Below are 111,374 nucleotides of genomic sequence, written 5' to 3'. Positions count from 1 at the left end.
GATGGTCTGCCTGCTGAAGACCCACGAAGATCGCGCGCGCGTCACGGGCGAGGTGACCCAGCGCCTGCTCGGGAAGGTCGCATGAGCTGCTGTGGCTCCAGCCCCGGATATGAGGACCTCAACGAGGTCTCCCGCCTCGTCTCCGCGAAGCTTGCGGCCTTTCTCCGCACGCTGCGCGATGCAGGCTTTCGCGTCGGGCTTGCCGAAGGGCAGGATGCGGCGACGCTGATGTCGGCTGGCTATGCGGTACGACCTGGCCTGTTGCGCGCGGCGTTCAAGCATCTGTTTTCGGCGCGCAAGTCCGATTGGGACAAGTTCGACGGACTGTTCGACGCATTCTGGCTCGGCAAGCGCGCACGCTCGCGCTCTCGTACCATCGGCGCGGCCCCGGGCGCCAGCAATCCGTCGCTGAAGAGCTTGCAGGACACGAAAGCAGAGCAGGGTGGCGGTCAATCCGCCACCGACCAGCTTCCGTCTTCGGACGATGCGCCGGACGGGCGCGCCGGCGAGGGCCGCATGGAAGGTGCTTCGCGTGCCGACAATCTCGCTGAGGTCGATTTCCGAAAGCTCGGCGATCCCGACCAGGTCGCGCAGGCCCATGAGGCGGCCGCCCAGCTCGCAAGGGTGATGCGCACGCGGCTGACTCGCCGCGATCTGGCGCGCCGGCGCGGCTACCGGCTCGATCTCAGGCGTACCATCCACCGCAACATCAGCCATGGCGGCGTGCCGATCGCTCTCGTGAAACGGCAACGCAAGGACAAGCCGCTGCGGCTCATCGTGCTGCTCGACGCCTCCGGATCGATGAGCATGTACACCTCGGTGTTCCTGCGCTTCATCCATGGCGTGCTCGACGAGTTCCGCGAAGCCGAGGCGTTTTTGTTTCACACTCGCCTTGCCTATGTCTCCGATGCCATGAAGGAGAAGGACGCCGGCCGCGCGCTCGACCGGCTCTCGATCATGGCACAAGGCGCGGGCGGCGGCACCAGGATCGGCGAGTCCTTACAAGCCTTCAACCGCTGGCATGCCGCGCGGGTGATCCATTCGCGCAGCTGTGTGATGATCGTGTCCGACGGCTACGAGACCGGCGATGCTGCCTTGCTCGGTCGGGAAATGGCCGCGCTGGCGCGGCGCTGCCGCCGCATCGTCTGGCTCAATCCGATGATGGCGTGGGAGGGCTATACGCCTGAAGCCAGGGGCATAAGAGCGGCGCTGCCGCATGTCGATCTCTACGCGCCGGCAAATTCGCTGAACAGCCTGCGCGCGCTCGAACCTTATCTGGCAAAGCTCTAGAGGAGGCACCGATGACCGCTCACGTCGAAGTGCTGGATCTCGTGGCCCAGATGAAAGCCGCAGAGCGTGCCTTTGTGCTCGCGACCGTCGTGCGCACGGTGTCGGTGACCGCGGCCAAGGCCGGTGCAAAGGCGATCATCGCCGCCGACGGCACCATCGTGGCGGGGTGGATCGGCGGCGGCTGCGCCAAGGGCGCGGTGCTCAAGGCGGCGCGCGAGGCGCTCGCCGACGGCGAGCCGCGCATGGTCTCGGTGCAGCCGGAAAACCTGCTGGCCGAGCTCGGCGTCAGCGCGGGCGAGAGCCGCGACGGCATCCGTTTTGTCAGCAACATGTGCCCGAGCAAGGGCACGATGGATATTTTCGTCGAGCCGGTGCTGCCGCATCCCTCGCTCGTCATCCTCGGTGCGAGCCCAGTGGCTCTCTCGCTTGCGGCGCAGGCGCGCACGCTTGGCTACCACGTCACGCTCGCCGCGCCGGCCTCCGATCTCACGGCGCAGCCGGACGCCGATACGATGATCGATGGCTACCAGCTCGGCGATCTCAACGACGCCAAACGCTTCGTCGTGGTGTCCACGCAAGGCAAGGGCGACGAAGCCGCCTTGCGCGCGGCCGTCGCGACCAGGGCCGACTATCACGCTTTCGTCGGAAGCCGCCGCAAGATGGCGTCGCTGCGCGCAAAGCTGATCGCGGAAGGCGCGATAGCTGCTGCGATCGATGATTTCAGGGCGCCCGCCGGGCTCGATCTCGGCGCCATCACCCCGGAGGAGATCGCGATGTCGATCCTCGCCGAGATCACCCAGGAACGGAGACGCGGCCAGCGCGCCGCCAATCAGGCCGCAAGCAGAGAGTGAGAACCGATCATGCAGATGAACGACAGCCAGCGCATCCCGGCATCACGCAATCAGGTGTGGGCCGCGCTGAACGATCCCGATGTGCTGAAGCAGTGCATCCCCGGCTGTCAGTCGCTCGAGGTGACCGGTCCGAACGAGATGACCGCGACCGTGATCTTCAGGGTCGGTCCGGTGAAGGCAACGTTCGGCGGCAGGGTGACGCTGTCTGATCTCGATCCGCCCAACAGTTACCGTATCTCAGGAGAGGGCTCAGGCGGCGTCGCCGGCTTCGCCAAGGGCGGCGCGCTGGTGCGGCTGGAATCCGAGAGTGCCGACGTGACGGTGTTGCATTACGAAGTCGATGCGCAGATCGGCGGCAAGCTCGCGCAGTTGGGAGCGCGGCTGATCAATTCGACCGCGACGAAGCTGGCGGGGGAGTTCTTCAAGTCATTTGCCGACGTGGTGAGCGCGAAGGCCGAGGCGAGCTAGTTGCCGTAGGGTGGGCAAAGCGAAGCGTGCCCACCATTCGGGCAAGTGATGCTGAGAGATGGTGGGCACGGCGCTTCGCTCCTTTGCCCACCCTACGATAGCCACACAAGCCGATCCGCCCTCACCCCAGCGACACGCCCGCCTTGGCCCGGCTGATTCCGAGAGTCAGGATGCGCTGCAGGAGGTCCGGGTATTTGAGCCCGGCATGTTGAGCCGCCGTGGCGAACTCCTGGCTCTTGGCGATCTCGGGGTTGGGGTTGGCTTCGATGAAATACGGCGTGCCGTCGGCGGCAAGACGAAAATCGATGCGCGCGTAGCCGTCGAGTCCAAGTGCCCGGTAGATGCGCTTTGCGGCGCGCTGGATGCGCGCGGTGATTTCGGGCGCGAGGTCCTTCGCCGGCCCGTCGACGATGCCGACCTTCTCCTGATAGTCGGTGTCATGCTTTGCCTTTTCGGTGGCGATGTGCCGCGACCTGCGCCCGCCCATGCTGCCGAATTTCAGCTCCCAAACCGGCAAGACGCGCAGCCGGTTGTTGCCGAGCACGCCGACATAAAGCTCTCTCCCCTCGATGAACTGTTCGGCGATGGCGGCGGATTCGACCCGCTCGTGGATGAAGGCGACGCGCTCCGCCAGCTTTTCGTCGGTGTCGACGATCGATGCCTGAGAGATGCCGAACGAGCCATCCATGTTCAGGCTCTTGACGATCAGCGGCAGCGCAAGGCGCGTCGGGCGTTTCACCTTGCGGCGCATCGGGAAGACGGCGAAGGCCGGCGCCGCGATCCTGCGGTGATGCACCAGCGTCTTGGACAAATCCTTGCCGCGCGCCAGGATCAGGCCACGCGGATTGCACCCGGTATAGGGGACCTTCATCAGTTCGAGATAGCTGGCGATGTGCTGGTCGTAGGCGACGTTGTTGTGGAATTCCTCCAGCAACGTGAAAACAATGTGCGGCTTGAACTCCTCGATCGCCTCGCGCACCGGCTTGATCTCCTCCTGCGCGCCGAGCGGGCGGACATCGTGGCCGGCCGTGCGCAAGGTGCTCACCACGTCGTATTCGGTTTTCCACGTATTGACCTCCTGCGCGGTGTATCCGTCGGAGGAGTCCGGGGGCAGGAAGTCCGGATGCATCAGGACCAGAATACGGAGTCGCCTCATAGCGCGATCCATTTGCGCCGAGACGGGCCAAACAGCGCGTGCATCGTCTTGGCGGTCACAAGGACAGTGAAATCGAGAACGAGCTTCTGTTCGGGGCCGACGGCGCGCAGATCGAGCTCGCGGCAGCGGGAGATCATGTCATCGAGCACGGCATCGAGCGTGAGCTGGTTCTCGCCCGTCCACCGCGCGACCAATTGCCTGATCTGGGCGCGGTGGCGCCTGATCAGGGCCGAGGCCGGCTTTGAGCGGTGATGCCGTGGATCGGCTGAAAACAGCCGGGAGAGGTCGCGGTCGTAGGTCTTCGGCGGCGTGAAGGCGTAGAACGCCTGCTTCTTCTTGTAGTGCTCTTCGAGCGTCTGGCTGAGCCGCCCCAGCGTATCGACACGCTCTCGCGTCGTGATCAGCGGCCGCTTTCCCGCAATCTCGTTCATCAGCTCGTCGACATATTCGAGCTTCTTCAGCGCCGGCCATCCGGCATATCGCGTCCGCCAGTTCGAGCGTGGCCGCAGCCACACCGCAAAGGTCTCGGCGAAATCTTCGTCCGGATGGCTCTGCGCGTACCACAGCCGGAGATGCTGGACGTAACGCCGACTGGCCGGATTTGGCCGGTAGTAGCGCGGATAGTGTTTCGACGACGGGCCGAACAGCTGCTGCCAGCGCCGGCGGCGCTGCAGCTGGTAGCCGTGCTGCATGGCGTGGCCCGCTTCGTGACGGAGGATGGCCATGCATTCGCGCCAGGTTCCGCCCTCGACGTCGAACATCATCTTCTTCTCGAGCTTCATCAGGCGGGGATGAGCGAGATAGAAGGGAATGGCGATGCCGGGCACATCGCCCGGACTGAACCATTCGCTCGAGATCCATGTGTGCGGCCGCAGCCGGATGCCGCGTTCTTCGAGCTCTTCGTGGAGGGTGCTGACACAATCCTCGAGCCAGGTGCCTTCGATCGAAACCCTCAGGCTGCTGAGGCGCTGCTGGAGCAACTGCTCATCCGACAGCTTTTCCCAAGCAAATTTCCGTCGTGGCATCAGGTATCCAGAAGGCAGGGATGACTCGGTATCTGGATGATGTCATGGGCCGCTGCCGGCAACAACCCGCCCTCGGTCGTGAGGGACTTAAGGGACGAGCACCCTCGCCCCGCTTGCGGGGTGAGGCGAAGAAGAAAAATTCAGTCGAACAGGCTCGACACCGATTCTTCCGCAGCGGTGCGTGCGATCGCGTCGGAGATCAGGCTGGCGATCGGCAGCGTGCGGATGTTCGGTGCCTTGGTCACCGCATCCGTCGGCAGGATCGAGTCGGTGATGACGAGCTCTTTCAGCTTCGAGCCGGCGATACGGGCGGCCGCGCCACCGGAGAGCACACCGTGGGTGATGTAGGCGTAGACTTCCTTGGCGCCCTTGGCGATCAGCGCATCGGCCGCGTTCACCAGCGTGCCGCCGGAGTCCACGATGTCGTCGATCAGGATGCAGGTGTAGCCGGCGACGTCGCCGATCACGTTCATGACCTCGGATTCGCCGGCCCTCTCGCGGCGCTTGTCGACGATCGCGAGCGGGGTGTTGATGCGCTTGGCGAGGCCGCGTGCGCGCGCCACGCCGCCGACGTCAGGCGAGATCACCATCGTCTTGGAGAGGTCGAACTTGTCCTTGATGTCGCGCACCATGATGGGCGCTGCGTAGAGATTATCGGTCGGGATGTCGAAGAAGCCCTGGATCTGGCCGGCGTGCAGGTCGAGCGTCATGACGCGGTCGACGCCGGCCTGCGTGATCAGATTGGCGACGAGCTTGGCCGAGATCGGCGTGCGCGAACCCGATTTGCGGTCCTGCCGGGCGTAGCCGAAATAGGGCAGCACCGCGGTGATGCGGCGCGCCGACGAGCGGCGCAGCGCGTCGGTGATGATCAGCAATTCCATCAGATGGTCGTTCGCCGGGAACGAGGTCGACTGGATGATGAAGGCATCCGAACCGCGGACGTTTTCCTGGATCTCGACGAAGATCTCCATGTCGGCGAAGCGCCGTACCACGGCCTTGGTCAGCGGCAGGTCGAGGCCCTGCGCGATGGCCTGGGCGAGAGCCGGATTGGAGTTGCCGGCGACAAGCTTGATGGAGCCGTTCTTGGCCGACATGGACGCTTCCTCCCGCGCTTTGCTGGACACGATGTTCAACATCAGAGACTACCCACTGGAAGCACGGTTACGACGGGCGAGGAAATATCAGGCCGAAGGCCGCACTGGCAACCCGGCATGCTACGTTTTCCCTTCGAAATCCCGAGTCGGGCCAACGGTTTGGCCGGTAGTTGGGCCCGTGGTTTAGCGGGGGTTATTGCTCGGCGTAGCCGAGCGCGGAGGCCTGCATGCCCGGTGCCGGCCCCGCTGGGGTCACGCTCGCCACGGCCGGTCCCCGCAGGCCCGGAACAGAGCCCGGCGCATCTGCCGGCGTCCCGTTGATCATGTTGGAAAGTCCGCTGAATCCGGCCTGGGCGATCCTGCGCAGCACGAGGTCGTCGGCGGCAGCCCAGGGATCACGGCCGCCTTTGGCGGAGGTCGGTTCCTCGCCGGTGAGGCGCAGCGCCCGCTGCTGGTTGGAATCATAGACGTCCCAGACCCAGGCGATCACGGTCTTGCCGCGCACCACCTGGGCGGAGAGGTAGCTGCGCACGCGGTAGGCAGCCGTCCCCTCACGGGAGACGACGGACAGGCTGCGCAGCTTGGATTCGCTGTCGAGCACACCGACCATGCGGTCGAACACCTGTGGCGGCGGCCCGTCGATCGATTCGAAGGCCACCGTCGCCCCGCTGCCGGCGGCCGGCGCCATCGCGTAGGAATTGCTCGCAGCACCTCCGCCGGCGCAGCCGCCAAGCGCGGTCGCAGCCGCCAGCAGCATGACCGCCAGCACGCGCGAACCTGCGCGGCGCAAGATGGATGACGCGTCCCTCATTATGGAGGGCAGCGATATCGTTAAAACGCATTAACGTCTAGGGCGGGGACGACACAGACCCGGGGCATTGCGGGGGCAATGTTTGTGCATCGCCCCGGAATGACACGGCGTTGCCTGTGTGTTCACCCCTCCAGCGCAATCGCGTGGATGTGCCGGCCGTAATCCGGCTCCTTGCGATGCACCGAGCGTCGATAGCTGAAGAAGCGATCGTCGGCATAGGTGTCGAGACCGAGATCGTCGATCATCAGGATGCCGGCGGCCTCCAGCCGTTTGCGGATGAAGCCGGCAAGGTCGAACATGGCGTGGCCTTCGCGGACCGACGGGATGAAGAACATGGCGTTCTCCGCATCCGCCTCGATGAAGCGCGCGACGAACTCGTTGCCGACCTCATAGCTGGCCTGGCGGATCAAGGGGCCGATCGCAGCGATGATGCCACTGCGTGTAGCGCCGAGTTTCTCCATTGCCAGAATCGTGGATTCCAGCACGCCGGTCAGCGCGCCCTTCCAGCCAGCATGGGCGCCGCCGATGACGCGCGCATTGGGGTCGACGAACAGCACCGGACCGCAATCGGCGGTGGAGACGCCGAGCGCGATGCCCGGCGTTTTGGTGACCAGCGCATCGCCCTTCGGCCGCGGCCCGCTCGGCCATGGAGCCTCTGCGACGAGGACGTCGGGCGAATGGATCTGGTGCAGGCTGAGGAAGCGCTCCGGTGCGACACCGACATGCTCGGCCATGCGGCGGCGGTTTTCCGCGACATGGGCCGGATCGTCATTGGAGCCGAGCCCGCCATTGAGCGCAGCATAGACGCCGCTAGAGACACCGCCTTCACGGGTGAAGAAGGAATGGCGCAAACCGGGCACTGCTGAGAGCAGCGACGAAGCAAGCGTCATGACGCGCCTCTAGCCTGTTCGAGATCGCTGAGGCCCGCGAGGCCGGTCAGCCGTGGCTCGGAGATGCCGAGCACCTTGAACATCGAGCCCATGCCGCTGCGCCCCGTATCGGTCAGGCGCTTCAGCGCCACGGAAATGTCGGTGGCGACGTCCGGCGCCGCCTTCTGCATCAGTGCGGCCGCGCGGGTGTCGATGCCGACGCGCTTGAGGAAATCGCCTTGCGTCACCGGCCCGTGCACGAGGGCGCCGACGTCCTCCGCCGCCCGCGCTAGCGCCTGGAAGTCGACATGGGCAGTGACGTCGGCCTGGCCCGGCGCCTTCAGGGGATCGGTGAACGTGTGGCGCGCGATCGCCTGGAAGGTGTCGCCGGCATCGCTGCGCAGATGGCCGTAATCGATGATCAGCGCCGCGCCGTCCTGGTCGCGCACGCGCGTTGCGAGCTTCATGATCTCGGAATCGGGCCGCCATTCGAACACGGCGCCGACGGGCGCCGCGCGCACCAGCGGCGGCAGCAGCACGTCGAAGCGCGGCGTCGGTTCGGAGGCCGCGCCGAACTGAAGCTTGCCATTGGGATCGATTTCGATCACGCGTTCGTGCCAGCCGTTCTCGCGTTTCACCATCTGGTGGATCGGCAGTACGTCGAAATATTCGTTGGCGAGGATGATGCTTGGACCTTCGGGCACGTCGTCGATGCTGTCGTGCCAGGCGATGTTGCGCACGCCCGACAGCGTCGCGCTCTGCCGGTCGCGCAGGATAGGGTTGACCTCGACCAGGTGGATATGAAGCGCCTGGTAGAGCGGCGGCAGCACGCGCAAAGCGCGCAGCGCGTCCGCCATCATGGTGCCGCGGCCGGGGCCGAGCTCGATCAGCCGCAGGAATTGCGGCGAGCCCATCTGCTTCCACACCGACGCGGTCCACAGGCCGAGCAGCTCGCCGAACATCTGGCTGACCTCGGGCGCGGTGGTGAAGTCGCCCTCGCGCCCAAGCGGATCGCGCGAGACGTAATAGCCGTAGCGCGGATGCATCAGGCACAGTTCCATGTACCGCCAGACCGGCATGGGGCCCGAGGATTTGATCAGCGCCTTGATCTCATTCAACAGCGGCGAGTCGGTCACGGACTGCTTTCTCGAAATGAATTAACGAATGGCCTCGATGGGCTTCGGCGCACCGCGCTTGATAGCCCATACAATAAGTATACCGCCGACAATAAGCATCGGGATGGACAACAGCATGCCCATGGTTAATCCGCCCCAGAGGAAGCCGAGCTGCTCGTCTGGTTCGCGGAAATGCTCGCCGGCGATCCGGGTCAGGCCATAGATCAGGATGAAGGCACCGAGGATCATGCCTGGCCGTTTCAGGGCGCCGAAGCGGATCATGATCGCGAGCACGGTGAACAGCAGGATGCCCTCCATGCCGGCTTCATAGAGTTGGCTCGGATGGCGGGGCAGGTGTGTCGGGTCATGGGGGAAGATCATCGCCCAGGGCACGCTCGCATCGGTGGCGCGGCCCCACAATTCGCCGTTGATGAAGTTGGCGATCCGCCCGAGGAACAGCCCGATCGGACCGACCGCAGTGGTGATGTCACCGAGCGACAGGATCGAGATGCGGTTGCGGTAGGCAAACCACATCACCGCAACGACGCATCCGAGAAAGCCACCATGGAACGACATGCCGCCCTCCCACAGCCGGAAGATCGCCGTGGGATGCTCGATGAAGAACGGCAGATTGTAGAACAGCACGTAGCCGGTGCGGCCGCCTAGGATGATGCCCAGCGTGACCCAGAGGATGAAATCGTCGATCTGGAGCAGCGAGATCGGCGCGGGCCCGCCCCACAGCCGCTCGTTCTTCAACAGCGAGCGCGCATAGAGCCAGCCGAGCACGATGCCGCCGATATAAGCGAGCGCATACCAGCGAATGGCGAACGGTCCGATCGCGACCGCGATCGGATTGAAGGAGGGAAAGTCGATCAGCAGAAAGGGCATTGCACGCTAGACGAGGTTGCGGCGATAGAGCGCGAGCAGGCGCTCCCAGTGCCGTTCGGCCGCGTCGCGGTCATAGACCGGACGCTTGGGGAAGGCGAAGCCGTGATGGGTGCCGGGATAGATCTCAACCTCGGCTTTGGCGCCGCTCATGCCCTGCTTGACCTTCTCGATGATCTCCGTGGGCGCATAGATATCGGTCTCGGCGCAGCCGAAATACAGCTCGGCCTTGGTCTTGCCGGCGGCGAGATGCGGGCTGTTGTCCTCGTCGGTTGCCAGCTGCGTTCCGTAGATCGAGGCGGCGGCTTTGACGCGATCGGAAAAATGCGTGGCGGCGTTGACGGCGTAGCGGCCGCTCATGCAGTAGCCGACGGTGCCGATCAGTTTTGTATTCGCAGCGGCCTGGCCCTCGGCATAGGTGAGCAACGCCCTGGTGTCGTCCATGATCATGGGAATGCTGAGCGAGCCCATCAGCGCGAACATGCGCTTGCGCTCCGGCGCGTTCGGATCGGCCGGCAGCGCGCCGAGCTCCATCACGCCGGAGCGGTAATAGAGGTTCGGCAGCATCACGTAATAGCCCGATGTCGCGAGCCGGCGCGCCATGTCGCGCAGCTCCTCGCGGATCGCCGGCGCATCCATGTAGAAGAGAATGACCGGGAAGGGGCCGCCGCGCTCGGGATGAGCGATGAAGGTCGCGGTGTGACCGTCCTTGGTGGGAATTGCGATCTGCTGCTCGATCATGTCTTGCGTTCCGCCTTGTGATTCTTGTTATGCAGGGACGTTGAATACGATTGCAAGGAAACCGGGGCATGACAAGGATAGCTCGGGTCAGCCCTTGAACCGTCTCGTCTGGATTGCCATTGTGCTTTGAGCAGTTCGCGCAAAGTTTATCGGGGACGCCAAGGAGACCGAAATGACCCAGACCACCAACCGGTTTTTCGACGAGATCGGCCGCCTGATGAACGACGCCGCCGGTGCCGCACAGGGCGCCAAGCGCGAGTTCGACACGGTGCTGCGCAACCAGGCCGAAAAATTCCTCCGCGACATGGATCTGGTCAAGCGCGAGGAGTTCGAGGTGGTCAAGGATATGGCCCGCCTGGCGCGTGAGGAGAACGAGGCGCTGAAGGCACGGATCGCGGCGCTGGAGGCCAAACTCGGCGGGGCATGATGGCCCCGTAGCCCGGATGGAGCGCAGCGCAATCCGGGGAGCTGCGCCCGCGGAACCACCCGGATTTCGCTGCGCTCCATCCGGGCTACAGTTCCCACCCGGTAGCCCATTCTCCTTGTCATTTCCGCGTCTTCCGGCTAAAAGCCCGCCACGTCCGCAGCCCCCGCACCCCTGGAGGCTTGCTGCGGCGTGCACCATGGGCCGCGTTGCGGCCCATTAACTTTTGCAAAAACAAGGACTTAACGTTATGGCGACCGTCAAGGAATTGAAGGCGACCGCACGTCCGAAGAGCGGCAAGGGGGCCGCCCGGGCTGAGCGTCGCGCCGGGAAAGTGCCCGGAGTGATCTATGGCAACAAGCAACCCCCGCTCACGATCTCGGTCGATGATCGCGAACTGCGCCAGCGCATCCTCGCCGGCCGGTTCCTGACCACGCTGGTCGACATCGACCTCGACGGCAAGAAGCACCGCGTGATTCCGCGCGACTTCCACCTCGATCCGGTCAAGGACTTCCCGATCCACGTCGACTTCATGCGCCTCGGCGAAGGCGCCACCATCCGCATCAGCGTGCCTCTGCACGTGGTGAAGGCGGAAGGCTCCCCGGGTGTGAAGCGCGGCGGCGCCGTCAACATCGTCGCGCATGCAATCGAGCTCGAATGCGGCGTCGAGAGCATCCCGCAGTACATCGAGGCCGATGTCGGCTCGCTCGAAATCGGTCACTCCCTGCATCTGGCCGACATCAAGCTGCCGGCCGGCGTCAAGGCGCTGACCCGCGAGGACGCGACCCTCGTCACCATCGTACCGCCGTCCGGTTACGCTGAAGAGCTGAAGGCGGCGGCTGCGGCTGCTGCTGGTGGCGCGGCTCCGGTGGCTGGTGCGGCCGCTCCGGCGGCTGGCGCTGCGGCTCCGGCTGCGGGTGCTGCTGCTCCGGCAGCGGCTGCCAAGGCTCCTGCTGCCAAGGCTCCGGCCGGCGGCGACAAGAAGAAGTAATCTCTCAAAGCCGGCGCGCGGTCCCTGACTGCGCGCCGAGCGAGGGGCGCACCGCGTCATGCGACTCTTTGTTGGGCTCGGCAATCCCGGCGCGAAATACGCACGTAACCGGCATAATATCGGCTTCATGGCCGTCGACGAGATCGCGCGGCGTCATGGTTTCGCACCATGGCGCCGTCGTTTTCAGGGCGAGACCTCGGAAGGCACGCTCGGGCCTGAGCGCGTCATCCTGCTCAAGCCGACGACCTACATGAACGACTCCGGCCGCAGCGTTCAGGAGGCGGCGAGCTTCTTCAAGATCGCGCCGGGCGATGTCACTGTGTTCCATGACGAGCTCGAGCTGCCGCCGGGCAAGGTGCGGGTGAAGATCGGCGGCGGCATCGCCGGGCATAACGGCCTGCGCTCGATCTCCGCGCATATCGGCAACGACTACCGCCGGGTGCGGCTCGGCATCGGTCATCCCGGCGTCAAGGAGATGGTGCACGGCCATGTGCTGTCGGACTTCGCCAAGGCCGACAACGACTGGGTGGCGACGCTCTGCGACGCGGTGGCCGAGCACGCGGCACTGATCGCCAAGGGCACGGACGCGACCTTCGCCAACAGGGTGCATCTCGCGATGCAGGCGAAGGGATTTTTGACCAAGGACGACAACGGCAAGGAATAACGCTGGTGGGATTCAAATGCGGGATTGTCGGGTTGCCCAATGTCGGCAAGTCGACCTTGTTCAACGCGCTGACCGAGACGGCCGCGGCGCAGGCGGCGAACTATCCGTTCTGCACCATCGAGCCGAATGTCGGCGAGGTCGCCGTGCCCGATCCGCGGCTCGACAAGCTGTCGGCCATCGCCAAATCGGCGCAGATCATTCCAACCCGGCTGACCTTCGTCGACATCGCGGGCCTGGTGCGCGGTGCCTCCAAGGGTGAAGGCCTCGGCAACCAGTTTCTGGCCAACATCCGCGAGGTCGACGCCATCGCGCATGTCGTGCGATGCTTTGAAGATTCCGACATCACCCATGTCGAGGGCAAGATCGCCCCGCTCGCCGACATCGAGACCATCGAGACCGAGCTGATGCTCGCCGACCTCGACAGCCTCGAGAAGCGCGTCGACAATCTGTCCAAGAAGGCCAAGGGCAACGACAAGGACGCCAAGGAGCAGCTCGACCTCGTCAACCGCACGCTGGTGCTGCTGCGCGAGGGCAAGCCCGCGCGCCTGGTCGAGCGCAAGGCCGAGGAAGAGCGCGCCTTCTCGATGCTCGGCCTGTTGTCGTCAAAGCCCGTGCTCTACGTCTGCAACGTCGAGGAAGGATCGGCCGCCACCGGCAACGGTTTTTCCAAGGCGGTTGAGGAGCAGGCGGCGAAAGAGGGCGCAATCGCCGTCGTGATCTCGGCAAAAATCGAATCCGAGATCGCGACGATCTCGCGTGACGAGCGCACCGACTTCCTGGAGACGCTGGGCCTGGAGGAGGCCGGTCTCGATCGCCTGATCCGCGCCGGCTACACGCTGCTCCAGCTCATCACCTATTTCACGGTGGGGCCGAAGGAGGCGCGCGCCTGGACCATCCATCGCGGCACCAAGGCGCCGGGTGCGGCCGGCGTGATCCACACCGACTTCGAGAAGGGCTTTATCCGCGCCGAGACCATTGCGTATGACGATTACGTCGCGCTCAACGGCGAAGCCGGCGCCCGCGATGCCGGCAAGCTGCGCCTCGAAGGCAAGGAATACGTCGTCGCCGACGGCGACGTGATGCATTTCCGGTTCAATACGTAAGGCGCGGAGAAGGGTGCCTCACCGCACGCCGCCGCCCTGGTCCCTGATCGCGCCGAGATGCTCGTTGATGCGGAACACGATCAGGATCAGCTCCGCGGCGATGCGCGAGAACACGATGCCGACGACGACGCCCGCGATCGATTCCAGCACCACCAGGAAGCCGGCGAACGGGCTGATCGCCATTGCCGTGAGACCTGCAAAGATTCCGGAGAGTCCAAACAGGCAGATCACGCCGATCACCAGCCAGTAGAAGGTCTTGATGATCGTCGGCGTGATGAAGCGGTCCCATTGAAACAGATCGCTGAATGAAAACATCTCTCTCCCCCGGGCAAATCGCGCCGCCGGCCGCGTCAATCCGATGAGGAGGCTGGTCTGGCCCGACTCGCCGAATGTAGCACGAGCCATGCGGGCCGGCGGGTTGAGATTGCCGCAAAGTGCGGCCACAATCTGTCATTCCCACCAGCAATCCAAAGATGACCCTGACCTTCGAAGATTTCCCACCCGGCCGGTTCGGCACGTTCGGCCCGCGCCATGTCACCCCCGACGAGATCCTGGCCTTTGCGGCCGAGTTCGATCCGCAACCGATGCACCTCGACGAGGAGGCTGCCAGCAAGAGCATGCTGCGCGGCCTGTCCGGCTCGGGCTGGCACCTCTGTTCGCTGATGATGCGGATGATGGCCGACGGCTTCATCACTCGCGCTGCATCGCTCGGCTCGCCCGGCGTCGATGAAGTGCGCTGGCTGTCTCCCTTGCGGCCCGGCGACGACCTCACGCTCGACGTCGACGTCGTGGAAGCCCGCACCTCGAAGAGCAGGCCAAGCCTCGGCATCGTCAAGTTCAAATGCACCGTGCGCAACGCCAAGGGCGACGCGCTGTGCGAGATGACCTCGCCGATCCTGATCGAGCGACGCGAGGGAGCGGTCTGATGCCGTTTTTCGAAGAGATCGAGATCGGTCATCGCCGCGAGATCGGCACCTACACCTTCACGGCCGAGTCCATCAAAACGTTCGCCGCAAAGTTCGATCCGCAGCGCTTCCATCTCGACGAGGAGGAAGGCAAGAACTCGCTGTTCGGCGGGCTCGCCGCCTCCGGTTGGCATGTCGGCTCGGCCTGCATGAGCCTGCTCGTCGCGGACGGCCAGCGCCTGGCGCGCGAGGCCGCAGCACGCGGCGAGGAGGTTGCGGTGTGGGGACCGTCGCCGGGCTTTCGCGATCTGCGCTGGATCAAGCCGGTGCTCGCCGGCGACACCGTCGCTTACGCCAATGTCGTCATCGACAGGCGCGCCTCCGGCTCGCGTCCCGGCTGGGGCATCCTGACCGCCCGCACCACCGGCACCAACCAGCGCGGCGAGGAAGTCTATTCCATCACCGCCTCGGCCTTCGTGCCGATGCGGAAGAGCGGTTAGATCTGTTCCAAGATGAACAACTGAAAAGAGCGCGCGAGTGTTGCCCGCGCGCTATGGACGCGATTCGGGGCTGCTGCCATAAGCCTTTTCAAGATGGCCGGCCTGCGAAGCAGTTGGCGGAACCATCGAGTTGCTAACCAATTATGAACCTGTCGCTGTCTATTTGAACGAACTGGGCAGAGTACAGGGGACGAGCACCATGGCAGACCGCGGCGCACTCAAGCTGGTCGGATTTATCTTCGCTACCGCCACGCTGGCTGTGATGCTGGTGGCCGGCATGGTGGTGAAGGGTTATGCCGATGGCGGCTACACCCTGGAAGCCTCGACGATCGACGCGAGCCGTTAAGGGTTCGTTAACTTTTCGGGGTCGGCATCCGGCTTCAGCTCAGCGGCTATAGACGAACGCCAATATCGCGATCGCGACCGCCAGCAATCCGACAAAGCGCAGCATGATCGTGCCGAACTGGTTCGGCGCCGGTCGCATCGGTATCGGGTCCGTGTTGTCGGGCCGAATGCTTTCCATCTGAAAATGTCCCCGGGCCCGCCGTGATGGCTGCGGGCGCTTGGCATTGGTCGCCGGGGAGGAGCGGAGGGTTCAAAAGCGGGGGGGTCCGTTAGGCCGCGCGGTGCGGACCACATCCTCCGCTGTCATGCCCCGCGAAGGCGGGGCATCCAGTAGTCTCGCTGTCTCTGGAATACTGGATCACCCGCTTTCGCGGGTGATGACACCTTCGACGGTCATGCCCCCAGAATCAAAACCGCCGCGCCCCTTTCGGAACGCGGCGGCCGGTGATGCGACGTGTGCGATCAGCTGTTGCGCAGGCCGTCGGCGGCGCGCTTCCACTGGGTGACGTTGTCGGCGATCATGCGGGTCGACTTCATCGCGGCCTGGCTGAGCTGGGCGTAGCCGGAGATCTCGCGCTGGACGCGCTGGCCTTCGGCATGGAGCAGGTCGCGCAGGCTTTCGAGCTCGGAGATCAGATTCTCGATCTCGGCGAGCGAGGTGCCGGCGACGCGCTGGATCAGCGAGTTGACGTTGGTGACGGTGGCTTCCGCGCTCGCATCGAGCGCCGGCTCGGTGGCCGTCGTCGCCGGGCGGCGCAGATAGGCGATGTCGTTGCGGACGAAATCGCGGATGCCGGCTTCGACTTCCGTCACTGCGGCGAGATTGCTGTCGACGGTTTCGGTCTCGGTTGCTTCAACCTTTTCCGGACGAATGGCGTTCATCGGTGTTCCCCTGTTCGCGTTGAGCGCAGCGCGAGTGTCCCCCGCACGACGATGTGTGTCAGGCCGATCCATCAGGGCGTCGGATTTTGACGGCAACTAGGCGGAGATGCGGCAAGGGCGGACCATTCGGGGGCTTTGCCGTGGCGTTTGGTTACAAGTTTCTAAAGAAGATTCACCAGCTCTTCTTGAAGCCCGCGGTCAGGCTCTTGTTGATCGCGCCTTGCGAGGTCTCGCCGACGGAGCCGGAGACGGTGACGTTGTCGAACAGCTTCTGCTCGGCGCCGACCTTGCGCAGCCATTTGTCGTCGGTGGTCGACAGCGTCTGGCCCGCCGTGATGCTGGTGCCGGTGTCGGTGATCTCGACCTTGGCGGACTGCTCGGTCTCGTAGTTGCGGGTGGTGCGGCCGGCGATGCCGGGCAGCGCGGTGGTGCCCTGCTGGTTGACGCTGTAGCCGTTCTGGAGCGTCAGCGACGTGTCGCCCGACAGCGGCACCGATTTGGTCAGCGACGCGCCGATCTTGCTCTGCTCGGAGCCGGGATCGATGCGGCCTTCCACCGCGGTCTTGTCCCACACCGAGCCCGCGCCCGGCGCGGTCGCGGCGGCCCAGGCGCTGCCGGAGGATTGCGGGATATTGCCGCCATTGGCGGCCTTCTGCGCCATCAGCTCCGACATCGTGGTCGGCTCCTTCGCCACCGTCATGTCGGCGCCGATTCGGGCGTCCCAGAACGAGGAGACCGACTGCTTGACCTTCACCGCCGAGGAGCCGTTGGCATTGGCGTTGGACGACCAGTCCATCCCGTCCCTGGCGGCGGCCTGCGCGCGCTTCTTGGCGGAGATGATGTCGTTGAGCGTGCCTGCGTCGATGGCAAGTTGGGCCCAGTCGAGCTTGTCGACGTCGATGCCTTTGAGCACGTCGGGGTCGTTGACGTCGGGGGCGTCCTCCGCCTCTTCGTCAGGCACGGCCGCCGCGGGGGCAGGGGAGAAGGGCGGAATGATCTGCGCCGAGGCTGTCAGCACCGAGCCGAAAATCAACGCGGCCGCCAGTACCGGCAGCCTGGTCCAGCCAAAACCTGTCGAGAATTCCATCGTCCTGCCCGCGAGCCCAGTTCGCGCAGAGGATGCGGAACTATCATTGCGAAATTGTGGCGTTCGTCTCGCCCAGAATAACGAACCAACGGGCCGCGCGAAAGGCGCGCGCCCGATGACGAGCTTCTCCACGACGGCATCCGGCGGGGCTGGAGGCCAGGACAACGTCGCGGAAGCATCAATCGATCGGTCCCGAATTGCGGGGCCCGTTGGTGTCCCCCTCAGCCGACGCTCGTCATCTTTGGCAGATGAATGGCGCGGCCGAGTGCCTGCTCGACCAGATCGAAAGTGTCGACCAGCACACGCATGTTGATGAGCCGGTCCGCCCTGAACTGGGCGAACTGCGCGACCCGCAAGCTAATCGGCTTGTCGGAATCCAGCGCGGTCAGCGAATAGCGCAGCATCGAGGAGGCGGAATCGACGCCCAGCATGATGCTCTCACGCTCGAAGCGGCGGACACGAAAATTGTCGGCCAACTGGCGGATGACGTCGAGCACCGCCCGCTTGCCCTGGCGCGCGCCAAGGAACGGAAACATGTCGATCGGGCCGTAGATCGCCCATTCGACGTCCTCGTCGATCAGGGCCTCGATATCCTCGAAATGCCGGTCGTTGATCGCGCGGTGCAACGCGCGCGAGAAACGCCAGAGGCTGTGCTCTGTCATTTTGGGGGCGTCCTGAAGCTGGCTTGCAAAAAAACGAAAAACAACCCTATGCACAGTAGGCGCAGCGGGTTGCTAATTCATTAGTACACGAACAAATAGGCCGTTTCGGCCAAAACGCAATTCACGTTTTCGCAATGCACAATTGAGCGCGAAATGTGAGATTTACAATAGAACCCCGTATTTTACCGGTCCCGGCGACGTGCCGGTTCCGCTGCCGGGTTCCGCTCGATCGCGATGGCGTCGTCGCGCATGGCGAGCAGGCCGAAGAGAGCCGCGCCGCCGATCCCGCCGATGACAGCGCCGAGCGGCATGAAGGTGAAGAACACCAGCATGCCGCTATGGCCTTCAAAGCTCGTGGTGTGCGCGATTTCGACCCAGGCGAGCCCGGCTCCGATGCCGAGCGCCGCCCCGCCCAGCGCGCCCAGGAACAGCCCCAAGATTACAAGCAACGCGACTTTCATTGGCCCGACTCGCCCCCGGCGTGCACGACGCCCCGGAGTGGGTCTGGGAAACGGGGAGGGAGGTTCAAACGGGGCTTGTGGAGATGCGCGAGCGCGCGCCACGTATTCGATGTCGTCCTGGCGAAGGCCAGGACCCATTACCCCAGGGAGGAGTTTGGCGAAGATTGGTTGTTCGGGATTAACGCCACCTGCCATCGAGAGATTCCGCGGTATGGGTCCTGGCCTTCGCCAGGACGACACCGGGCCGTGTCGCCAGCGCTGGAACCCGAGCCTGTCCACGCCCGTTAAGGTGCCGACACCTCATCCGGAGACACCAATCATGAAATCCCCGCTCATCGCCTGCGCCGCTGTCCTTCTCATGCTCGGCGCGACATCCGCCGCCGACGCCAAGGGCTGTATCAAAGGCGCCGTCGTCGGCGGCGTCGCCGGTCACTATGCCGGCCATCACGGCGTGCTCGGCGCCGCCGCAGGCTGCCTTTACGGTCGCCACCAAGCGAAGGAGCAGGAGAAGCAGCAGCAACAGCAGAGCCAGGTGAACGGCCAAGGAAAGCTGTAGCCAAGCTGTAACGCTGGCGCTGCCTTTCCACGCAGCCCACATCGTGATAGCGAGACGCCGCGGCAGCGGGCCGCGCTTCCAACCGATGGAGGGCGTCATGCGCAACTATCGCGATCTCGAAAACCTCCCCTGCTTTCAGCGTCACGCGTAAGCGGCGGAACTCATTCCCCTCGGAAACCCACGTCAAGCGGGGCAGGCGCGTCGTCCATGGTGACGTCGAACTGACCGAAAAGCTCGGCCGCAACGACCTCTGCCCCTGTGGCTCCGGACGCAGGTTTCAAGGCCTGTTGCATGATCTCCGGCGCCCATGACGGCTCCAACCGCAAATATTACTTTCAGGGAGTGAGAGCCTGACTTGCCGCCATGTCGGCGGTCCGCTTCCTCGCCCCGCCTTGTGCCGAAGCTTCGGCGAACAAGAGCGGGGCGAGGTGAACAGCAGCCCGTGACCCATCTCACATCGCGGATCTCCCGATGCGGCTAATGTCATCCGCATGTCACCAGGGAGACGTGCCATGGCCGTCACCGCCGCCGCGAGAAAGTCCCGCCTGCACAACGCGCTCGAAGGCTTTGCGCTGACCGCGATCCTCCAGAGTTTCCCGACCTTCGCCGCCGCCGCGCTACTGCTCAAGCTGTTCGGCAATCACGACCTCGTCGGCGACCCCGGCGTCGCCATCTTCGTCGCCTGCGCGTCCCTCGTTCACGCGGTGATCGCGGTGACGCTGGGGTCGGCAATCCCGGCGCTCTCCAGGCTGCTCTACGAGCCGAGCTTCTTCGATCCCAGCCTGTCACTCTCCGAAAAAATCACCGAATGGCGCACCCAGCCGGCGGCCTCGATGCAGCTCGTGGCGATCGTGCTGATGCTGTCGGTGATGGCGGTGGTGACGGCGAGCGTGGGGTGAGCGTGTTATGCCCTTCATCACCGCGTCGAAATCCGGCCCGCTCAATTGGCTCGAAGGCTTTGCGCTCACCACAATTCTTCAGGGCTTCCCGATCTTCGCTGCTGCCTCTCTGATGGTTAAGCTTCTGGGAGACTACCGCGGCAGCAGCCCTGTACTCACGATTGCCTTGGCGTCGATCTTCTACAGCGTCTTCGTCGTCTCGGTCGGGTCGGCGTTACCGACGCTCTTCAAGAACGGCTACGAAGCCCAGTTCTTCGATGCGAACCTGTCCCTCTCCGAAAAGATCGCCCGCTGGCGCACCAAGCCCGCGACGTCGGTGCAGCTCATGGCGTCTGTACTGCTGTTGTCGCTGCTGGCGGCGATTGCGGGGTGAGGAGCCTCAATCTCTCCGCGTCATTCCGGGGCGCCGCAAAGTGGCGAGCCCGGAATCCATAGCCACGACAAGCGCGGACGATACTCCGTCGCCTACCTCTTCTTCCACCCACCCCGATGCCCCGGCGCGCCGCCGCTTGACCGTGGCGACGGCCCGAACTCCGGCCCCGACTGCTTTGAATCGGTCGGCTGGATGATCCGGCTCTCGCCGCCGAACGGCTTTGACGGCAACGCGCGGTCCCCCCGGTAGGGCAACGATTCCGGGCCGTGCATCTCGTCGAGATGCGGCTTGTGCACCTTCGAGCCGCCGCTTCCGCCGCTCGCTTTCAGCGCCGAGCTCACGGTCTTTTTCTTCATCGCGCTGACGGGCAAATTGGCGGCGTCGCCGTACTTCTTCGCGCCCGCATAGGCGCCGGCCTTGCCCTGCACGGTGCGCTGCTTGACGGTGGGGTCGTCGACGACCGCGAGCTCGGTGGCGCGCAGGCGCTTGACTTCGTCGCGCAGGCGGGCGGCTTCCTCGAAGTTCAGATCGGCGGCGGCTTCGCGCATCCGGGTTTCGAGATCGCCGAGCACGGCTTCAAAATTGTGGCCGATCGAGATGACGTCGTCGGTCATGTCGTGGCCGCCGATCTCGACCAGCACATGATCGCGCTCGTAGACGCTGTTCATGATGTCGCCGATCGACTTCTTGATGCTCTCCGGCGTGATGCCATGCGCCGTGTTGTACTCCACCTGCTTTTCGCGGCGGCGGTCGGTTTCGGCGATGGCGCGCTCCATCGAGCCCGTCATCTGGTCGGCATAGAGGATCACCTTGCCGTCGACATTGCGCGCGGCGCGGCCGATGGTCTGGATCAGCGAGGTCTCGCTGCGCAGAAAGCCTTCCTTGTCGGCGTCCAGGATCGCGACCAGCGCGCATTCGGGAATGTCGAGGCCCTCGCGCAACAGGTTGATGCCGACCAGCGCGTCGAACGCGCCCAAGCGGAGATCGCGGATGATCTCGATACGCTCGATGGTGTCGATGTCCGAGTGCATGTAGCGGACGCGAATGCCTTGCTCATGCAGATATTCGGTGAGGTCCTCCGCCATGCGCTTGGTCAGCACCGTGATCAGCGAACGATAGCCGGCTTGCGCGGTGGCGCGCACCTCGCCGACGAGATCGTCGACCTGGGTGCGGGCCGGGCGAATATTAACGGGAGGATCAATAAGCCCCGTGGGGCGGATGACCTGCTCGACGAACACGCCGCCGCTCTCGTTGATCTCCCAGCCGCTCGGCGTCGCCGACACCGCGACCGTCTGCGGGCGCATCATGTCCCACTCCTCGAAGCGGAGCGGGCGGTTGTCCATGCAGGAGGGCAGGCGGAAGCCGTATTCGGCCAGCGTCGCCTTGCGGCGGAAGTCGCCTTTGAACATGGCGCCGATCTGCGGCACCGTGACGTGGCTTTCGTCGGCAAACACCAGCGCGTTGTCGGGCACGTATTCGAACAGCGTCGGCGGCGGCTCGCCGGGCAGGCGCCCGGTGAGATAGCGCGAATAGTTCTCGATGCCGGCGCAGCTTCCGGTCGCCTCCATCATCTCGAGGTCGAAGGTGGTGCGCTGCTCCAGCCGCTGCGCTTCCAGCAACCGGCCCTGGTCGTGCAGCTGGTCAAGCCGCATCTTCAATTCGGATTTGATCGACTTGATCGCCTGCACCAGCGTCGGGCGCGGCGTCACATAGTGCGAGTTGGCGTAGATCTTGATGAATTCGAGCTCGTCCTGCTTGTGGCCGGTGAGCGGATCGAACTCCTCGATGTTCTCCACGGTGTCGCCGAACAAATTCACGCGCCAGGCTCGATCTTCATAGTGCGCCGGAAAGATGTCGATGACGTCGCCGCGCACGCGAAACGTGCCGCGGGTAAAGTCGGCCTGGGTACGCTTGTACTGGAGGGCAACGAGGTCGGCGATGAGCTGGCGCTGGTCGATGCGCTCGCCCTTCTTCAGCGCGAACGTCATCGCGGTGTAGGTCTCGACCGAGCCGATACCGTAGATGCAGGACACCGACGCGACGATGATGACGTCATCGCGTTCGAGCAACGCGCGCGTCGCCGAGTGGCGCATGCGGTCGATCTGCTCGTTGATCGAAGAATCCTTTTCTATGTAGGTGTCCGTGCGCGGGACATAGGCTTCCGGCTGATAGTAATCGTAATACGAGACGAAATACTCGACCGCGTTATCCGGGAAGAAACTCTTGAACTCGCCATAGAGCTGGGCGGCCAGCGTCTTGTTCGGCGCCAGAATGATCGCGGGCCGCTGCGTCGCCTCGATCACCTTGGCCATGGTGTAGGTTTTGCCGGAACCGGTGACGCCGAGCAGCACCTGCGAACGGTCGTTGCGCTGGATGCCCTCGACCAGCTCGGCGATCGCGGTCGGCTGGTCGCCGCGCGGCTCGTATTCCGACTTGATCTCGAAGCGCACACCGCCTTCGGACTTTTCCGGGCGCGGCGGCCGGTGCGGCGTCCACACCCGCAAGCTGCCGTCGTCCTTGCGGAACTCCGGTCGGCCCTCGCGGATCAGCGATTCCAGCGCATCCGCGGTAGCCTTGACGCCGAGCGCCTCCATCTTGTTGCGCGGGGGACGCGCAAGCGCTTCCGCATCGTCCTCTTCTGTCGGCATCCCCAACTGACGGGCCAGTTCCGGATCGAGCGTCGGGATCGTGGCCGCGGTTCCGTAATTGGCCTGCGGCGCTTCGCCAAGACCTTCGGCCTCTCCGCTCCCTCCCCCCTTGCGGGCGAGGGTCGGGGAGAGGGGTAAGCCACGAGTCGCGCTGCCCGATGCGGTATCCTGTGGAAAGTCTCTTGGCGTCGAGGCACGCGCCCGATGCGCGGCGGCCTCGCCCCCGGAGCGGCGGTCGCGCGAATTGTCCGGCGGCGGCTGGAGGCCGGTGCCCGAGCCAAGCCCGGCATCGCCGCGATTGATCGCGGGATTGAGCAGTTCGGCCAGCGCCGGCCCGATCGGCTGCACGTCAGGCCGATGCGCTTTGGAGTTCGGCGCCTTCGAGCTCAGTGCCTTGGATTTGGGGGATTTTGCGGGGGGAGCAGGTTTCTTCGCCATGCCCCGAATATGGGGCGAGTCCGCCCCTCAGAAAAGAGCGAAAGCCCGTCCGTACGCAGGCTGCTGACAGCAGGTTGGCAGCAGGGCGGCCGAGTGGAGCCAGAAGCGCCTCCGAGGTCGGCTCGCTGCGGGAACCGAAGATTGTGGAAAAGATCCGGGTGGTATCGGTTTCGGACCGCAACCGACTCGCGAATCGGAACCCCGCATGGCGACATTCGCCCATAGGCTGAGTTTTTTCATTTACGCAATTGGGGGCGGGGATGCTGTTCGCAATGGGACGCCGCATTGTCGCGGCGGTTGTCGTGCTGTCGATGTTGTCGGGCTGCGCGGAGATTGATCGAAGAGGTGGGACGGTCGCGGAGATAGAGGACTACGTTCTCTTCGTCGCGCACACCAAGAGCCACCGGTTGTTTCGCTCCTATCTTCTTGCGGGAGTGCTTCTTGCCGCCGCACGGCAGGGAGGACACAATGAAGCCGACAGGATGGCGATCGAAGGAAATCTGAAGTCGGTCCTGGAGGTTGCCGCTGAGGCATATGGCTGTCTCTACCCCGCAACGACGGCGAAATTCGTTGTTGTCGGGTTCAACTCCACGACGCCCCAGGCCGATGCGGTAACGAACATTGGAACATCGGCTGCGATCAGCTTCACGCCGCCAGCGATCTGCCAATTTTTCGACGAGAAGATGGCCCGTCTCGACTACGCCTTGTTTCGTCTCGCGTTGTCCTCAATCTTCAACGCCCAAAGCAACGTCTATCTCGGTGAGATCCGCGACAAGCTGATCGGGAAGATCCCGGTACTGTCGTCGACGGCAAAGGCCGCGATCTATACCAACAAAGCGGTGAATGAGACAACGACGATCGTCGATGATCTGTTGAATCTCAGCTTTTCCAGCGCCGGTCCCGTCCTGACGCTGCTGCCGCTCTACCGCGACTCACTCGAATTGAACATGTGGTTGATCATCGACAACCTCACGCGCTACTGCACAGCGGGCGCTGCCGCGAGTCCGGAAAAGAGCTACGACATCGCAACGCCCGAGGCCGTCTGCAAGACGCTCGGCTATGCGCTCTACATCATGAACAACGGCAATGGCGACTTGCGCCTCTGGCGCGATTTCGTCTGGAGCATGAATTACGCCGCGCTGAATTTCGAAGCCTATGTGCCCCACTACTTTCTCGTGACCGCCTTGATGTGGCGCACGTGCAGAAGCCTCTTTGGCGACACGAGCCAGTACTCGGCAACTCCAACCAGCCAGAACAAGTGCCAGGTAATGATGGCAAACTCGTTGGCCAACGACCAAGTGTTCCAGAACGTCCTTTACATCCAGGGGGCTGGGGGGCGCATCTACAGCGCCAAGCGGCAGCCGTCGACCGATGTCGCGAAAAAGCCGGGCTCTGTTCCCGCAAATGCATCGAGTCCGCGTAGTGAAACGGAATCGACCGGCTCGATCGGCGAAAAGGCCTCGGCACCGAGCGCTGTTACACGATAATCGTTGTCGGTATCCCGGCGGCCTGCCGGGCCCGTGTTGGCCTGGTCTAGCTGCAAGCGAAATGCAGCAGAGCGGCCCTCACGCCGCCGGCAGCGGCCCGTCGTCGTCCTCGGCTGTCACGCGCGGTTCGAGGATGTCGAGATGGATCCCGCCGCAATCGGTGCAGCGCATGGTCCAGTACTCGCACCCGGCGCGGCCGCCGATCACACGGAGCACCGTGAGATCGCCGTCGCATTCCGGGCATCTCGACAGCACATTACGGGCGTAGATCCTCGGCCGTGGTTCGTCTTCGAATTCGATGATTGACATGACCGGTTCCCCAATTGCGCCGCGCTGTCCCAGGTCGGTTTGAAATGTCGGTTTGAAATCCGCTTATTCGTCGTCGCTGTCGTCGGCGCGCCGGCGGAAGCGATCGATGTGGTGCTTGGCATCGGCAATCGCGGCGTCGGGATCGGGCCAGGCGAAGCCGACTTCCATGGCCGGAAACAGCACGCCGTCGATGGCAACCGGGCTGAAATCGGCGCGCCTGATACGGGCGTGCCACAGTCCCTTGCCTGCTTCGAAGGATTCGATGTCAAAGCCGTCGTAAAGGGTCGTCATTGGTAGTCCCCGAATGTCCTGTTCTGTTGGAGGGTCAGGGGACCACATTTCCGGATGTGCGGATGTGAAGCGGTTCACAAGCGGCCGGCTTTTTCACCCAATCGGGTGATGGATCAGCCCCGTCCGGCGGCTCGTCCGACCCGCCGCGGCCGGGCTGCGGGTTCCGCGGCCGCGCGCATGATCCAGCGGCGGAACGCGGCAAAGTCGCGCTGCTCGGTTTGGAAGCTGCGGTAGAGCAGGTACCAGCGCATGCCCTTGGGCACCGAGAGATCGAACGGCGCGACCAAGCGTCCGGCGGCGAGATCGTCGTCGATATAGGGCCGGATGCCCATGGCGATGCCGAGCCCGTCGGCGGCGGCTTGCAGCGCCTGGCCGTAGAACTGGAACTCCGGCCCGCGCGCGTTGATCCGGGTGAGGCCGGCGGCCTTGAGCCAGAGCGGCCAGTCCTCGGTTGAATGCGTGACGCGGATCAGGCTCGGGCCTTTGAGATCCGCCGGGCGCTTCAGGCCGGAGGCGAGGCGGGGCACGCAGACCGGCGTGAGGTCGCCGGCGAACAATGGCTCGGCGACCAGCCCCGGCCAGTCGCCGGTGCCGAGCTTGACGCCGCAGCTCCAATCCTCGCCGAACGCGACCTCGGCGCCGCCGGTGGTGAAGCGCACCTCGATGTCGGGCTCCTCGTTGCGAAACTCCGACAGCCGCGGGATCAGCCAGCGCATCGCAAAGGTATGGCCGACGCCGATGGTGAGCACGCGGACGCTGGAGGGCGCCGTCACCTGCGCGGTGAGGCTTGCCAGCGCATCGAAGATCGGCGTCAGCCCGCTCTGATAGGCGCGTCCGGCTTGCGTCAGCACCAGTCTGTTGGCCTTGCGTTCGAACAGCGCGACGCCGAGCCGCTCTTCCAGCAGATGCACCATGCGGCTGACGGCGGCCGCCGAGACGTTGAGCTCGAGGCCGGCCGCAGCAAAGCTGCCGGTCCGCGCCGCCGCCTCGAATGCCTTGATGCCGTTGAGAAAGAGCAGCCGCCGCAAATGCAAGGACCCTCAGGAAAGCTGATGCCAGGCCAAGATAACTCAGTTTGCCTGCTTCCCACAAGCGAGGCACAAGAATGAGTGTAATTCCAAGCTGATTTGTTGAAGCGGAGGCCGTGCCCTTCGCCTCTCCCCGCCTGCGGGCAGAGGCCGGAATCCAAGCGTAGCTTGGATTCCGGGTGAGGGGGACTCTCCACGAGTCCAACTGCTACCGCCCTTGCGGAGACTCCCCCTCACCCCACCCTCTCCCCGCGAGCGGGGCGAGGGAGACGACCAGTTTGCGTCCCTTACTTTCGCGGAGCCACCACCGGAGACCCCTCGTGACATCCATGATGATCGCTGCCCTTGGATTGCTGATGGTCGGCACCGCGTTCCTGTCGGGGCTGTTCGGCATGGCGGGCGGGCTGATCCTGATCGGCGTGCTGTTGGCCTTGATGCCGCTGCCGACCGCGATGGTGCTGCATGCGATCACGCAGATGGCCTCGAACGGTTGGCGCGCCTTTCTCTGGCGCGCGCATATCCGCTGGCGGCCGGTCGCGAACTATCTGGTCGGCGCTGCCGTCGCGCTCGCAGCCTGGTCGCTCACGCGCTATGTGCCGGACAAGCCGATGGCATTGCTGCTGCTCGGCATCACGCCGTTCATGGCGCGACTGCTGCCCGCCAACATCAAGCCCGATCCCGATCGCCTCTGGCAGGGCACCGTCTATGGCACGATCTGCATGGGATTGATGCTGATGACCGGCGTCTCCGGCCCGTTGCTCGACACCTTCTTCCTCGGCGGCGATTTCGGCCGGCGCGATAAGGTCGCGACCAAGGCGATGTGCCAGCTCGTCAGCCATTTCACCAAGCTGATCTATTTCGGCGGCGTCATCGACCAGGCGGCGACGCTCGATCCGGTGCTGGCCGCCGCCGCAATCGCAGCCTCGATGCTCGGCACCACGCTGGCGCGGCGCCTGCTCGAAGCCATGACCGACCAGCAGTTCATCGCCTGGTCGAACAAGCTGATCACCACCATCGCCTGCTACTACATCGCCTATGGCGGCTGGCTGCTGGTGCGTACACCGGTGCTGGCCGCCTTCACCAAGGGAGGTTTGCAATGAGCGAGACCGCCGATCCGCTGGTGCTGGACTTCGTCGAATGGGTCGCGCGCGAACCGCGCGCTTATGCCGAGGTGATCGCGACCTGGAAGACCTCGTGCCCACGCCTCACCATCTGGGAGGACGCCGCTGACCGCGGGCTTGTCGCGCGCGAGACGCTGCCCGGTGTCGGGCTGATCATCGCGGTGACGGACAATGGCGAGAAGCTGCTGCGTGCGAACGGCCGCTGACTTCACGCGGCCGTCATTGCGAACACCATTGACTTGAGGCGAGCCCGGCGCGACGTTCATGCAATCGCATCTTCTTGCGCGCATCCTTCCAGCCCGGGACATTCAGCCATGATCGACCTGCACTATTGGTCCACGCCGAACGGCCACAAGATCACGATGTTCCTCGAAGAGACCGGACTGAAATACAAGGTCATCCCGGTCAACATCGGCAAGGGCGAGCAGTTCACGCCGGAGTTTCTGGCCGTCGCGCCCAACAACCGCATTCCCGCGATCGTCGATCACGAACCGAAAGGCGGCACCAAGCCGCTGTCGCTGTTCGAGTCGGGTGCGATCCTGCTCTATCTCGCCGAGAAGACCGGCCAGTTTCTTCCGACCGATTTCTACGCACATTACGACGTCATCCAGTGGACGTTCTGGCAGATGGGCGGCCTCGGCCCGATGGCCGGCCAGAACCACCATTTCCGCAACTACGCGCAGGAGAAGATTCCCTACGCCATCGATCGCTATGTCAACGAGACCAACCGCCTCTACGGCGTGCTCAACAAGCGCCTCGCCGATCGCGAATTCATTGCCGGCGAGTATTCCATTGCCGACATGGCGTCCTATCCCTGGGTGGTCGGTCATGCGAACCAGGGCCAGAACATCGACGACTTCCCGCATCTGAAGCGCTGGCTAGAGGTCATCCGCGTCCGCCCCGCGACCGAGCGTGCTTACGCGCTGGCCAAAGAGGTCAATCCCAACTTCGGCAAGCCCGCCATCCGCACCGACGAGGAGCGCAAGATCTTGTTCGGGCAGACCGCGTCGGTGGTGCGGTAGGTACGCTGCGCTCGCAAAGACGGAACACCATCCATGTCACTCAAGCTCTACGAACTTGTCGGCACCGACGCCTCGCGGCCCTTCAGCCCGTATTGCTGGCGCATTCGGATGGCGCTTGCGCATAAGGGGCTGTCGGCGGACTCGCTGCCCTGGCGCTTCACCGAGAAGAGCACGATCGCGCCGCACGGCTCGGAGAGGGTGCCGGTGCTGCTGCATCATGACAAGCCTGTCGTCGATTCCTGGACGATCGCGAACTATCTCGAAGACAAGTTTCCGGACCGGCCCTCGCTGTTCGGCGGCGAGGGCGGACGCGCCATGGCGCGCATGCTCAATGCGTGGGGCGACATCGCCATCGTCGGCGGCATCTCTCTGCTGATCGTCGCCGACATCCCGAAGAATCTTGCCGAAGTCGATGCCGAATATTTCCGCAAGTCGCGCGAGGCGCGTTTCGGCAAGAGCCTGGACGAGGTCCAGGCGAACCGCGACACCGGCGTCGTCGCATTCCGCAAGTCGCTCGAAGTAATGCGGCAGACGTTGAAGAAGCAGCCCTTCATCGGCGGCGATGCGCCGAACTATGCCGACTACATCGTGTTCGGCGGTTTCCAATGGTCGCGCGTGGTCAGCCCGTTCAAGCTGCTGGAGGCGGATGATCCGGTCTATGCGTGGCGCGAAAAGCTGCTCGATGCGTTCGACGGCATGGCGCGAAAGTCGCCGGGGTTTGCGGTGTAGCAGATCGGAAGCCAGGGTCGGCCGAAAGCGCGGCCCACCCTGGCGCGGAGCGCGGCTTGCGTCAGAACTTGTAGGCGATGCCAAGGCGCCCAATGTCGCTGCGCAGCTTGGTCGAGACGTTGAAGGTCGCGGTAGGTGTGTTGCCGGTCGTGACGAGGCCGGAGGTGGAGACGGAGCCGAGATCCACGTGCAGGTATTCGCCGCTCACCACCCAATGTGGCGTGATCGCATAGTCGATGCCGGCGCCAACCGTCCAGCCGACCCGGGTCTGGCTGACCGCGGCCGTCTCGAATTCCAAGCCGAATCCGAGCGGCGAGAAGCCCACATAGGTGTTCGAATATTTGACGTCGCCGATAGCGACACCGCCGGTGGCGTAGAAGAGCGCCTTGTCGACCGCATAACCGATGCGGGGGCGAATGGTCGCGAGCCAGTTGGTCGAGACGGTGGTTGTGAACGCCGCGGTGCCAGCGGGGAACGTCAGGAACGGACTGCCGGCCGTCGCGACCGTCTTGTTGAAGTGGCGCCACGAAATGTCGCCTTCGACGCCGACGACGAAACTGCCCCATTGCTGATTGTAACCGGCCTTGCCGCCAACGATTGCACTTGTGCCCGACAGGTTCGGCGAACCGATGGCGCTCAGTCCGGGAATGTCGGCGGGGAAGTAGAGCGGAACCGGCCCGTTGACAGCGCTGAGACTCGTATCCGCCTTGGTCCAGCTCGCGCCGGCAGTTCCGCCAACGTAAAATCCCGTCCAGCTGAACGGCGCGACCGCAGGGAGGGCCTTGTAGACCGGGGCCTGGATGTCGGCTGCCGCAGCCGCGGAGACGGACGCCATTCCCCCGACGGCCGCGAGGAGCGCGAGTCGTGAGAAGCAAATTCGTGCCATGCAGAGCCCCTAGCCGATAAAACCTGAGGTGGTTCACTAGCAGGGGACCAGCCCATTGGCTGTTCCTGAAATGTCACGCGACGCTCAAGCCGCGGCGCCGAGACCGACATGATCACGCTCGTGACGACATCGGGCAGGAAAATATTCGCGACGCGCGGAAGTCGCCGGGTATGCGGTGTAGCGCGGGCTGCACTCACGCTTGTTGGGAGAGAGCACACTTCCTCCCCATCGTCGTCCCGGCGAAGGCCGGGACCCATACCGCGTGATCTATCGATCGCGGATGGTATCCGTACCGAACGACGGGTCTTCGTCAAACCTCTCTCTGGGATTATGGGTCCCGGCCTTCGCCGGGACGACACTGAATGTGTGGAAAGCGCTCGCACCTCGCGAGCCGCGGCGGCTTATTTTGCAGCGCTCGCCGCCTCCGCCGCAGCCTTGCGCAAACACTCCCGGCACAGGCAATCCTCGCCCTTCACCGGCATCGGCAGCCGCGCCGTCTCCTCCGCGCACCAGCAGGTGCCCGATAGGTCGCAGCCGAACTCGGTGCCGCAGCGGGAGCAGGCGAGGCGGCGCGGTTGCGGTTCCGGCAACGGAATTTCTTTCGGAATTGTCATGATTTGCGCAAAAGCCTGACCGTCATTTTCATGTCGGGTTCATCTCCCGCTGCGGTATATTAGGCGTCGCGCACAGACCAGGGAAGCGGTTGGCTCCGCGCGGAGGACAAATTGATGGCCCGCGATTCGCAAGCTGCGCTGGTTGCGCTGAATCGATTCGGCTTCGGGGCCCGCGGCGGCGCATCCGGCGATCTCATCAATGCGGCCTCCGATCCCAGAGGTTTCGTCAAGGCGGAGCTGGCCCGCCCCTCAGGCGTGCTGCTGGAGGCGCCGGGCCTGCAATCGACACCGCAGCTCGGCCAGGCCGTGTTCGCCTATCAGGACCAGGTCAAGCAGGCGCGCGAGGCCGCCGCGAAGGCTGGCGCGCCGACGGAGGCCCAGCCTGCGCAGACGCCGGCCGATCAGAAGCCCGGGCTGCGCCGCAATCTCTCGCTGAACACGGTGGCGACCGAGATTGCCGGCCAGATGGCCGAGGCCAAACCTGCCGACAACAAGCCGGCCGACAATGCGATGAAGCCCGATGCCATGCAGCCCAACGCGGCCGCACCGCCTGCTGCGAAAGCCGCGCCGCAGCCGCTCAATGTGATCCAGAAAACCTTTCGCGCCGAGGCGCTGGCGCGGTTGCAGCGCGCGACGCTGGTCGATTGCGGCTTCACCGAGCGGCTTGTGGTGTTCTGGTCCAACCATTTCTGCATCTCCGCGAGCAAGGGCGAGCTGGCGCGGATGTGGGCCGGTGCGTTCGAACGCGAGGCGATCCGTCCGCATGTGCTCGGGCGTTTCGCCGACATGTTGAAGGCGGTGGAGCAGCATCCGGCGATGCTGTTCTTCCTCGACAACCAGCAATCGCTTGGGCCGGATTCGCGCGCGGGCCAGAACCGCAAGCGTGGGCTGAACGAGAATCTCGCGCGCGAGATCATGGAGCTGCATACGCTCGGCGTCGGCGGCGGCTATACCCAGGAAGACGTCACCTCGCTCGCGCGCATCATTACGGGCTGGACCTTTGCCGGCCGGCAGGGCCAGCTCGGTGTGCCCGGCTCCTTCGTGTTCAACACCAATGCGCACCAGCCCGGGCCGCAAATGCTGCTCGGCAAAACCTACGAGGCGACGGGGCTATCGCAGGGCGAGGCCGCGCTCGCCGACATCGCGCGTCATCCATCGACGGCGAATTTCGTCGCCACCAAATTCGTCCGTCACTTCGTGGCCGATGATCCGCCGCAGGCCTTGGTCGCGCGATTGCGCGACGTCTTCGTCAAGACCGACGGCGATCTCAAGGCACTGGCAACGGCGCTGGTCGATTCCGACGAGGCCTGGCAGGCGCCGTTGACCAAGATGCGCTCGCCCTATGATTTTGTGATCGCGAGCGGGCGGCTGCTCGCGCGCGTGCCCGAGGATCCCGGTGGCACTCTCAACAACCTGAACCTGCTCGGCCAGCCCTTGTGGACACCGGCAGGCCCGAATGGTTTCCCCGACACCAGTGCGGCCTGGGCCGCGCCCGAGGGCATGAAGCTCCGGCTCGATATCGCCTCGCAGATGGGCGCGCGGCTCGGCAACAACATCGATCCGCTCGATCTGCTGGAATTCGCCGCTGCGGACGCGGCTTCGGTCGAAACGCGGCGGACGATCGAGCGCGCGGAGTCGCGTCAGCAGGCGCTGGCACTGCTGCTGATGTCGCCGGAAATGCAGAGGAGATGATGATGATCGACTGCGTCGAAAACCGGCTCCTCACCTCGCGCCGCGGCCTTCTGCTCGGCGGCGCCTCCTTCGCCGCCTGGGCCTATTTGCCGAAATTCGCGCGTGCGGCTGACGGACGTGACCCACGGCTGGTCGTGGTGATCCTGCGCGGTGCGCTCGACGGGCTCGCAACCGTCGCGCCGATCGGCGATCCGCCGCGCCGCAAAATCAGCCCATCGTGATCTTGTCGATCTCGGCGAGATCCTCGGCAGAGAGTTTCCAGGCGATTGCCTTGACGTTTTCCTCGACCTGCTCGACGCGGGTGGCGCCGGCGATCACGCTCGACACCTGCGGGCGCGCGGCGAGCCAGGAGAAGGCGAGCTCGAGCATCGAATGGCCGCGGGCTTTGGCAAAGGCCTGGAGCTTTTCGACGATGTCCTCGTTGCGCGGTGTGACGTAGCGGTCGCGCAGCGCCGGCGCCTTGCCAAAGCGCGTGTCGGCGGGCGCGGCGGCACCGCGCTGGTACTTGCCGGTGAGCAGGCCGCTCGCGAGCGGGAAGAACGGCAACAGGCCGAGCTTGTATTCCTGCGCGGCCGGCAGCAAATCCTTCTCGATGTCGCGCACGACGAGGCTGTATTCGTCCTGGGCCGAGACGAAGCGGCTGACATTCATCGCGCGCGCGGTGAACTCGGCTTCGGCGATGCGCCAGGCCGGAAAGTTGGAATTGCCGATATAGCGGACCTTGCCCTGGCGGATCAGGTCGTCGAGCGCGCGCAGCGTCTCTTCCATCGGCGTCAGCGGATCGTAATCGTGCTGCTGGTAGAGATCGATGTAGTCGGTCTTGAGCCGCGTCAGGCTGGCCTCGACCGCGTTCATGATGTAGCGGCGCGAGGCGCCCTGCTTGGTGCCGTCGGCCGCCATCGGCTTGGAATATTTGGTGGCGAGCACGATGTCCTTGCGGCGGTCGCCGAGCACGGTGCCGAGCACCGTCTCCGAGCCGCCCTGGCCCGCATAGATGTCGGCGGTGTCGAACAGCGTGATGCCGAGATCGATCGCGCGGTGGATCACCTTGCGCGAGGCCTCCAGATCGGTGCGCTGGCCGAAATTGTTGCAGCCGAGCCCGACCGCAGAGACGCGCAGGCCGGAGCCGCCGAGATTACGAATTTCCATGGGGAATCCTGTCAGAAGAAAGCAGGGGCCCATTGTGACCGTGGCGCGCTGCACCGGCAAGCCGTCGCCCGCGTTGCTGCCATGCTGAAAGGAACTGCGGACAAAAAAATGCGGCCCCAGTCAGACGCGGCGACTGACGGGGACCGCTTGGGCGCTTGATCGGTGACGGGGGGCCTGATCAGACGCAGCCGCAACCTAGTCCCGGAGTGTTACGCGCGGGTGACAGGCAAAGTTATCCACAGGGCTCCCGCAGCGGGATCAGAATATCTTGCGATAGACGATGAAGCCGGAGCGTTCCGCGACCTTGTCGTACAGGCTCTGCGCCGTGACATTGGTTTCATGCGTCTGCCAATAGACGCGCGGTGATCCCGCGAGCTTGGCGCGCTCATAGACGCCGTTAATCAGCGCCGAGGCGACGCCCTTGCCGCGTGAGGCCTCAAGCGTGAACAGATCCTGCAAGTAACACGACGGCTCGATCGCAGTGGTGCTGCGATGAAACAGATAGTGCGTCAGCCCGAGCAGGCGGCCCTCGCTCTCGGCGACCAGCGCATGCACCGGCTCATAGGCGTCGAAGAAGCGCTGCCAGGTCACGCGCGTGATCTCGGGTGCAAGCGCAGTCGGGCCCGAGCGGCCGTAGAAGGCGTTGTAGCCGTCCCACAGCGGCAGCCACTGATCGTAGTCCTGCCTGGTGACGGAGCGAATGGTGAGTGACATCTGAGGATTCCACGATCGAAAAGCCGATGAGGCATTCTTCATACGTGATGAAGGGCGCGTCGATCAATCGCGTTGTCGCACTACTCAGCGACCCGCAGATAACGCATCAGCTTGCGGCCCGTGGGATCGCGTAGCGAGCGGTAATAATCGGCGCGTGCGGGCGTATCGGTGTGGCGCACGAGGTCGGTCACCGGCGTGTAGCTCAGCATGCGCCCGCCATCGGGCAACGCGGTGCAGACGAAGCGCAGCACCTCGCCATTGGCCAGATTGATATTGATCGGCGTGGCGTCGCCGATCCGTACCATCTCCATGCGCTGTGCGATGAAGGCGCTCAACTCATCCTCCGGCAGTTCGAACGCGCCGGTGTCGCGGCCGTGATACATCAGCGCGATGAACGGCGGCTTGTTGTCAGCCTTCTCGTCTGGCAGCGCAAAATAGTCGCGGAACGCGCGATTGATGAATTCGGCGCGGGTCTCGGCATCGAGCAGCACGATGCCGATATCGACCTGGTCGAGCGCGGCCGACAGCCGCGCGGCGGTGGCGTGGTTGCGCTGCTCGGCGGCGAATGCGTCGAGCAGGCGCTCGCGCATCAGGCCGGTGATGGCGGCGGTGCCGGCGGTCGTGATCGCGAGCAGGCCGAGCTGCACCAGATCGGCCTCGTCAAAGCCCGGCATGGTGCGATGGCGGAGAGAAAGCAGCGCCGCGCCGATCACGGCGATGGTGGCGCTGCCAAGCGCGGACGCGAAGCCCGAGAGTGAACCGGCAAGCGCAACGATGCAGACGAACAGGGGCGCAAGCGAGAGAACAGGAAGATGGCGGTCGAGCACGATCGCCAGCAGCGCGGTCGCTGCCGTCAGCGCCGGACCGGAGATCGCTCGCCATCCGAACCGCATGGCCTGTCTCGCTCCTCCCTGAACGAGTTAAGACCGCGAGACTGACCGATCGTTGCGCGATCGCCACGTAATTCGCGCGCGGTGCTTAAGGCGTGCTTGCGACCCGGCGCAAAGCTTTCAAATGATTTTAGGCCAAATCGACCGGCGTCACGTGTTGTGGCGGACGACGAGCACCGGCGCGTGCAGCGTCGAGATGCCGACGGCCTTGCGCGTGCCCGTCACGATCAACAGCGATGCCGCGACCAGGATGGCCGCCGTCAGGGCTATTGCAACGAGTGCCGCCGGTGACTTCATGGATGTCCTGCCGCGTGCCTGTCGGCGCCGATTTACAGGGCGCCTTGAAGGCTGATCGAGGACGAAACGGGGATCAGATCGGCAGGCCCATCGCCATGGTCGCCTTGGTGGTCAGCACCGTGAGGGTGACGATCAGACATAGCGACAGCGCCGCGATGGCCAGCGAGGCCGCCACGGCGTGGGTCAACCGGGAGGAGGCGGCAATCGCGGATCGGCCCTGAAAGCCGACCGTGCCGGACGCCCGAATCATGGTCTAAATCCTTCAACGTGCGAGCGAATCACTCGCGACGTCACACAACTTCACAATTCCAACCGGCAATATTGGGGCGGCAATCCTGCTAAAATGGCGAGATTGCGGCAAAGGTTAACGGTATGCCCGCTATTTCTTAACGCCGTACCGGTTTTCAGGCCCCGGCCGCGATGCTGGCGGGGTCCTCGATGTCGGCGGGGCGCCAGTCCATCGCCACGAAGCCGGGCGTCGCTTCGACGCGCTTCAGCCAGTCCCGGATCGCCGGGAAGGTCGAAAGGTCGAAGTCGCAGCGCTCGGCGACGTGGGTATAACCGTAGAGCGCGATGTCGGCGACCGTCAGCTGGCGCGCGGCGAAGTAGGCGTTGGTCTTGAGGTGGTTCTCCATCACCTGGAGCGCGCCATAGCCGCGCTCCATCCAGTCCTCCAGCGCGTGGGTCTGGAGGTCGCGGCCGCCCTTCACCAGCGACAGCCAGAAATAGGCGGCGCCGATATTCGGCTCGAGCGCGTGCTGCTCGAAGAACATCCATTGCAGCGCCTCGGCGCGATCGATGCGATTCTCCGGCGCGAGCGGCGTGCCGACAGCGACGTACCACAGGATGGCGTTGGACTCGGCGAGGAAACGGTCGTTGCCTACCTCGAGCAGCGGCACCTGGCCGGATGGGTTCTTCGACAGGAAGTCGGGCGTACGGCTTTCGCCGCGCAGAATGTCCACTTCGATTGCTTGGTAAGGCAAGTTCAGCAGCGCCAGCGCAAGGCGGACCTTGTAGCTGTTGCCGGAGCGTTGCATCGAATAGAGCTTGTACATTCTGGGAGTTCGATTCCGAAGGACAGGATAAGCGCGGGGCTTGTTGCCCCGCAACGCGGCTAAACAATGATGCCGATGCGAATCCGCCGCAAGGGCCGGGCAATAGAAAAACTCGAAAACCCTACCGCACTGCAACGCCGCGGAAGATCATTTTCGTGCGACGCTGCAAATCAGATCACGCTTGCGTCAACATGCGAACGCGTGAGCTCACAACGTCAGCTGGTCGTCAGTTTCGCGACGCTCCGAAGGCGCAAAATTGCTCCGAGGACAAGGCTTCCCGGATATGAGCGATTTCGACAGCAAAGTTGCCAGTTATTGCGGGAAATCGGGCCTGGAAACGCTCAAATCCGTAAACTTTTTCGAGATCGGGCCGAAGTTTCTTGCGGTGCAGCGGCACTCGTTTTAGGGTGGTTCATTCCCACAATCAGAGTCGTGACAACCCATGGGTTCACGACGCTTGTCAGGAGATGACGATGCCCTTCCTTGCCGCTGCGCTCGACCGTGTGAAGCCGTCCGCAACCATCGCGGTCACGGACAAAGCACGCGCGCTGAAAGCGGCGGGCCGCAACGTCATCGGCCTCGGCGCGGGCGAGCCCGACTTCGACACGCCCGCCAACATCAAGCTGGCGGCAATTCACGCCATCGAGTCCGGCAAGACCAAGTACACCGCGGTCGACGGCATCCCCGAGTTGAAGGAAGCCATCATCGCGAAGTTTCAGCGCGAGAACGGCGTCGTCTACAAGCCGAACCAGGTGATCGTCGGCACCGGCGGCAAGCAGGTGCTCTACAACGCGCTGATGGCGACCATCAATCCGGGCGACGAGGTGATCATCCCCGCGCCGTACTGGGTCAGCTATCCCGAGATGGTGGCGCTCGCCGGCGGCGAGCCGGTGCCGGTGGTCTGCACCGCTGCGGCCGGCTTCAAGCTCCAGGCCGAGGCGCTCGAGCGCGCGATCACGCCGAAGACCAAATGGGTCATCCTGTGCTCGCCGTCGAACCCGACCGGCGCGGCCTATACGCGCGCCGAGCTGAAGGCGCTCACCGACGTGCTGGTCAGGCATCCCCATGTCTGGGTGATGACCGACGACATGTACGAGCACCTCGTCTATGACGACTTCCAGTTCACCACCGTCGCGCAGGTCGAGCCCAAACTGTACGACCGCACGCTGACCGTGAACGGCGTGTCGAAGGCCTATTGCATGACCGGCTGGCGCATCGGCTATGCCGGCGGCCCGGTTCAGCTCATCAAGGCGATGTCGACGATCCAGTCGCAATCGACCTCGAACCCGTCCTCGATCTCGCAGTGGGCGGCGGTCGAGGCGCTGAACGGTCCGCAGGACTTCATCCCCGCCAACAACAAGGTGTTCAAGGAGCGCCGCGACCTCGTGGTCTCCATGCTCAACCAGGCCAGCGGCATCGAGTGTCCGCGCCCCGAAGGCGCATTCTATGTCTATCCGTCCTGCGCCGGCACGATCGGTAAGAAAGCACCGTCGGGCAATTTGATCAGCAATGACGAGCAGTTCGTCACCGAGCTGTTGGAGACCGAGGGCGTTGCCGTCGTGCAGGGTTCGGCCTTCGGCCTCGGCCCGGCGTTCCGCATCTCCTACGCGACCAAAACGTCGGACCTCGAAGACGCCTGCAATCGCATCCAGCGCTTCTGCGGCAATCTGCGATAAGCCTGCAGTAACGATGTGACATGAAAGGGCCCGCTCGCTGCGGGCCCTTTTTCTTTAAGCCTGCGTGATCTGGCACCCCCGGAACTATTGTGGCATAGAACTCCCGCGTGGCTTGTCCCGCGCCCTCCAATGCTCGCATCACAATCATAGCCGGAGACATTTCATGCGCCGCTCCCTCTTCCTCGCCGGGCTCACCATTGCGAGCCTCGTTGCCTCCGTCGCGGGCGCCAGTGCGCAGTCGCGGCTGGTGCAGGTGGGCGTGCTCGAATGCCGCGGCGGCGCCAGCATCGGCTTCGTCGTAGGCTCGGTCACCAATCTCGGCTGCGTGCTGCGCGTCGATGGTGTGCCGGACGATCGTTACGTCGCAACGATCCGTAAAGTAGGTCTCGACCTCGGCATCACCCAGGAGACGGCGCTCGCTTGGGGCGTGTTCGCGCCTGTGAACCGGCTCGGCCCCGGCGATCTCTCCGGCAACTATGCCGGCGCGCAGGGCAGCGCCTCGATCGGCGTTGGCCTCGGCGGCAACGTGCTGGTCGGCGGCTCCAACAATTCGATCGCGCTCCAGCCGCTCAGCGTGCAGGGCCAGGTCGGCCTCAACGTCGCGGCCGGCCTCGAAAGCCTGGAACTTCGTCCCGGTCGTTAACGATTTCGCGTGCGTGATCGCGCCGTTCCACCGGCGCGATCACGACGACGCACCGCAGCGACGTTTGACGCTTGCCAAAATGCGGGGACGGGCAGAGCATCTGCGTTTGCCGACCCAATCATGGGCCGAGCTCCACACCAAGGAGGCGGCGAATGGGACAAGACGTCAGAAGTCCCCGAGGTCCACGGTGCATTGCGCTGGTGGGCCCTTTCCAAAGCGGTAAAACCACACTTCTTGAAGCGATACTGGCGCGAACGGGCGCAATCCCGCGCGCCGGCAGCGTCGACGGCGGAACTTCCGTCGGCGACGCCAGTGCCGAGGCCCGTCATCACAAGATGACTGTTGGGCTCACTGCCGCCACCACGAGTTTCATGGGCGACAGCTACACCTTCCTGGATTGTCCCGGTTCCGTCGAGTTCGCCCACGACATGCGCGCAGCACTTCCCGCTGTCGACGCTGCGGTTGTGGTCTGCGAGGCCGACGAGAAGAAGCTGCCGCAGCTCCAGATCATCCTGCGCGAGCTGGAAGAACTGAAGATCCCGCGCTTCCTGTTCCTCAACAAGATCGACCGCGCCAACAAGCGCATCCGCGAGACGCTCGCAACGCTTCAGCCGGCCTCGCGCGTGCCGCTGGTGCTGCGCCAGATTCCGATCTGGAAGGACGAGCTGATTGAAGGCTTCGTCGATCTCGCGCTGGAGCGCGCCTTCATCTATCGCGAGCACAAGGCCTCCGAGGTGGTTGCGCTCGAAGGCGGCAATCTCGATCGCGAGAAGGAGGCCCGCTTCTCGATGCTGGAGAAGCTCGCCGACCACGACGACGCGCTGATGGAGCAATTGCTCGAGGACATCCAGCCGCCGCGCGACGCCGTGTTCGACGACCTCGCCCGCGAATTGCGCGAAGGGCAGATCTGCCCGGTGCTGTTAGGTGCGGCCGCGCGCGAGAACGGCGTGCTGCGCCTGATGAAGGCGCTGCGCCACGAGGCGCCGGGGATCGCGGAGACCGTCAAGCGTTTAGGCGCACCCTCCGCTAAGGACGCGCTCGGCTTCGTCTTCAAGACGCTGCACTCGCAGCACGGCGGAAAGCTGTCGCTGACGCGGCTGCTCGCCGGCCATCTCGAGGACGGTGCGACGCTGCAATCCTCCTCCGGCGGAACCAGTCGCATCTCCGGCATCCTCGCCGTCAACGGCGCCTATGACAGCAAGCGTGCCTCGGCTGAACCCGGCGACACCGTGGCGCTCGCCAAGCTCGATCCAGTCAACACCGGCGACACGGTCTCGAGCGGCAAGACCCAGCCGGCCGCGCTGGCCGCTCTCGAGCCGACGCCGCCGGTGCTCGCGACGTCGATTGCGGCCGTCGACCGCAAGGACGACGTCAAGCTCGGCCAGGCGCTGGCACGGCTGCACGAGGAGGATCCCTCACTCGTCGTCGTCCAGAACGCCCAGACCCATGACACCGTGCTGTGGGGGCAGGGCGAGATGCATCTGCGTGTGGCCAATGAGCGGCTACGCGACCGCTTCGGCATCAAGCTCACCTCGCATCCGCCTGCGATCGGCTATCAGGAGACGATCCGCAAGCCGATCACCCAGCGCGGCCGCCACAAGAAGCAGTCCGGTGGCCACGGCCAGTTCGGTGACGTCGTGCTCGACATCAGGCCGATGCCGCGCGGCGACGGCTTCAAGTTCACCGAGAAGGTGGTCGGCGGCGCGGTGCCGCGCAACTACATCGGGGCGGTGGAGGAAGGTGTCGTCGACGGCTTGGTGCGCGGTCCGCTGGGTTTCCCCGTCACCGATTTGCAGGTGACGTTGACCGACGGCTCCTATCACAGCGTCGATTCCTCCGACCTCGCCTTCCGCACGGCGGCGCGGGTCGGACTCAATGAAGGCCTGCCGCAATGCCAGCCGGTGCTGCTGGAGCCGATCCACATGGTCGAGATCGTCTGCCCGACCGATGCCACCGCCAAGATCAACGCGATCCTGTCGGCGCGGCGCGGCCAGATCCTCGGCTTCGACACCCGCGACGGCTGGAGCGGCTGGGACTCTGTCCGGGCCATGATGCCGGAAGCCGAGATCGGCGAGCTCATCGTGGAGCTGCGCTCAGCTACGGCAGGTGCCGGCAGCTTCACCCGTCAGTTCGACCACATGGCCGAGGTGACCGGCCGCGCCGCCGACCAGATCATCGCCGCGCATCGCGTCGCGGCGTGATCGGCCTCGCGCGGTAGGGAGCACATCCCATACTCTCTCTTCCTCTCCCCGTTCTCGCGGGGAGAGGAGCAGGAAGGCCTGCGCCCTCTCCACTCGTCGTTGCGAGCGTAGCGAAGCAATCCAGACTGTCTCTGCGGAGGCGGCCTGGATTGCTTCGTCGCAAGAGCTCCTCGCAATGACGGAGGAGACAGACGGGCAGCCACTTGCGTTCGCCCCAAGATGATGTATTTTACATCATTGTACATGCTTCAGATATCACTTATATGCTCTGACACGTGAGGCCAAGGTGATCACGTCGTTCCAAATGCGGGCAGCCCGCGCGCTGCTTGGCATTGACCAGAGAACCCTGGCCGAGCTCGCCGGCGTTTCGCTGCCGACCATCCAGCGGATGGAAGCCAGCACCGGCAATGTTCGCGGCGTTGTCGAGACCTTGATGAAGGTGGTCGACGCGTTTGACCGGGCCGGCGTGGAGCTGATCGGCGAACATGCACGCAGCGAAAGCGGAGGACGTGGCGTTCGCCTGAGGGAGCCCGGGCCGCCGCGTCGGATCGGAGCGTGATCGCGCAATGATCATGCTCGCAAGCGGGCTGAGCTAACGCACCGTCGCGCCGTGGCCGCATGGTGCATCGGAGCGTTGTGGGGCATGAGCATCACAGGTGAACACGCAGGCAAGCTGCACCAGCTTCGTCAGCCGACCTTTACCGAACTCTATCTGCCAAAGCTCGTGACCGTCTGGCGCGAGGGCTATGGCTGGTCGGATTTCCGCGCCGACGTGTTCGCGGGCCTCACGGTTGCGATCGTCGCGCTGCCGCTGTCGATGGCGATCGCGATCGCCTCGGGCGTGACGCCCGACCGCGGCCTCTACACCGCCGTCGTCGGCGGCTTCATCGCGTCGCTGCTCGGCGGCAGCCGGTTTCAGGTCGGTGGACCGGCCGGCGCCTTCATTGTGCTGGTTGCGGCGACCGCCAACCGTCACGGCGTCGATGGCGTGATTCTCGCCACCCTGATGGCGGGCCTGTTTCTGATCGCCGCGGGATTGCTGCGGATCGGCACCTACATCAAGTTCATTCCCTATCCGGTGACGGTCGGTTTCACCGCCGGCATCGCCGTGATCATCTTCGCAAGCCAGCTTCGCGATCTCGGCGGAATCACGCTTGTCGCGAAGGAGCCCAGCGAATTCGTCGCAAAACTCGTCGCGCTGGCCGGAGGCCTGCACACCGTCAATCCGTCCGCCGTCGCCATCGCAATCGTCAGCATCGCCATCATCGCCGGCTTGCGGCGCTGGCGGCCGTCCTGGCCCGGCATCCTGATCGCGGTCGTGTTCGCGGCGGTCGCGAGCGCTGCGCTGTCGCTGCCGGTCGAGACCATCGGCAGCCGCTTCGGCGGCATCCCGCGCGAATTGCCGTCGCCGGCCTTGCCTGTGTTTTCGCTGGAGAAGGTGAGCGCAGTGCTGCCTGACGCAATCGCGTTCGCGCTGCTCGCCGCAATCGAATCGCTGCTGTCGGCCGTGGTGGCCGACGGCATGACCGGACGCCGTCACCGCTCCAATTGCGAGCTGGTCGCGCAAGGCGTTGCCAATATCGGCTCGGCACTGTTCGGCGGTATCTGCGTCACCGGCCTGATCGCGCGCACCGCCACCAACATCCGCGCCGGCGCCCGCGGGCCGCTGGCGGGTATGCTGCACTCGTTGTTCCTGCTGCTGTTCATGCTGATCGCAGCACCGCTCGCAAGCTATATCCCGCTCGCAGCACTCGCTGCCGTGCTCGTGGTGGTGGCCTGGACCATGGCGGAGAAGCACGAATTTGCCACGCTGCTGCGTTCCTCGTGGGGCGACGCCATCGTGCTGCTCGCAACCTTCCTGCTCACGATCTTCCGCGACCTGACCGAAGGCATTCTGGTCGGCTTCGCGCTCGGCGCAGTGCTGTTCATCCACCGCATGGCGGAGATGACCGGCATCGAGGAGCGTTCGCCCCTGGTGGCCGCCGATCGCCCCGATGACGGCAATGGCGAGCGCGTGCGTTACGATTCCGGGCTCGCGGTGGATCGCGACGTGCTGGTCTATCGCATCACCGGCGCCTTCTTCTTCGGTGCCGCGTCCGCGATCGGAGGCGTGCTCGACGGCATCGCCGACAACCGCAAGGGTTTCGTCGTTGATTTTGCCGCGGTGCCATTCCTGGATTCGACGGCGGCGAACGTGCTCGGCCGCGTTGCCGCCAAGGCTCACCGCCAGGGCATCAGGCTGTTCATTACCGGCGCCTCGCCCGCGGTCCGCCGCGTGCTCTTGACCCATGGGGTGACGCCGCCGCGTGCACGCTATCGCGTGACGATCGAGCGCGCGGTCGCCGACATCAAGGGCGGCGCGGCTCAGCCCGCGGCCGATGACGTCGCAGCAAACTGACGTCGCATACTTCTCAAGCCGGCCGATTTGATCGACACTGCCGCGACGTCACGGCGGTGGTGCAGGGAATGCTGGATTCGCGTCGCAATATTGCGCTGGCCTGCGCGCTCAGCATGCTTGCAGGCTATGTCGACGGCATCGGCTTTCTGCATCTCGGCGGCCTGTTCGTCTCGTTCATGAGCGGCAACTCCACGCGCCTCGGCGTGAGTCTTGCGGAGGCCCATTGGCAGCAGGCCGCCAGCGCCCTGGGCCTGATCGCGCTGTTCGTGGGCGGTGCGGCGGCCGGCAGCCTGATGGTGCTCGGCGGCGGCACCGAGCGGCAACCATGGCTGCTCCTCACCGAGGCCGTGCTGCTCGCAGGTGCCGCGCTGTGCCATGCGTTCGGCGTGCCGAACCTCGCGATCGCGGGAATCGTGCTCGCGATGGGCCTGGAGAACGCTGTGTTCCAGATCGACGGCGGCGCGGGCCTCGGCCTTACCTATGTCACCGGCGCGCTGGTCAAGGTCGGCCAGCTCCTCGCCGTCAGCCTGACCGGCGGTCCGCGCTGGGGCTGGGCGCCGAACCTGCTGTTGTGGGCGGCGCTGGTTGCGGGCTCGGCGGCCGGCGCGCTCGGCTATGCCTGGATCAATCTCGCCGCGATCTGGTTTGCCGCCGGCGCAGCGCTCGCCTTGAGCGCGGTCGTGGCCGTCGCGATGCGGCGCCCGCGCGCTTGACAGAGCCGTTCGGACGCGAAATGGATCGCCCCAAAGCGACCCGAGGACAAGATGACCGTGACCAAGGCTCCCGCAGCCTGCTTGATCGGATGGCCGGCAGCGCATTCGCGTTCGCCGCTGATCCATCACTATTGGCTGCGCACGCTCGGGATCGCCGGCGGCTACGTCATCGAGGCCGTTCCGCCCGACGATCTCCGCGACTTCGTGCTGCGACTGTCGCTGCGCGGTTTTGTCGGCGCCAACGTCACCATCCCGCACAAGGAGGGCGTGCTGGCGCTGTCCGCGCCCGATGCGCGCGCAAAGGCGGTCGGCGCCGCCAACACGCTGTGGTTCGCCGATGGTGAACTCCGCTCGACCAACACCGACGTCGAGGGCTTTATCAACAATCTCGATGCCAGCGCGCCCGGTTGGGATGGGGCCGATGAGGCACTGGTGCTGGGCGCCGGCGGCTCCTCGCGCGCGGTCGTGTTCGGCCTGCTCGAACGCGGCTTTGGTCGCATCCATCTCGCCAACCGCACCGTCGGGCGGGCCGAGGCGCTGGCAAAACAGTTCGGGCCGAATGTGCATCCGTTGGCCTGGGACGGGATCAACGACGTGCTGTCGCGGGCAAAATTGCTGGTGAACACGACCTCGCTCGGGATGCACGGCCAGCCTTCACTCGATGTTGATGTGGCGCGCCTGCCGGAAGCGGCCGTCGTCGCCGACCTCGTCTATGTTCCCCTGGTGACGCCGCTGCTTGCAGCCGCCAAGGCCCGCGGCCTGAAGACCGCCGACGGGCTCGGCATGCTCTTGCACCAGGCGGTGCGCGGCTTCGAGTTGTGGTTCGGCCAGAGGCCTGAAGTTACCGCAGAGCTGCGCGCGCTGGTCGAGGCCGATCTCACAAAGACTTGAGCGAATAGTGTGCGGTTTCCGGAGTTCTATGTCCGTGGGACAATCCGGAGATCTTCATGTCTGTTCAACGTGCAACTTTCACACGTCCGCTCATCGCCGTCGCGATGGTGGCCGCCTCAACTCTCCATGCCTTCGCGCAGAAGGCGCCGGTGCCAACGCGCGTGCGCGGCACGATCGAAAACGTGCAGGGTGACACGATGGAGGTCAAGTCGCGCAGCGGTGAGGAGGTCAAGCTCCACATCGCATCCGATGTGCGCGTGGCCGGCATCACCAAGATTTCGCTTGCCGACATCAAGGTCGGCTCCTTTGTCGGCGCCACCACCGTGCCGGGACCGGATGGCGGCGAGAACGCCGTCGAGGTGCATGTGTTTCCCGAGAGCATGCGCGGCACCGGAGAGGGATCCCGGCCCTACGACCTGAAACCCAACTCCAGCATGACCAATGCGACTGTGTCGGAGAGCGTGGTCGGCAATGACGGCCATACGCTGCTCGTCAAATACAAGGACGGCGAGAAGAAGGTGTTCGTCTCCGACATGACACCGGTGGTGACCTTCGTGCCGGGCGAAAAATCCGACCTGAAGGCCGGAGCCAAGATCGTGGCCTTCATGAAGCAGCTGCCGGACGGCTCGTTCGAGACCAACCGTGTCAGCGTCGGTCGTGATGGCCTGACACCGCCGATGTGATCGGGAGCATGATCCGGAAAAGTGTGCAGCGGTTTTCCGACAAGATCATGACTCAAAAAGTTGAGGGAATAGCGGTGATCGCACGGGGTTGGCCTGTGTGACCGTCACAACGCCCTGAAGGGACAAAACCATGTCAAATCTGAATAACTGGCTGCCACGCGCCGTCGTGGCCGCCTTCGCTACCTGCATTTTCGTTTCATCCGTCTCGGCGCAGCAGGTCCGCATCCGCGGCACCATCGAAAGCGTCGATGGCAATACGCTCGGCATCAAGACCCGCGAGGGCAATGACGTGAAGGTCAACATGACCGACAACGTCGCCGTCTTTGCCGTGGTCAAGACGTCACTGTCGGAAATCAAGGAAGGCTCTTACATCGGCGTCACCGCCATGCCCGAGCCCGACGGCACCCAGAAGGCGATCGCGGTCCACATCTTCCCGGAGAACCAGCGCGGTGCGGCCGAAGGCTTCCGCCCCTGGGACGCGCGCGCCAACTCGACCATGACGAATGCGACCGTCGCGCAGACCGTGAAGGGCACCGACGGCCAGAACATTTTGGTCAAGTACAAGGACGGCGAGAAGAAAGTCGTGGTGCCGCCGGAGACCCCGATCGTCACCTTCGTCGCCAGCGACAAGTCCGAGATCAAGCCGGGCGCAAAGCTGATCATCTTCGGTGCGGCGAAGAAGGAAGACGGCTCGCTGGAGGCCAACCGGGTTAATGTCGGCCGCGACGGCGTGACGCCACCGATGTGACGGCGTCGTCCCGGAGAAGGCCGGGGGACGCATCCCCGGCCTGCGACACCAGCCGACTGAGATGTTTGTCCGTCTTTGGGCGATGATGCGTGCGCTCGAAGCTCGTGCACTGAAGCGCAGTCTCGTCAAACGTGATCGGGGTTCGATAAAGCCTGCACCTGAACCTCGCGGGCTTGCGCCCCTTACCCTCGTGCGGCTCTTGTTCCGCAAGAAACATGCAATCTCGACAAACGCCGATATTGAAGCACTGATGCGTCGAATCGATGCGGCTCAAGATGTCTCGGAGTGAATTGAGCAACGCGACACGATCTTCGTCGCCAAGCTCGGCCATCGCACTCAGCGCGAGATTGATCGGGTCGTGTTGAGCCAGGTGTCTTTCACCCAGCGGGGTTACCTCGAGCGTGACCGAGCGCTTGTCCTCAAGCGACTGCTTCCGGACCAGCAGCGATTTCTTCACGAGAATCTTCACGATCGGGGATGTCGCTGCCTTGGTGGCGCCAATGGCGGCGGCGAGTGCCGACGGGGTGCGCGAGAACCGGTTCGCCCGTCCAAGAAATCGGAGCGCCAGCCATTCTCGATCGCGCAATCCATGCCGGTTACCGTCGAAATGCCAGAATTTCGACAATTGGATCTGCAACTCAACTGCTTCGCGGACAGAATGCATGCCGTACCTCGCTCCCGAATATTCGCCCGCGTGACGATTTGAAACTAGGAAGCACTCAACAGGCCTCCCACCTTCTCATAGCCCTCACCCCTGAAGCGCATCAGTTGAAACTGCTTGATGGGAACGTAGTCCGTCGGTGTTGTGGTCATTGTAATGCCTGGAACAAGCAGCGGAGCCGCGAAGCTTGAGAGGTTGGTCGCCTGCCGAAGAACGTTCGCTCTGGTCAGATTGTCGCCGCAGGCGCGAATGACATGCGACGTCGTCGCCGCGATCGTGTAGCCGATCGCATAGAGATCGTCGGCGCGGTCCGCATTCGGTGCGTAGCGATCGAGGAAGGCCATGTAATCCTGCATATCCTTTTGCCCGGCCCACAGGGGGTTGCCCGGATCCTGACGCGTGACCAACGCCTGCACGCCCTGCGCGTTCTCGAATCCTGCCGGCTTCAAGGTTGCGCGGGTCGACGAATTGCCCGAGCCGAGAAATACCTTGGGCTTCCAGTCGAGCGCGGCCATCTTCCGCAGCGCCTGGCTCGCCATCCTGGGGATCGTGATCAGGCTGACGACATCGGCGCCGGATACCTTCATCTGAACGATCTGCGAATCAATTGTGGGATCGCCGATCATGTAGCTCAGCTCGGAGACGATCTGCGATGTCTTGCCAGCAAGGCCATGCTTCAAGCCCGTCAAGGTCGGCTTGCCGGCGTCGTCATTCTGATAGAGCACCGCTATCTTCGAGTCAGGCCAGGTGCTCGCAATGTGGCGACCGATCACCGAGCCCTCGTGTTCATAGGTCGTGCTCCACAGCATCGTCCACGGGGCGTTGACGGGATCGGACAACTTGCTCGCCGCCGCCGCCAGGAACAGTTGCGGCACCTTGCGCGCATTCATGTATTTTTGAACGGCGATGTTGCCGGGCGTTCCCATCGCGCCGGCGATGAACAGGACCTGATCGCCCTCGACCAGCCGCCGCGCTGCCTCTACCGATTTCGGCGGGCTGTAGGCATCGTCGTAATTGATGAAAGTGATCTTGCGCCCGTTGATCCCGCCCTGCTCATTCACCATGCGGAAATAAGCGTCCATCGCGTTGGCCAGCACGCCGAACGAGGAGACGGGACCGCTCAGGGGACCGAACTGTCCGATGCGGATCTCCTTGTCGCTGGCGCCGGGATCGTAAGATCCTGCCGCGAAGGCCGTTCGTTTGACGAGCCCAGCTGCCAGACCGCTTACTGCGCCAGTGAGCACCGTCCGCCGATTGATTGTCATAGCCTCCTCGTTCTACGGCCTATTGAACGCAGCTCGCGAATGCCGCCTGGTATCGTTCGACCGGTTCCAATGGCAAGCGGAGGTGTCGCGCTATTTCGGCACGCTCGGACAAATTAGTTGCCTCAGCAACAATATGCGCGGCCGAAGTCAAGCGCCGGCCGCCTTCAACGAAGGCCCTCGTCGCCGGTGTGGTCGCGGCCCAATATTCGACAGTGCCCAGTTGCGGCTCGCTCATTTCGCCAGGCTCTGCTCGAGGGTTGAGATGAAATGCGTTCCGAGGCGCGTCAGGTCGATGCGCTCGGGATCGGCCAGCCATTGCGGGATCGCTCCCCGCAGGGTTGCCAGGATCAGCGCGCCCTGCATGTCCGGATCGATGTCGTCGCGCAGCCGTCCAGCAGTGATACCGGCCCTGATGGCAGCCGCGATCTCCGCAACGGTGTTTCGATTGAGCTGAGCGACGGTTGCCGCGACCGCCGGCGTGTTGAGCGCACTGGCAAGCACCGCGTGGAAGGCGCGGACCATGGTCGGGTTCTCTAACGGCATCTGGAAATAGTAGCGGATCGCTTCGATCAGACCTTCGAAGCCGACCACATCGCTCGCACTGGCGCGATACGAATCGACGACGTAGATGCCAAGCGCCGCCAGCAAGTCGCCCTTGGTCCGAAAGTAGTGCGATGGCAGCCCGCGGCTGTAACCCGCCCGCGCACCAGCTTCGGCCAACGTGACCGCCTCAAACCCGCCTTCGGCCGCGATCTCAGCGGCGGCTTCGAGAATACGGCGCTCGGCCTCGTCGCGGCGCTCGGCCTGCGTGCGCGCCTCGCGCACGGATGCCTCGCCCTTTCGTTCGGACACACGCCGCGCTTCCCCGATCATGCTCCGCCGGCTCCCCGTTCGCTTGCCGACGATCTAAAATAATACTTGTTGGTTCGTCAACAAGTTTTTTACTGATTTCAGAGTAATTGAGAGAAGTGCCTGTTCGGCCCGCGGATTGCCGCTGGTCTCCACGCAAGCTTTGGAATCCTGGGGTGTCCGATGTTGAATCGTTTGAGCGTTTCTGCGCTGCTGAAGGCGGTCGTTCTGTCCACCGCACTCGTGATCGTTGCCGGCGTGTCCGTCTTCGCCTGGAGCTCGTGGATCCGGTTGCAGCAAGCCAACCACATGGTTGCGGTTTCGACAGCGTCCGCCGACGCATTCAAGGCGATGTCCAATATCCGGGTCGACCGCTCGAACAGCAGCCAGCAACTGGCCTCCGATATCCAGATGAACAACGATATCGAGAACTATATTCGCGGTGTTCGCAACGAGCAGATGCCCGCGCTTGTACGCTTAATTGAGATCTTGCCCTCGATCGACATCCCGCAGCGGGATATGATCGTTGCCGATATCGACCGGCTGAACAAGGCGCTGATCGCGGCGCAGGCGGAATTCTGGATCGAGGCCGCCAAACCCAGGGCGTCGCGCCGTGCAGCGTTGGCCAAGGACTATACCGACAGCGCGGACGGCTTGATGGCTATCCTCGAAAAGCTGGCGCGCCTGCTTGCAGCCAGTGTCAACCATCAGGATGCGACCATCGATCAGCTCCTCGTGATCAAGCAGATGGCGTGGCTATTGCGCCTGAACGCCGGCCAATATTCGCTTATTGTCGTCAACGCGCTCGACAGCGGCAAAATCACGCCCGAGCTGCAGCTCGCTTATACGAAGTGGAACGGAGGAGCCGATACCGCCTGGAGCGCGATCGAAATCGCCGCCTCCGGCATGCAACTGCCGCCGGCATTGAGCGCAGCCATGGCGGAAACCAAGTCCGCCTATTTCGATCCGCAGTTTTCCGACATACGCGGCGGCATCGTCTCAGCCGTTGCCAAGGGCGAGCAGCCGCCGATGACCAGCGCCGAGTGGAAGCCCTATTTGGTCGGCCGCTTGACGACCGCGGTGAAGTTCGCCGAGGCAGTACTGGCAACCGCCAAGGAACATTCCGCGGCGCAGCGCGCTGTGGCGATGCAGTCGCTGACTGTCCTGCTCACGCTGCTGATCACCGCCATCGTCCTGACCGCTGCCACATTGCTTGCGGTCAGCCGCCGTGTGATTGCGCCGCTGCACCGGATTCGCGACGCCATGCTGAAGGTCGCCGGCGGCGACCTCGCTGTCGACCCTGGCTATCTCGACCGTCATGACGAGATCGGCGCACTCGCCGGAGCGCTCGAAACTTTCAAGCAGCACGCGGTGGACAAGCTGAAGATCGAGGCCCACGAACGCGAGCGCAATGCGGAGGCTGCAGCACGCCAGCGCGCGATCGAGAGTTACATCGGCGAGTTCGAGGGTGCGATCAGAAAATCGCTCGACGAGTTGAGCGTTGCCTCGTCCGAGATGCGCAAGACCTCGGGCGATCTCTCCGGCGTGTCGAGTCAGACCAACAATCGCGTCCTGGTTGCCGGCAAGGCCTCGGGCGATGCTTCCGCGAGCGTCGATAGCGTGGCTGTCGCGGCCGAAGAGCTCAGCGCGTCGATCAACGACATCAGCCAGCAGGCGGCACACGCCACAAGTATCGTCAGCCGCGCGGTGACGCAGGCGCGCGACACCGACGTGACGGTGCAGGGACTGGCGAAATCGGCGAACCGGATCGGTGAGGTGGTCGGACTGATCAACACCATCGCCGCGCAGACCAACCTGCTCGCGCTCAACGCCACCATCGAGGCCGCACGTGCCGGCGAGGCCGGCCGCGGTTTTGCGGTTGTCGCCTCCGAGGTCAAATCGCTCGCGACTCAGACCGCGAAGGCGACCGACGAGATATCCGAGCAGATCGCCGGCATGCAGAAGGTTGCCCGCGACGCCATCAATGACATTCAGGCAATCGGCGGCATCATCGGCGAGGTCGACGAGGTCGCAACCGCCATCGCGACGGCCGTCCAGGAACAGGGCGCGGCCACGCAGGAAATCACGCGCAGCACGCAATATGCGGCCCAAGGCACCAAGCGCGTCTCGGAGAACATCACCGGCGTCAAGACCGATGCGGACGCAGCCGCAGCCGCCGCCGAGAACGTGAAGCAGGCGTCGGAGCTCCTGGAGACGCAGAGCCGCCAGCTCGGTTCCGACGTGACAAATTTCCTCGGCAAGATCCGGGCGGCGTAGTCCAGGACCACGGAAGACGACTGAGATCGTGATGGCGGCTTTGGTTAGCCGCTGAGTTCAGAATCGTAGGGTGGGCAAAGGCGCGCTTTCGCCGTGCCCACCTCTTCTCTCATTCCGTAAAAGGTGGTGGGCACGCTCCGCTTTGCCCACCCTACGAGAGTCTACGGTACCGCAATGATGTGATCGTCGATCTCGTCGATCCTGTTGACGCCGCACAGGCCCATGGTGGTCAACAGCTCCTTCTGGATGATGTCGATCGCCTTGGCGACGCCGGCCTGGCCGCCGGCACCGAGGCCATAGGCGTAGGCGCGGCCGATCATGCAGGATTTTGCGCCGAGCGCGAGCGCGCGCATCACGTCCTGGCCGGAGCGGATGCCGCCGTCGAACATGACCTCCATCCGCTCACCGACGGCGTCGACGATCTCGGGCAGCACCTCGATCGAGGACGGCGCGCCGTCGAGCTGACGGCCGCCATGGTTGGAGACCACGATCGCCTGCGCGCCGGTTTTCGCGGCGAGCTCGGCGTCTTCGACGTCGAGAATGCCCTTCAGGATCAGCTTGCCCGGCCAGATGCTGCGGATCCAGTCGATGTCCTTCCAGTTCAGCGAGGTGTCGAACTGCGAGTTGATCCAGGTCGACAGCGACGTGATGTCGTCGCTGACCTTCAGATGACCGGCGAGATTGCCGAAGGTGCGGCGCTTGCCCTGGAGCACGCCCGACACCCAGGCCGGCTTGGTGGCGAAATCGATCAGCTTCGACAGCGACCATTCCGGCGGCACCGTCATGCCGTTCTTGATGTCCTGGTGGCGCTGGCCGATCACCTGGAGGTCGACGGTCAGCACCAGCGCCGAGCATTTCGCCGCCATCGCGCGCTGGATCAGCTCCTTGATGAAGCCGCGGTCCTTCATCACGTAGAGCTGGAACCAGAACGGCTTCTCGACATTGGCGGCGATGTCCTCGATCGAGCAGATCGACATCGTCGATTGCGTGAACGGGATGCCGGCGGCCTGCGCGGCGCGGCAGGCGTAGATCTCGCCGTCGCCATGCTGCATGCCCAGCAGGCCGACAGGCGCGAGCATCAGCGGCATGGTCGAAGGCTCGCCGAGGATTGTGGTCGAGGTGTCGCGGCTGGAGACGTCGATCAGGATGCGCTGGCGGAATTTGATGTCCTGCATGTCATCGCGATTGGCGCGCAGTGTCTCCTCGGCATAGGAACCACGGTCGCAATAATCGAAGAACGCCTTCGGCACGCGACGCTGATGCAGCGTGCGCAGATCGTCGATACAGGTGATGTGCTTCATGAACGTTTCCCCGGCCCGTCTTGTATCGGAAGTCTTGTATTAGAAGTCTTGCATCGGAAGGTTTAGGGGTCATCTAGCATGGTTGGATGCACAGCCAAATCGTTTGCGAGAGGGGTGCCATGACCAAGCCGCACGCCGGACCGACGCCGGAAGAAATCAAAGAGAAGCAAGACCTCGAAGAAGCGCTGGAAGAGGGCCTCGAAGAGACCTTTCCGGGCTCCGATCCCGTCAACGTCACCCAGCCGGCGCCGAGCCGCGAGGACGGTCACGTGAAGCGGACGGGCTAACGGGCGGTTCCGCCCCACTCCGGCTTTCCAGCAGGAAATATAATATTAACAATAAGTTACCGGAGCGGTGCCGGCCCGGTTCCGTAATGATTCATCATATTTTTTGAAGCCAAATTAGCTGCGAACGCTTTATAAGATCCCAGCGTAATCAGGGATGGCGGAGCCGTACAAGGCATCCGGTAGTTGTAGTGGGGATCCCTGGTTGTTGCGTGGGGGACGATATGAGCCGCAAATATTTCGGGACTGACGGGATTCGGGGCCGCGCCAACGGACTGATCACGCCGGAGCTCGCGCTCAAGGTCGGCCAGGCCGCAGGCCTTGCGTTTCAGCGCGGTGACCACCGCCACCGGGTCGTGATCGGCAAGGACACCCGCCTGTCCGGCTACATGATCGAATATGCGATGGTCGCGGGCTTCACCTCCGTCGGCATGGACGTGCTGCTGGTCGGCCCGATGCCGACGCCGGCGGTCGCGATGCTGACCAAGTCGATGCGCGCCGATCTCGGCGTGATGATCTCGGCCTCGCATAATCTGTTCGAGGACAACGGCATCAAGCTGTTCGGCCCGCAGGGCTTCAAGCTGTCCGACGACGTCGAGAAGCAGATCGAGCAACTGCTCGACGAGCCCATCGACAAGCGGCTGGCACAGAGCGCGAGTCTCGGTCGCGCCCGCCGTATCGACGGCGTGCATGACCGCTACATCGAATTCGCCAAGCGCACGCTGCCGCGCGATCTGTCGCTTGACGGCCTGCGCGTCGTGGTCGATTGCGCCAATGGCGCCGCCTACAAGGTGGTGCCGGAAGCGCTGTGGGAGCTGGGCGCCGACGTGGTGCCGATCGGCGTCGAACCCGACGGCTTCAACATCAACAAGGATTGCGGCTCGACCTCGCCAGAAGCGCTGTCGAAGAAGGTGCGCGAGATGCGCGCCGACATCGGCATTGCACTCGACGGCGACGCCGACCGCGTCATCCTGGTCGACGAGCGCGGCCATGTCGTTGACGGCGACCAGTTGCTGGCGGTGATCGCGCAGAGCTGGAAGGAAGACGGTCGGCTGTCGCGGCCCGGCATCGTCGCCACCGTGATGTCCAATCTCGGGCTGGAGCGTTTCCTGAAGGGGCAGGGGCTCGATCTCGTGCGCACGCCGGTCGGTGACCGCTACGTGCTCGAGCAGATGCTGAGCGGCGGCTACAATCTCGGCGGCGAGCAGTCCGGCCACATCATCCTGTCCGACTACGCCACCACCGGCGACGGCTTCGTTGCTGCCTTGCAGGTGCTGGCGGTGGTGCAGAGGCTGCGCCGTCCCGTGTCCGAGGTCTGCCACCGCTTCGATCCGCTGCCGCAGATTCTCAAGAATGTCCGCCACAAGGGCGGCAAGCCGCTCGATGATTCCGACGTCAAGTCGGCGATCTCCGACGGCGAGAAGCGCCTCAACGGCCACGGCCGCCTCTTGATCCGCTCCTCCGGCACCGAGCCGGTGATCCGCGTCATGGCCGAAGGCGAAGACCGCATCCTGGTCGAGGACGTCGTCGACACGATTGTCTCGGCGCTGGGACAAGCCGCGGCGTAAGCAAGTACGATCGTAGCCCGGATGGAGCGCAGCGAAATCCGGGATTCGCGCCCGCGAATACGGATGCCCCGGATTACGCTGCGCTCCATCCGGGCTACGAAATCCTTGGACCTAACGGAGCGCACGCGCATCCCAGCTATCGACGATTGGCGGTGGTTTGGCCGCCGCTAGCATCGTAGTTAGGCGGATGCGGCGGTTCGCCGCGCCTGCCGGGATTGCTCCATTGAACAAGCCAGTCGTCGTCTCCGAGGAAACGTTGACCGAGCCGGTCGTCGTCGCCGACATCGCGCCCGCTGCCGCGGGGCCGGCCTATGTCGTTCTTGCCGGCATCAGCTTCTCGCACTTCCTCAACGACACCATGCAGTCGCTGATCGCCTCGGTGTATCCGATCCTGAAGGACACCTATGCGCTCGACTTCGCGCAGATCGGCATGATCACGCTGGCCTTCCAGTTCACGGCCTCGCTGCTTCAGCCGGTGGTCGGCCACTACACCGACAAGAAGGCGCAGCCCTATTCGCTGTCGATCGGCATGGCCTCGACCTTCTTCGGCCTGCTGCTGCTCAGTGCCGCGCACCAATATTTCGTCATCCTGATTGCTGCCGCGCTGGTCGGCCTCGGCTCGGCGGTGTTTCACCCGGAGTCCGCGCGCATCGCGCGGCTCGCCTCCGGCGGTCGCTACGGTTTCGCGCAATCGGTGTTCCAGCTCGGTGGCAGCTTTGGTACCTCGATGGGGCCGATATTGGCCGCACTCATCGTGGTGCCGTTCGGGCAGGGCAGTATCGCCTGGTTCTCCTCGATCGCGTTCCTCGCCATCGTCATCCTCTGGCGCATCGGCCGCTGGTATGAGCCGCAGATCAAGGCGAAGAAGATGGCGGTGGCTCGCGCTCATCCCGACGCGCCGAGCTCGCGCCGCGTCAAGATTGCGCTTCTCGTGCTCGTCGCGCTGCTGTTCTCAAAACAGCTCTACGTCTCGAGCCTGTCGAGCTACTACATCTTCTATCTGATCGACCGCTTCGGTGTGTCGACGCAGGCAGCCCAGATCTATCTCTTCATCTTCCTGGCGGCGAACGCCGTCGGCGCGTTCTTCGGTGGTCCCTTGGGGGACCGCTTCGGCCGCAAGATCGTGATCTGGATCTCGATCCTCGGCGCGCTGCCGTTCACGCTGGCGCTGCCTTATGCCGGGCTCTATGCAAGCGCGGCGCTCACAGTCGTCATCGGCCTGATCATCTCCTCGACGACGTCGTCGATCATCGTGTTCGCGCAGGAGCTGGTGCCGCACCGCTTCGGCATGATCTCCGGCGTGTTCTTCGGCGTCGCCTTCGGCATCGGCGGCTTGGGTGCGGCCGTGCTCGGCAAGCTCGCCGATCACACCTCGATCGAGTTCGTCTATCAGGTCTGCGCCTATCTGCCGGCGATCGGGCTTCTTGCGGTGTTCCTGCCCAAGCTGCCGCAGCACGCGCGTTAACAAATCCTTTTTCGCCGCAAGGCGGCTTCATCAATCGTTAGCAATTGCGGCGCGCGAGCGCCGCATTTTTGCAACGCTCTTGCCGCATCCGCGCGCTCGTTGCGAAAAAATCAACCTTAAAAATTAGGGTTAAGTGGCGCTTAAACATTTGGTGCGATCGTCCGGCCTGTGAGTTTCCAGAAAGTGAGGCGCCCGTATTGCCTCACCGGCCAAAAGGACGAAGCCAATGCGTAGCGTGAAGTCTCTCCTTGCCGCGGGTGCGGCATCACTGATCTCGTCGATGGCGTTCGCCGCCGATATGCCGATCGCGGCACCGCCCCCCATGTACGCGCCGGTCGCCCCGCCCTCCGATTTCGGCGGCTGGTATCTGCGCGGCGACGTCGGCATGACCAACCAGAGCGCCAAGCGCATCGACAGCGCGACTGCGGCTGCGTTCCCGACCACGACGAACGGGCTCGGCTTCGACTCGTCGCCGCTGTTCGACCTCGGCGTCGGCTATCGCTTCAACAACTGGTTCCGCGCCGACGTGATCGGTCAGTACCGCGGCAAAGCCAATCTGCACGGTTCGGACAGCGTCGTCCTCGGTGCGACCGACGTCGAAGCCAACACCTATACCGGCAGCAAGTCCGAGTGGGTCGTCATGGCCAACGCCTATGTCGATCTCGGCACCTGGTGGTGCATCACGCCGTTCATCGGCGCCGGTGTCGGCGGCTCCTACAACAAGCTGAGCAGCTTCCAGGACAACGGCGTCCGCTACACCGCCGGTGCGCTGTCCAACAGCGTCACCTATTTCGGTGACAATGGTAAGTGGAACTTGGCCTGGGCTGCCCACGCCGGTCTCGCCTACAAGGTCAATCCCGGCTTCACCGTCGAACTGGCCTACAGCTACATGGATCTCGGCGATGCCGCGCCCGGCAACTTCCGAGCGTTCGACGGCAGCATCTCCGGCTCCTCGACGATCAAGGTCAAGGACATCACCTCGCACGACGTCAAGCTCGGCGTGCGCTGGGAGCTCAACAGCCCGCCGGTCTACGCGCCGGCGCCGCTCGTCACAAAGGGCTGATCGACAACTCGATCGGTTAGGATTTCTTAACGGCGCGGGATCATCCCGCGCCGTTTTGCTTTGCGTATTTTTCATGGCGTGACAGCGATGAAAGCGCCCGACGCAACCATTGGTTAAGGTTAACGAGCCATGATCACGAGCGAAAGTTCGAGTTCGATGGAGCGTTGCAATGCGTAGGCTGATGTTGGCGGCGGCGATGTTGGGGACGGTGTCTGCCGCGCAAGCGGCCGATATGCCGGATCTGCCGGTGCTGCGCGGCGGCATCACCGACGGCCTGTCGAAGACGGCACACAATTGGGACGGCGTCTATTTCGGCGGCAGCGCCGGCTACACGACCGACGCAACTGATTTCGGCCAAAGCGTTGTCGGCCTGACCAACTACATCTTCCGCGACAGCGTGCTTCAGCAGCCGACGTCGACGTGGTCGCTCCTGCAAAAGGCCAACACCCAAGGCACCAATTTCGGCGGCTTCGTCGGCCGCAATTGGCAGTGGTACGATGCCATTCTCAGTCTCGAAGGCACCTACAGCTATTTCGGCAACCTCTCGTCGGGGTCGACGGGTTCGAACGCGCTCGTGATCGTCAACCCGCCCGGTGAGACGCGGGCCGCCGGCATCACCAACAACTATGCGGTGTCGCTCACCGGGGCCGCCACGGCGCAGGTCAAGGACATGGTCACGCTCCGCGGCCGCGTCGGTTGGGATGGCGGCGACTTCATGCCATACGCCTTCTTCGGCGCAGCCGTCGGACGGATGGATGTGACCCGCACGGTGACGAGCAATGTGCAGCTGCGCGTGGACGTCACCACAACGGACATCTTCGGCAACCAGAACACCACGCTCGGAACATACGCACCCGTCCCAGCGCAGTCGGGGACGCAGGGGCAGCACAGGACCAACACCTTCGCGGTGGGCTGGACCGCCGGCCTCGGCCTCGAATATTGCATTTGGGACGGGCTGTTCGCGCGCGTGGAATACGAGCACGTCCAGTTCTCCCCCGTCATGAACACGAATGTGACGCTGAACAACGCGCGCGTCGGGCTCGGCTACAAGTTCTGACGCTGCTTCGCCGCGCCGCGGTTGACAGGTTCGCTACGTCCTGATGCTCTGTCGCTCCAAGCAGGGTGCGGCGGCGATGCAGATCTATGGCGACAGCAATTCCGGCAATTGTCTGAAGGTGAAGTGGGTCTGCGACAGGCTCGCGCTGCCCTATCGCTGGATCGAGATCGATACGCGCAAGGGCGAGACGCGCACGCCGCAATTCCTCAAGATGAACAGCGCTGGCCAGGTGCCGACGATCGCATTTGACGACGGCCGCACGCTGGCGCAGTCCAACGCCATCATCCGCTATCTCGCCCGCGACAGCGTGCTGATTCCGCGCGATGCCTTTACTGCTGCCAAGATGGACGAATGGCTGTTCTGGGAACAATACAGCCACGAGCCCTATATCGCGGTGTGCCGTTTCCAGCTGGTCTATCTCGGCAAGGACGTATCCGAGCTCGATCCCGAGAAGGTCAAGCGCGGCTATGCGGCGCTCGACCGCATGGAGGCGCATCTCGCCGCCAGCCGCTTCTTCGCCGGGGAAGCGGTTTCGCTCGCCGACGTCTCGCTGCTCGCCTATACCCGCGTCGCGCATGAAGGCGGCTTCGATCTCGGCCGATACGCGGCCGTCCGCCGCTGGATCGGTGAAACCGAGGCTTATCTCGGTCTTCCATCGGCGCGCTGAGCCTGGAGCCTTTCACATGACTGCCAATTCCGTTTCCATCCGCCCCGCGCGTCGCGAGGACGTCGCCGCGATCGTGGCGATGCTGGCCGACGATCATCTCGGCCGTGCCCGCGAACGGGTCGAGGATCCGCTGCCCGCCGTCTATTACGAGGCGTTCGAGCGGGTCGAGCGCGATCAAAACCTCCAGCTCGTGGTCGCCGAGAGCGAGGGCAGGGTGGTCGGCTGCCTGCAACTCGCGGTGCTGCCGGGCATCAGCTCGCAAGGCGGCCTCCGCGGTCTGCTCGAGGATGTCCGCGTTGCCACTGATTGTCGCAGCCGCGGCATCGGCGAGCAATTGGTGCAGTGGGCGGTTACCGAGGCAAAAGCGCGCGGCTGCAATCTGGTCGAATTGCTGACGCATCAGAGTCGCGTCGATGCGCAGCGCTTCTACAAGCGGCTTGGATTTGCTGCGAGTCATGTAGGCATGACTGTGCGCTTTTGAGGCAGCGCGTCGCAGCCGTTGCGCAAGCTGCGAAATCGGATCGCACGTTCGTTCATGTTAAGAGCTGATAAACTACCCAGCGGTCGTTCACGTTGATCCGGGAACGAAGGGTGCTACGCCAGCGTCAGACACCGGGCTCGGTCGGTTCGGGGATTTCAATGACAAGCTATTCAATGATCAAGGTCGGCAACGACTACGTTGTGCAGGCCAATGACAAATGCATTTTGAAAGTCGGCAGCCGCCGTCGCGCCGCGCAATTGATCAGCGATGCCACGGGCTTGCTGAACGCGCTTGCCGTGGTCGAATCCCCGGAGATCGCGCCGGAGGCGCCATCACTGGCGCGTGAGGTCCCGGAACTTCCTTGACGACTCTTCCCGTTTCCCGTATCAGCCGCGGCGGGACACCTCCCCCCAACGGGAGGCTCACTATCTGGAAGGGTAGATTATGACTGTAGCGAAGCCCGCTTCGCGGCCGAACGTGCCGCATTTCTCCTCCGGCCCCTGCGCCAAGCGCCCCGGATGGAACGCCCAAAATCTCAAGGACGCAGCGCTCGGCCGTTCGCATCGCGCGAAGGTCGGCAAGACCAAGCTCAAGCTCGCGATCGATCTGACGCGCGAAGTGCTTGAAGTGCCCGCCGATTATCGCATCGGCATCGTGCCGGCGTCCGATACCGGCGCGGTCGAGATGGCGCTGTGGTCGCTGCTCGGTGCGCGGCCCGTCACCACGCTCGCCTGGGAATCCTTCGGCGAGGGCTGGGTCAGCGACATCGTCAAGGAATTGAAGCTCAAGGACGTCACCAAGCTCAACGCGGCCTATGGTGAAATCCCCGATCTCTCCAAGGTCGATCAGAACAGCGACGTCGTCTTCACCTGGAACGGCACCACCTCCGGCGTGCGCGTGCCCAACGCCGACTGGATCAGCGCGACCCGCGCGGGCCTGACCATCTGCGACGCCACGTCGGCCGCATTTGCGCAAGCCCTCGACTGGGCCAAGCTCGATGTCGTCACCTTCTCCTGGCAGAAGGCGCTCGGCGGCGAAGCCGCGCACGGCATGCTGATCCTGTCGCCCCGCGCGGTGGAGCGGCTCGAGACCTACAAGCCGGCCTGGCCGCTGCCGAAGATCTTCCGCATGACCAAGGGCGGCAAAATCAACGAAGGCATCTTCGTCGGCGAGACCATCAACACGCCCTCGATGCTCTGCGTCGAGGACTATCTCGACGCGTTGACCTGGGCCAAGTCGATCGGCGGCCTGAAGGCGCTGATCGCGCGCGCCGACGCCAACACCAAGGTGCTCGCCGACTGGAAGGCGAAGACGCCCTGGATCGACTTCCTGGCCAAGGATGCGGCGATCCGCTCCAACACCTCGGTGTGCCTGAAGTTCACCGATCCGGCGCTCACCTCGCTTTCGGAGGACGCGCAAGCCGAGTTCTCCAAGAAGCTGGTCGCGCTGGTCGAGAAGGAAGGCGCGGGCTACGACTTCGCCTATTACCGTGACGCACCGGCTGGTCTGCGCATCTGGTGCGGCGCCACCGTCGAGGCGAAGGACGTCGAGCTCCTGACCCAGTGGATCGACTGGGCGTTTGCCGAGACCAAGGCCGCTCTGCCCAAGGCAGCGTAAGGTTCTTTTTCGCCTCTCCCCGTTCTCACGGGGAGAGGGAGAAGAAATCTCTTCAAGACATCAACCTATTCCGGTCGAAGGCCACCCGTCGTTTCAGGGCAGGTAGAGGATCATTCCCATGACCAAACCCAAAGTTCTCATTTCCGACGCGCTTTCGCCCGCTGCCGTGCAGATCTTCAAGGACCGCGGCGTCGAGGTCGACTTCCAGCCCAACCTCGGCAAGGACAAGGACAAGCTCGCCGAGATCATCGGCAATTATGACGGCCTTGCGATCCGCTCCGCGACCAAGGCGACCGCGAAGATCCTGGAGAAGGCGACCAACCTCAAGGTGATCGGCCGCGCCGGCATCGGCGTCGACAACGTCGAGATCCCGGCCGCGACGGCCAAGGGCATCATCGTGATGAACACGCCGTTCGGCAACTCGATCACGACCGCCGAGCACGCCATCACGCTGATGCTGGCGCTGGCCCGCGAGATCCCGCAGGCCGACGCCTCGACCCAGGCCGGCAAGTGGGAGAAGAACCGCTTCATGGGCGTCGAGATCACCGGCAAGGTGCTCGGCGTGGTCGGCTGCGGTAATATCGGCTCGATCGTCGCCGACCGCGCGCTCGGCCTGCGCATGAAGGTCATCGCGTTCGATCCGTTCCTGTCGCCGGAGCGCGCCAAGGACATCGGCGTCGAGAAGGTCGATCTCGATGATCTCCTGAAGCGCGCCGACTTCATCACGCTGCATACGCCACTCACCGAGAAGACGAAGAACATCATCGACGCAGCCGCGATCGCGAAGATGAAGAAGGGCGCGCGCCTGATCAACTGTGCCCGCGGCGGCCTCGTCGACGAGCAGGCGGTGGTCGATGCGCTCAATTCCAAGCACATTGCCGGCGCCGCCTTCGACGTCTTCGTCGAGGAGCCCGCGACAGCGAACGTGTTGTTCGGCCATCCCAACGTGATCTGCACGCCGCATCTCGGCGCCTCCACCACCGAAGCGCAGGAGAACGTCGCGCTCCAGGTCGCCGAGCAGATGTCGGACTATCTGCTCACCGGCGCGATCTCGAACGCCGTCAACTTCCCCTCGATCACCGCGGAAGAGGCGCCGAAGCTGAAGCCCTTCATTGCGCTCGCCGAAAAGCTCGGCTCGTTCGCCGGCCAGCTCACGGAGTCCGGCATCCTCAAGGTGGAGATCACCTATGAGGGCCACGTCGCCGAGATGAAGATCAAGGCGATCACGTCAGCCGTGCTGTCGGGCCTGCTGCGGCCGATGCTCGGCGAGGTCAACGTGGTGTCTGCCCCCGTCGTCGCCAAGGAGCGCGGCATGGTGGTCGACGAGATCGTGCGCGCCGCCCAGAGCGATTATGAGAGCCTGATCACCGTGACGGTTACAACGGAGCGCCAGGAGCGGTCCGTCTCCGGCACCGTCTATGCCGACGGCAAGCCGCGCCTCGTCGACATCAAGGGCATCCGCGTCGATGCCGAGTTCGGCAAATCGATGATCTACGTCACCAACGAGGACAAGCCGGGCTTCATCGGCAAGTTCGCGAGCCTGCTCGGCGACGCCAAGATCAACATCGCGACCTTCCATCTCGGCCGCGTCGCGCCGGGCTCCGATGCCATCGCGCTGATCGAGGTCGACGGCGCGGTGCCGGCGGATCTGCTCGCCAAGGTGCAGGCCCTGCCGCAGGTCAAGCAGGTCAAGGCGCTGACGTTCTGAGGCAGTCGTCAATCCACAATGCGCAATTGCGCATTGTGGCGCGCGCGTCACGGAATGACGGGCGTCATATATTCCGACCTGCGGAACAAAAACGCCGCCCCGCCTTGCGAGGGCGGCGTTTTTGTTGATGCAGCGCGGCGCTTTATTTCTCCCGCACTTCCCAAACTTTGTGTACCAATGGCCCGAGGACACTCCGTACCAATGGTTTGACAAGGGAGAAAACAATGCGTGAAGCCGTCATCGTTTCCTATGCACGCACGGGCCTGGCGAAGTCCGGCCGCGGCGGGTTCAACATCACGCCGCCGATGTCGCTCGCGGCCCACGCCATCCACCATGCGGTCGACCGCGCCGGCGTCGAGAAGGACTATGTCGAGGATTGTTATCTCGGCAATTGCGCCCATGGCGCGCCGAATATCGGCCGTCAGTCGGCGCTGCTCGCAGGGCTGCCGAAATCAACCGGCGGCGTCTCGGTGAATCGCTTCTGCTCCTCGGGCCTCCAGACCATCGCGATGGCCGCGAACTCCATTCGCTCGGACGGTTCTGACTGCATTGTCGCGGGCGGCGTCGAGAGCATCTCGATTCCCGGCGGCGGCTCGCCGAAGGAATGGGTCGATCCGGAGCTGCTCAAGACGGCGCCGGCCATCTTCATGGCAATGATCGATACCGCCGATATCGTCGCCGAGCGCTACAAGCTCAGCCGCGAATATCAGGACGAATATTCGCTGGAGTCGCAGCGCCGCATGGCCGCGGCCCAGCAGGCCAACAAGTTCAAGGACGAGATCGTCCCGATGAAGACCAAGATGAAGGTGGTCGACAAGGCGACCAAGGCCGAGTCCATCGTCGACTACGTCGTCGACCGCGACGAGTGCAACCGTCCCGAGACCACGCTGGAAGGCCTCGCCAAGCTCGAGCCGGTGAAGGGCCCGGGCAAGTACGTCACCGCCGGCAACGCCAGCCAGCTCTCCGACGGCGCAGCCGCCGTGGTGCTGATGGAAGCCAAGGATGCGGAGAAGCGCGGCCTCAATCCGATGGGCCGCTTCGTCGCCTGGGCGGCCGCAGGCTGCGAGCCGGACGAGATGGGCATCGGCCCGATCTTTGCGGTGCCGAAGCTGTTGAAGCGCCATGGCCTGAAGATCGACGACATCGATCTCTGGGAGCTCAACGAGGCCTTCGCCAGCCAGTGCCTCTATTCGCGCGACAAGCTCGGCATCGATCCCGAGAAGTACAACGTCAACGGCGGCTCGATCGCGATCGGCCATCCCTTCGGCATGACCGGCGCACGTCTCACCGGCCATCTGCTCCAGGAAGGCAAGCGCCGCAAGGCGAAGTGGGGCGTGGTGACCATGTGCATCGGCGGCGGCCAGGGCGGCGCCGGCCTGTTCGAGATCTACAGCTGATCCAAATCGCCGGAATGTGCGAATCGCCGGAATGTGAAAGGCACGGCGCGCCGCGAGCGCCGTGCCTTTTTTGTTGCGGATCGATCGCCACGAAATTATACAGCCTGTGTCGGAAAAGGCAGATTTGGTCTGGTAAGCCCAAATCCTTTCGGTAACGAAAGCTCTGGTCTTTGGCCTTGTGCACGAGATCCCCGCGACGAACATCGGGCGCCACGCAGGCGCTCAATTGTTCGTCCGTGTGATTCTCAAGCGCTGGGAACGCTCCGGTCGAACATCGACCACAGGAGCGTCTCATGCAAACTCAGTCCACAAATCTCTACGACGTCGTCATTGCCGGTGCCGGCCCCGTTGGCCTGTTTCTCGCGTGCGAATTGCGGCTCGCCGGGCTCTCGGTCCTGGTGCTGGAGCAAGCGCAAGACCCGCACTCGGCCCTGAAGCAACTTCCGTTCGGCCTGCGCGGCCTTTCGATCGCCACGCTCGAGGCCTTTCACCGGCGTGGCCTGCTGGACGATGTCGTGGCCGCGCAGCGCGCGAGCTCCGGCGCAATCAAGACCGCAGCCCACTGGATGCAGCAGACACGACGGCCCGCGGGTCATTTCGCCGGCATCCAGTTCTATCAGGACGACATCGATGCCGCGAAGTGGCCCTGGCGCCTGCCAACGCCGGCCGATGCCAATGTCGCGGTCGACATGGAAACTCTCGAAACTGTTCTCGCCGCGCGCGCAAGCAGCATGGGCGTCGAGATTCGGCGCGGCTTTGGCGTCACCGCCATTGCCGATTCAGATGAAGACGTCGCGGTGCAGGCGGGCGGCGAGACTTTTCGGGGACGCTGGCTTGTCGGTTGCGACGGCGGCCGCAGCACGGTGCGCAAGCTGAGTGGATTCGACTTCGTCGGCACCGATCCCGAGTTCACGGGCTATTCCGTCGAGGTCGAGCTCGCCGATCCCACGAAACTCCGCCCGGGCCGCAACTACACGCCCACGGGCATGTACACCTTCGCGCAGCCCGGGACGATCGCGATGGTCGATTTCGACGGCGGCGCTTTCCACCGGACCGAGCCGATCTCAATCGAGCATGTGCAGAGGGTCTTGCGCCATGTGTCCTGCACGGACGTCACCATCACCGCCGTTCGGCTTGCTGCGACATGGACGGATCGGGCCCATCAGGCAACGACCTATCGCAAAGGGCGTGTGCTGCTCGCGGGCGACGCCGCCCACATCCATTCGCCGCTGGGCGGCCAGGGCCTCAATCTCGGTCTCGGCGATGCCTTGAATTTGGGTTGGAAGCTGGCTGCGACGATCCACGGGCATGCACCGGCAAATCTCCTCGATACCTATTCGCGCGAGCGGCATCCCGTGGGCGCGCAGATCCTCGACTGGTCGCGCGCGCAGGTCGCGATCATGCGGCCGACGCCGAGCACCCGCGCGCTCCAGTCCATCATTCGCGATCTGATCGAGACCCGGGACGGCACGACCTATTTCGTCGAGCGCGTGCGCGGCGTTTCGCTCCGCTACGATCTCGGCGGCAACCATCCGCTTGTCGGCCGCAGCGTTTCCGATTTCGAATGGCCTGACGGCACGACGGTCGGAGAACGTCTGAGGCAAGCGAAAGGGATAATGCTGGACTTCGACGCGCGCGCACCGCTCCAGGCGCTCGCAAGCCGCTGGGGTGATCGGATCACCTATGTCGCAGGCGAGCCGAGGGATCGGCTGGGCCTGAGCGCTGTGCTGGTGCGCCCCGATGGCTTCGTCGCCTGGGCCAGCGACGGTGCGTCCGACGATGAGGAGGCCGCTCACGCCGCGGCGCGATGGTTCGGTGAAGCCACGGAGGCGCGTTAAGCGCCGCCGCACCTCAAGCCCGCGCCAGCGCCGGTGCGAACACCACTTCGATCAGCGTGCCGGTGTTGGCCGTGCTCCTGATGTTGAACTGGGCGCGGTTGGCTTCGACCAGCGCCTTGGTCAGCGACAGGTTGAGCGCCGAATTGTCCGACGCGTCTCCGGGCGGCGGGGTGCGGAACGGCTCCATTGCGGCGGCGACTTCCTTTTCGCTCAGCCCATGGCCGGTGTCGCGGATGCGCAGGCACACGTCGCCGCGGTCGTTGAGCGCGGTCGAGACGATGACCTGGCCGCCGGCGCTCGCAAGCCGGATCGAGTTGGAGATCAGGTTCATGGTGACCTGCCGCAGCGCGCGGGTATCCGCCGTGACCTGCGGCAGCGCATGCGCGAGCGAGGTGCGGATGATGATGCGCTCGCGGTTGGCCTGCGGCTGCATCACCACGACGCAGGCTTCAACGAGATCGTTGAGGCTGAGGTTGGCGAAGTTGAGATCGAGCTTGCCGGTCTCGATCCGCGACAGCTCCAGCAGATCGTCGATGATGGTGATGACGCGCTCGCCGGAGGCGCGGATGTCCTTCATGTATTCGCCGTAGCGCTCGTTGCCGAGCGTGCCGAAGCGTTCGGAGATCATCACCTCGGCAAAGCCGATGATGGCGTTGAGCGGCGTGCGGATCTCGTGGCTGATCCGCGCCAGCATGTCGGCCTTGGCGTTGGCGGCGCCGTCGACGAGGCGGCGCGCCCGCGTCAGCTCGTTCTCGCCCTGCTTGCTCTGCGAGAGATCGCGGAACACGGCGAAGAAGTTCGGGCCGTCGGGCCTGGTGCGGCCCAGGATCATCGCGAGCGGAATCACGCCGCCGTTCTTCTCGCGACCCAGCACCTCGCGGCCATGGTCGAGCAGGCTTGCGATGTCCTGGCTCTTGACGCTTTCGAGATAGTCGATGACGACATGCTGGCTCTCAGGTGCGAACAGCGTCACCAGATTGTGCTGCATCAGCGCTTCGCCGTCATAGCCGAACAGCGCCTCGGCGCTGCGGTTGCAGGCGTAGATGTTGCCTTCGGCATCGAACATGACGATGCCCTCGGCCGTGGTGTCGAGGATCGCGGCGAGATCCTCCGCGTCCGCATCGCCGGCCTCGGGCTCAGCAGCGAAGGGGAAGGATTCTGCGACAACAGGATTGGCGACGACAGGCTCGGCGACAACCGGCGGCGCAACGATGGGCGCGGCGATGTCAGCTGTCACTTGCGGCAGCGCGCAGATCAGGGCATGCGCGGATGCGCCGTCCCAGTCGATGGTGTGCAGATGGGCTTCAGTGGTCGCGAGCGGCTGCTCGCCATTGGCGACCGTCGCGCTGATCGTCACCGGTGTGCCGGCCTGCGAGGTGCTGCTGGCCGCGGACACGCCCGGCTCGACATAGAGCGCGTCGAGCCCGCCGGCATCCTCCAGCGCGCCCAGATTGGAATAGCCCATGCGCGCGAGGAAGGCGGAGTTGGCGTAGAGCAGGCGGTCGAGGCGGTAGATCAAAATGCCCGTCGGCAGCAGGTCGAGCAGCGTGCGGTCGCGCGCGCTGTCGCCGCGCGCAGGCGGCGCAGGCTCAGCCAGCCACTCGACCGCAGCATGCGGTGCCTCTGGCTCAGGGAGCGCCGGTTCAGTTTCGATCTCGGTCGTCAGCGGCTCGGACGATGTGGCCGTGATCGTTTCCCGCTCGCGTTCGAGCCGCTCGGACAATTGCCGGGCGAGCTCGTTGAACGCGCTGTTCTCGACCGGCGTCAGCGTCGGCGATCTCTGATCACTGGGTGATCTCTGATCACCCTGTGATCTGAGATCGCCGGCCGGGCGGAACGGTACGACGTTGGGAGGCGTTTCCACGGATGTTTCCAGACTGGCTTGCTGTGAATTCGCGTCGCTTAAGGGTTCGGGCAGTTCAGGCTCAGATGCGGGCGGCGGCGGCTCGATCGGCGGAGGCGGCGCCTCCGGCTCGGGATCAGGCTCGACCACATCGGCCGAGAGGCCGTGCTGCGCGAGCGGCCCGGTGAGCAGCTCGTAGCGGCGGAGCGCATCGAGCCGGTTGAGGCCGTCGAGATCGCGGCAGACGCCAAAGCCCTTGAAGCCCGCGAAATTGCGCTCGCGGTCGTAGACCGGCAGGCCCGCAAGCTCGACCGGTAAATGCTCGCCGCCATCGGCCGGCCAGTTCACGGTGATCCCGGCCCAGGTGTCGTGGCTCGCCAGCGCCTGCGCGACGCGTCCGTCCGGATCGAGCGCAAACTCGTCGGCGATCTCGTGCCAGGGCCGGCCGAAGCCGGACGCCGTGTGCGCGCCGATCAGGCGGATGAACTCGCTGGCTGCGAGCACAAAACGCCCCTCCGCATCCATCTGCCACAGGAAGCGCAGCGGATGCTGGTGCGGTGCGGGCGGTTCCGCCTGGGCCGACGACGGCTCGACCATAAGGGGCGTGATCGGCGCGGCTTGCGGCGGCACGATGGCTGAGGGCGGGTTTTCAACCGGAGTTTTGGGCGCGGCCTCGCTCACCGCTTCGAAATTGTCTTGAACGTTGTCCTGAACGTGGTCTTGGACGTTGTCCTGAACGTTTTCTTGGACGTTTTCTTGGACGTTTTCCTGGACCGGCGCGGCGGTTGGCACCGGCGTTTCGATCGGCTCGGCGAATGCGTCGAACATCGGTATCGCGGCTTCGGCCTCGTTGTTCGCTGGCGGCGGCTCGGCCGGCGTGGCGACGGCTTGTTGCGCGGGTTGAACCGGCGCTTCAGGCGCGACGTCCGGCGTGCTCTCAGCCGTGGCCGCGGCAGGCTCGGCCTGCGCGACGATTGGCTCGATCAGCGCGACCAGGCCGATATCGGCACCGAGGCCAACCCGTTGCAGCACCATGGTGCCGATGCCGAGCGGCATCTCGACACGGCCTTTGGTGAGCGCATCGCTGCGCGCCTGCTCGAGGCCGGCCTCGCTGAGATCACGAAAGCCGAGCAGGGGACGGGCCGCCTCGCTCGCGCCGATAAACAGGCCGTCGGGCGCGAACGCCGCCATCGGCACCGCCGCGCCTTCGACCAGCCGATGCAGGCGCTCGACCAGCGGCATGATGCGCCCCGTTGCACTCATCGCGGTGACGAGCACCCCATGTCCGCCATCGGCGAATTCGAGCCGCGCGCAGGCACAGGTCATCAGCGTGCCGAGCGCGGCGCCGAAGCCGCGCAGCCGCTCGAGCCTGATCGCGCCGCCCGTGGGCAGCCGGCGGGCAAGCTGGGCGATCTGGCGGCGATGGCTGTCGGCCGGTCCGAAAATCTTTTGCGCGAGAGCAGCCGCGTTGGACGCGCCGAAGAATTTGGCGCCGACCGGATTGGCCCACAGCACGCGCGCGCCGTCGAGCGACCAGAGCCACGCAGGCAGCGGAGAGGTCGCATGCACGGCCAGCCGCGGATCGCCGACGCCTCGCAACTGGAAATCCGAATTCGTCATCCGACCGGCTTGTGTCTCGCTGTCACGCATCAGGGTACGGCGCTGCCGGGAATGGCAGCCTTAAGAAAGGGTTAGTATCGCGCGCGGGCGCGGGCAGGTCCACGGCCCCGGTCTACAGGGCAAGACCTAAAGCCGCGATAACCTTAATCCGGCCGGCCCTGCAAGCCGCAGCCGTGCTGCATCCGCAGGATTCAGCGCGGGCGCCGCGGGCTCGGTCCAACCTCTCCCGCTTGCGGGGGAGGTCGGCGCGAAGCGCCGGGTGGGGGCTCTCTTCGCATTGGGGCTATCCCGTTGCGGAAGCACCCTCACTCCAACCCTCTCCCGCAAGCGAGAGGGGAACGGACCGCCTCATCAGTTCGCCTTGTGGTACCGCAACCATGAGTTCCCCCACCCAGGAACCTCATCCTCTCCGGGATTAAATTATGGCAACGCGGTGCGGATCGCGTTGCGCCGCACAATGTTGACATGTTAGGCAGCCATACTACCGGGCGTTGGGCGAGCCATTTCGTTTCGCGTATCCGGTCTTCGTACCCGCTGAATTGAGGCCCAAATTGGGGCCCGGCGGGAGGCGCCAGAAGGCTCACCCCATTTTCCATTATCGTGAGGGACAACCATGACAGGTGCGACTGATCCATTCTCTGCCTCCGTCATTCCGTTCGAGGTTCCGGAGCAGATGCGTGCGTTCGCCGAAAAGGGCGTTTCGCAGGCCCGTGAAAGCTATGCCAAGTTCAAGGACGCCGCCGAAACCCATAACGGCACCGTCGAGGCCGTATTCAGCTCTGCCCATAAGGGCGCGAGCGAGTACACCGCCAAGCTGATGGAATTCGCCAAGGCCAACACCACGGCCCATCTCGACTTCACTCAGGAGCTGTTCAGCGTGAAGTCGCCGCAGGACGCGTTCGCGCTGTGGACCGACCATTCCAAGAAGCAGCTCGAGACCTTCCAGGCCCAGGCCAAGGAGCTCGCCGAGATCGCCCAGCGGGCTGCCACTGCCGCCGTCGAGCCGATCAAGGCCTCTGCCGCCAAGCTCTACCCGCCCGCCGCCTGAGCGGACCGGCCGGTTTAAGTTAAGAAACCCGGGCCTAGAGCCCGGGTTTTGCTTTGGAAATAACGTTGTTTGAGGCGCGATTATCGGGTTTTGCGGCCTTGCCAAAAACGGCTGTTGCACCTAGTTTCCGCCCCGTCCAGCCCCCCTCGGTCAGCCCGTTCAGGGCGCCCAGAGGCGCGGCTCGCAAGGATGCAGTTGTAGCTCAGTTGGTTAGAGCGCCTGTCTGTGGAACAGGAGGTCGGTGGTTCGAGCCCACCCAACTGTACCAACGCCGGCGACGTCCCAGCAGACATCACCGAGACTTTGCCAGACCACCGACCTGCCTCGACCCAGGCTCAGGTGAGTCTCAAGACGCCGGTCTTCGGATCATGACCATTATCTGGAACAGGATCGTCCTAGACATCACGGGTTGGGGGGCGCATTCAGTGCTGGCGGGCGCTGCTCGCGCGCCAACATCGTTCGGCCAGTTCGGATCTCCGCACGAGGACCCGCGCCTCAATCGCGGCGTCCATTCGGCGCTCTCCGTGCCCCTACCAATGATCGTCGCAACTGGAGAAGCGGCGCCGGATCATAAACGCTTGCCCGACTTCGTCGCGCCTTTTGCAACCTAAACGTTTTGGCCTATACATTCGCGTTTTGCTTGCGCGCAAATATCCGACCAGGCCGCTCGCTGAAGGGGAAACGAGTTGAGCAGCATTAATATCAAGCGAGCGGTTGAGAACATTCGCTCGGGCACCACCGTTTACACCCCTGTTATCGAACTCATCGTGAACGCGATCCAGGCCATTCGAGCGGTAAAGCCAACGGGCGGGTTGATCCAGGTTACAATCCTTCGGCACGATCAAGCCGACATGATCGACAAGATCGCCCCAGTGGATGGCTTCATTGTTCGGGACGACGGCATCGGGTTTAACGAAGAGCACCGAAACTCCTTTGACACCTTGTATACGGCCCTCAAGGCCGGCGATGGGGGTAAGGGCTTCGGGCGGTTCACATGCCTCAAATACTTCCGTCGGTTCACCGTCGAGAGCGTATTCGCGGATGGCCTAATGCGGAAGAAGCGTTCTTTCGCGATGGGGCATGGCAACGACATCATAATCGATGAAAAGGTGGCAGATGCGGGAGTTGCCGCGACCGGATCGGCGGTCACCATCTCCGGCGCGCAAGCCGTCAAGTTTCCGGACAAAGGGCTCGATGTCATCGCGAGAGTCTTGGTTGAGAAGCTGCTCCCCTACTTCATCGATCCAAATTCGGAATGCCCCCAAATCGTCATGCGCGATGATCAGGGCGGTAGCCCTATCTTACTCAACGACTATCTTGGTCAAACCAATAGACAGATCGTCGAACTGTCTGTGCAGAAGAACGAACTGCATCTCAAATCCCTCGACAAAGATAAAGACGAAGTATTCACCGTCCGCGTGTTCAAGTTCTACGCGCCCCGCGCGAACAAGAGCAAGGTCAGCTTGGTGGCCCATCGGAGAGAAGTCACCGACGTGACGATGCAGACGTACATTCCAGAGTTCGCGGATGAGTTCTATGACAAGACAGACGAAGGAGAAAACGCCAAGGATCGGAATTACATCATAAAAGCGTACGTCTTTGGTGACTATCTCGATCGAAACGTCTCGCTTGAGCGCGGAGCTTTCAGCTTTGGCAAAGACAATGACTTGGTTTTTGGAATTTCGCAGTCTCAAATCGAGGCGCAAGCGGCAACGATTGCTCAAGAGGCAGTCGGTCATGAAATCTTGGCGCGAAGAGAGCGCAAGCAGGCACGCATCAGAGATTACATCAACGATGAAGCGCCGTGGCACCGAGGCTTGAGCCGAGAAACCGACTTCTCGTCACTGTCGATGAAGCCTACTCCACAGGAGATTGAACTCCACCTTCAAGCTGCAAAATTCCAGATGGAGACGCGCGTCCGGGCGGAGGTGAAGCAAATACTCCAGAGCAAGGACACCGAAGACCTGAAAGATAGGGTAACGGAAGTCGTTGGAAAAATTTCTCAGACGAGCAAGAACGACCTTATTCATTACGTGTCGCTGCGCAAATGCGTTCTCGAACTCTTCGATAAGTCGTTGCAAATCGGCGATGACGGAAAATACAAGTCTGAAGGCGATGTGCATGACATCGTAATGCCGCGCAAGAGAGACACTGATCAGATCGACTACGACCAGCACAATCTTTGGATACTCGACGAGCGGCTAAATTTCACCGAGTATGTAGCGTCCGACAAGCCCATGGATGACAAGAATGGTGACCGAACGGATTTGTCAATCTTCGGCAAACGCGTTGCATTTCGCGGAGACAACGAGGCGTCGAATCCGATTACGATCTTCGAGTTCAAAAAGCCTCAGCGTCACGACTTCGTCAATCCCTCATCCGACGAAGATCCGATCGAGCAGATCGTCCGCTACGTGAACGACATAAGGGACGGAAAGTACAAGACGCCCTACGGGCGAGACATCCTCGTCAGCACTAACACACCGTTCTATGGGTACGTGGTGTGCGACTTTCCGCAGAAGGTGAAGATCTGGCTGGAGCGAGAAAAAGATTTCACGGTGATGCCGGATGGCCTCGGCTACTTTCGATGGTACGGCAATATCAAGCTTTACATCGAAGTCTTAAGCTGGACCAAGGTGCAGCGTGATGCCGAAATGCGGAACAAGGTCTTCTTCCACAAGTTGGGCATTTGAGAAATGCATACCTCGCTGCATCGCCGACCTTGTGATACGGCGATCGCAGGTTTAGTCACTCGTTTGCAAGAGCAATTAGCTCGGAAACGATCACACCCAGCTGCTTGTTTTCTTCGTATCCTCCTTTATGCGCTACGGCAACAACTTGAGCTCGATCGTTCACGATCGGGCCTCCGCTGATGCCGCTCAAAAGTAATGCGGATACTTCGAGCATTTTAACCCCGTGCCTAGTAGCGTTTCCAACGACGAGACCCGAGCGCGTACCTAATTCGTCTCCGGCGTTGAAGCTGGGAAATCCTAAGGCCACGATCGGAGCGTTCCTCCGCTCTGGTGATGTTGCGGCGGATAAACTGAGATAATCGGTTGCCGGTACATTGTGCTCCAATATCATCAAGTCGCGATACGGGCATTGGCGCTTAGTCGGCGTTGCCTTGAACTTCTTGCCGGGCAAGCTTGGTCTGTGGAGCACGGCACTATAGCCCGGCGGCAAATCTGCGAGCACGTGGTGCGCAGTCACAAGCCCGATGTTTGCGATAAAGAATGCCGTGCCTTGTGCGCAGGTAGGCTCAGGTTTACCCGCAACATCCTCGCAGAAATCAATCACCCAAATCGCCTGCTCCGCAACTTCATCGTATGTCGGGAGCACAGCAATGGGTGAAGCCGGAAAGATCGCATTGAATCGCTTTGCAAGTGTTCGATACGCTCCGAAGCTCCGGCCTCTAACCTGCGCGATCCACTCTAAGCGGCCACGTAGAACTTGTTGCAAGGACGCTGTCGTTCCATATCGCTTCTGATAATCTTTCTCGGCTGCACTAATCCCCATCGTTTCGGCCTTGTACAAAGAGGAACGCAGATTTCGCACGAAAGTACGCTTGACGTTGGGAAATTCGTTGACGATGAGCCCCGTTACCTCCTTTCGAAAATCTGGACCGGAGTACCAGATTTTTTCCGGGGCAGTTTCAAACCCATTTGTAGAGAAGACGGAGCGAAGACCGGTTGAAAGCTGCTCCTCCGCTACTCGACCTGAGTTAGGTAGACCTGCATTGAAAAGTCCCATTGGGGGCGTATAGCTAAATAGAGAGATATCATCGGCGTACCGCGTGTATCGCAATCGATGGGTCTTAGAGAAATTTATGAGATCGCGATCGAGCCGGTAGGCTATCATGTTCGATAGCATCGGGGATGTTGGAGCGCCTTGCGGAAGCTGATTCCTCGTCGTGCAAATGTCGCAGATTGCCTCCGCAATCTCTTCCTCTAGATGGAAACTTAGCAACATGCCGCGCACTCGGCGGCGGGCAATTACGCCGAAGAAATTCTTTAGATCGATATTGAGAAGGTATGGCCGTTTCTCATGTGCGCTGGCGTTTGTGAGCGCGCCGCGACCAACTACAAATCCGTGCACAGGGTCACGTGGCACGTATAGTTGCGATAGCAACTTAAGCATTTCCCGCTGGAGGAATTTGAGACGGCGTTCTGGCACAAGGAGCTTTCGCTCGCCTTTACGCCGCTTCGGGATTGCTACTTCGGTATATCTGTAGAACGCGTGATGTTCTAGGAATTTTCGCTCTGCGCTTCCAACGCCAAGATGAGCAAAAAGTGCATTCGCCGTCTTTAGTTCTGCAGGCACTGTCGGCATCGTAAAGTGCGCCCCCTCCTTCTCGCCCGAGCCCAAGGCATTCGGGCCGCGATCATATCCAGAACCTTTCGGTCAAATCTCCGCAGTTACGACAGAGCGGCATGCGAGGGGGCGCGGTCGCAGCATATCCAAGGTCCGCTTCTTCGGCAATCGTCCGCGAGCCATAAGGCTCGCGATATAGCCAAAAGCTTAAGCGAATGCCGATTTTGTGCACTGTCACCGCAAATGCCCGATGGGCTAAACTTTCGATGCGGGGAGGGCTCTATCCGCGACGCTGACCAAAGCCAATTTGTGCACCGCCACCATAGCTCCCCGGTTCGCAATGCGCTATCGGTAGCGACCCCAAGACGTTCATTGACCAGCAAGCCGGGCGAGAAAGATCGTGCGTTTCTTCGAGCGTCTCAAGACAGAAGCATCCGTTGAGTGGCGGGCCTACACCGAGCATCCCTTCACGAACGGATTGGCAGACGGCTCGCTCCCCGAAGCAGCGTTTCGTCACTACCTCGTTCAGGACTATTTGTTCCTCATCGAGTTTGCTCGCGCCTACGCGCTCGCGGTCTACAAGTCGCCCAAACTCGCCGACATGCGTGAAGCAGCGGCCGGCCTTTCGGCCATCCTCGATGTCGAGATGAACCTGCATGTGAAGCTCTGTGCCGAATGGGGTCTATCCCCGGCCGATCTTGAACAGGCCCCTCCGGCGGCCGAGATGCTGGCCTATACACGCTACGTGCTCGACGCGGGAATGCGCGGCGACCTGCTGGCTCTCAAGGTGGCGCTTGCCCCCTGCGTGATCGGGTACGCGGAGATCGCAACGCGGCTCGCCTCGCTCCCCCTTGCGGACGCGCCGACGAACGCCTACCGCGTTTGGATCGCCGAGTACGCCGGTGCGCCATACCAGGAGGTCGCTGCCAAAGCGCGGGCGCACATGGAGCATCTGGCCGATCTCTACGCCACGCCGGCCCGCGAGGCAGAGCTGATCGCGATCTTCAAGGAAGCCACCCGACTCGAGGCAGACTTCTGGGAGATGGCCTGGCGCGCGGGCCAGCGTGTTCAATAGCCCTTTCGGCAATGGAATTACGGTGGCAGTGCACGAGACCCACGAAATCAGGAGGCATCGAGAGCCAGGCTGATATCAAACATGACCGCTGCGCTGCGAGCGAGCCAATGGGAGGATATTAGCAGACTCGGCAGGCCCTTGATGGTTATGGGCGTGTGCCTCGTCTCGTTTAACTTCGCGAGCTGCTTCTTGTGCGGTCAACGATACTGGCTGGGATGTAAGGCCCGAAGCGCCGGCAGAGTGTCTGGACATATGATCAAATAAATCCTTCCAGCCTTTCTCCCTTGCGATCGCGGCTCTCCTTCTGCGCTTCTCGCGCTGACGAAGCCGCGTACGCTCTTCCAACTGCTCGTGAAGCGCGCAAACCATTTTCTTGAGGATATTGCTCGTCATCATCGTATTCCGCGTAGCGCAGGGTGGCCCTAGGCTTGCCAGAAAGTCGCTCAGTCGCTTGCCTGTGTATCACTCCATAGCGGGTTTGGTGGGTGCGTCTTTTTGCCCTCGGCCAGTGGCGCCGGAGCATCCACTGGCCGCTTTGGAGTGGCTATGGGGATCAACTTGAATATCGCCTATGTCAGTTCGGCGAAGACCGTAGATTGGCCGGCGCGCCCTTTGTTGATGTTGCGCCAGGCCCCGTGGTGGTATCGGCGAATTTGTCCGTGGATCGGCTGGTTCGACCGACGATTTTCAGCTTCGAAACAACCTCGCTATTTTCCTCACGGATCACCGTTTCAAAAGTGTTCTCGATCGATTCGAGTTTTGCGCGCGAAAAATGGCTGCCGTTGGGATCGAGGTCGAAGTCGACTTCGACAACCAGCGTCTTCTTGTGATGATGTCCTTTGATCTCCAACTCGAAATGGGTTCCGACCACTCCCTCGATACGCTCGACGAGTTCTCTGACCATCGCTTTGTCTTGGTTCATGGGATCCTCCATAGACTGAATGCGTCTGATAATCCTTGGGCAGAAACTCGAACACATGACGGGCACGTCCGTTCCATGTTCGGCTGCTTTCCCTGACTGTGGCCGGATTGGTCGTGGCCGATCAGGAAGGCGAGTCGTGGCAGCCTCTTCCGTCAAGGTGGCTCGCTGTACCTGGGCCTCGACCTTATCCAACTCCTGGAGTAGTCTCTTCGAACCCAGCAACATGTCAGCGGAGGTCCTCCGTGGAACATCGCGGCGTCAGCTTCTCGATCGTTGAGATGCGTTATTTATCCGGTTGGCAGTGGACTGTCGGAAAGGGCCGAACCGTGTCGGTCGGCGTCTGTGCGACGAGGGGGGACGCGATCCGCCAGGCTCAGACTTTCATTGACGCCATTATGGACTGGGCTGCCTAAGCGGATCACTCACCGCCGCGCGAGGGCGGAGCTTTCCGCCGTCATCGATGCGGATCGCGAGGCTCGATGTCGTTGAGAGGCGTTGCCTGGGGATCATCGGGCGCGAGCTCCCGCTGCTCTCGCAGAGTGTTCAGTCGAGACAATCCGGCATCGATGAGCTCGATTTCCTCCACGAGCGCGGCGATCATCCGGGTGTTGTCGAGTTCGACAACGGACCTCGCCGCTTCCAGCATCTCAATGCGGTGGGTGCGCAGCTTCTCCAGAGCCGCGCGATCCCGCAGCCGCACATAGCCGTCCACGATCAGGGACATGGCGAGTGGCATGCCGGCTCAATGACCGTGCAGCGCGCGATACCCCGCGTTTCGCAGTTTCAGGACGTGCAGGGTGGCGGATTCGGCAGCGGAGACGCGAGACGTCACGTACATCTGCGAGGCGATGAAGAGGCAAATCGAAAATGCAATTGTCGTTGTCGCACTCGCGATTTGGTGCCAGGCGCTCATCGATCCCTCTCTCTCCAGACAGCTCCGGATTCAGAAGCAGGATGGGGGCCTTTCGTTCCTACATCCGGGAAAAAACGGCAATCGGCATGGAGGACCTTTTCTTCGCTCCAGGTGTTTCCAGTTACAGCAGGGACAAACAACGCTGAGGGAGCTGAGCAATGAACGGAATTATTTATCTGGTCGGTCTCGTCGTCGTGGTTGGCGCAATTCTCTCCTTTCTGGGATTGCATTGATCGGGCACTGGTCACCGGTCCGAAGCGCTTGAATGTCGCCCGCGGCGGCCAAGGCTTCGGATCGGCAAGGCTTCGGATCGGCAAGGCTTCCGACAGATTGCCCCTGCCGATAGGCGGGCCAGCTAGTTCAGGCGTGCCACCAGCATCACCACCACCGGCAACGTCGCTGCCCCCAGCAGCGTCCCCAGCGCCACCAGCGCCACCGCCCCCGACATCGGTTATTCCAGCCGAATAGCGCCAATATTGCCGCCGCCCGCTTGCCTTCCCGCCCGCTCCAGCTACTCTCCGCCGATATTCGCTTGGGGTAGCCATGCGCGGGCTCCGTTTTTTTATCCTTTTGGCTTTCTCTGTCTGTCTCGGCTGCGGCACCGCTTTCGCCGAGAAGCGCGTTGCGCTGGTGATCGGGAACTCCGCCTATAAGAATGTCACCAAGCTGACCAACCCGGCCAATGACGCCGCGCTGGTCGGCGGCATGTTCACCAAGGCCGGGTTCGACACCGTGGATGTGAAATTCGACCTCAACGTGGTCGACATGCGCAAGGCGCTGCGCGAGTTCGGCATCAGGACGCGCGATGCCGACGTCGCGGTGATCTATTACGCCGGTCATGGCATTGAGCTCGACGGCAACAATTACCTGATACCGACCGACGCCACGCTCGAGACCGATACCGACGTGTTCGACGAGACCTTTCCGCTCGACCGCGTGCTGTTCGCGATCGAGCCGGCCAGGCAGCTGCGCCTCGTCATTCTCGATGCCTGCCGCGACAATCCTTTCGCCCGGTCGATGCGGCGCACCGTCGCCTCCCGCGCTGTCGGGCGTGGCCTCGCCAAGGTCGAACCGTCCAGCCCGAATACGATGATCGCCTTTGCCGCCAAGGCGGGATCGACCGCGTCGGATGGCGACGCGAAAAACAGTCCGTTCGCGATGGCGCTGGTCGAGCGGCTGCCGACGCCCGGGCTGGATCTGCGCAAGGCGCTCGGCTTCGTGCGCGACGACGTGCTCAAGAATACCGGTTACAAGCAGGAGCCCTATGTATATGGCTCGCTCGGCGGCAATGATGTGCCGCTGGTGCCCGGCCAGCCGGCCGCGACCGGACTGCAGGCCAGTCCGCAGGATGCGGTGCGCCGCGACTACGAGCTGGCGCTGCAGATCGGCACGCGCGAGGTCTGGACCGCCTTCCTGGCGCAATATCCCGACGGGTTTTACGCCAGCCTCGTACAAGGACAGCTGAAGCGGATTGCGGCCGAGGACACGCGTGCCGACGCGGCCGAAAAGGCCCGCCAGGCCGAAGACGAGAAGGCGCGTCTCACCGCCGAGCACGCCAAGACCACCGAGCAGCAAAAGGCGGCTGCCGCCGCGAAGGCGGCCGAGGATGCGCGTCTCGCCGCCGAAAAGGCAAAGCAGCTCGAGGAAGCCAGGGCGGCCGCAGCCGAGCAGAAGCGCAAGGATGCCGAAACCGCTGCCGCGAAGGCAGCCGCGGACAAGCAGGCCGCGGACAAGGCGCTCGCCGAGAAGCAGGCGGCTGAGAAACAAGCCGCCGAAAGCAAGCAGACCATCGCCACGCTCGCGCCGCCGCCGAGCCAGCCCACTCTGTCGTCGCAGGAGGTCACGAAGCTGGTGCAGCTTGAGCTGCGCCGCGTTGGTTGCCTCGACACATTGGCGGAAGGTGACTGGAATGCGTCCTCGCAGCGGTCGCTGGCCGCGTTCAACAAAAATGCCGGGACCAGCCTCGATGCCAGGCTCGCGAGCCTTGATGCGCTCGACGCCATCAAGGCCAAGCAGGGCCGCGTCTGCCCGCTGGTCTGCGAGCACGGTTTTAGGACGGACGGCGATCATTGCGTCAAGGTCACCTGCCGGGCCGGCTTCCGCGTCAACGATGACAGTGAATGCGAGAAGATCCCGGACAAGAAGCCTGTCGCTGCGCGCGAGGAGCCGAAGCGTGAACCACAGGAACGCGCAAAAACGGAAGCTGCTCCATCGAAGCCACAGACATCGGCACAAGTCGTATGTAACAACGCTGGCTGTCGGCCTGTCCAAAAAGGATGCCGGCTTGAGGCCAGAAAGGAAAGCTGGGGTTCTGCCCTTATGCGCAACATTGAAGTCTGCAACTGAAGTTCAGCTTCAGCTTCGGCAACGTCACCGCCGCCCAGTAGCGTCCCCAGTGCCACCGCTCCCGACACCGGGGTCACCAGCCCGCTTGTACCGATCCGCACAAGGCGCGATGACGATTCATCCCGATCTCATCCCGCTTCAGGGATCATCTCGCGGACCAACGAACGCGATCAAGGGACCAATGTCATCCTGGTCCGCGCCCTTCAGAGCCGCGATATAAGCGATGCGCCGCTCATTCATCTTTTGAAGATCATGTCCGCCGGCCCAATCGATCGGCTTTGCAGTGTAGACGCGGTCCAGGACAGCATCCGCCATGATACGGGCGTGCCTGCCATTACCATTGGGAAATGGATGAATCTTGACGAGGCGGTGGTGCAATCGAATTGCAGCTTCAGAAGGAGAGTAGGTTTTGTTGTCAGCCCAATACTGTGCGTCATCCATGAGGGTTCGAAGCTCGACGGGGATGCGGATGGGATCGGTGCCTATGTTCTTTCCAGTCTTTCGGAACGTTCCCGCCCAGTCCCAGACGTCGCCGAGCAGGCGCTTGTGCAAGGTGATGGCAAAGTTGTCGGTCAGAACGTGAGCCCTCTGTCGACCAAGCCAACGCAAGCCGGACTCGATGTTGGCCTGTTCCAAGTGATCGAGTTCGCCTTGCGTTGTGATGTGTTTATGCTTCAGCCCGCCAAGCTCGTTTGGGTCGAGCGGCGTCGCTCCCTCGGGATAGTGGAGATCCCCGATCATTTATCGCTCCAGAACTTCGGAGCCATTTCCAGCGCGATCTCGCGGGTGAGACGTTCGACTTCCTGCGCAATTTTGTCGTCCGGCAGTTTCTGGTTTTCGAGGGCCATGTGTTTGCTGGCTGTGCCGACGATGGCCATGGCCTTTTTTCGAGCTTGGGCCGTAATGATATCCTCGACATCTCCTGATGCCGGAATGATCGCGTAGACGAAGCGACACCCCATCGCCTCTGCTGTCGCCTGCATTGTTTTCAGGGTGATGCCGCCGGTGAGTTCGGCGCGTTCTGCCGTGGTAACGCGTGCGCGGGTGACGCCCATTTTCTTTGCGACGTCTGCACCCGACATGCCGAGCGCGCTGCGGACGGTGCGCAGCCAACCTTCCGGCGGTGCTTTCAGACCGGCAATTTTGGCGGCCGCGCTGTCGACGATGTTGCGGTACTGCTGCTGAACGATGGTTTTGACGCTCATTTGTCGAACTCATCCGTCTACATGGAAGTCCATTTCGGATACTTATAGATATCCAAATACAAATATTTTGTATATTTATACGTATCCCAATATGCATCTATGGATACAAATAAGTATCCAAAATGGACAGTAATCCCGAAACTTCGCAAAAACGGCCAGTTTCCGAGTATTCCGGCATGAGGCGCCGGGCGGGCATCGTGCGCGCTACCTCATCCCCGCCACGATCATCACCACCACCGGTAACGTCACCGCCGCCAGCAGCGTGCCCAGCGCCACCGCGCCCGACACCGGGTTCACCAGCCGCTTGTACTGAACCGCAAAGATATACGCGTTCGCGCCGGTCGGCATCGCCGCGAACAGCACGATCACGCCGGCTGCGGCTGGCGGCAGGTTCAATAGCTTCACCAGCACGAACGCCACCGCCGGCATCGCCAGCAGCTTCAGCGCGCTCATCACGACGACACTCAGCATTTCGCCCTTCACCTCGAACCGAAACAGATTGATGCCGAGCGCGATCAGCGCCGCCGGCGATCCCGCCTGCGCCAATAGCTCGATCGTCCGGTCGACGACGGGATTGAGTCCGAGGCCGGTGAAGCGCCAGACCACGCCAAAACCGATTCCCAGCATGAGCGGGTTGCGCGCGAGATCCGCGAGCACGGGCCGGATCACCGACAGGGCCGAGCCGGTGTCTTTGCGGCTGACCCATTCCATTTGCAGGATGCCGCAGAGCCAGAGCAGCGGTGTGTTCACGGACAGGATCAGCGCCATCGGTCCCGCGGCCTCGTTGCCCAGCGCCGAGAGCGTCAAGGGAATGCCGAGCATCACGATGTTGCCGTAGACCGAGCCGATCGCGAACACGACGCCGTCTTCGCGGTCCTCGCGCCGCGCGCGCAGCAGCGCCGAGATCGCCAGCACCGCGATCCAGATGATGGCGAGCGCGCCGTAATAGGCGCCCCACATTCGCCAGGGGCTGACATCGGGGAATTCCGACACCACGATGGTGCGGAACAGCAAAGCGGGAATCGCGATGCTGAAGGCGAATTCGGAGATGCCCTTGTGCGCGGTCTCGGAGACGAAGCGAAACAGCACCGCCGCATAGCCAGCCGCGATCAGGGCAAACACCGGCGCGACGATCAACACGGTGGCCATGCGACCCTCATTGAAGGGGATATGGACTGGCCACCCCACGCGTTTTCGATGATGGCATCATGCCCCTGTTTTGCCCGACGAGTCAAAGCGGCTTCGTAAAATCCGCAAAGGCGGGTGGAAATTCGCGAGGCCGCGCCGTGACCCGGCTACTGTGTATGGGGTTGTTTTCGCGGTTTTTGTCGGACGGGTTGCCGCACCCACCGCCGTCATCCCCCGCGAAAGCGGGGGATCCAGTATTCCAGAGGCAGTAGTGATCGGCCGAGAGGCCGCGGCGTACTGGATGCCCCGCCTGCGCGGGGCATGACGGCCGAGAAGACGGTAGGCCGACCGCCCTGTTGCCGAGACCGCACAGCTCCCGGTTTTCGCCTTCCCGCTCGGTTGCCAACGAACGGCCGTTCACCCACACTCCGCGCTGACTCGACATTTGGGGGGATCATGCCGGCGTTTCGCTCTTGGAAGTTTTTGATTGCTGCGGCCTCGGGGGTTGCCCTGGCCGTGCTGATCCAGCCGGGTGCCGGCTTTGCCTATACGCCGGAGCAGCAGCAGGCCTGCACGCCGGACGCGATGCGGCTGTGCGGCGAGTTCGTTCCGAACGTCGATGCCATCACCGCCTGCATGATCCAGAAGAAGGCGCAGCTGTCGCCGCAGTGCCGGCCGTTCTTCCGGCAGGGACCGGAGCCAAGCGAGGCGGTCGCGACCCGTGCCGGCCCGCCGACCAACATCAAGCCCAAGGCTGCCAAGAAGAGCTCCAAGCCGAAGGCGACCAAGAAGAAAAAGACCGAAGACAGCTGAGCGCCGCCTCGCACGAGCCTTCTCCAAACTCCGTCATGCCCGGCAAAAGCGCGAAGCGCGTCTTCCCAATCGATCCTCCCGGGCATTTGATTTGCTGCATCAGCCACCGGACTCCTTTTGTTCGCGTGCTGGCGCGGACGCCTGCGACAATTACGAACGCATCGGATGAAAAAAAAGCCGGGCAGGCTTTGCCCGGCGAGGTTGCATTCCGCTTTTTCCCGTGCGGCTGCTCAAAAAACGCACGATTGCCCCGGTGAAAGGGGCCTCGTGACGGTTTGTGTCTGCCGTCGCGCGAGTCAGTGTGACTCAAAAGCCAACACGTCTTGTTATTTCGTGGCTGAGACGCAACTCCTGATAAATTTTTCTTTCACGAATCAGCGCGGTGATTCATTTTCGCAGCCTGGGGTCAATCTGGAGGCCAGAGGTATGAACGTTATTGTTTTTGCATCGCGTAAAGGCGGCTCGGGCAAGAGTACCCTGGCTGCACATCTCGCCGCGCAGATCAAGGCGACTAAGCCCATTCTGCTCGTCGATGCGGATCCGCAGGGGTCGCTCACGCTGTGGCACAAGCTGCGTGGCACCAACGAGCCGCCGATCAAGTCTGCGGTGAACTCGGTCAGCGGCATCGTCTCCGCTGCCAAGCGCGACGGATATGAATGGGTGTTGATCGACACGCCGCCGAATCTGTCGGCCGTCGTCGACGACGCGATCAGGAACGCCACCATGGTGGTCATTCCGGCCCGTCCCGGCGTGTTCGACGTCAACGCGGTGCAGGAAACCATCCAGATGTGCCGCGCGGCGCGCAAGCCCTACGCGGTCGTGCTCAATGGTGCGCCGGCGCGCCGCGACGAGGCCGAAAGCCCGATCGTCACGATCGCGCGCGAGGCCCTGGCGAAATTCCGCGCTCCGGTGTGGGGCGGCCAGATCACCAACCGTTCGGATCTGCTGATGGCGCTGAGCCACGGCGAAGGCGCGCGGGAATATCAGGCCGAGAGCCGTGCGGCTCAGGAAATTGGAAGGCTGTGGGCGGCGATCGAGCGTTCAGTGAAAGCTATTCGCGGCACGGCGTCGGCATCCGGCGCAATGCACAAGCAGGCGGCATAATTTTCATCAATCATTTCCCCGGACGAAAAACGCGCGGATGTCCGCGCGTTTTGCGTTTCAGGAATCATCGCGCTTTACGCGACCATCAGCATGTAGAACACGATCACCGGCGACAGCGTCAGGATCACCGACCAGATGCCGACGGCCCAGAGAATGTCTCCGGTGCTAAAGCCCTGCTGTCCGGCGTCGTAATGCGACGCCATATCGTTCTGACTATTCACAAACGCCCCCGCGATTTCTTCGCTTATGGACGGGAATGATAGGCAAGATATTTTAAAATTCCGGGTCGCAACTCCGCTCGCATTTTGAGCGCATTTGTGACCTCGGTTTAACCATCCGCGTGAGAAGTCGTATCAGGCAAGCCAGATACGAAACAGCAGCACCGGCATCAAGCCGAGCATCACGGCCCAGAAGCCGAACGACGATACCACCAGAATTCCCTTTAAAAGATCGGCGGGCGCGAAGATTTCCGCGGCCGTCGGACGGATGCGATTCCCCATGGTCATTCCCCCTGTTTGAAGACTTTGCAGCGGGACGTTAGGCGCCATTGCGTAAACGAGGCGTGGATGCGTCATGCGGCGCCTGCGAACGCCGTTCGCGCGCGGTTAACCATGGGGCACGCTGCCGCACTGCCTCTCCCCGGTCTTGCGGGGAGAGGCGAAGGCCAACCGGCTAAACCCATCCGGTATGTTTCCGCCTGATCTCGGCCACATGGTTCCACACCGATGTCACGACATCTTCCGTCAGCCCGATATCGCGGCGCAGCCAATCGGACATCTGATATACCTCGACCCATCCATGTTCAGGTCTGCATGAAAGGCGTTGCCAGACCGCCGTCAGGGTGTGGAGCCATCCACGATTCCCTATGGGCCGATTTTTCTAGCCTCCGTTCGATCTCGCGATCGAGTTGGGCTGCGAGCTCGCTGCTCACTTCCACCATCGGCAGGCGCACCTCGGGGCTGTCGATCAGGCCGCATCGCCACAGCCAGTACTTCGCAGGCGCCGGGCTCGGTTCGGCGAACAACAGGCGCGTCAGCTCGGCGACCTCTTGCCAGCGAGCCAGCGCCGCATCGTGGTTGCCGCACTTCAATTCAGCATGGACGGCAGCGAAGGTCGCGGTCTCGATATGGGCGGAGAGCAGGATGCCGCCGTCGGCGCCGTCGATGAGCGCCTCGAGATAATTGGCATCCTCGCCGGTGAGCATGCGAAAGCCCTTCGGCCGGTCGCGCAGCAATGCGATCGATTGCTCGCGGCTCGCGCCGCAATCCTTCAGGCCGACGATGTTGGGGTGCTCGGCAAGCCGCAACATGGTCTGGTTGGTGATGTTGACCGCGCAGCGATAGGGGATGTTGTAGAGCGCCAACGGCCAGGCGGCGTGGTCGGCGAGCGCTTCGAAATGCGCCAGCAGTCCGCGCTGCGACGGTCGAACGTAGTAGGGGCTCGCAACGAGATAGAAGTCGATCGGCCAGTCCGCAGTTTCGTCGAGACGATCCTTCAGCCGCGAGGTGTCGGCGCCGGAAAGGCCGAGGCAGATCGGAACGGTGCGGCGGCAGGCCGCCATTTCGTCGCGCACGATGGCGACGAGGCGTTCGAGCTCGGCGTCCCGCAGCGTCATGCCTTCGCCGGAGGTTGCCCCGAGGATGAAGCCGTCGACGGCTTGTGCGCTGTAGTGCCGCGTCAGCCGCCGCAGCGACGTCTCGTCGAGACGGCCGTTCCGAAACGGCGTCACCAGCGGCAGCCAGAGCCCGTGTAGATGCGTTCGTAGGTCGGTCATGTTCCTTCTCCTTCTCAAGGCGACCTGAGACGGAGGGCACATGAAAAAAACCCCGTCCAGGCGGCGGGGTTTTCGGGATTTTGTTGCGATGACGAAGTCGAGTTAGCGCGCGCAAAAATCCGAGGTCCCCGAATGGGGGCCTTTTTTCGAGACGATTGCGCACGACTTCGTGATCATCTGCAAATGATGCGGGGTATGCCCAAAACTGTCAATACACGCGGAAGGTGAATACCGAATTGCGCGAAAAAAAGCCGGGCTCAAGAGAGCCCGGCTTAAGGTATTGGCCACGTGAGGCCGACACAATCACCTTCCAAGAGGGATTACTGAACTCCCGCGCCACTGGAGGAGGGGGACAAATGCGCAACGCGAAGGCTCAGCGTCCAAACAGTATGAGCTTGCCAAGCGTCATGCAGCAACCGTCGAGGTCGCATGTCAGACATGCGGAAATCAGGAAGGCCAGCGCTGCGCCTTGCTCACCACGAAGTCGCGGAACACCTGCACGCGTGCAACCGTCTTCAGCTCTTCCGGATAGACAAAATACGTATCGAGCTGGATCGAATCCGATTCGCCGAACAGCTGCACGAGGCGGCTCTGTTCTTCGATCAGATAGTCCGGCAGCGCGGCGATGCCGAGGCCCTGCTGACAGGCGCGCACCAGGCCAAGGATATTGTTCACCCTGAAATAGGCCTCGCGCGGACCCGAGCCGTTGCGACCGGCTTCGACCAGCCAGTTGCGGTTCTGAAGATGCGGCGCGAAGGTGCCGTCCGACAGCGTGATGATGCGGTGAGCGTCGAGCTCTTCCAGCGTGCGCGGCGTGCCGAAGCGCTTGATGTAGTCCGGCGAGCAATAGGCGTGGAAGCCCATCGCGAACAGCTTGCGCTGAATGAGATCCGGCTGCGTCGGCTTGCGGGTACGGATCGCGACGTCGGCCTCGCGCATCGACAGATCCAGCTCCTCGTCAGTGACGATCAGCGAGATCCGGATCTCCGGATAGAGCGCGGTGAATTCGCCGAGGCGCGGGATCAGCCAGTTGATGCCGACGCCGGGCGTGGTGGTGATCTTGAGATCGCCGCTCGGCCGCTCGCGGCTGTCGGTCAGCTTTGCGCGCGCCGCCTGGAGCTGCATGAACACGTCATGCGCGGTGCGGAACAAGAGGTCGCCCTGCTCGGTGAGGATCAGGCCGCGGGCGTGGCGGTGGAACAGCGAGACCGAGAGCTCCTGTTCCAGCGCCGAGACCTGGCGCGAGACCGCCGATTGCGACAGACCAAGCTGCTCGCCGGCATGCGTGAAGCTGCCCGCTTCCGCCGCCGCGTGAAACACCTTCAGCTTGTCCCAATCCATATCCGTAAATCCGTCGCGTGTTCGAGGCATGATCTTTATTCCGCTGCCGCGCGCTCGCTGGCGCGCAGGGCCAAGAAACGTTCGGCTTCGAGAGCGGCCATGCAGCCGAGGCCTGCGGCCGTGACGGCCTGGCGATAGGTTTCGTCGGCGACGTCGCCGGCGGCGAACAGGCCGGGCACCGAGGTCGCGGTCGAGTTCGGGGCGACTTCGACATAGCCCGACGGTTTGAGCTTGACCTGGTCTTTCACGAGCTCCGTCGCCGGTGCGTGGCCGATAGCAACGAAGACGCCGTCGGTCTTCACGTCCGAAAGCGCACCGGTCTTGACGTTCTTCAGCCGCACATGGGTGACCTTGTTCGGGTTCTCGGTGCCGCAGATCTCGTCGACGGCGGAGTCCCAGACCACCTTGATCTTCGGGTGCTTGAACAGGCGCTCCTGCAGGATGCGTTCGGCGCGGAAGTGATCGCGACGATGCACGATGGTGACCTGCGAGGCATGGTTGGTGAGGTACAGGGCTTCCTCGACCGCGGTATTGCCGCCGCCGACCACCACGACTTCCTTGCCGCGGTAGAAGAAGCCGTCGCAGGTGGCGCAGGCCGAGACGCCGCCGCCCTGGAATTTCCCTTCGGACGGCAGCCCGAGCCAGCGCGCTTGCGCGCCTGTGGCGAGGATCACGGTTTCGGCGAGATAGACGTCGCCGCTGTCGCAGGTGAGGCGGAACGGCCGTTGCCCGGTCTCCAGCTTGGTCACGAGGTCAGTGACGATCTTGGTGCCGACATGGACCGCCTGCTTCTCCATCTGTTCCATCAGCCAGGGGCCCTGGATCACGTCGGCGAAGCCCGGATAGTTCTCGACGTCGGTGGTGATGGTGAGCTGGCCGCCCGGCTGGATGCCCTGGATCAGGATCGGCTCGAGCATCGCCCGCGCGGCGTAGATCGCCGCGGTGTAGCCGGCGGGGCCGGAGCCAATGATGACGACCTTTGCATGGACATGGGCGGACATTTTAGCGGACGCCTTTCACCGGGGGATTGCAGCGCGGGCGCGGACAGTGCCGGGAGGCCTAGCGGAGGCGCTGAAATATCAGAGCTAATCTAAGCCTTCTGGTGAGCCATGCAAGAATTGCATTCCCAATCGGCGGATTTTTCCAACGCGGAACAAAAGTCGATTGCGGTGCACGCGCAATAAAATTGCGCATTCTGCCAAGACTGGGCTATGAGGATTGCGACAGACCCACCCGATACCGCCGTAAGGCCAGGAGTTCCAATCACGTGTCGCGGAACCTAGACGAGATCGACTTCAAAATTCTCGCCGAGATCCAGGCCGACGGGCGAATCACCAATGTCGAGCTGGCCAAGCGCGTCGGGATTTCGCCCCCGCCATGCCTGCGCCGGGTCCGGGCGCTGGAGGAGGAGGGCTATATCCAGGGCTATCGCGGGCTTCTGGACGCGCGGAAACTCGGTTTCGACGTCACGGTGTTTGCCGCCGTGCACCTCTCCAGCCAGGCCGAGGCCGATTTGCGCGCCTTCGAGGAGTTCGTCCGCGCCGAGCCGCTGGTACGGGAATGCTGGATGCTGTCGGGCGAGGTCGACTTCATCCTGAAATGCGTCGCACCCGACATGGCGACGTTCCAGGATTTCGTGACCCACCTGACCGCAGCTCCCCATGTGCGCAACGTGCGGACGTCGCTGGTGCTGCACAATTCGAAATACGAGGCGGCTGTGCCGCTGGATGTGAAGGGGCGAAGGTAGGTCTTCCGCAGGCGTGTCAGTCCCGTCATCCCCGCGCGAGCGCGTAGCGCTCGTCGCTGGAGGTGCGAGCCGCGCGGCGCAACGCGCCGTGCGGAGAGCCTCGAAGGATGAACGGCCGAGATGCAGCAGCGCGAGGCAACAGCGGGGCCGTCGCCCTTGAGGGCCGCTGAAGAAGCGGCCACCTCCGGGGGACCGTGATGGAGCTTCGCTCGCAATGACGCGTCGAGAGGGTGCGCACCCACCTCACAGCAACACGCAGAAACAAAAAAGGCCGCACGGATCGCACGGCCTTTTCAAAATCTCATCACGCGCAGCGGCAAATCCCTACCGCCACTCCACCTTCGTGATCTCATACGCCTTGGCGCCGCCGGGCGCCACGACCTCGACGGTTGAACCCTTTTTCTTGCCGATCAGCGCACGCGCCAGCGGCGAGGTGATGGAGATACGGCCCTTCTTGGCGTCGGCCTCGACCTCGCCGACGATCTGCCACACCGCCTTCTTCTCGGTGTCCTCGTCCACCAGCGTCACGGTGGCGCCGAACTTGATGGTATCGCCGGACAATTTCGAGATGTCGATGATGTCGGCGCGCGCGAGCTTGTCCTCGAGCTCGGCGATGCGGCCCTCATTGTGGGACTGCTCTTCCTTCGCGGCATGATATTCCGCGTTCTCCGACAGGTCGCCGTGAGAGCGTGCCTCCGCGATATGCTCGATGATGCGCGGACGGTCCTCGGACTGGCGCTTCTTCAATTCTTCCCCGAGCGAGGCAAACCCGCCCGCAGTCATCGGAACCTTTTCCATCTTCTCTCTCGTCCTTCGTCGTGCGCCCCAATACGCGGATGGGCGCCCGCAACCTTGATTCGTCGGCCTTCCGGGGCCCAAGGCGTGGGCCGCCGGATGTTGACAGATAGGGGCTTGGCAACGGAACAGAACTGCCACGCGACCGGACAGTTCCTCCGGCCATTGTGGCTTCATCACCAATCACTTGGCGGAGGCTATGCCGCCGCTAATGATCAGGTGTCTGAAAAATAGCTCTGCAGGGTACGAACCTCAAGGTCCCCACCCAGATAGGCGCGGATGCCCTGCGCGGCCGCCACGGCCCCGGAAAGAGTGGTGTAATACGGCACTTTATGCAAGAGGGCCGCGCGCCGCAGCGAGCGGCTGTCGGCGAGCGCTTGCGGGCCTTCGGTGGTGTTGAAGACGAGCTGGACGTCGCCATTGGTGATGGCGTCGACGATGTGCGGCCGCCCCTCCAGCACCTTGTTCACTTTCTCGGTCGGGATGCCCTCATCGGTCAGGAAGCGCGCCGTGCCCGATGTCGCCAGCACCTTGAAGCCGAGCGAGTGCAGCTCGCGAACGGCGTCGGCGATGCGCGTCTTGTCGCTCTCGCGCACCGAGACGAACACCGTGCCCTTGCGCGGCACCCGCGTGCCGCCGCCGAGCTGGCTCTTGGCAAAGGCCACGGCGAAGGAGCGGTCGATGCCCATGACCTCGCCGGTCGAGCGCATCTCCGGACCGAGCACCGTGTCGACGCCGGGGAAGCGGGCGAACGGAAACACCGATTCCTTCACGCCGACATGCTTGAAGTTGGCCTTCTTCAGTTTGAAGTCGGCAAGCTTCTCGCCGGCCATGATTCGCGCGGCAATTTTCGCGACCGGCGTGCCGACCACCTTGGCGACGAACGGCACCGTGCGCGAGGCGCGCGGATTGACTTCGAGCACGTAGATGTCGCCGTCCTTGATCGCGTACTGCACGTTCATCAGGCCGACGACGTCGAGGCCGAGCGCCAGCTCACGCGTCTGCCGCTCCAGCTCCTCGATCATCTTGGCATCGAGCGAGTGCGGCGGCAGCGAGCAGGCGCTATCGCCGGAATGGATGCCGGCTTCCTCGATGTGCTCCATGATGCCGACGATGAAGGTGTCCTTGCCGTCGCAGAGGCAGTCGACGTCGATCTCGGTGGCGTCGGAGAGGTAGCGATCGAACAGCAGCGGGTTCTTGCCGAGCACGGTGTTGATCTGCCCGGTCTTGTCGTTCGGGTAGCGCGCCTTGACGTCGGCCGGCACCAGCTCCGGCAGGGTGCCGAGCAGGTAATCGCCGAGCTGGTTCTCCTCGCGGATGATCTGCATCGCGCGGCCACCGAGCACATAGGACGGGCGCACCACCAGCGGCAGGCCGAGATCGGTCGCGACCAAGCGGGCCTGCTCGACCGAATAGGCGATGCCGTTCTTGGGCTGCTTGAGACGAAGCTTGTCGAGCACGCGCTTGAAGCGGTCGCGGTCTTCAGCAAGATCGATCGCGTCGGGCGAGGTGCCGAGAATCGGCACTTCGGCGGCTTCCAGCGCACGCGCCAGTTTCAGCGGAGTCTGACCGCCGAACTGCACGATCACGCCGTGCAGCGTGCCGTTGGTGCGCTCCTTCGCGATGATCTCCAGCACGTCCTCGGCGGTGAGCGGCTCGAAATAGAGCCGGTCGGCGGTGTCGTAGTCGGTCGACACCGTTTCCGGGTTGCAGTTGACCATGATGGATTCGTAGCCGGCATCATGCAGCGCGAAGCAGGCGTGACAGCAGCAATAGTCGAACTCGATGCCCTGGCCGATACGGTTCGGCCCGCCGCCGAGGATGATGACCTTCTTCTTGTCGGACGGCGCGCTTTCGTCGGCAGGCGTGCCCGCGAACGGAGCCTCATAGGTCGAATACATGTAGGCGGTGGGCGAGGCGAATTCGGCCGCGCAGGTGTCAATGCGCTTGTAGACGGGACGGACGCCGAGCGCGTGACGCTTCGCAGTCACCTCGGCCTCCGTCGTTGCCACCAGCACCGCAAGCCGCGCGTCCGAGAAGCCCATGGTCTTGAGCGAGCGCATGGCGAAGGCGTTGCCGGGCAGGCCGTTCTTCCGGACCTTCTCTTCCATGTCGACGATGCCGCGCATCTCGCTAAGGAACCACGGATCGATCTTGCACGAGTTGAAGATCTCGTCATTCGACCAGCCAAGCCGCATCGCCTGCGCGACCTGGAGCAACCGGTCCGGCGTCGGCGTGCCGAGCGCCGCGCGGATCGCGTTCTTGTCGTCGTCGCGGCCGAGGCCTTCGATCTCGATCTCGTCGAGACCGGTGAGGCCGGTCTCGAGCCCGCGCAACGCCTTCTGAAGGCTTTCCTGGAAGGTGCGGCCGATCGCCATTACTTCGCCGACAGACTTCATCGACGTCGTCAGCGTGCGCGAGGCGCCCGGAAATTTCTCGAAGGCGAAACGCGGTACCTTGGTGACGACGTAGTCGATCGTGGGCTCGAACGAGGCCGGCGTCGCGCCGCCGGTGATGTCGTTGGCGATTTCGTCCAGGGTATAGCCGACCGCGAGCTTGGCCGCCACCTTGGCGATCGGGAAGCCGGTGGCCTTGGAGGCCAGCGCAGACGAACGCGACACGCGCGGATTCATCTCGATCACGACCATGCGGCCGTCTTCAGGATTGACACCGAATTGCACGTTGGAGCCGCCGGTCTCCACGCCGATCTCGCGCAGCACCGCCAGCGAGGCGTCGCGCATGATCTGGTATTCCTTGTCGGTCAGCGTCAGCGCCGGCGCCACCGTGATGGAATCGCCGGTGTGCACGCCCATCGGATCGAGGTTCTCGATCGAGCAGACGATGATGCAATTGTCCTTCTTGTCGCGCACGACCTCCATCTCGAACTCTTTCCAGCCGAGCACGGATTCTTCGATCAGCACTTCGTTGGTGGGAGACGCGTCGAGGCCGCGCTCGATGATGTCGAGGAACTCTTCCTTGTTGTAGGCGATGCCGCCGCCGGTGCCGCCCATCGTGAAGGACGGGCGGATGATCGCGGGCAGGCCGATCTCGGAGAGCGCCATCAGCGCCTGGCCGAGCGCATATTCCTGGTAGCGCTTGCGCCGGTCGCTTTCGCCGAGCGTCCATTGCCGCTCGAGTTCCTCGAGCGCGGCACCCGTCAGCTTCGCGCGCTCGGCCTGGTACTTGTCGCGGAAGGATTTCTTCAGGGAGGAGGCGTTGGCGAGCCGCGACTTCGGCGTCTCAAGCCCGATCTTGGTCATGGCCTCGCGGAAAAGCTGGCGGTCCTCGGCCTTGTCGATCGCATCTGCCGTGGCGCCGATCATCTCGACGTCGAACTTCTCCAGCGTGCCCTGCCGGCGCAGCGACAGCGCGCAGTTCAGCGCGGTCTGTCCGCCCATGGTCGGCAGCAGCGCGAAGCCGCCGGGAATGACATGACGTTCCTTCTCGATGATTTTGGCGACGATCTCGGGCGTGATCGGCTCGATATAGGTCGCATCGGCCAATTCCGGGTCGGTCATGATGGTGGCCGGGTTGGAATTGACGAGGACGATGCGATAGCCCTCTTCCTTCAGCGTCTTCACCGCCTGCGTGCCCGAATAGTCGAACTCGCAGGCCTGGCCGATCACGATGGGACCGGCGCCGATGATCAGGATGGTGGTGATGTCTGTGCGTTTGGGCATCAACTCTCGCCGAAGTGGAATTTGGGCACAAAAAAAGGGCGCGCTACCGCGCGTCCCCTTGAGCCGAGAGCGCGGTGGTGTCCCTCGCGCGCGGGTGGGTCTTAGACCAGTTTCCGGGGCGGCGAAACCCCGAAAAATGCCAATCAACCGGCAATTTTGACGGGTTTTGGCCGCACCTGCCAGCCACGGGCGAGGTGCACCAGAAGGGCTGCCGAAACGCTCAATCCACCGACCCAGCCGAGATCGGCCGGGCTCCATGCCGCAAGCACGGCACCGCCCAGGGCGCCCCCGATCGCAAAGCCGAGATACATGGCTGAGGCGTTGAGCGAGAGCGCGACCATCGAGGCCTTCGGGTCGATCCGAATGATGCTGGCGACTTGGGCCGGATAGAACGCCCAGCCCGAAATGCCCTGGAGGAAGATCGGGCCCAGGATCGCATAATGCGCCTGGTCAGGGAGGAATTTCAGCACCAGCGAATGCAGGAAAAGCGCGCTCGCCATGCCAGTCAGGCCGAGTGCCCCCGTGGCGATGGTGCCCAACCGGTCGGCCAACAGGCCGCCGAGCATGTTCCCGATCGCGGCGGCCGCGCCGAAGACCAGGAGCGCGAGGCTGATGTGCGAGGCGTCGAAGCCGAGACCGCGCAGCGGGACGGCAAAATAGGTGAACATGGTGAAGCCGCCGAGCGCCCATAATATCGTGATGACAAGCACGATCAGGACATTGCTGTGACGCGCCACGGCCAGCCGCTCGGCGAGCGAGGCTGTGCTTTTGGGCAGACCTCGCGGGAGCCCAAAAAGCAGGCCCGCCAGCGCGATTGCGCCGAGCAGTGCGACCATGGCGAATGTCGCGCGCCAGCCGAACAGGCTGCCGATCCAATTGCCGAGGGGAACACCGATAACGGTTGCGATGGTGAGGCCGGAGGTGACCAGCGCCACGGCGCGGCCGCGCCGTTCAGGGGAGGCGACGGCCACGGAGACACCGAGCGCTGTCGGCATGCACAGGCCAGCGCCAAGTGCCATCAGCATCCGCGATGCCAGCAGCAGTGCGAACCCGGACGCGACCACCGCCAGCAGATTGCCGGCGATGAAGGTCGACAAAGCCAGCGTCAGCACGGTGCGGCGGTCGATATTGTTGAGGGTCACCGCGAGGATCGGCGACCCCACGGCGTAGGTGAGCGCGTAGACGCTGACCAACTGCCCGGCAGCCGGCACCGAAATCTGCAGATCCGCCGCGATCGTCGGCAACAGCCCTGCAATGACAAAGGCTTCCGTCCCGATCGCAAACGCCGCCACCGCCAGCCAGAACACGCTCATGATCAGCCATTCCTATGTTCAATGTTTATTGAACTATCGAGTAACGGGCTTCCAATGTCAATTAGTTCAAGAACTATTGAACATATGGGCTGTGTTGCTATAACTGCACCATGAGCCGCACGCCGCATCATCCCACCCGCGAGCAGATCGAGCTGCCGATGGTCCTGGATTGCCTGAGCGATCCGACCCGGTTGGCGATCGTGTACCAGCTCGCCCAGCAGGAACGTGTCAGCAGCGAGCTCCGCTGCGGCGACTTCAACGCGCTCAGCGGCAAGTCGAACCTCGCCTACCACTTCGCCAAGTTGCGCGAATGCGGCTTGATGCAGACGCGCATCGTCGGCACCAGCCGCCTGATGCGGCTGCGTCGGGAGGATCTGGAGGCGCGCTTCCCAGGCCTGCTCGATGCCGTGATCAAATCCGCGGCCAAGGACGCCGATAGGCTTCAGCTTGTCGCCGAGTTCGATGTGGTTGAGATGGACTAGGGCCTGCCGAGCCGAGCCCGGCTTCGCCCTTCGCCGCGGCAGCCTTCGCCACGATAGGGCCTGCCGAGCCGAAGCGGCGTTAGCCGCGAAGGCTGGAGACCCGGCCTGGATTTGAACCAGGATAAAGAGCGATGCACTGCTCTCGCGTGGACGCTTTCCGCCACCGGGCCGCAGAGATCATTGCCGATCGGGGTGCGACAAGCCACCTCAGCCAATTGTTAAGCTTAACGGACGAGCGGCGGCCTTGCGATGAAGGTCATGCGCCAGCGGTTGTGGCCGATATTGGTGTTGGCGCGTTGCGCCGCGAAGCCTGCCGCCTTCAGCTTGGCGGCGATCTCGTCCTCGCTGTAGCGCTGGAGCCCGATGCGCGAGCGCAGATGACGGTAATCTGACAGCGCGGTGCTGACCAGCCCGACCAGCGCGTCCTTGAGGAAGCCGTGACGCAGGCCGAAGCTGAGCAGCGCCGTCACGTCGCGGCCCATGCCGACATGGGGTTGGAGGATATCGCCGAGCACCAGCTTGCCGGACGGCTTCAGGATGCGCCGGATGTTGAGCAGCGCGCCATCGAGTTCGGTCGATGTCATATATTGCGCGACCGAGTTCATCACGACGAGGTCGATGGATTGCTCCTGCATTTTCCGCACGTCGTCGAGCGAGCGGACGCGGATCTTTGTATTGGGGGCAAACCGCGAGATCAGCCGGCCGCGCACGCCCGGCGCCGGCTCAGCCAGAATCAGCTTGCCGCAGGCCGCCGCCACCTGGCTCGCCGACAGCGCCTCGCCGCAGGCATAGTCCAGCACGGTCGCCTCGGGCGAGGTGATGTAGCCGATGATGTCTCGCGCGATGATCTGAAAGTGCAAATCGCGATGCAGCTTGCTGACATAGATCGTGTGCGTCGAGTCGTAATAATCAATCCAATCGTCCATGGTATCCGAGGGCCCCGGCCAAACGGTTCCGGCAAAGGAACCGGCGCTGCCCGCCTGCGTTAGGGGTGCGACGGCGCGCCGTCAATGTCCGCGTCCTAACAGGAAGGTTTCCCGTGAGCAAAGCCCCCAGCAAGGTCTCGCCCGACCTCGATACGCCCACCGATCTGTCGCCCCAGGCGGTCAACAAGGTTTCGGAGGCGCTCAACGTGCTTCTGGCCGACTCGTTCGCGCTGTATCTGAAGACCAAGAATTTCCACTGGCACATCAGCGGCCGGCACTTTCGCGATTATCACCTGCTGCTCGACGAGCAGTCGGACCAGATCTTCGCCACCACCGACCAGCTTGCCGAACGCGTCCGCAAGATCGGCGGCACGACGCTGAAGTCTATTGGCCAGGTCGCCAAGCTCCAGACCATCAAGGACAACAATGAGGACTACGTTCCGCCGCGCGAAATGCTGCGCGAGCTGATGCAGGACAACAAGCATGTTGCGGCTGCGATGCGGAAGGCCCATGAGGTCTGCGACGACGCCGGCGACGTCGCCAGCGCCAGCATCCTCGAAAACTTCATCGACGACACCGAGCGCCGCACCTGGTTCCTGTTCGAAGCCACCCGCCAGGAAGGCGGCAACGAGGCGTAAGGGCCGATGGCACGCTGCGTAGGGTGGGCAAAGGCGCGCTCTTCGCGCGCCGTGCCCACCATTTGGCTGTCGTCAATCGCGGATGAATGGTGGGCACGCTTCCGCCTTCGCTCTTCGAGCTACGGCGGACAAGTCGCTTTGCCCACCCTACGGCACTCGCGCTTTAAGGCCGCCACAACCGCATCAACGCGCCATCCTTGCCCGTCACCGGATCGGCCGGCGGCAACGCGACCTTCGGAATCGTCTTCAGCGCCTTGGCATGATTCTCCGGCGTTGCCCGCGTGATCTCCATCTTCGATCCCGGCGGATAGGCGCCGATCACGCAGAAATCATCGCTCGCTTTGATGCATTGGTGGCCGGTGCCGGCCGGCAGGATCGCGACGTCACCTGCCTTGATCTCCAGCGCCTCCCCATGATCGCCGCCGAAGCGGACGCGGGCGTGGCCCCGCGCGACGCCGAGCACCTCATGCACCGTCGCGTGATAGTGCAGATAGTTGTAGACGCCGTTGCGCCACATCCCGCCCCAGCCGTTCGCGCCGAACAATTGCTCGATGGTCTCTTCCGGATGCTTCGGATCGAGCTTCACCGCACCTTGGTAAACGAGGAACGGAATGACGTTGTTCGGCACGAGCCCATCGTCCTCGAACACGATGGCGAGCGGCTCGGCTTTGTCGCGAACGACGGACATGATGGGCTCCTGCGTGAGCGTAGCAGGGGATCAACGAAAGGCGTGAGACGACGTTCCCTAAACGAAGAAGCCCGGGAACGAAGCCCGGGCCTTATGTGAAACCAGTTGCGAGAGAGCGCGGCTTACGCGCTCTTCTTCTGCCGCATCAGGTCCGCAAAGCGCTGGAACAGATAGTGCGAGTCGCGCGGGCCAGGCGATGCTTCGGGGTGGTACTGCACCGAGAACACCGGCCTGCCGTCGAGCTGGATGCCACAATTGGAGCCGTCGAACAGCGAGATGTGGGTCTGCGTTGCGCCCTTCGGCAGCGTGTTCTCGTCCACGGCAAAGCCGTGGTTCATCGAGGTGATCTCGACCTTGCCGGTGGTCTCGTCCTTCACGGGATGGTTGGCGCCGTGATGGCCCTGATGCATCTTCTTCGTCTTCGCGCCGACAGCGAGGCCGAGCATCTGGTGGCCGAGGCAAATTCCGAACGTCGGCGTGCCCGACTTGATCACGTCCTTGATCACCGGCACCGCATATTTGCCGGTCGCGGCCGGATCGCCCGGTCCGTTGGACAGGAACACGCCGTCCGGCTTCATCGCCAGGATGTCTTCGGACGAGGTCGTCGCCGGCACCACCGTCACCTTGCAGCCGACGCCGGCGAGCAGGCGCAAAATGTTGCGCTTGATTCCGTAGTCAATGGCGACAACGTTGAACTCCGTCTTGTCCTGCCGGCCAAAGCCCTTCTCCCAGAGCCACGGCGTCTCGTCCCAGGTGAAGCGCTGGCCGGAGGTGACCATCGGCACGAGGTCCATGCCCTCGAGGCCCGGCCATTCGCGCGCCTCTTCCTTGAGGCCGTGCAGGTCGAACTCGCCGTCTTTGGCGTGCACGATCACCGCGTTGGGCATGCCCTTGCTGCGGATCAACGAGGTCAGCGCCCTTGTGTCGATGCCGGAGAGGCCGATGATGCCGCGCGCCTTCAGCCACGCGTCGAGATGCTTGGTGGCGCGGTAGTTCGAGGGATCGGTGATCGCGGTGCGCAGGATCACGCCGCGCGCACCGGGCGTCGCGGCCATGTTCACCGTCTCGATGTCTTCCTCGTTGGTACCGACGTTACCGATATGCGGGAAGGTGAAGGTGATCAGCTGCCCGGCATAGGAGGGATCGGTGAGGATCTCCTCATAGCCGGTCATGGCGGTGTTGAAGCAGACTTCACCGACGGCATGGCCTTCGGCGCCGAGACCAAAGCCTTCGAGCACCGTGCCATCGGCGAGCACGAGGAGCGCGGTCGGTTTGTGGTCCGGCCAAGCGGTATCGTTGTCATGTTGTGTCATGAGCCCGGTTCATAGTCCCGGCAGGCGCCGCCGTCAAAGCGGGAAAGGCCGGATTCACATGCGTTTTTGCATATTTGACAGGTGTCCTCAGGCACTTAAGCTGGAACAGGTAATTTTTGCGCAGTTTCGGCGGCCGGATCGGAAACAATGAACCGCAGCGCGACGGGGCCGGTATGGCCTCTTTGCCGCAAACGGCTTAGATCAGGCGCAATGGATTGAGAGGATCACGATCATGTTGCGCGACGACATCAACAATGCAGTCAAGGAGGCCATGAAGGCCAGGGAGGAGCGCAAGCTCTCCACGCTGCGCATGGTCAACTCGACCATCAAGAACGCCGACATCGAGGCGCGCGGCAACGGCAAGCCGCCGCTGTCGGACGCCGACCTGCTGGCCGTGCTCCAGAAGATGATCAAGCAGCGCCAGGAATCGGTCGAGCTCTACGACAAGGGCGGCCGCGCTGAGCTCGCCGCCCAGGAGCGCGAGGAGATCGCGGTGATCTCGGCGTACCTGCCGAAGCAAATGTCGGATGACGATGTGAAGAAGGCGATCTCGGAGATCATCGCCGAGACCGGCGCGGGCGGCATGAAGGACATGGGGAAGGTGATCGCTGCGCTGAAGGCGAAGTACGCCGGGCAGATGGACTTTGGCAAGGCCAGCGGATTGGTGAAGGCGGCGCTGACGGGTTAGCGTCTTCCCCTAGGGGAGGATGGGCATCTTTGATACCGCGCCTATTCGGTCTACTCTCTTCGACAAGAAAAATCGGGAGGCAACGATGACCGGCGCCATCAAACCGTTCCGCATCGCCATCGGCGACGGCATCCTCACCGATCTCAAATCGCGTCTTGCCCGCACGCGCTGGCCGGAGGCGGAGCTGGTCGATGACTGGAGCCAGGGCGCGCCGTTGACATGGATCCGAGAGATCTGCGGCTACTGGGCTGATGGCTACGACTGGCGGGCGCGTGAGGCTAAACTCAATCGCTTCGCGCAGTTCACCACCGAGATCGACGGGCTCGACATCCACTTCCTGCACGTGCGGTCGAAAGAACCGTCCGCACTGCCGCTGATCATCACCCATGGCTGGCCCGGCTCGATCGTCGAATTCCAGAAGGTGATCGCGCCGCTGGTCGATCCGGCCGCGCATGGCGGCAATCCCGCGGATGCCTTCCACGTGATCTGCCCCTCATTGCCGGGCTTCGGCTTCTCCGCCAAACCCACGACCACCGGCTGGGGCGTCGACCGCATCGCCGCGACCTGGGCGAAGCTGATGGACCGGCTCGGCTATATCAGGTACGGCGCGCAAGGCGGCGACTGGGGCTCGGCGGTGACGACCTCGCTCGGCATGCAGGACGGCGAGCATTGCGCCGGCATCCACATCACGCTCGCGTTCAGCGCAGCGCCGAAGGTCGAAGGCGAGCCGACGCCGGAAGAAAAGCGCGCACTCGCCGGCCTCAAGCATTATGTCGATCTCGATTCCGGCTATTCCAAGCAGCAATCGACGCGGCCGCAGACGCTCGGCTACGCGCTGACGGATTCCCCGAGCGGGCAGGCGGCCTGGATCCTGGAAAAGTTCTGGGCCTGGACCGATTGCAACGGCCATCCCGAAAATATCTTCAACAAGGACGAACTGCTCGACAACGTCATGCTCTATTGGGTGACGGAGACGGCGACTTCCTCGGCACGGCTCTATTGGGAGAGCTTCGGCAAGCGCCGGACGACGCCGCTCGTGAAGGTGCCGACCGGCGTCGCCGTGTTCCCCAAGGAGATCATCACGCCGGTGCGGCGCTGGATGGAGCCGAACTTCCCCAACATCACGCATTGGAGCGAGATGGAGAAGGGCGGGCATTTCGCTGCATTCGAGCAGCCGGAGCTGTATGTCGGCGAGGTCCGCAAGTTCTTTGCGACCGTGCGGTGAGCCAAGCCATGTTGACCGAAGCCGCAACCTACGACGAACTCTATCGCAACTTCCGCTGGGACGTCCCGGCGCGCTTCAACATGGCGGAAGCGTGCTGCGACCGCCACGCCGACGGCACCGACCGCCTCGCGCTGGTCTATGTCGACGAGAACGGCGCCATCACCCGCACCTCGTTCGACGAGGTCGCGGAGATGTCGCGGCGCTTTGCCAATGTGCTGAAGGCCGATGGGCTCGCGCGCGGAGATCGTGTCGCCGTGTTCCTGTCGCAGTCCCTGGAATTGCCGATCGCGCATCTCGCCGCGTTTCGTTCCGGAATGATCTCGGTCCCGCTGTTCGCACTGTTCGGCGAGGACGCGCTGGAATTCCGACTGTCGAATTCACAAGCCAGGGCGATCATCACCGATGAGGCCGGCTGGGAGAAGCTCACAAAGGTCCGCGACCGGTTGCCCTACCTGCAAGAGATCTACGTCACGAGCGGCGCCGTTCACGCCGGCGCAAAACCGTTCTGGTCGGCGATCGAAACCGCCTCGGAAGACTTCGCAAGCGTCGACACCTCGGCCGACGATCCCGCGCTGATCATCTACACCTCGGGCACGACCGGCAATCCGAAGGGCGCGCTGCACGCGCATCGCGTCGTGCTCGGTCATCTGCCCAATGTCGAGATGTGCCACAACTTCCTGCCGCGGCCCGACGACCTCATGTGGACGCCGGCGGATTGGGCCTGGATCGGCGGTCTCGTCAACGGTCTCTTCGCTTTCTGGTACCACGGCATCCCCCTGGTCGGTCATCGCGCGCGAAAATTCGAGCCGCAGGCGGCGATGCAGATGATGGCCGATCTCGGCGTCCGCAACGTCTTCCTGCCGCCGACTGCACTGAAGCTGATGCGGCAGGCCGGCGTGAAGCATTCCGGCGTCAAGCTGCGCAGCATCTTTACCGGCGGTGAATCGCTCGGCGGCGAATTGTTGGGCTGGGTGCGCGAGACCTTCGGCATCGATGCGCACGAAGTGTTTGGCCAGACCGAGTGCAATCTCGTGATCGGCAGCAACTCGAACCTGTTTCCGATCCGCCCGGGCTCGATGGGCAAGGAGACGCCGGGTTTCGATGTTCGCATCGTCAACGACAAGGGCGAGGAGCTGCCCACGGGCCAGCGCGGCATCATCGGCGTGCGCCAGCCGTGTCCCGTCACCATGATCGAATACTGGCGCAATCCAGAAGCGACGGCGAAGAAATATGCCGGCGAGTTCTTGCTCACCGGTGATCTCGGCGTGCAGGACGAGGACGGCTATTTCTGGTACGTCAGCCGCGAGGACGACGTCATCACCACCGCCGGCTACCGCGTCGGCCCATCCGAGATCGAGCATACCCTTATGAAGCATCCGTCGGTGGCGATGGCCGCGGTGGTCGGTATCCCCGATCCGATCCGCACCGAGTCGATCAAGGCCTGGATCGTGCTGCGCCCCGGCTTTACCGGCAGCGACGCACTCGCGCGGGAGATCCAGGAGTTCGTGAAGGTGCAGCTCGCCGCCCACGAGTATCCACGCTTCGTCGAGTTTGCCGAGACTCTGCCGATGACGGCGACGGGGAAGGTGTTGCGGCGCGAGCTGCGGGCGCTAGGGTAGCTTCTCTTCGCCAGATTCGACGCGGTCAGCTCATGCAAAAAACTGCCTCTCAAGCCGCGGGGCTTCACCGCGCCTCACTCAAGAAGCTGCATGATTTGGATGCGGCGCTGGAGCTCATGTATTACGGCTGGCGCGGGATGACGCTGGAGGCCGATGCGTATCTTGCGAAGCAAGGCCTGTCGCGGCCGCACCATCGCATCCTTTACGTGGTGGCGCGCCGGCCCGATATCGCGATCGGTTCGCTGATCGAGATCCTTCCAAGCAGGCGTTGAACAGGCCGCTCAACCTGCTGCTGGAGCGCAAGCTCCTGACGTCGAAGCGGTCGTGGCACATCTTGCCGACAATGCGGAGATGCGCAGCCCTCTCGCGCTGAAGCTGACCGATTCCCCCATCGTCACGGGCGCCGAAAACATCCGTGCCTATTGGCGGAGAGCCTATGGTCACGTCGAGAGTGCCGACCTGAAGATCCTGAACTGGAGCTGGGACGACAGGATCGCGCGATTGACGGTGTGGTGGCAACTGAACGACACGCGCGCCAGCGAGTTCATGGATTTTGACGATGCCGGCCGCGTGGTGCGCAGCGAAGCCTTCTACGGAAAATAGTCATGCGCCTTTCGGATTTCGTACTGCTTCTCAACGCGCTCTGGTTCGGCGGCGCATTCGTCCAGTTCAGCATTGCCCAACGCAACACGCTGAAAATATTGCTGCCACGGGAGGAGCGCGGCAATCCGATCGCGCCGACCTTGGCGGCCAGCGTGGCGTTCCTGGGCGGGATCAATCTGCCCATCGGGCTCTTGTCGCTCTATCTTCTGGGAGCTCGTCCGTCCTTCTTCCAGCCGATCGAAGCGCAGCTTGTGCTGTTCCTGTTCTTTGCTACCTGCCATTTCAGCCAGTTCGCCTATAACTTGCCCGTCCTGATGCGCGGAGGGCGCGTCGGAGTGGCCTACTGGCCCGTGCTGAAGGGGCCAATGCTCAGGATCTTCGTCATCGACGCGGTTCTGTGCATGGCCAATCTTGGTGTGGCGCTCCTGCTCGTCTCGCACCCCTGACAAGCGCGGCGCTTGAGGTGAAGGAATGGCGGTATCTGCTGACCGCCCAACGAAGATCGCGTGAGGGAGGAGGCTGAGGCCCATCTCGGGCAAGGTCGATCCGGTGGCGTGGCATCTTTATCGACGGGTTGGTGGTGCAGGTGGCGTAAGAGGGGAGCCGGACGCAACGGCTACGAAGCGGTCGAACACAAGGCTTCGACGGTCTTATTCGATCGAAAGCGATTTCGCGCTTCAAAAGGATGGAGCGTGCGAGAAAACGGTAGCTAATTGCAGTTATTGCGCGCACGGTGCGCCAATGTCGGAAAGAGCGGTCGTCTCTGCGCACACGACGACACGCGCGCGACGCGAAGCCACTCATTCCTCACACCCGCGGAGCCGAATCATCACGACGTCGCAACGGCGATCGTTGCGCATGTTGCCCGTTACGGCGGTTGAGTCGGATGCGGCAGGCTCGTGCTGCGGATGCTTGAAAGATTCCAGCGCGATTCGATATGAGATCGAACGCCAACCGAAAGCAGCTGATGCAAGCTCTCTCCCCACGGCACGTCAAGACAGACGAAGCGCTCCGGCTCGGCGTGGAGTCAGGCTGGTACGCGATCAGGGTCAGCGGTACCTTTGTCTCGGGCCCGCACGGCTCGGAAGGGGATTGCCGTCGCAAGATCGACGAGATTCATCCGCCGCTGGTAACGAAGAAGCGATGAGGGCGCAGATTGCGGCCGCTACGGCGTCTTGATTCCCATCGCCTTCAATGCCGCAAGCATCTGCGCCGGCGGAGCCATCTTGATCTGCGGCGCCTTTCCCGTCTCCAGCAAACTCTTCAGTCCCGACAGGATCGCGGGCCAGCCGGTGCGGCCGCCGGAGAGGATGTCGTCGCTGAGCGCGCGGTCGTGGCGCTCGCTCATGGTGAGGCGGACGGCCTCGCCGGCAGGCTCGATCTCGTAGGTCACGAGTGTGGTGCCGAGCTTGGCGACGAGGTCGGGCCAGTTGACGTTCCATGTCACCGTCAGCTTCGTCGGCGGATCGTATTCGAAGACTTCGCCGGAGATGTGCTCGGAACCATCAGGCGCGCGCACGATGAAAGTGCCGCCGAGTTTTGGCTCCATCTCCACCGCAAAGCCGGAGAAAAACTTTCGGCTGAACTCGGCCGAGGTCAGTGCCTCCCAAACCTTCTCGGGCGTGGAGGCGATGTAAATCGTATAGACCGTGAGCGGCTTGAACTGATCGAGATTCATTTCGCGTCAAATCCCTTGTTGAGCGCGGCGCGCGGAATGGCGAGCACCTGGCCTCTCTCCAGCAGGCTCTTGAGCCCGGACAGGATCGCGGGCCAGCCGTTGGAGACGGCGCCGAGATATTTGCCGCCCTCGACGAAGCCGTCATGCAGCACCGTCAGCCGCGTGAGCGAGCCGAAGGATTCGAGCGTGAAGACGACGCGCGAGATCGGCTCTCCGCGGAGCTCTTCGAACTTCTGATGCTTGAAGCTGTAGGACAGCCGCCGCGGCGGATCCGCCTCGAGGATCTCGCCCGAATCGGTGGTCTCGCCGTCCAGCAATAGCGCGAAGGGGGAGCCCACCTTCCAGTCGGACCTGACTTCGGCGCCGAACCAGTATTGCTTTGTGAACGCGCTCGATGTCAGCGCCTCCCATAGCTTTTCCGGGGTGGTCTCGATGTAGGTGACGTAGACGAATTGGGGCTTACTCATCGCGCTTCTCCAACTGGCGTTTCAACTCGCTGAGTGCGGCGAGCTTGCCGCGCTCGAATTTCTTGATCCAGCGCTCGCCGATCTGATGGATCGGCACCGGGTTGAGATAGTGCAGCTTCTCGCGGCCATGCCTGATGGTCGTGACCAAATTGGCCTCTTCCAGAATGACAAGGTGCTTTGTCACGGCCTGGCGCGTCATCGCGAGGCCCTCGCAGAGTTCGTTCAGCGTCTGGCCGTTTTTGGCGTGAAGGCTGTCTAGCAGCGACCGTCGTGACGCGTCGGCGAGCGCTTTGAAGACCTCATCCATGGCAGTGATAATAGGCAACTAAATGGTTGCATGTCAAGATGGTGTCTTTGGCGCCCACAATTGGTTGTGTTAGCCTTGAAGCTCAGCCAACGCAGATTGGTTCCGGGAGGGCTCTAATGTTCCGTTGCGTCTTAACTGCTGCTTGCCTCGTCCTTTTCGCTAGCAGCACTCTCGTTCACGCGCAGAAGCAAACGATCGGCGCGCCGTCGGAAGCTTCCAACATGAAGCTGGTCGGCAGCAACGATCTCCAGGCGCGCAGCGCCTATCAGCCGACCATCCATCATCAGGGCAATCGCTGGATCGCCTATATCGGTCACCACGGCGGCACCGATGACGTGCCCGCGCCCGTCAATCCGATGACGGGGCAGGCGGAGCCGAACGGAACTTCGATCGTCGATGTCACCGACCCCGCGCATCCCAAATATCTGCGGCACCTGCCGGGGCAGGAAGGCAAATATGAATCCGGCGGCGCGCAGATGGTGCGCGTCTGCGACGGCAAGTCATTGCCGAAGGGCGATCCGAATGCGGTCTATATGCTGCGCACTTTCGGCAGTGAGGCGCATGAGATCTGGAATGTCGCTGATCCTGCGAGCCCCGTGCTCATCACCCGCCTTGGCGGCTTGAAGGACACACACAAGAGCTGGTGGGAGTGCGACACCGGCATTGCTTATCTCGTTTCGGGCGCGCCGGACTGGCGCACCCGCCGCATGACGCAGATCTATGATCTCAGCGATCCCGCCCATCCGCAGAAGATCAGGGATTTCGGCCTGCCGGGTCAGGAGCCCGGTTCGACCGGCGCGGTGCCGACCGAGCTGCACGGACCGATCTCGACCGGGCCCACCGGCAACCGCGTCTATTTCGGCTACGGCACCAACAAGGGCGGCATCCTCCAGATCGTCGATCGCGAAAAGCTTTTGAACGGCGGCAAGGAGCCGACGCCGGACAATCTGCGTTATCCCGAGATCTCGCGGATGCCGATGTCCGCGTTCAACGGTGCCCACACGACGTTCCCGATGCTCGACATGCCGGTCGCCGAGTTCGCCGAGGACAAGGACGGCAAGACCCGCGACATCGTCATGATCGTGGACGAGGCGATCCTCAACGAATGCGGCGAGGCGCGGCAGATGGTGTGGTTCGCCGACGTCACCACCGAGGCGCGGCCGATGATGATCTCGAGCTACACCGTGCCGGAGGCGAGCGGGCAGTTCTGCCAGCGCGGCGGCCGCTTCGGCTCGCATTCGGCGAACGAGAGCATGGCGCCGGTCTATTACAAGAAGATGGCCTTCATCGCCTTCTTCAATGCCGGGGTGCGCGCGCTCGACATCCGCGATCCCTATCACCCGAAGGAAGTCGGCTATTTCATCCCAGCGATCACGCAGGCGACCGACAAGCGCTGCATTCCGGTCGAGGGTGGCGAGCGCTGCAAGGTCGCGATCCAGACCAACAATGTCGAGACCGATGACCGCGGGTATATCTACATCGTCGATCGCGCCAACACCGGCCTGCACGTTTTGGAGCTGACCGGGCCGGCACGCGTCGTCGCCGGCCTGCCGAAGAACTGACGATGCGGCGCACGGTGACCATCGCGCTCGTCCTAGCGGCGCTAGGCGCGTCCGGCGTCGGCGCGTATCAGCTTGCGCCGCCGCTTGGGCAAGCATCAGCGCATTGGCGCGAGATCGCCTGGCCGTTCTCGCGCGACGGCTGGCCGGCGGGCCGCGCGTTTCGCTGCGAAGGCGGTGGCTGCGACGGCGTCGAGCTCTACGTCCGCGCCAAGCGAGGCTTCTGCAATTGCGACAGCGGCGTTGCAGATGACGACGAGGTCGATCGCGTTGCCGATATCGATCTGATCACCCCGCGGTTTACTGCGACTGCCCCGGGTGAGGTGGTGCATATCGGTGAGATGCGCGGTCGCGCGCGACGGTATGATCTCGCCATTGATGACAGCGTGAGCCACGCCGCGATCGGCATTGCCGTCTCACGGCGCTGCGATCTCTTCGTCGCGGCGGCGCAGGGGCGTGGCGACGCCAGCGCGATGCAGCATGCGGCGCTCGCGTTTCTGGAGGCGGAGGAGATGGAAACGTGGGTGGCTGCGGCGCTGGACGGCCACTGAGTGTCATGCATTAATACAAGCAAACGCCCCCAGCTCGAGTCCTCACCATGATGTCCATGCAAGCCTATCTCGCCTTCGTCGCCGCCTGCATCGCACTCGCGCTGCTGCCGGGGCCGATCGTGACCCTTGTCATCGCCAACGGCCTGCGCCACGGCACGCGCGCGGCGCTGACCAACATTCTCGGCGTGCAGCTGGGGCTGTTGATCGTGATTGGCATACTTGCAGTGGGCCTCACCACGCTCATGGCGACGATGGGCTATTGGTTCAACTGGGTGCGCTTTGCGGGCGCGGCCTATCTGGTCTGGCTCGGCATCAAGCTGATCCGCTCTCCGGTTGAGGGCGTCGATACCGACGCGCCACCGCCTCCCCCTCGTGGTGGCTTCCTTTTACAGGGCTTTGTCGTGGCGTTGTCGAACCCGAAGCTGCTGGTGTTCTTCGGCGCGTTCATTCCGCAATTCATGGATATGAGCAAGGATCACCTGTCGCAGGTCCTGGTGCTCGGAATCACCTTCATGGTGCTTGCCGGCTTGACGGACGGAATCTACGCGCTGCTTGCCGGACAGGTCCGCGGCTTTTTCTCGGCGCGCCGCACCCGCATGGTGTCACGCGTGTCCGGTGGCTTCATGATCGGCGGCGGCATCTGGCTGGCGTTGATCCGGGCGAAATAGCCCGCTTTCACGTCGCTTCGGGTTGAACCTTTCTTGGTGGCGATGCGTCCAACCGGGCATTGCCGCTGACGAAGGATTTGCCGTGCCCGATTTGCCCTGGTTCGTCTATGCGATGCTGCTCGCACCGCTCGGACTCATCCTGATTGCGGCCATCGTGAAGACCTGGCAAGCGCGCGAGGCGCGGAGCTGGCCGCAAGCACAAGGCAAGGTGGTCACCTCAGTCGCCGAGGTGCGCGAGGTCAGGGTGTCCGATAACGAGCGCGAGGAGGGCTATCGCCTCGAGAGCCGCAATTTTGCGAACGTGACCTACGAATATTCGGTCGCCAACCGGAAGCTTCGCTGCAACCGCATCTCGATCGGCGAGGACCTCGGCAATTTCCAGGTGGCCGAGCAGCTCGCGAAATATCCCGCCGGCAGCATTGTCACCGTCTACTACAATCCGCGCCATCCCGATCAGGCCGTGCTGGAGCGCGATCTGCCGAAGGGCCTGTGGGGCTGCCTTGGCATCGGCACGGCAATCGTAGTTGCTATCATTTTAGGCTCGGCCTTCGGTCTCAACCAGAGCTACGCCTATCTCGCGCATCACATCGCGCGGCCCGATCTGGCAGGGCTCGTCGTCGGCTTCGGCGTCTTCGGCCTCGTTATTGGACTGATGGGCTTCGCCGTGCGGCGGCAGACGTCGATGGCGACGCGCTGGCCGGTGGTGCCGGGTACGATCAAGCTGTCGGAGATGGAGGAATATCACGAGGCGAGCGAGCCCGGCGGAAGCCGGGGCGTCGAGATGTTCGGCAAGCGCGTGACCTATACCTACAGCTATCAGAACATCCGCTACACCAATGAATGCGCGCGAGTGGCAGCCGGTACACCGTCGGCCTCCAACAAGATGCTGGAGAAGCTGATGTCGCGCTATCAGGATGGCGCCAGCGTTGAGGTTCACGTCAATCCGGACAATCCGGCTGAGGCCACGCTCGACGCGCGGGGCGGCGGCCGCATTGCCTACGTGTTGTGGGGCATCGCCGCGATCTTCGCCGCGCTGGCGTTGTTCGTCGCGACGCGCGGCGGTTAGTCGACCAACCTCTCCGCCCGCAACTCCCCCTCGATCTCAGCAAAAATCCGCGCCAGCCGTTCCGCCCATTGCTGCTGGCCGGATTGATCGCCGATCAAATCCTGGCGGATCTCGATGCCGGTGTTGATCAGGCCGCGCGCCTCGCCGTGCAGGGGGATGGTGTAGTCGGTGAGGTCGCTCACCGCATAGGGCTCGTTGTCGCCGACGACGAGGTCGCTCTCGGCGCGCAGGTGTTTCAGGAGGAGCCGCGGCAGCACCGTGTCGCGGTTGTAGAGCGCGCCGATGTGCCAGGGTCGCGCGACGCCGGCATAGACCGGCGTAAAACTGTGCAGCGACACCAGCACCGTTGGCCGCTTCGCATGCACGCGGTCGTCGATCACGGCATCGATGCGGTGGTGATAAGGCTCGAAAATCTCACGCCGTCGTGCCTCACGCTCCTGCTCCGAAATCCCCTCGTTGCGCGGGACCGACGTTGCCTCGGACATCACCGGGATCGAGCTCACCGCGCCGGGCGGGCGGTTGCAGTCGATCACCAGCCGCGAATAGCGCTGCGCGACCAGATGAGCATTGAGCAGCTCTGAGAGCTGCTCGGCGACACCGGCAATGCCGATATCCCAGGCGATGTGTCGCGTCAGCTCGCTCTCGGCGACGCCGAGATCGCCGAGCGCGTGCGGCAGCACCCGCCCGTAATGATCCGAGGTGAGCAGGAAGGGCGATGCTCCCCCTGCATTCATCTCATGCACTGGCGGCATGTCGCCCTCGCCGAGGAGTTGATCGGCCGCCTCAGCTATGTCTAAAGCCATCCTGATTGCCTATGGAAAAAGCAGTCACCCCCGGAAATTGGGCAGGAATCGGTATAGATTGCCCTGTCCAAAATGACCATGATCGCCCGACGATGCCGCTACTGACGATTCATCACAAGACCGAATATCGTTACAACCGCCCGGTGGCGTTCGGCGAGCACAGGATCATGCTGCGTCCGCGCGACGGGCATGATCTGCGCGTGCTCGACTCTCAGCTCGATATCTCGCCGACGCCGATGTCGCTGCGCTGGATCCACGACGTGTTCGGCAATTCGGTCGCGATCGCGACTTTCGACGAGCGTGCGGACACGCTGACCTTCGACTGGCACGTCACCGTCGAACACAATCCGGTGGAGGAGTTCGCGCTGACGCCGGACGATCCCGCCTTTTTCTATCCCTTCGTCTATGACGACGAGGAGTTTCCGGATCTCGTCCAGTACATCACGCCGCAATATGCCGATCCCGACGACGAGATCGCGGAGTGGGCGCGCGGCTTCCTCGATGAAGACTCGCCGTCGCCGACCTTCAAGATCCTCAGCGGCATCACCCACGGTATCCGCGAGCAGTTCAAATACCGCAAGCGCCATGAGCCGGGCACGCAGCATCCGCTCGACACTTTGCAGTCGGGCACGGGAACTTGTCGGGACTATGCGCTGTTTATGATCGAAGCGTTGCGCCATCTCGGCTTCGCGGCGCGATTCGTCTCCGGCTACATCTTCGTGCCAGAGGATATCGAGGAACATCACGTCGGCGGTGGCTCGACGCACGCCTGGGTGCAGGTCTATTTGCCGAGCGCGGGCTGGATCGAGTTCGATCCGACCAACGGCATCGTCGGCACCCGCGACCTGATCCGTGTCGCGGTCGCCCGCGATCCGCGCCAGGCGATCCCGCTGTACGGCGTCTATATCGGCCCCGGGGATGCCTTCGAGGCCATGGACGTGAATATCAAGGTGGTCTCGGACGACCAGGACAGCGACCAGGAGATGGAGGCAGAGGTTTTGTAGATGGAGATCAAGGTCGGCTTCGAGATCACCTACGCGGCAGCGCAGCCGACACCAATGGTGATCATGCTCAACATCCACCCCTCGCGGCAGGCCGACATCATCGGCAAGGAGACGGTGGTCGCGGAGCCCGACG

118 protein-coding genes, 1 tRNA gene and 2 pseudogenes (2 of these 121 running past the window's edge) are annotated in these 111,374 nt (G+C 63.4%); 68 read left to right on the top strand and 53 right to left on the bottom strand.

Annotated elements, in window-relative coordinates; all coding sequences use genetic code 11:
- The 4 genes in view from UP06_RS16090 to UP06_RS16075 are tightly spaced (at most 11 nt apart) and all read left to right on the top strand, a layout consistent with a single transcriptional unit that may run on beyond the window.
- A protein-coding gene (locus UP06_RS16090; RefSeq protein WP_045003765.1) for an AAA family ATPase crosses the window boundary here: on the top strand, positions 1-85 show its 3' portion. The gene continues 782 nt to the left of window position 1, outside the view; 85 of the gene's 867 nt are visible here — the last part of the coding sequence; the start codon falls outside the window, past its left edge; the stop codon is at positions 83-85.
- Positions 82-1,290: a vWA domain-containing protein gene (locus tag UP06_RS16085; RefSeq protein ID WP_045003764.1), complete on the top strand. Its 1,209-nt coding sequence runs from the start codon at positions 82-84 to the stop codon at positions 1,288-1,290. Before UP06_RS16090 ends, UP06_RS16085 begins: the two co-directional genes overlap by 4 nt.
- Before the next feature lie 11 nt (positions 1,291-1,301).
- On the top strand, positions 1,302-2,141 hold the full coding sequence (locus UP06_RS16080) for an XdhC family protein (protein WP_045003763.1): 840 nt from the start codon (positions 1,302-1,304) through the stop codon (positions 2,139-2,141).
- A gap of 9 nt (positions 2,142-2,150) precedes the next feature.
- Positions 2,151-2,609 carry an SRPBCC family protein gene (locus UP06_RS16075; RefSeq protein WP_045003762.1) on the top strand — a complete coding sequence of 153 codons (459 nt, stop codon included), beginning with the start codon at positions 2,151-2,153 and terminating at the stop codon, positions 2,607-2,609.
- A 121-nt stretch (positions 2,610-2,730) separates the two neighbouring features.
- On the opposite strand, the gene UP06_RS16070 is transcribed toward UP06_RS16075, so the two are convergent.
- From UP06_RS16070 to UP06_RS16035, 8 genes are all read right to left on the bottom strand, one after another.
- Entirely contained in the window at positions 2,731-3,765 is a 1,035-nt protein-coding gene (locus UP06_RS16070; protein WP_045003760.1) for a D-alanine--D-alanine ligase family protein, read from the bottom strand.
- The gene (locus UP06_RS16065; protein WP_045003759.1) at positions 3,762-4,790 is read right to left on the bottom strand and encodes a putative zinc-binding metallopeptidase; all 1,029 of its coding nucleotides are present in this window, start codon (positions 4,788-4,790) and stop codon (positions 3,762-3,764) included. Before UP06_RS16065 ends, UP06_RS16070 begins: the two co-directional genes overlap by 4 nt.
- Before the next feature lie 140 nt (positions 4,791-4,930).
- Complete coding sequence (locus UP06_RS16060; RefSeq protein ID WP_045004225.1) at positions 4,931-5,884, bottom strand: ribose-phosphate pyrophosphokinase; 954 nt, start codon at positions 5,882-5,884, stop codon at positions 4,931-4,933.
- 193 nt (positions 5,885-6,077) lie between these two features.
- Entirely contained in the window at positions 6,078-6,695 is a 618-nt protein-coding gene (locus tag UP06_RS16055; protein ID WP_045003758.1) for a hypothetical protein, read from the bottom strand.
- A 122-nt stretch (positions 6,696-6,817) separates the two neighbouring features.
- Positions 6,818-7,585, bottom strand: coding sequence for a peptidoglycan editing factor PgeF (pgeF, locus tag UP06_RS16050; protein ID WP_045003757.1), 768 nt, complete (start codon positions 7,583-7,585; stop codon positions 6,818-6,820).
- Positions 7,582-8,700, bottom strand: coding sequence for a class I SAM-dependent methyltransferase (locus UP06_RS16045; RefSeq protein WP_045003755.1), 1,119 nt, complete (start codon positions 8,698-8,700; stop codon positions 7,582-7,584). The genes pgeF and UP06_RS16045 overlap by 4 nt, the downstream gene beginning before the upstream one ends.
- A 21-nt stretch (positions 8,701-8,721) precedes the next feature.
- Positions 8,722-9,567 carry a prolipoprotein diacylglyceryl transferase gene (lgt, locus tag UP06_RS16040; protein ID WP_045003753.1) on the bottom strand — a complete coding sequence of 282 codons (846 nt, stop codon included), beginning with the start codon at positions 9,565-9,567 and terminating at the stop codon, positions 8,722-8,724.
- A 6-nt stretch (positions 9,568-9,573) separates the two neighbouring features.
- Entirely contained in the window at positions 9,574-10,305 is a 732-nt protein-coding gene (locus UP06_RS16035) for a dienelactone hydrolase family protein (RefSeq protein WP_045003751.1), read from the bottom strand.
- A 172-nt stretch (positions 10,306-10,477) separates the two neighbouring features.
- Here UP06_RS16035 and UP06_RS16030 point away from each other — a divergent pair, with 172 nt between their 5' ends.
- From UP06_RS16030 to ychF, 4 genes are all read left to right on the top strand, one after another.
- Positions 10,478-10,732 (top strand): accessory factor UbiK family protein, encoded by a 255-nt coding sequence (locus tag UP06_RS16030; protein WP_045003749.1) that lies wholly within the window; start codon positions 10,478-10,480, stop codon positions 10,730-10,732.
- A 247-nt stretch (positions 10,733-10,979) separates the two neighbouring features.
- Positions 10,980-11,720, top strand: a complete 741-nt coding sequence (locus UP06_RS16025; protein WP_045003747.1) for a 50S ribosomal protein L25/general stress protein Ctc — start codon at positions 10,980-10,982, stop codon at positions 11,718-11,720.
- Between the two features lie 58 nt (positions 11,721-11,778).
- Entirely contained in the window at positions 11,779-12,384 is a 606-nt protein-coding gene (gene pth / locus UP06_RS16020) for an aminoacyl-tRNA hydrolase (RefSeq protein WP_045003745.1), read from the top strand.
- Positions 12,385-12,389: 5 nt separating this feature from the next.
- Positions 12,390-13,487, top strand: a complete 1,098-nt coding sequence (gene ychF / locus UP06_RS16015) for a redox-regulated ATPase YchF (protein WP_045003744.1) — start codon at positions 12,390-12,392, stop codon at positions 13,485-13,487.
- Positions 13,488-13,505: 18 nt separating this feature from the next.
- Here the strand turns inward: ychF and UP06_RS16010 are convergent, their stop codons facing one another.
- Entirely contained in the window at positions 13,506-13,802 is a 297-nt protein-coding gene (locus tag UP06_RS16010) for a DUF4282 domain-containing protein (protein WP_045003742.1), read from the bottom strand.
- Positions 13,803-13,960: 158 nt separating this feature from the next.
- Here UP06_RS16010 and UP06_RS16005 point away from each other — a divergent pair, with 158 nt between their 5' ends.
- From UP06_RS16005 to UP06_RS41540, 3 genes are all read left to right on the top strand, one after another.
- A complete protein-coding gene (locus UP06_RS16005) occupies positions 13,961-14,413 on the top strand; it encodes a MaoC family dehydratase (RefSeq protein ID WP_045003740.1) in 453 nt (150 codons plus the stop codon).
- Positions 14,413-14,892, top strand: a complete 480-nt coding sequence (locus tag UP06_RS16000; RefSeq protein WP_045003738.1) for a MaoC family dehydratase — start codon at positions 14,413-14,415, stop codon at positions 14,890-14,892. Before UP06_RS16005 ends, UP06_RS16000 begins: the two co-directional genes overlap by 1 nt.
- Positions 14,893-15,091: 199 nt before the next feature.
- The gene (locus tag UP06_RS41540) at positions 15,092-15,238 is read left to right on the top strand and encodes a hypothetical protein (RefSeq protein ID WP_045003736.1); all 147 of its coding nucleotides are present in this window, start codon (positions 15,092-15,094) and stop codon (positions 15,236-15,238) included.
- A 39-nt stretch (positions 15,239-15,277) separates the two neighbouring features.
- On the opposite strand, the gene UP06_RS41535 is transcribed toward UP06_RS41540, so the two are convergent.
- The 5 genes from UP06_RS41535 to UP06_RS15975 all read right to left on the bottom strand — a co-directional run bounded on the left by UP06_RS41535 (position 15,278) and on the right by UP06_RS15975 (position 18,329).
- On the bottom strand, positions 15,278-15,415 hold the full coding sequence (locus UP06_RS41535) for a hypothetical protein (protein ID WP_197087272.1): 138 nt from the start codon (positions 15,413-15,415) through the stop codon (positions 15,278-15,280).
- Positions 15,416-15,699: 284 nt separating this feature from the next.
- Positions 15,700-16,119: a hypothetical protein gene (locus tag UP06_RS15990; protein WP_045003734.1), complete on the bottom strand. Its 420-nt coding sequence runs from the start codon at positions 16,117-16,119 to the stop codon at positions 15,700-15,702.
- Between the two features lie 172 nt (positions 16,120-16,291).
- The gene (locus UP06_RS15985) at positions 16,292-17,206 is read right to left on the bottom strand and encodes a hypothetical protein (protein WP_045003732.1); all 915 of its coding nucleotides are present in this window, start codon (positions 17,204-17,206) and stop codon (positions 16,292-16,294) included.
- Positions 17,207-17,427: 221 nt separating this feature from the next.
- Positions 17,428-17,868, bottom strand: a complete 441-nt coding sequence (locus UP06_RS15980) for a nuclear transport factor 2 family protein (protein WP_045003730.1) — start codon at positions 17,866-17,868, stop codon at positions 17,428-17,430.
- A gap of 182 nt (positions 17,869-18,050) precedes the next feature.
- Positions 18,051-18,329 (bottom strand): hypothetical protein, encoded by a 279-nt coding sequence (locus UP06_RS15975; protein ID WP_045003728.1) that lies wholly within the window; start codon positions 18,327-18,329, stop codon positions 18,051-18,053.
- A 319-nt stretch (positions 18,330-18,648) separates the two neighbouring features.
- Here UP06_RS15975 and UP06_RS15970 point away from each other — a divergent pair, with 319 nt between their 5' ends.
- The 4 genes from UP06_RS15970 to UP06_RS15960 all read left to right on the top strand — a co-directional run bounded on the left by UP06_RS15970 (position 18,649) and on the right by UP06_RS15960 (position 20,157).
- Positions 18,649-18,885 (top strand): hypothetical protein, encoded by a 237-nt coding sequence (locus UP06_RS15970; protein ID WP_045003727.1) that lies wholly within the window; start codon positions 18,649-18,651, stop codon positions 18,883-18,885.
- A 107-nt stretch (positions 18,886-18,992) separates the two neighbouring features.
- Positions 18,993-19,196: an SEC-C metal-binding domain-containing protein gene (locus UP06_RS42560; RefSeq protein WP_197087297.1), complete on the top strand. Its 204-nt coding sequence runs from the start codon at positions 18,993-18,995 to the stop codon at positions 19,194-19,196.
- Between the two features lie 201 nt (positions 19,197-19,397).
- The gene (locus tag UP06_RS15965; RefSeq protein WP_045003725.1) at positions 19,398-19,784 is read left to right on the top strand and encodes a hypothetical protein; all 387 of its coding nucleotides are present in this window, start codon (positions 19,398-19,400) and stop codon (positions 19,782-19,784) included.
- Positions 19,785-19,791: 7 nt separating this feature from the next.
- A complete protein-coding gene (locus tag UP06_RS15960) occupies positions 19,792-20,157 on the top strand; it encodes a hypothetical protein (RefSeq protein ID WP_045003724.1) in 366 nt (121 codons plus the stop codon).
- A gap of 92 nt (positions 20,158-20,249) precedes the next feature.
- Here UP06_RS15960 and uvrB read toward each other — a convergent pair whose 3' ends face one another.
- Positions 20,250-23,243, bottom strand: a complete 2,994-nt coding sequence (gene uvrB / locus UP06_RS15955) for an excinuclease ABC subunit UvrB (RefSeq protein WP_082081443.1) — start codon at positions 23,241-23,243, stop codon at positions 20,250-20,252.
- A gap of 260 nt (positions 23,244-23,503) precedes the next feature.
- Here uvrB and UP06_RS15950 point away from each other — a divergent pair, with 260 nt between their 5' ends.
- Complete coding sequence (locus UP06_RS15950) at positions 23,504-24,730, top strand: hypothetical protein (RefSeq protein WP_045003722.1); 1,227 nt, start codon at positions 23,504-23,506, stop codon at positions 24,728-24,730.
- Positions 24,731-24,808: 78 nt separating this feature from the next.
- Here UP06_RS15950 and UP06_RS15945 read toward each other — a convergent pair whose 3' ends face one another.
- The 3 genes from UP06_RS15945 to UP06_RS15935 all read right to left on the bottom strand — a co-directional run bounded on the left by UP06_RS15945 (position 24,809) and on the right by UP06_RS15935 (position 26,358).
- Entirely contained in the window at positions 24,809-25,039 is a 231-nt protein-coding gene (locus UP06_RS15945; protein ID WP_045003720.1) for a hypothetical protein, read from the bottom strand.
- 63 nt (positions 25,040-25,102) lie between these two features.
- Complete coding sequence (locus tag UP06_RS15940) at positions 25,103-25,330, bottom strand: hypothetical protein (protein ID WP_027534256.1); 228 nt, start codon at positions 25,328-25,330, stop codon at positions 25,103-25,105.
- A gap of 113 nt (positions 25,331-25,443) precedes the next feature.
- Complete coding sequence (locus UP06_RS15935; RefSeq protein ID WP_045003718.1) at positions 25,444-26,358, bottom strand: LysR substrate-binding domain-containing protein; 915 nt, start codon at positions 26,356-26,358, stop codon at positions 25,444-25,446.
- A gap of 320 nt (positions 26,359-26,678) precedes the next feature.
- On the opposite strand from UP06_RS15935, the gene UP06_RS15930 reads away from it, so the two are divergent.
- The 4 genes from UP06_RS15930 to UP06_RS15915 all read left to right on the top strand — a co-directional run bounded on the left by UP06_RS15930 (position 26,679) and on the right by UP06_RS15915 (position 29,230).
- Positions 26,679-27,458: a TSUP family transporter gene (locus UP06_RS15930; protein ID WP_045003717.1), complete on the top strand. Its 780-nt coding sequence runs from the start codon at positions 26,679-26,681 to the stop codon at positions 27,456-27,458.
- Entirely contained in the window at positions 27,455-27,685 is a 231-nt protein-coding gene (locus tag UP06_RS15925) for a hypothetical protein (protein WP_045003716.1), read from the top strand. The genes UP06_RS15930 and UP06_RS15925 overlap by 4 nt, the downstream gene beginning before the upstream one ends.
- 108 nt (positions 27,686-27,793) lie before the next feature.
- On the top strand, positions 27,794-28,501 hold the full coding sequence (locus UP06_RS15920; RefSeq protein WP_045003715.1) for a glutathione S-transferase N-terminal domain-containing protein: 708 nt from the start codon (positions 27,794-27,796) through the stop codon (positions 28,499-28,501).
- A gap of 33 nt (positions 28,502-28,534) precedes the next feature.
- Positions 28,535-29,230 carry a glutathione S-transferase family protein gene (locus UP06_RS15915; protein ID WP_045003713.1) on the top strand — a complete coding sequence of 232 codons (696 nt, stop codon included), beginning with the start codon at positions 28,535-28,537 and terminating at the stop codon, positions 29,228-29,230.
- A gap of 61 nt (positions 29,231-29,291) precedes the next feature.
- Here UP06_RS15915 and UP06_RS15910 read toward each other — a convergent pair whose 3' ends face one another.
- Positions 29,292-30,065 (bottom strand): outer membrane protein, encoded by a 774-nt coding sequence (locus tag UP06_RS15910; RefSeq protein WP_045003711.1) that lies wholly within the window; start codon positions 30,063-30,065, stop codon positions 29,292-29,294.
- Positions 30,066-30,517: 452 nt separating this feature from the next.
- Positions 30,518-30,730 (bottom strand): cysteine-rich CWC family protein, encoded by a 213-nt coding sequence (locus tag UP06_RS15905; protein WP_045003710.1) that lies wholly within the window; start codon positions 30,728-30,730, stop codon positions 30,518-30,520.
- A gap of 114 nt (positions 30,731-30,844) precedes the next feature.
- Between UP06_RS15905 and UP06_RS15900 the strand changes: the two genes are divergently transcribed.
- Together UP06_RS15900 and UP06_RS15895 are read left to right on the top strand one after the other, a co-directional pair.
- Complete coding sequence (locus UP06_RS15900; RefSeq protein WP_045003708.1) at positions 30,845-32,422, top strand: DUF1800 domain-containing protein; 1,578 nt, start codon at positions 30,845-30,847, stop codon at positions 32,420-32,422.
- A 2-nt stretch (positions 32,423-32,424) separates the two neighbouring features.
- A pseudogene (locus UP06_RS15895) lies at positions 32,425-32,616 on the top strand (DUF1501 domain-containing protein); the annotation flags it as partial.
- Between the two features lie 13 nt (positions 32,617-32,629).
- Here the strand turns inward: UP06_RS15895 and UP06_RS15890 are convergent.
- The 6 genes from UP06_RS15890 to UP06_RS15875 form a co-directional block, all read right to left on the bottom strand.
- Positions 32,630-33,571 (bottom strand): aldo/keto reductase, encoded by a 942-nt coding sequence (locus UP06_RS15890; RefSeq protein WP_045003704.1) that lies wholly within the window; start codon positions 33,569-33,571, stop codon positions 32,630-32,632.
- Positions 33,572-33,829: 258 nt separating this feature from the next.
- Positions 33,830-34,285, bottom strand: a complete 456-nt coding sequence (locus UP06_RS15885; protein ID WP_045003702.1) for a GNAT family N-acetyltransferase — start codon at positions 34,283-34,285, stop codon at positions 33,830-33,832.
- Between the two features lie 80 nt (positions 34,286-34,365).
- Positions 34,366-35,178, bottom strand: coding sequence for a PAS-domain containing protein (locus UP06_RS15880; RefSeq protein ID WP_045003700.1), 813 nt, complete (start codon positions 35,176-35,178; stop codon positions 34,366-34,368).
- Between the two features lie 147 nt (positions 35,179-35,325).
- Positions 35,326-35,472 carry a hypothetical protein gene (locus UP06_RS41530; RefSeq protein WP_197087270.1) on the bottom strand — a complete coding sequence of 49 codons (147 nt, stop codon included), beginning with the start codon at positions 35,470-35,472 and terminating at the stop codon, positions 35,326-35,328.
- 73 nt (positions 35,473-35,545) lie between these two features.
- Entirely contained in the window at positions 35,546-35,722 is a 177-nt protein-coding gene (locus UP06_RS41525) for a hypothetical protein (protein ID WP_197087268.1), read from the bottom strand.
- 154 nt (positions 35,723-35,876) lie between these two features.
- Positions 35,877-36,527: a glutathione S-transferase family protein gene (locus UP06_RS15875; protein WP_045003698.1), complete on the bottom strand. Its 651-nt coding sequence runs from the start codon at positions 36,525-36,527 to the stop codon at positions 35,877-35,879.
- A gap of 473 nt (positions 36,528-37,000) precedes the next feature.
- On the opposite strand from UP06_RS15875, the gene UP06_RS15870 reads away from it, so the two are divergent.
- The 9 genes from UP06_RS15870 to UP06_RS15830 all read left to right on the top strand — a co-directional run bounded on the left by UP06_RS15870 (position 37,001) and on the right by UP06_RS15830 (position 46,480).
- Positions 37,001-38,203, top strand: a complete 1,203-nt coding sequence (locus UP06_RS15870; protein ID WP_045004222.1) for a pyridoxal phosphate-dependent aminotransferase — start codon at positions 37,001-37,003, stop codon at positions 38,201-38,203.
- A 163-nt stretch (positions 38,204-38,366) separates the two neighbouring features.
- Positions 38,367-38,846 carry a DUF992 domain-containing protein gene (locus tag UP06_RS15865; protein WP_045003697.1) on the top strand — a complete coding sequence of 160 codons (480 nt, stop codon included), beginning with the start codon at positions 38,367-38,369 and terminating at the stop codon, positions 38,844-38,846.
- Between the two features lie 152 nt (positions 38,847-38,998).
- A complete protein-coding gene (locus UP06_RS15860; protein ID WP_045003695.1) occupies positions 38,999-41,047 on the top strand; it encodes an elongation factor G in 2,049 nt (682 codons plus the stop codon).
- Positions 41,048-41,333: 286 nt separating this feature from the next.
- Positions 41,334-41,606: a helix-turn-helix domain-containing protein gene (locus tag UP06_RS15855; RefSeq protein WP_045003693.1), complete on the top strand. Its 273-nt coding sequence runs from the start codon at positions 41,334-41,336 to the stop codon at positions 41,604-41,606.
- An 84-nt stretch (positions 41,607-41,690) separates the two neighbouring features.
- On the top strand, positions 41,691-43,445 hold the full coding sequence (locus UP06_RS15850; RefSeq protein WP_045003691.1) for a SulP family inorganic anion transporter: 1,755 nt from the start codon (positions 41,691-41,693) through the stop codon (positions 43,443-43,445).
- 68 nt (positions 43,446-43,513) lie between these two features.
- Positions 43,514-44,158, top strand: coding sequence for a YoaK family protein (locus tag UP06_RS15845; protein WP_045004219.1), 645 nt, complete (start codon positions 43,514-43,516; stop codon positions 44,156-44,158).
- Between the two features lie 51 nt (positions 44,159-44,209).
- Complete coding sequence (locus tag UP06_RS15840) at positions 44,210-45,049, top strand: shikimate dehydrogenase (RefSeq protein WP_045003689.1); 840 nt, start codon at positions 44,210-44,212, stop codon at positions 45,047-45,049.
- A gap of 56 nt (positions 45,050-45,105) precedes the next feature.
- Positions 45,106-45,732 (top strand): hypothetical protein, encoded by a 627-nt coding sequence (locus UP06_RS15835; protein ID WP_045003688.1) that lies wholly within the window; start codon positions 45,106-45,108, stop codon positions 45,730-45,732.
- Positions 45,733-45,862: 130 nt separating this feature from the next.
- Positions 45,863-46,480, top strand: coding sequence for a single stranded DNA-binding domain-containing protein (locus UP06_RS15830; protein ID WP_045003686.1), 618 nt, complete (start codon positions 45,863-45,865; stop codon positions 46,478-46,480).
- On the opposite strand, the gene UP06_RS15825 is transcribed toward UP06_RS15830, so the two are convergent.
- From UP06_RS15825 to UP06_RS15815, 3 genes are all read right to left on the bottom strand, one after another.
- The gene (locus tag UP06_RS15825) at positions 46,443-47,144 is read right to left on the bottom strand and encodes a MarR family winged helix-turn-helix transcriptional regulator (RefSeq protein WP_063778863.1); all 702 of its coding nucleotides are present in this window, start codon (positions 47,142-47,144) and stop codon (positions 46,443-46,445) included. The two genes, UP06_RS15830 and UP06_RS15825, sit on opposite strands and share 38 nt — an antisense overlap.
- A 44-nt stretch (positions 47,145-47,188) precedes the next feature.
- Positions 47,189-48,406, bottom strand: coding sequence for an ABC transporter substrate-binding protein (locus tag UP06_RS15820; RefSeq protein ID WP_045003684.1), 1,218 nt, complete (start codon positions 48,404-48,406; stop codon positions 47,189-47,191).
- 231 nt (positions 48,407-48,637) lie between these two features.
- Positions 48,638-49,231: a TetR/AcrR family transcriptional regulator gene (locus UP06_RS15815; protein WP_197087267.1), complete on the bottom strand. Its 594-nt coding sequence runs from the start codon at positions 49,229-49,231 to the stop codon at positions 48,638-48,640.
- Between the two features lie 207 nt (positions 49,232-49,438).
- On the opposite strand from UP06_RS15815, the gene UP06_RS15810 reads away from it, so the two are divergent.
- On the top strand, positions 49,439-51,532 hold the full coding sequence (locus UP06_RS15810; protein WP_045003680.1) for a methyl-accepting chemotaxis protein: 2,094 nt from the start codon (positions 49,439-49,441) through the stop codon (positions 51,530-51,532).
- Between the two features lie 161 nt (positions 51,533-51,693).
- On the opposite strand, the gene UP06_RS15805 is transcribed toward UP06_RS15810, so the two are convergent.
- Positions 51,694-52,833 carry an alpha-hydroxy acid oxidase gene (locus UP06_RS15805; protein WP_045003678.1) on the bottom strand — a complete coding sequence of 380 codons (1,140 nt, stop codon included), beginning with the start codon at positions 52,831-52,833 and terminating at the stop codon, positions 51,694-51,696.
- A 119-nt stretch (positions 52,834-52,952) separates the two neighbouring features.
- Between UP06_RS15805 and UP06_RS41520 the strand changes: the two genes are divergently transcribed.
- From UP06_RS41520 to UP06_RS15750, 12 genes are all read left to right on the top strand, one after another.
- Positions 52,953-53,120: a hypothetical protein gene (locus UP06_RS41520; protein WP_197087265.1), complete on the top strand. Its 168-nt coding sequence runs from the start codon at positions 52,953-52,955 to the stop codon at positions 53,118-53,120.
- A gap of 221 nt (positions 53,121-53,341) precedes the next feature.
- Entirely contained in the window at positions 53,342-54,685 is a 1,344-nt protein-coding gene (gene glmM, locus UP06_RS15800) for a phosphoglucosamine mutase (protein ID WP_045003676.1), read from the top strand.
- A 223-nt stretch (positions 54,686-54,908) separates the two neighbouring features.
- A complete protein-coding gene (locus tag UP06_RS15795) occupies positions 54,909-56,150 on the top strand; it encodes an MFS transporter (RefSeq protein ID WP_045004215.1) in 1,242 nt (413 codons plus the stop codon).
- 226 nt (positions 56,151-56,376) lie between these two features.
- Positions 56,377-57,213 (top strand): outer membrane beta-barrel protein, encoded by an 837-nt coding sequence (locus UP06_RS15790; protein WP_045003674.1) that lies wholly within the window; start codon positions 56,377-56,379, stop codon positions 57,211-57,213.
- Between the two features lie 169 nt (positions 57,214-57,382).
- Positions 57,383-58,270, top strand: a complete 888-nt coding sequence (locus UP06_RS15785; protein ID WP_045003673.1) for an outer membrane protein — start codon at positions 57,383-57,385, stop codon at positions 58,268-58,270.
- Between the two features lie 76 nt (positions 58,271-58,346).
- Complete coding sequence (locus tag UP06_RS15780; protein ID WP_045004213.1) at positions 58,347-58,937, top strand: glutathione S-transferase family protein; 591 nt, start codon at positions 58,347-58,349, stop codon at positions 58,935-58,937.
- Between the two features lie 16 nt (positions 58,938-58,953).
- Complete coding sequence (locus tag UP06_RS15775; RefSeq protein ID WP_045003672.1) at positions 58,954-59,418, top strand: GNAT family N-acetyltransferase; 465 nt, start codon at positions 58,954-58,956, stop codon at positions 59,416-59,418.
- A gap of 173 nt (positions 59,419-59,591) precedes the next feature.
- Complete coding sequence (locus tag UP06_RS15770; RefSeq protein WP_245305492.1) at positions 59,592-59,783, top strand: hypothetical protein; 192 nt, start codon at positions 59,592-59,594, stop codon at positions 59,781-59,783.
- A gap of 79 nt (positions 59,784-59,862) precedes the next feature.
- Positions 59,863-61,035, top strand: coding sequence for a phosphoserine transaminase (locus UP06_RS15765; protein WP_045003670.1), 1,173 nt, complete (start codon positions 59,863-59,865; stop codon positions 61,033-61,035).
- A 118-nt stretch (positions 61,036-61,153) separates the two neighbouring features.
- A complete protein-coding gene (gene serA / locus UP06_RS15760) occupies positions 61,154-62,743 on the top strand; it encodes a phosphoglycerate dehydrogenase (RefSeq protein WP_045003669.1) in 1,590 nt (529 codons plus the stop codon).
- Positions 62,744-62,967: 224 nt separating this feature from the next.
- Positions 62,968-64,140, top strand: coding sequence for a thiolase family protein (locus UP06_RS15755; protein ID WP_045003667.1), 1,173 nt, complete (start codon positions 62,968-62,970; stop codon positions 64,138-64,140).
- 293 nt (positions 64,141-64,433) lie between these two features.
- Positions 64,434-65,978, top strand: a complete 1,545-nt coding sequence (locus tag UP06_RS15750) for an FAD-dependent oxidoreductase (RefSeq protein WP_045003665.1) — start codon at positions 64,434-64,436, stop codon at positions 65,976-65,978.
- 13 nt (positions 65,979-65,991) lie between these two features.
- Here UP06_RS15750 and UP06_RS15745 read toward each other — a convergent pair whose 3' ends face one another.
- Positions 65,992-69,441 carry a PAS domain-containing sensor histidine kinase gene (locus UP06_RS15745; protein WP_045004211.1) on the bottom strand — a complete coding sequence of 1,150 codons (3,450 nt, stop codon included), beginning with the start codon at positions 69,439-69,441 and terminating at the stop codon, positions 65,992-65,994.
- Between the two features lie 613 nt (positions 69,442-70,054).
- Here UP06_RS15745 and UP06_RS15740 point away from each other — a divergent pair.
- The 4 genes from UP06_RS15740 to UP06_RS15725 all read left to right on the top strand — a co-directional run bounded on the left by UP06_RS15740 (position 70,055) and on the right by UP06_RS15725 (position 73,182).
- Complete coding sequence (locus UP06_RS15740) at positions 70,055-70,489, top strand: phasin (protein WP_045003664.1); 435 nt, start codon at positions 70,055-70,057, stop codon at positions 70,487-70,489.
- Between the two features lie 191 nt (positions 70,490-70,680).
- A tRNA-His gene (locus UP06_RS15735) sits at positions 70,681-70,757 on the top strand.
- Positions 70,758-70,857: 100 nt separating this feature from the next.
- Complete coding sequence (locus tag UP06_RS15730; protein ID WP_045003662.1) at positions 70,858-71,100, top strand: hypothetical protein; 243 nt, start codon at positions 70,858-70,860, stop codon at positions 71,098-71,100.
- 75 nt (positions 71,101-71,175) lie between these two features.
- Positions 71,176-73,182, top strand: a complete 2,007-nt coding sequence (locus UP06_RS15725) for an ATP-binding protein (RefSeq protein WP_045003660.1) — start codon at positions 71,176-71,178, stop codon at positions 73,180-73,182.
- 55 nt (positions 73,183-73,237) lie between these two features.
- Here UP06_RS15725 and UP06_RS15720 read toward each other — a convergent pair whose 3' ends face one another.
- Positions 73,238-74,818, bottom strand: a complete 1,581-nt coding sequence (locus UP06_RS15720) for a trypsin-like peptidase domain-containing protein (protein WP_045004209.1) — start codon at positions 74,816-74,818, stop codon at positions 73,238-73,240.
- A gap of 382 nt (positions 74,819-75,200) precedes the next feature.
- Between UP06_RS15720 and tenA the strand changes: the two genes are divergently transcribed.
- A complete protein-coding gene (gene tenA / locus UP06_RS15715) occupies positions 75,201-75,875 on the top strand; it encodes a thiaminase II (protein ID WP_045003658.1) in 675 nt (224 codons plus the stop codon).
- 574 nt (positions 75,876-76,449) lie between these two features.
- Here the strand turns inward: tenA and UP06_RS15710 are convergent.
- From UP06_RS15710 to UP06_RS41515, 3 genes are all read right to left on the bottom strand, one after another.
- Positions 76,450-76,809 carry a hypothetical protein gene (locus UP06_RS15710; protein WP_045003656.1) on the bottom strand — a complete coding sequence of 120 codons (360 nt, stop codon included), beginning with the start codon at positions 76,807-76,809 and terminating at the stop codon, positions 76,450-76,452.
- A gap of 442 nt (positions 76,810-77,251) precedes the next feature.
- Positions 77,252-77,521: a hypothetical protein gene (locus UP06_RS15705; RefSeq protein WP_156162995.1), complete on the bottom strand. Its 270-nt coding sequence runs from the start codon at positions 77,519-77,521 to the stop codon at positions 77,252-77,254.
- 18 nt (positions 77,522-77,539) lie between these two features.
- Complete coding sequence (locus UP06_RS41515; protein WP_197087263.1) at positions 77,540-77,710, bottom strand: hypothetical protein; 171 nt, start codon at positions 77,708-77,710, stop codon at positions 77,540-77,542.
- 543 nt (positions 77,711-78,253) lie between these two features.
- Here UP06_RS41515 and UP06_RS15700 point away from each other — a divergent pair.
- Entirely contained in the window at positions 78,254-80,056 is a 1,803-nt protein-coding gene (locus UP06_RS15700) for a caspase family protein (RefSeq protein WP_045003654.1), read from the top strand.
- A gap of 138 nt (positions 80,057-80,194) precedes the next feature.
- Here the strand turns inward: UP06_RS15700 and UP06_RS15695 are convergent, their stop codons facing one another.
- The 3 genes from UP06_RS15695 to UP06_RS15685 all read right to left on the bottom strand — a co-directional run bounded on the left by UP06_RS15695 (position 80,195) and on the right by UP06_RS15685 (position 82,410).
- The gene (locus UP06_RS15695) at positions 80,195-80,797 is read right to left on the bottom strand and encodes a mobile mystery protein B (protein WP_045003653.1); all 603 of its coding nucleotides are present in this window, start codon (positions 80,795-80,797) and stop codon (positions 80,195-80,197) included.
- The gene (locus UP06_RS15690) at positions 80,794-81,261 is read right to left on the bottom strand and encodes a mobile mystery protein A (protein WP_045003651.1); all 468 of its coding nucleotides are present in this window, start codon (positions 81,259-81,261) and stop codon (positions 80,794-80,796) included. The genes UP06_RS15695 and UP06_RS15690 overlap by 4 nt, the downstream gene beginning before the upstream one ends.
- A gap of 204 nt (positions 81,262-81,465) precedes the next feature.
- On the bottom strand, positions 81,466-82,410 hold the full coding sequence (locus tag UP06_RS15685; RefSeq protein WP_045003650.1) for an AEC family transporter: 945 nt from the start codon (positions 82,408-82,410) through the stop codon (positions 81,466-81,468).
- 435 nt (positions 82,411-82,845) lie between these two features.
- Here UP06_RS15685 and UP06_RS15680 point away from each other — a divergent pair, with 435 nt between their 5' ends.
- The gene (locus UP06_RS15680; RefSeq protein WP_045003649.1) at positions 82,846-83,202 is read left to right on the top strand and encodes a hypothetical protein; all 357 of its coding nucleotides are present in this window, start codon (positions 82,846-82,848) and stop codon (positions 83,200-83,202) included.
- Between the two features lie 426 nt (positions 83,203-83,628).
- Positions 83,629-84,306, top strand: a complete 678-nt coding sequence (locus tag UP06_RS15675; protein ID WP_045003647.1) for an AAA family ATPase — start codon at positions 83,629-83,631, stop codon at positions 84,304-84,306.
- A 74-nt stretch (positions 84,307-84,380) separates the two neighbouring features.
- Here UP06_RS15675 and UP06_RS40825 read toward each other — a convergent pair whose 3' ends face one another.
- From UP06_RS40825 to trxB, 5 genes are all read right to left on the bottom strand, one after another.
- Positions 84,381-84,527 (bottom strand): hypothetical protein, encoded by a 147-nt coding sequence (locus UP06_RS40825; RefSeq protein WP_156162994.1) that lies wholly within the window; start codon positions 84,525-84,527, stop codon positions 84,381-84,383.
- Positions 84,528-84,659: 132 nt separating this feature from the next.
- Positions 84,660-84,881, bottom strand: coding sequence for a hypothetical protein (locus UP06_RS40820; protein ID WP_156162993.1), 222 nt, complete (start codon positions 84,879-84,881; stop codon positions 84,660-84,662).
- A gap of 227 nt (positions 84,882-85,108) precedes the next feature.
- Positions 85,109-86,080: a 4-hydroxy-tetrahydrodipicolinate synthase family protein gene (locus UP06_RS15670; protein ID WP_045003645.1), complete on the bottom strand. Its 972-nt coding sequence runs from the start codon at positions 86,078-86,080 to the stop codon at positions 85,109-85,111.
- Positions 86,081-86,527: 447 nt separating this feature from the next.
- A complete protein-coding gene (locus UP06_RS15665) occupies positions 86,528-87,451 on the bottom strand; it encodes a LysR family transcriptional regulator (protein WP_045003643.1) in 924 nt (307 codons plus the stop codon).
- A gap of 5 nt (positions 87,452-87,456) precedes the next feature.
- Positions 87,457-88,422, bottom strand: coding sequence for a thioredoxin-disulfide reductase (gene trxB / locus UP06_RS15660; protein ID WP_045003642.1), 966 nt, complete (start codon positions 88,420-88,422; stop codon positions 87,457-87,459).
- 266 nt (positions 88,423-88,688) lie between these two features.
- Here trxB and UP06_RS15655 point away from each other — a divergent pair, with 266 nt between their 5' ends.
- Positions 88,689-89,168: an Lrp/AsnC family transcriptional regulator gene (locus tag UP06_RS15655; RefSeq protein ID WP_045003640.1), complete on the top strand. Its 480-nt coding sequence runs from the start codon at positions 88,689-88,691 to the stop codon at positions 89,166-89,168.
- Between the two features lie 324 nt (positions 89,169-89,492).
- Here the strand turns inward: UP06_RS15655 and greA are convergent, their stop codons facing one another.
- From greA to UP06_RS15640, 3 genes are all read right to left on the bottom strand, one after another.
- Entirely contained in the window at positions 89,493-89,966 is a 474-nt protein-coding gene (gene greA, locus UP06_RS15650; protein WP_045003638.1) for a transcription elongation factor GreA, read from the bottom strand.
- 212 nt (positions 89,967-90,178) lie between these two features.
- The gene (carB, locus tag UP06_RS15645; RefSeq protein WP_045003636.1) at positions 90,179-93,643 is read right to left on the bottom strand and encodes a carbamoyl-phosphate synthase large subunit; all 3,465 of its coding nucleotides are present in this window, start codon (positions 93,641-93,643) and stop codon (positions 90,179-90,181) included.
- Between the two features lie 143 nt (positions 93,644-93,786).
- Positions 93,787-94,956 carry an MFS transporter gene (locus tag UP06_RS15640; RefSeq protein WP_045003635.1) on the bottom strand — a complete coding sequence of 390 codons (1,170 nt, stop codon included), beginning with the start codon at positions 94,954-94,956 and terminating at the stop codon, positions 93,787-93,789.
- A 110-nt stretch (positions 94,957-95,066) separates the two neighbouring features.
- On the opposite strand from UP06_RS15640, the gene UP06_RS15635 reads away from it, so the two are divergent.
- Positions 95,067-95,438: an ArsR/SmtB family transcription factor gene (locus UP06_RS15635; RefSeq protein WP_045003634.1), complete on the top strand. Its 372-nt coding sequence runs from the start codon at positions 95,067-95,069 to the stop codon at positions 95,436-95,438.
- A gap of 224 nt (positions 95,439-95,662) precedes the next feature.
- Here UP06_RS15635 and UP06_RS15630 read toward each other — a convergent pair whose 3' ends face one another.
- A complete protein-coding gene (locus UP06_RS15630) occupies positions 95,663-96,364 on the bottom strand; it encodes a class I SAM-dependent methyltransferase (RefSeq protein WP_045003633.1) in 702 nt (233 codons plus the stop codon).
- A 113-nt stretch (positions 96,365-96,477) separates the two neighbouring features.
- Between UP06_RS15630 and UP06_RS15625 the strand changes: the two genes are divergently transcribed.
- Positions 96,478-97,002 carry a Dps family protein gene (locus UP06_RS15625; protein WP_045003631.1) on the top strand — a complete coding sequence of 175 codons (525 nt, stop codon included), beginning with the start codon at positions 96,478-96,480 and terminating at the stop codon, positions 97,000-97,002.
- A gap of 163 nt (positions 97,003-97,165) precedes the next feature.
- Here the strand turns inward: UP06_RS15625 and UP06_RS15620 are convergent, their stop codons facing one another.
- Positions 97,166-97,690, bottom strand: a complete 525-nt coding sequence (locus UP06_RS15620; protein WP_045003629.1) for a cupin domain-containing protein — start codon at positions 97,688-97,690, stop codon at positions 97,166-97,168.
- A 122-nt stretch (positions 97,691-97,812) separates the two neighbouring features.
- Positions 97,813-99,003, bottom strand: coding sequence for a glutamine-hydrolyzing carbamoyl-phosphate synthase small subunit (carA, locus tag UP06_RS15615; protein WP_045003627.1), 1,191 nt, complete (start codon positions 99,001-99,003; stop codon positions 97,813-97,815).
- A 232-nt stretch (positions 99,004-99,235) separates the two neighbouring features.
- Here carA and UP06_RS15610 point away from each other — a divergent pair, with 232 nt between their 5' ends.
- The 7 genes and pseudogenes from UP06_RS15610 (at position 99,236) to UP06_RS42090 (ending at position 104,285) form a co-directional block, all read left to right on the top strand.
- A complete protein-coding gene (locus UP06_RS15610; protein ID WP_045003626.1) occupies positions 99,236-99,691 on the top strand; it encodes a GatB/YqeY domain-containing protein in 456 nt (151 codons plus the stop codon).
- Between the two features lie 85 nt (positions 99,692-99,776).
- Complete coding sequence (locus tag UP06_RS15605) at positions 99,777-100,916, top strand: epoxide hydrolase family protein (protein WP_045003625.1); 1,140 nt, start codon at positions 99,777-99,779, stop codon at positions 100,914-100,916.
- A gap of 8 nt (positions 100,917-100,924) precedes the next feature.
- On the top strand, positions 100,925-102,535 hold the full coding sequence (locus UP06_RS15600) for an acyl-CoA synthetase (RefSeq protein ID WP_045003624.1): 1,611 nt from the start codon (positions 100,925-100,927) through the stop codon (positions 102,533-102,535).
- 32 nt (positions 102,536-102,567) lie between these two features.
- Positions 102,568-102,860: pseudogene (locus tag UP06_RS15595) on the top strand (MarR family transcriptional regulator); the annotation flags it as partial.
- Positions 102,860-103,138 (top strand): hypothetical protein, encoded by a 279-nt coding sequence (locus UP06_RS15590; RefSeq protein ID WP_245305490.1) that lies wholly within the window; start codon positions 102,860-102,862, stop codon positions 103,136-103,138. The pseudogene UP06_RS15595 and the gene UP06_RS15590, both read left to right, overlap by 1 nt.
- Positions 103,139-103,140: 2 nt before the next feature.
- Positions 103,141-103,584, top strand: coding sequence for a hypothetical protein (locus UP06_RS15585; RefSeq protein WP_045003623.1), 444 nt, complete (start codon positions 103,141-103,143; stop codon positions 103,582-103,584).
- Between the two features lie 491 nt (positions 103,585-104,075).
- Positions 104,076-104,285, top strand: coding sequence for a hypothetical protein (locus UP06_RS42090; protein ID WP_502691243.1), 210 nt, complete (start codon positions 104,076-104,078; stop codon positions 104,283-104,285).
- 18 nt (positions 104,286-104,303) lie between these two features.
- Here the strand turns inward: UP06_RS42090 and UP06_RS15575 are convergent, their stop codons facing one another.
- From UP06_RS15575 to UP06_RS15565, 3 genes are read right to left on the bottom strand one after another with little or no spacing between them, the layout of a single operon-like run.
- Positions 104,304-104,816: an SRPBCC family protein gene (locus UP06_RS15575; protein WP_045003622.1), complete on the bottom strand. Its 513-nt coding sequence runs from the start codon at positions 104,814-104,816 to the stop codon at positions 104,304-104,306.
- On the bottom strand, positions 104,813-105,283 hold the full coding sequence (locus tag UP06_RS15570) for an SRPBCC family protein (RefSeq protein WP_045003621.1): 471 nt from the start codon (positions 105,281-105,283) through the stop codon (positions 104,813-104,815). The genes UP06_RS15575 and UP06_RS15570 overlap by 4 nt, the downstream gene beginning before the upstream one ends.
- A complete protein-coding gene (locus tag UP06_RS15565) occupies positions 105,276-105,590 on the bottom strand; it encodes an ArsR/SmtB family transcription factor (protein ID WP_045003620.1) in 315 nt (104 codons plus the stop codon). Before UP06_RS15565 ends, UP06_RS15570 begins: the two co-directional genes overlap by 8 nt.
- A 221-nt stretch (positions 105,591-105,811) precedes the next feature.
- Between UP06_RS15565 and UP06_RS15560 the strand changes: the two genes are divergently transcribed.
- From UP06_RS15560 to UP06_RS15545, 4 genes are all read left to right on the top strand, one after another.
- Entirely contained in the window at positions 105,812-107,152 is a 1,341-nt protein-coding gene (locus tag UP06_RS15560; RefSeq protein WP_245305489.1) for an LVIVD repeat-containing protein, read from the top strand.
- Between the two features lie 2 nt (positions 107,153-107,154).
- Positions 107,155-107,700 (top strand): hypothetical protein, encoded by a 546-nt coding sequence (locus UP06_RS15555; protein WP_045003617.1) that lies wholly within the window; start codon positions 107,155-107,157, stop codon positions 107,698-107,700.
- A 50-nt stretch (positions 107,701-107,750) separates the two neighbouring features.
- Complete coding sequence (locus UP06_RS15550; RefSeq protein WP_045004201.1) at positions 107,751-108,368, top strand: LysE family translocator; 618 nt, start codon at positions 107,751-107,753, stop codon at positions 108,366-108,368.
- Positions 108,369-108,450: 82 nt separating this feature from the next.
- Positions 108,451-109,434, top strand: a complete 984-nt coding sequence (locus tag UP06_RS15545) for a DUF3592 domain-containing protein (RefSeq protein ID WP_050031706.1) — start codon at positions 108,451-108,453, stop codon at positions 109,432-109,434.
- On the opposite strand, the gene UP06_RS15540 is transcribed toward UP06_RS15545, so the two are convergent.
- On the bottom strand, positions 109,431-110,237 hold the full coding sequence (locus tag UP06_RS15540) for an N-formylglutamate amidohydrolase (RefSeq protein WP_045003616.1): 807 nt from the start codon (positions 110,235-110,237) through the stop codon (positions 109,431-109,433). The genes UP06_RS15545 and UP06_RS15540 overlap by 4 nt on opposite strands.
- Before the next feature lie 92 nt (positions 110,238-110,329).
- Here UP06_RS15540 and UP06_RS15535 point away from each other — a divergent pair, with 92 nt between their 5' ends.
- Positions 110,330-111,241, top strand: a complete 912-nt coding sequence (locus UP06_RS15535) for a transglutaminase family protein (protein WP_045003613.1) — start codon at positions 110,330-110,332, stop codon at positions 111,239-111,241.
- Positions 111,242-111,374: the start of a transglutaminase-like domain-containing protein gene (locus UP06_RS15530; protein ID WP_045003611.1), read on the top strand. The gene runs 683 nt beyond the window's last position; the window shows 133 of its 816 coding nt (coding positions 1-133); its start codon is at positions 111,242-111,244; its stop codon lies off the right edge, out of view. It abuts the gene before it with no gap.

Source organism: Bradyrhizobium sp. LTSP857, assembly GCF_000938285.1.
GTDB lineage: Bacteria > Pseudomonadota > Alphaproteobacteria > Rhizobiales > Xanthobacteraceae > Bradyrhizobium.
This window is presented reverse-complemented; position numbering and strand designations above follow the sequence as displayed.

Bases quoted from the DNA above. Each gene is read 5' to 3' on its own strand.
- UP06_RS15775 (WP_045003672.1), top strand. From the start codon at position 58,954: ATGACTGCCAATTCCGTTTCCATCCGCCCCGCGCGTCGCGAGGACGTC.
- uvrB (WP_082081443.1), bottom strand. From the start codon at position 23,243: ATGGCGAAGAAACCTGCTCCCCCCGCAAAATCCCCCAAATCCAAGGCA.
- lgt (WP_045003753.1), bottom strand. From the start codon at position 9,567: ATGCCCTTTCTGCTGATCGACTTTCCCTCCTTCAATCCGATCGCGGTC.
- UP06_RS15875 (WP_045003698.1), bottom strand. From the start codon at position 36,527: ATGTACAAGCTCTATTCGATGCAACGCTCCGGCAACAGCTACAAGGTC.
- UP06_RS16065 (WP_045003759.1), bottom strand. From the start codon at position 4,790: ATGCCACGACGGAAATTTGCTTGGGAAAAGCTGTCGGATGAGCAGTTG.
- UP06_RS16060 (WP_045004225.1), bottom strand. From the start codon at position 5,884: ATGTCGGCCAAGAACGGCTCCATCAAGCTTGTCGCCGGCAACTCCAAT.
- UP06_RS42090 (WP_502691243.1), top strand. From the start codon at position 104,076: ATGAGATCGAACGCCAACCGAAAGCAGCTGATGCAAGCTCTCTCCCCA.
- UP06_RS15870 (WP_045004222.1), top strand. From the start codon at position 37,001: ATGCCCTTCCTTGCCGCTGCGCTCGACCGTGTGAAGCCGTCCGCAACC.
- UP06_RS15705 (WP_156162995.1), bottom strand. From the start codon at position 77,521: ATGTCCCTGATCGTGGACGGCTATGTGCGGCTGCGGGATCGCGCGGCT.
- UP06_RS15950 (WP_045003722.1), top strand. From the start codon at position 23,504: ATGCTGTTCGCAATGGGACGCCGCATTGTCGCGGCGGTTGTCGTGCTG.
- UP06_RS15885 (WP_045003702.1), bottom strand. From the start codon at position 34,285: ATGTCACTCACCATTCGCTCCGTCACCAGGCAGGACTACGATCAGTGG.
- UP06_RS15900 (WP_045003708.1), top strand. From the start codon at position 30,845: ATGGCCCGCGATTCGCAAGCTGCGCTGGTTGCGCTGAATCGATTCGGC.
- UP06_RS41520 (WP_197087265.1), top strand. From the start codon at position 52,953: ATGACCAAGCCGCACGCCGGACCGACGCCGGAAGAAATCAAAGAGAAG.
- UP06_RS16085 (WP_045003764.1), top strand. From the start codon at position 82: ATGAGCTGCTGTGGCTCCAGCCCCGGATATGAGGACCTCAACGAGGTC.
- greA (WP_045003638.1), bottom strand. From the start codon at position 89,966: ATGGAAAAGGTTCCGATGACTGCGGGCGGGTTTGCCTCGCTCGGGGAA.
- UP06_RS15680 (WP_045003649.1), top strand. From the start codon at position 82,846: ATGCCGGCGTTTCGCTCTTGGAAGTTTTTGATTGCTGCGGCCTCGGGG.
- UP06_RS15630 (WP_045003633.1), bottom strand. From the start codon at position 96,364: ATGGACGATTGGATTGATTATTACGACTCGACGCACACGATCTATGTC.
- UP06_RS15730 (WP_045003662.1), top strand. From the start codon at position 70,858: ATGACCATTATCTGGAACAGGATCGTCCTAGACATCACGGGTTGGGGG.
- UP06_RS15685 (WP_045003650.1), bottom strand. From the start codon at position 82,410: ATGGCCACCGTGTTGATCGTCGCGCCGGTGTTTGCCCTGATCGCGGCT.
- UP06_RS15750 (WP_045003665.1), top strand. From the start codon at position 64,434: ATGCAAACTCAGTCCACAAATCTCTACGACGTCGTCATTGCCGGTGCC.
- UP06_RS15585 (WP_045003623.1), top strand. From the start codon at position 103,141: ATGCGCCTTTCGGATTTCGTACTGCTTCTCAACGCGCTCTGGTTCGGC.
- UP06_RS15720 (WP_045004209.1), bottom strand. From the start codon at position 74,818: ATGCCGACAGTGCCTGCAGAACTAAAGACGGCGAATGCACTTTTTGCT.
- pgeF (WP_045003757.1), bottom strand. From the start codon at position 7,585: ATGACGCTTGCTTCGTCGCTGCTCTCAGCAGTGCCCGGTTTGCGCCAT.
- UP06_RS16080 (WP_045003763.1), top strand. From the start codon at position 1,302: ATGACCGCTCACGTCGAAGTGCTGGATCTCGTGGCCCAGATGAAAGCC.
- UP06_RS15880 (WP_045003700.1), bottom strand. From the start codon at position 35,178: ATGCGGTTCGGATGGCGAGCGATCTCCGGTCCGGCGCTGACGGCAGCG.
- UP06_RS15920 (WP_045003715.1), top strand. From the start codon at position 27,794: ATGATCGACCTGCACTATTGGTCCACGCCGAACGGCCACAAGATCACG.
- UP06_RS15925 (WP_045003716.1), top strand. From the start codon at position 27,455: ATGAGCGAGACCGCCGATCCGCTGGTGCTGGACTTCGTCGAATGGGTC.
- UP06_RS15940 (WP_027534256.1), bottom strand. From the start codon at position 25,330: ATGACGACCCTTTACGACGGCTTTGACATCGAATCCTTCGAAGCAGGC.
- UP06_RS15605 (WP_045003625.1), top strand. From the start codon at position 99,777: ATGACCGGCGCCATCAAACCGTTCCGCATCGCCATCGGCGACGGCATC.
- UP06_RS15910 (WP_045003711.1), bottom strand. From the start codon at position 30,065: ATGGCGTCCGTCTCCGCGGCTGCGGCAGCCGACATCCAGGCCCCGGTC.
- UP06_RS40820 (WP_156162993.1), bottom strand. From the start codon at position 84,881: ATGACGCATCCACGCCTCGTTTACGCAATGGCGCCTAACGTCCCGCTG.
- UP06_RS15970 (WP_045003727.1), top strand. From the start codon at position 18,649: ATGAAATCCCCGCTCATCGCCTGCGCCGCTGTCCTTCTCATGCTCGGC.
- UP06_RS15710 (WP_045003656.1), bottom strand. From the start codon at position 76,809: ATGGAGGATCCCATGAACCAAGACAAAGCGATGGTCAGAGAACTCGTC.
- UP06_RS15560 (WP_245305489.1), top strand. From the start codon at position 105,812: ATGAAGCTGGTCGGCAGCAACGATCTCCAGGCGCGCAGCGCCTATCAG.
- UP06_RS15810 (WP_045003680.1), top strand. From the start codon at position 49,439: ATGTTGAATCGTTTGAGCGTTTCTGCGCTGCTGAAGGCGGTCGTTCTG.
- UP06_RS15785 (WP_045003673.1), top strand. From the start codon at position 57,383: ATGCGTAGGCTGATGTTGGCGGCGGCGATGTTGGGGACGGTGTCTGCC.
- UP06_RS15890 (WP_045003704.1), bottom strand. From the start codon at position 33,571: ATGGAAATTCGTAATCTCGGCGGCTCCGGCCTGCGCGTCTCTGCGGTC.
- carB (WP_045003636.1), bottom strand. From the start codon at position 93,643: ATGCCCAAACGCACAGACATCACCACCATCCTGATCATCGGCGCCGGT.
- UP06_RS15570 (WP_045003621.1), bottom strand. From the start codon at position 105,283: ATGAGTAAGCCCCAATTCGTCTACGTCACCTACATCGAGACCACCCCG.
- UP06_RS41535 (WP_197087272.1), bottom strand. From the start codon at position 15,415: ATGGAAAGCATTCGGCCCGACAACACGGACCCGATACCGATGCGACCG.
- carA (WP_045003627.1), bottom strand. From the start codon at position 99,003: ATGACACAACATGACAACGATACCGCTTGGCCGGACCACAAACCGACC.
- serA (WP_045003669.1), top strand. From the start codon at position 61,154: ATGACCAAACCCAAAGTTCTCATTTCCGACGCGCTTTCGCCCGCTGCC.
- UP06_RS15675 (WP_045003647.1), top strand. From the start codon at position 83,629: ATGAACGTTATTGTTTTTGCATCGCGTAAAGGCGGCTCGGGCAAGAGT.
- UP06_RS15860 (WP_045003695.1), top strand. From the start codon at position 38,999: ATGGGACAAGACGTCAGAAGTCCCCGAGGTCCACGGTGCATTGCGCTG.
- UP06_RS16055 (WP_045003758.1), bottom strand. From the start codon at position 6,695: ATGAGGGACGCGTCATCCATCTTGCGCCGCGCAGGTTCGCGCGTGCTG.
- UP06_RS15640 (WP_045003635.1), bottom strand. From the start codon at position 94,956: ATGAGCGTGTTCTGGCTGGCGGTGGCGGCGTTTGCGATCGGGACGGAA.
- UP06_RS41540 (WP_045003736.1), top strand. From the start codon at position 15,092: ATGGCAGACCGCGGCGCACTCAAGCTGGTCGGATTTATCTTCGCTACC.
- UP06_RS15835 (WP_045003688.1), top strand. From the start codon at position 45,106: ATGTCTGTTCAACGTGCAACTTTCACACGTCCGCTCATCGCCGTCGCG.
- UP06_RS15565 (WP_045003620.1), bottom strand. From the start codon at position 105,590: ATGGATGAGGTCTTCAAAGCGCTCGCCGACGCGTCACGACGGTCGCTG.
- UP06_RS15840 (WP_045003689.1), top strand. From the start codon at position 44,210: ATGACCGTGACCAAGGCTCCCGCAGCCTGCTTGATCGGATGGCCGGCA.
- glmM (WP_045003676.1), top strand. From the start codon at position 53,342: ATGAGCCGCAAATATTTCGGGACTGACGGGATTCGGGGCCGCGCCAAC.
- UP06_RS15850 (WP_045003691.1), top strand. From the start codon at position 41,691: ATGAGCATCACAGGTGAACACGCAGGCAAGCTGCACCAGCTTCGTCAG.
- UP06_RS15790 (WP_045003674.1), top strand. From the start codon at position 56,377: ATGCGTAGCGTGAAGTCTCTCCTTGCCGCGGGTGCGGCATCACTGATC.
- UP06_RS15825 (WP_063778863.1), bottom strand. From the start codon at position 47,144: ATGCATTCTGTCCGCGAAGCAGTTGAGTTGCAGATCCAATTGTCGAAA.
- UP06_RS41525 (WP_197087268.1), bottom strand. From the start codon at position 35,722: ATGATTCGGGCGTCCGGCACGGTCGGCTTTCAGGGCCGATCCGCGATT.
- UP06_RS15770 (WP_245305492.1), top strand. From the start codon at position 59,592: ATGATCAAGGTCGGCAACGACTACGTTGTGCAGGCCAATGACAAATGC.
- UP06_RS15805 (WP_045003678.1), bottom strand. From the start codon at position 52,833: ATGAAGCACATCACCTGTATCGACGATCTGCGCACGCTGCATCAGCGT.
- UP06_RS15945 (WP_045003720.1), bottom strand. From the start codon at position 25,039: ATGTCAATCATCGAATTCGAAGACGAACCACGGCCGAGGATCTACGCC.
- UP06_RS15985 (WP_045003732.1), bottom strand. From the start codon at position 17,206: ATGGAATTCTCGACAGGTTTTGGCTGGACCAGGCTGCCGGTACTGGCG.
- UP06_RS16005 (WP_045003740.1), top strand. From the start codon at position 13,961: ATGACCCTGACCTTCGAAGATTTCCCACCCGGCCGGTTCGGCACGTTC.
- UP06_RS15700 (WP_045003654.1), top strand. From the start codon at position 78,254: ATGCGCGGGCTCCGTTTTTTTATCCTTTTGGCTTTCTCTGTCTGTCTC.
- UP06_RS15575 (WP_045003622.1), bottom strand. From the start codon at position 104,816: ATGAATCTCGATCAGTTCAAGCCGCTCACGGTCTATACGATTTACATC.
- pth (WP_045003745.1), top strand. From the start codon at position 11,779: ATGCGACTCTTTGTTGGGCTCGGCAATCCCGGCGCGAAATACGCACGT.
- UP06_RS15665 (WP_045003643.1), bottom strand. From the start codon at position 87,451: ATGCCTCGAACACGCGACGGATTTACGGATATGGATTGGGACAAGCTG.
- UP06_RS41515 (WP_197087263.1), bottom strand. From the start codon at position 77,710: ATGAGCGCCTGGCACCAAATCGCGAGTGCGACAACGACAATTGCATTT.
- UP06_RS15975 (WP_045003728.1), bottom strand. From the start codon at position 18,329: ATGAAAGTCGCGTTGCTTGTAATCTTGGGGCTGTTCCTGGGCGCGCTG.
- UP06_RS41530 (WP_197087270.1), bottom strand. From the start codon at position 35,472: ATGAAGTCACCGGCGGCACTCGTTGCAATAGCCCTGACGGCGGCCATC.
- UP06_RS15610 (WP_045003626.1), top strand. From the start codon at position 99,236: ATGTTGCGCGACGACATCAACAATGCAGTCAAGGAGGCCATGAAGGCC.
- UP06_RS15535 (WP_045003613.1), top strand. From the start codon at position 110,330: ATGCCGCTACTGACGATTCATCACAAGACCGAATATCGTTACAACCGC.
- UP06_RS16070 (WP_045003760.1), bottom strand. From the start codon at position 3,765: ATGAGGCGACTCCGTATTCTGGTCCTGATGCATCCGGACTTCCTGCCC.
- UP06_RS15635 (WP_045003634.1), top strand. From the start codon at position 95,067: ATGAGCCGCACGCCGCATCATCCCACCCGCGAGCAGATCGAGCTGCCG.
- UP06_RS16000 (WP_045003738.1), top strand. From the start codon at position 14,413: ATGCCGTTTTTCGAAGAGATCGAGATCGGTCATCGCCGCGAGATCGGC.
- UP06_RS15845 (WP_045004219.1), top strand. From the start codon at position 43,514: ATGCTGGATTCGCGTCGCAATATTGCGCTGGCCTGCGCGCTCAGCATG.
- UP06_RS15695 (WP_045003653.1), bottom strand. From the start codon at position 80,797: ATGATCGGGGATCTCCACTATCCCGAGGGAGCGACGCCGCTCGACCCA.
- UP06_RS15905 (WP_045003710.1), bottom strand. From the start codon at position 30,730: ATGACAATTCCGAAAGAAATTCCGTTGCCGGAACCGCAACCGCGCCGC.
- UP06_RS16025 (WP_045003747.1), top strand. From the start codon at position 10,980: ATGGCGACCGTCAAGGAATTGAAGGCGACCGCACGTCCGAAGAGCGGC.
- UP06_RS16035 (WP_045003751.1), bottom strand. From the start codon at position 10,305: ATGATCGAGCAGCAGATCGCAATTCCCACCAAGGACGGTCACACCGCG.
- UP06_RS15780 (WP_045004213.1), top strand. From the start codon at position 58,347: ATGCAGATCTATGGCGACAGCAATTCCGGCAATTGTCTGAAGGTGAAG.
- UP06_RS15960 (WP_045003724.1), top strand. From the start codon at position 19,792: ATGCCCTTCATCACCGCGTCGAAATCCGGCCCGCTCAATTGGCTCGAA.
- UP06_RS16010 (WP_045003742.1), bottom strand. From the start codon at position 13,802: ATGTTTTCATTCAGCGATCTGTTTCAATGGGACCGCTTCATCACGCCG.
- UP06_RS15555 (WP_045003617.1), top strand. From the start codon at position 107,155: ATGCGGCGCACGGTGACCATCGCGCTCGTCCTAGCGGCGCTAGGCGCG.
- UP06_RS15755 (WP_045003667.1), top strand. From the start codon at position 62,968: ATGCGTGAAGCCGTCATCGTTTCCTATGCACGCACGGGCCTGGCGAAG.
- UP06_RS15745 (WP_045004211.1), bottom strand. From the start codon at position 69,441: ATGACGAATTCGGATTTCCAGTTGCGAGGCGTCGGCGATCCGCGGCTG.
- UP06_RS15980 (WP_045003730.1), bottom strand. From the start codon at position 17,868: ATGACAGAGCACAGCCTCTGGCGTTTCTCGCGCGCGTTGCACCGCGCG.
- UP06_RS15670 (WP_045003645.1), bottom strand. From the start codon at position 86,080: ATGACCGACCTACGAACGCATCTACACGGGCTCTGGCTGCCGCTGGTG.
- UP06_RS16030 (WP_045003749.1), top strand. From the start codon at position 10,478: ATGACCCAGACCACCAACCGGTTTTTCGACGAGATCGGCCGCCTGATG.
- UP06_RS15965 (WP_045003725.1), top strand. From the start codon at position 19,398: ATGGCCGTCACCGCCGCCGCGAGAAAGTCCCGCCTGCACAACGCGCTC.
- UP06_RS15865 (WP_045003697.1), top strand. From the start codon at position 38,367: ATGCGCCGCTCCCTCTTCCTCGCCGGGCTCACCATTGCGAGCCTCGTT.
- UP06_RS15540 (WP_045003616.1), bottom strand. From the start codon at position 110,237: ATGGCTTTAGACATAGCTGAGGCGGCCGATCAACTCCTCGGCGAGGGC.
- UP06_RS15765 (WP_045003670.1), top strand. From the start codon at position 59,863: ATGACTGTAGCGAAGCCCGCTTCGCGGCCGAACGTGCCGCATTTCTCC.
- UP06_RS15690 (WP_045003651.1), bottom strand. From the start codon at position 81,261: ATGAGCGTCAAAACCATCGTTCAGCAGCAGTACCGCAACATCGTCGAC.
- UP06_RS15600 (WP_045003624.1), top strand. From the start codon at position 100,925: ATGTTGACCGAAGCCGCAACCTACGACGAACTCTATCGCAACTTCCGC.
- trxB (WP_045003642.1), bottom strand. From the start codon at position 88,422: ATGTCCGCCCATGTCCATGCAAAGGTCGTCATCATTGGCTCCGGCCCC.
- UP06_RS15740 (WP_045003664.1), top strand. From the start codon at position 70,055: ATGACAGGTGCGACTGATCCATTCTCTGCCTCCGTCATTCCGTTCGAG.
- UP06_RS15550 (WP_045004201.1), top strand. From the start codon at position 107,751: ATGTCCATGCAAGCCTATCTCGCCTTCGTCGCCGCCTGCATCGCACTC.
- UP06_RS15915 (WP_045003713.1), top strand. From the start codon at position 28,535: ATGTCACTCAAGCTCTACGAACTTGTCGGCACCGACGCCTCGCGGCCC.
- UP06_RS15830 (WP_045003686.1), top strand. From the start codon at position 45,863: ATGTCAAATCTGAATAACTGGCTGCCACGCGCCGTCGTGGCCGCCTTC.
- UP06_RS16075 (WP_045003762.1), top strand. From the start codon at position 2,151: ATGCAGATGAACGACAGCCAGCGCATCCCGGCATCACGCAATCAGGTG.
- UP06_RS15820 (WP_045003684.1), bottom strand. From the start codon at position 48,406: ATGACAATCAATCGGCGGACGGTGCTCACTGGCGCAGTAAGCGGTCTG.
- UP06_RS15620 (WP_045003629.1), bottom strand. From the start codon at position 97,690: ATGTCCGTCGTTCGCGACAAAGCCGAGCCGCTCGCCATCGTGTTCGAG.
- UP06_RS15990 (WP_045003734.1), bottom strand. From the start codon at position 16,119: ATGAACGCCATTCGTCCGGAAAAGGTTGAAGCAACCGAGACCGAAACC.